General features: G+C 33.2%; 72 protein-coding genes and 7 pseudogenes. 32 read left to right on the top strand and 47 right to left on the bottom strand.

Annotation, left to right across the window (positions count from 1 at the left end; genetic code table 11):
- Positions 1 to 428 precede the first annotated feature (428 nt).
- From ADIWIN_RS16715 to ADIWIN_RS16660, 12 genes and pseudogenes are all read right to left on the bottom strand, one after another.
- Positions 429 to 635, bottom strand: coding sequence for a DUF6095 family protein (locus ADIWIN_RS16715; protein ID WP_020896046.1), 207 nt, complete (start codon positions 633 to 635; stop codon positions 429 to 431).
- Positions 619 to 1,434, bottom strand: coding sequence for an N-acetylmuramic acid 6-phosphate etherase (gene murQ, locus ADIWIN_RS16710; protein WP_020896045.1), 816 nt, complete (start codon positions 1,432 to 1,434; stop codon positions 619 to 621). Before murQ ends, ADIWIN_RS16715 begins: the two co-directional genes overlap by 17 nt.
- A gap of 202 nt (positions 1,435 to 1,636) precedes the next feature.
- The gene (locus ADIWIN_RS16705) at positions 1,637 to 2,452 is read right to left on the bottom strand and encodes a DUF4249 family protein (RefSeq protein WP_040757644.1); all 816 of its coding nucleotides are present in this window, start codon (positions 2,450 to 2,452) and stop codon (positions 1,637 to 1,639) included.
- Between the two features lie 3 nt (positions 2,453 to 2,455).
- Positions 2,456 to 4,792, bottom strand: coding sequence for a TonB-dependent receptor (locus ADIWIN_RS16700; RefSeq protein WP_020896043.1), 2,337 nt, complete (start codon positions 4,790 to 4,792; stop codon positions 2,456 to 2,458).
- Positions 4,793 to 4,976: 184 nt separating this feature from the next.
- Positions 4,977 to 7,199 carry an NADP-dependent isocitrate dehydrogenase gene (locus tag ADIWIN_RS16695; protein WP_020896042.1) on the bottom strand — a complete coding sequence of 741 codons (2,223 nt, stop codon included), beginning with the start codon at positions 7,197 to 7,199 and terminating at the stop codon, positions 4,977 to 4,979.
- A gap of 145 nt (positions 7,200 to 7,344) precedes the next feature.
- Positions 7,345 to 7,920, bottom strand: a complete 576-nt coding sequence (locus ADIWIN_RS16690; RefSeq protein ID WP_020896041.1) for a pentapeptide repeat-containing protein — start codon at positions 7,918 to 7,920, stop codon at positions 7,345 to 7,347.
- 796 nt (positions 7,921 to 8,716) lie between these two features.
- The gene (gene rplS / locus ADIWIN_RS16685; protein WP_020896040.1) at positions 8,717 to 9,067 is read right to left on the bottom strand and encodes a 50S ribosomal protein L19; all 351 of its coding nucleotides are present in this window, start codon (positions 9,065 to 9,067) and stop codon (positions 8,717 to 8,719) included.
- Between the two features lie 187 nt (positions 9,068 to 9,254).
- Complete coding sequence (locus tag ADIWIN_RS20415) at positions 9,255 to 9,560, bottom strand: hypothetical protein (protein WP_020896039.1); 306 nt, start codon at positions 9,558 to 9,560, stop codon at positions 9,255 to 9,257.
- Positions 9,561 to 9,572: 12 nt separating this feature from the next.
- Positions 9,573 to 10,250 (bottom strand): tRNA (guanosine(37)-N1)-methyltransferase TrmD, encoded by a 678-nt coding sequence (gene trmD, locus ADIWIN_RS16675; RefSeq protein ID WP_020896038.1) that lies wholly within the window; start codon positions 10,248 to 10,250, stop codon positions 9,573 to 9,575.
- Between the two features lie 235 nt (positions 10,251 to 10,485).
- A complete protein-coding gene (locus tag ADIWIN_RS16670) occupies positions 10,486 to 11,094 on the bottom strand; it encodes a hypothetical protein (RefSeq protein ID WP_020896037.1) in 609 nt (202 codons plus the stop codon).
- Between the two features lie 268 nt (positions 11,095 to 11,362).
- Positions 11,363 to 12,812, bottom strand: a pseudogene (locus tag ADIWIN_RS16665) (glyceraldehyde-3-phosphate dehydrogenase).
- 138 nt (positions 12,813 to 12,950) lie between these two features.
- Positions 12,951 to 14,363: a trypsin-like peptidase domain-containing protein gene (locus ADIWIN_RS16660; RefSeq protein ID WP_020896034.1), complete on the bottom strand. Its 1,413-nt coding sequence runs from the start codon at positions 14,361 to 14,363 to the stop codon at positions 12,951 to 12,953.
- Positions 14,364 to 14,534: 171 nt separating this feature from the next.
- On the opposite strand from ADIWIN_RS16660, the gene dapF reads away from it, so the two are divergent.
- The 5 genes from dapF to ADIWIN_RS16635 all read left to right on the top strand — a co-directional run bounded on the left by dapF (position 14,535) and on the right by ADIWIN_RS16635 (position 18,562).
- Positions 14,535 to 15,314, top strand: coding sequence for a diaminopimelate epimerase (dapF, locus tag ADIWIN_RS16655; RefSeq protein ID WP_040757642.1), 780 nt, complete (start codon positions 14,535 to 14,537; stop codon positions 15,312 to 15,314).
- Positions 15,308 to 15,832: a GNAT family N-acetyltransferase gene (locus ADIWIN_RS16650; protein ID WP_020896032.1), complete on the top strand. Its 525-nt coding sequence runs from the start codon at positions 15,308 to 15,310 to the stop codon at positions 15,830 to 15,832. The genes dapF and ADIWIN_RS16650 overlap by 7 nt, the downstream gene beginning before the upstream one ends.
- Before the next feature lie 2 nt (positions 15,833 to 15,834).
- Positions 15,835 to 16,878 (top strand): endolytic transglycosylase MltG, encoded by a 1,044-nt coding sequence (gene mltG / locus ADIWIN_RS16645; RefSeq protein ID WP_020896031.1) that lies wholly within the window; start codon positions 15,835 to 15,837, stop codon positions 16,876 to 16,878.
- A gap of 3 nt (positions 16,879 to 16,881) precedes the next feature.
- Entirely contained in the window at positions 16,882 to 17,787 is a 906-nt protein-coding gene (locus ADIWIN_RS16640) for a DUF2279 domain-containing protein (protein ID WP_020896030.1), read from the top strand.
- Between the two features lie 118 nt (positions 17,788 to 17,905).
- Positions 17,906 to 18,562 (top strand): hypothetical protein, encoded by a 657-nt coding sequence (locus ADIWIN_RS16635; protein ID WP_020896029.1) that lies wholly within the window; start codon positions 17,906 to 17,908, stop codon positions 18,560 to 18,562.
- Positions 18,563 to 18,568: 6 nt separating this feature from the next.
- Here ADIWIN_RS16635 and ADIWIN_RS16630 read toward each other — a convergent pair whose 3' ends face one another.
- The 4 genes from ADIWIN_RS16630 to dnaA all read right to left on the bottom strand — a co-directional run bounded on the left by ADIWIN_RS16630 (position 18,569) and on the right by dnaA (position 22,668).
- Positions 18,569 to 19,285: an SAM-dependent methyltransferase gene (locus ADIWIN_RS16630; RefSeq protein WP_020896028.1), complete on the bottom strand. Its 717-nt coding sequence runs from the start codon at positions 19,283 to 19,285 to the stop codon at positions 18,569 to 18,571.
- Positions 19,285 to 20,706 (bottom strand): PQQ-dependent sugar dehydrogenase, encoded by a 1,422-nt coding sequence (locus ADIWIN_RS16625; protein WP_020896027.1) that lies wholly within the window; start codon positions 20,704 to 20,706, stop codon positions 19,285 to 19,287. The genes ADIWIN_RS16630 and ADIWIN_RS16625 overlap by 1 nt, the downstream gene beginning before the upstream one ends.
- Positions 20,707 to 20,772: 66 nt before the next feature.
- Positions 20,773 to 21,228: a low molecular weight protein-tyrosine-phosphatase gene (locus ADIWIN_RS16620; protein WP_040757641.1), complete on the bottom strand. Its 456-nt coding sequence runs from the start codon at positions 21,226 to 21,228 to the stop codon at positions 20,773 to 20,775.
- A 12-nt stretch (positions 21,229 to 21,240) separates the two neighbouring features.
- Positions 21,241 to 22,668 carry a chromosomal replication initiator protein DnaA gene (gene dnaA, locus ADIWIN_RS16615; protein ID WP_020896025.1) on the bottom strand — a complete coding sequence of 476 codons (1,428 nt, stop codon included), beginning with the start codon at positions 22,666 to 22,668 and terminating at the stop codon, positions 21,241 to 21,243.
- Between the two features lie 196 nt (positions 22,669 to 22,864).
- Here dnaA and ADIWIN_RS16610 point away from each other — a divergent pair, with 196 nt between their 5' ends.
- Entirely contained in the window at positions 22,865 to 23,272 is a 408-nt protein-coding gene (locus ADIWIN_RS16610; protein ID WP_020896024.1) for an acyl-CoA thioesterase, read from the top strand.
- Here ADIWIN_RS16610 and ADIWIN_RS16605 read toward each other — a convergent pair.
- Genes ADIWIN_RS16605 through ADIWIN_RS16585 form a run of 5 tightly spaced genes read right to left on the bottom strand, consistent with a single transcriptional unit; the run spans position 23,267 to position 26,862 of the window.
- Positions 23,267 to 23,872, bottom strand: coding sequence for an IMPACT family protein (locus ADIWIN_RS16605; protein ID WP_020896023.1), 606 nt, complete (start codon positions 23,870 to 23,872; stop codon positions 23,267 to 23,269). The two genes, ADIWIN_RS16610 and ADIWIN_RS16605, sit on opposite strands and share 6 nt — an antisense overlap.
- A complete protein-coding gene (locus tag ADIWIN_RS16600) occupies positions 23,872 to 24,723 on the bottom strand; it encodes a DMT family transporter (RefSeq protein ID WP_020896022.1) in 852 nt (283 codons plus the stop codon). Before ADIWIN_RS16600 ends, ADIWIN_RS16605 begins: the two co-directional genes overlap by 1 nt.
- Positions 24,720 to 25,337 carry an HAD family hydrolase gene (locus ADIWIN_RS16595; RefSeq protein WP_020896021.1) on the bottom strand — a complete coding sequence of 206 codons (618 nt, stop codon included), beginning with the start codon at positions 25,335 to 25,337 and terminating at the stop codon, positions 24,720 to 24,722. Before ADIWIN_RS16595 ends, ADIWIN_RS16600 begins: the two co-directional genes overlap by 4 nt.
- On the bottom strand, positions 25,324 to 26,421 hold the full coding sequence (ribD, locus tag ADIWIN_RS16590) for a bifunctional diaminohydroxyphosphoribosylaminopyrimidine deaminase/5-amino-6-(5-phosphoribosylamino)uracil reductase RibD (RefSeq protein ID WP_040757640.1): 1,098 nt from the start codon (positions 26,419 to 26,421) through the stop codon (positions 25,324 to 25,326). Before ribD ends, ADIWIN_RS16595 begins: the two co-directional genes overlap by 14 nt.
- Complete coding sequence (locus ADIWIN_RS16585) at positions 26,422 to 26,862, bottom strand: hypothetical protein (protein ID WP_235047139.1); 441 nt, start codon at positions 26,860 to 26,862, stop codon at positions 26,422 to 26,424. It lies immediately after the preceding gene.
- A 67-nt stretch (positions 26,863 to 26,929) separates the two neighbouring features.
- Here ADIWIN_RS16585 and ADIWIN_RS16580 point away from each other — a divergent pair, with 67 nt between their 5' ends.
- The 4 genes from ADIWIN_RS16580 (at position 26,930) to ADIWIN_RS16565 (ending at position 31,218) form a co-directional block, all read left to right on the top strand.
- Entirely contained in the window at positions 26,930 to 27,421 is a 492-nt protein-coding gene (locus ADIWIN_RS16580; protein ID WP_040757649.1) for a GNAT family N-acetyltransferase, read from the top strand.
- A gap of 1 nt (position 27,422) precedes the next feature.
- Positions 27,423 to 28,325, top strand: a complete 903-nt coding sequence (prmC, locus tag ADIWIN_RS16575) for a peptide chain release factor N(5)-glutamine methyltransferase (protein ID WP_020896017.1) — start codon at positions 27,423 to 27,425, stop codon at positions 28,323 to 28,325.
- Between the two features lie 59 nt (positions 28,326 to 28,384).
- On the top strand, positions 28,385 to 30,379 hold the full coding sequence (ligA, locus tag ADIWIN_RS16570; protein ID WP_020896016.1) for an NAD-dependent DNA ligase LigA: 1,995 nt from the start codon (positions 28,385 to 28,387) through the stop codon (positions 30,377 to 30,379).
- 101 nt (positions 30,380 to 30,480) lie between these two features.
- Positions 30,481 to 31,218 carry a hypothetical protein gene (locus ADIWIN_RS16565; protein WP_020896015.1) on the top strand — a complete coding sequence of 246 codons (738 nt, stop codon included), beginning with the start codon at positions 30,481 to 30,483 and terminating at the stop codon, positions 31,216 to 31,218.
- A 75-nt stretch (positions 31,219 to 31,293) separates the two neighbouring features.
- Here the strand turns inward: ADIWIN_RS16565 and ADIWIN_RS16560 are convergent, their stop codons facing one another.
- A complete protein-coding gene (locus ADIWIN_RS16560) occupies positions 31,294 to 32,208 on the bottom strand; it encodes a bifunctional metallophosphatase/5'-nucleotidase (protein ID WP_020896014.1) in 915 nt (304 codons plus the stop codon).
- 3 nt (positions 32,209 to 32,211) lie between these two features.
- Positions 32,212 to 32,937, bottom strand: coding sequence for a 5'-nucleotidase C-terminal domain-containing protein (locus tag ADIWIN_RS16555; RefSeq protein ID WP_020896013.1), 726 nt, complete (start codon positions 32,935 to 32,937; stop codon positions 32,212 to 32,214).
- 104 nt (positions 32,938 to 33,041) lie between these two features.
- On the opposite strand from ADIWIN_RS16555, the gene ADIWIN_RS16550 reads away from it, so the two are divergent.
- From ADIWIN_RS16550 to ADIWIN_RS16475, 17 genes and pseudogenes are all read left to right on the top strand, one after another.
- On the top strand, positions 33,042 to 33,560 hold the full coding sequence (locus ADIWIN_RS16550; protein WP_020896012.1) for a DUF6913 domain-containing protein: 519 nt from the start codon (positions 33,042 to 33,044) through the stop codon (positions 33,558 to 33,560).
- Positions 33,560 to 34,444: a 4-hydroxy-tetrahydrodipicolinate synthase gene (dapA, locus tag ADIWIN_RS16545; protein WP_020896011.1), complete on the top strand. Its 885-nt coding sequence runs from the start codon at positions 33,560 to 33,562 to the stop codon at positions 34,442 to 34,444. The genes ADIWIN_RS16550 and dapA overlap by 1 nt, the downstream gene beginning before the upstream one ends.
- Positions 34,445 to 34,618: 174 nt before the next feature.
- Entirely contained in the window at positions 34,619 to 35,419 is an 801-nt protein-coding gene (locus ADIWIN_RS16540) for an outer membrane protein assembly factor BamD (RefSeq protein ID WP_020896010.1), read from the top strand.
- Between the two features lie 11 nt (positions 35,420 to 35,430).
- Positions 35,431 to 35,757 (top strand): DNA-directed RNA polymerase subunit omega, encoded by a 327-nt coding sequence (locus tag ADIWIN_RS16535; protein ID WP_020896009.1) that lies wholly within the window; start codon positions 35,431 to 35,433, stop codon positions 35,755 to 35,757.
- Between the two features lie 14 nt (positions 35,758 to 35,771).
- Positions 35,772 to 36,982, top strand: a pseudogene (gene coaBC, locus ADIWIN_RS16530) (bifunctional phosphopantothenoylcysteine decarboxylase/phosphopantothenate--cysteine ligase CoaBC).
- Between the two features lie 24 nt (positions 36,983 to 37,006).
- Positions 37,007 to 37,861, top strand: a complete 855-nt coding sequence (porD, locus tag ADIWIN_RS16525; RefSeq protein WP_051155489.1) for a type IX secretion system protein PorD — start codon at positions 37,007 to 37,009, stop codon at positions 37,859 to 37,861.
- A 135-nt stretch (positions 37,862 to 37,996) separates the two neighbouring features.
- A complete protein-coding gene (recN, locus tag ADIWIN_RS16520) occupies positions 37,997 to 39,649 on the top strand; it encodes a DNA repair protein RecN (protein WP_020896005.1) in 1,653 nt (550 codons plus the stop codon).
- A 13-nt stretch (positions 39,650 to 39,662) separates the two neighbouring features.
- Complete coding sequence (locus ADIWIN_RS16515; protein ID WP_152487284.1) at positions 39,663 to 39,914, top strand: hypothetical protein; 252 nt, start codon at positions 39,663 to 39,665, stop codon at positions 39,912 to 39,914.
- A gap of 79 nt (positions 39,915 to 39,993) precedes the next feature.
- A complete protein-coding gene (locus ADIWIN_RS16510) occupies positions 39,994 to 40,812 on the top strand; it encodes an enoyl-ACP reductase FabI (protein WP_020896003.1) in 819 nt (272 codons plus the stop codon).
- Positions 40,813 to 41,046: 234 nt separating this feature from the next.
- Positions 41,047 to 42,447, top strand: a complete 1,401-nt coding sequence (locus tag ADIWIN_RS16505) for a T9SS type A sorting domain-containing protein (RefSeq protein WP_020896002.1) — start codon at positions 41,047 to 41,049, stop codon at positions 42,445 to 42,447.
- Between the two features lie 266 nt (positions 42,448 to 42,713).
- Positions 42,714 to 45,377 (top strand): T9SS type A sorting domain-containing protein, encoded by a 2,664-nt coding sequence (locus tag ADIWIN_RS16500; protein ID WP_040757638.1) that lies wholly within the window; start codon positions 42,714 to 42,716, stop codon positions 45,375 to 45,377.
- A gap of 160 nt (positions 45,378 to 45,537) precedes the next feature.
- Complete coding sequence (locus tag ADIWIN_RS16495) at positions 45,538 to 46,542, top strand: glycosyltransferase family 2 protein (RefSeq protein ID WP_020896000.1); 1,005 nt, start codon at positions 45,538 to 45,540, stop codon at positions 46,540 to 46,542.
- Between the two features lie 3 nt (positions 46,543 to 46,545).
- A complete protein-coding gene (locus ADIWIN_RS16490; RefSeq protein ID WP_020895999.1) occupies positions 46,546 to 47,508 on the top strand; it encodes a YbbR-like domain-containing protein in 963 nt (320 codons plus the stop codon).
- 2 nt (positions 47,509 to 47,510) lie between these two features.
- A complete protein-coding gene (coaE, locus tag ADIWIN_RS16485; protein ID WP_020895998.1) occupies positions 47,511 to 48,098 on the top strand; it encodes a dephospho-CoA kinase in 588 nt (195 codons plus the stop codon).
- A 72-nt stretch (positions 48,099 to 48,170) separates the two neighbouring features.
- Positions 48,171 to 49,151, top strand: coding sequence for a sensor histidine kinase family protein (locus ADIWIN_RS21990; RefSeq protein WP_020895997.1), 981 nt, complete (start codon positions 48,171 to 48,173; stop codon positions 49,149 to 49,151).
- 35 nt (positions 49,152 to 49,186) lie between these two features.
- Positions 49,187 to 49,738 (top strand): sensor histidine kinase, encoded by a 552-nt coding sequence (locus ADIWIN_RS21985; RefSeq protein ID WP_316929660.1) that lies wholly within the window; start codon positions 49,187 to 49,189, stop codon positions 49,736 to 49,738.
- Between the two features lie 9 nt (positions 49,739 to 49,747).
- The gene (locus ADIWIN_RS16475) at positions 49,748 to 50,455 is read left to right on the top strand and encodes a response regulator transcription factor (protein ID WP_020895995.1); all 708 of its coding nucleotides are present in this window, start codon (positions 49,748 to 49,750) and stop codon (positions 50,453 to 50,455) included.
- A gap of 67 nt (positions 50,456 to 50,522) precedes the next feature.
- Here ADIWIN_RS16475 and miaA read toward each other — a convergent pair.
- The 9 genes and pseudogenes from miaA to ADIWIN_RS16430 all read right to left on the bottom strand — a co-directional run bounded on the left by miaA (position 50,523) and on the right by ADIWIN_RS16430 (position 60,253).
- Positions 50,523 to 51,439 (bottom strand): annotated as a pseudogene (gene miaA, locus ADIWIN_RS16470) (tRNA (adenosine(37)-N6)-dimethylallyltransferase MiaA).
- A gap of 15 nt (positions 51,440 to 51,454) precedes the next feature.
- Complete coding sequence (locus ADIWIN_RS16465) at positions 51,455 to 52,351, bottom strand: ion transporter (RefSeq protein ID WP_020895993.1); 897 nt, start codon at positions 52,349 to 52,351, stop codon at positions 51,455 to 51,457.
- 24 nt (positions 52,352 to 52,375) lie between these two features.
- On the bottom strand, positions 52,376 to 54,250 hold the full coding sequence (locus tag ADIWIN_RS16460) for a DUF3858 domain-containing protein (protein WP_020895992.1): 1,875 nt from the start codon (positions 54,248 to 54,250) through the stop codon (positions 52,376 to 52,378).
- 76 nt (positions 54,251 to 54,326) lie between these two features.
- Positions 54,327 to 55,690 (bottom strand): annotated as a pseudogene (locus ADIWIN_RS16455) (exonuclease domain-containing protein).
- A gap of 80 nt (positions 55,691 to 55,770) precedes the next feature.
- Positions 55,771 to 56,430, bottom strand: a complete 660-nt coding sequence (locus ADIWIN_RS16450; protein WP_020895990.1) for a YggS family pyridoxal phosphate-dependent enzyme — start codon at positions 56,428 to 56,430, stop codon at positions 55,771 to 55,773.
- Positions 56,431 to 56,486: 56 nt separating this feature from the next.
- Positions 56,487 to 57,725 carry a DUF1015 domain-containing protein gene (locus ADIWIN_RS16445; RefSeq protein ID WP_020895989.1) on the bottom strand — a complete coding sequence of 413 codons (1,239 nt, stop codon included), beginning with the start codon at positions 57,723 to 57,725 and terminating at the stop codon, positions 56,487 to 56,489.
- 76 nt (positions 57,726 to 57,801) lie between these two features.
- A complete protein-coding gene (locus tag ADIWIN_RS16440) occupies positions 57,802 to 58,173 on the bottom strand; it encodes a four helix bundle protein (RefSeq protein ID WP_020895988.1) in 372 nt (123 codons plus the stop codon).
- A gap of 74 nt (positions 58,174 to 58,247) precedes the next feature.
- Positions 58,248 to 59,138, bottom strand: a complete 891-nt coding sequence (locus ADIWIN_RS16435; protein ID WP_040757646.1) for a 3-hydroxyacyl-CoA dehydrogenase family protein — start codon at positions 59,136 to 59,138, stop codon at positions 58,248 to 58,250.
- Between the two features lie 155 nt (positions 59,139 to 59,293).
- Positions 59,294 to 60,253 (bottom strand): Gfo/Idh/MocA family protein, encoded by a 960-nt coding sequence (locus tag ADIWIN_RS16430; RefSeq protein WP_020895986.1) that lies wholly within the window; start codon positions 60,251 to 60,253, stop codon positions 59,294 to 59,296.
- 266 nt (positions 60,254 to 60,519) lie between these two features.
- Between ADIWIN_RS16430 and ADIWIN_RS16425 the strand changes: the two genes are divergently transcribed.
- Positions 60,520 to 61,161: a protein-L-isoaspartate(D-aspartate) O-methyltransferase gene (locus ADIWIN_RS16425; protein ID WP_040757636.1), complete on the top strand. Its 642-nt coding sequence runs from the start codon at positions 60,520 to 60,522 to the stop codon at positions 61,159 to 61,161.
- Between the two features lie 237 nt (positions 61,162 to 61,398).
- On the opposite strand, the gene ADIWIN_RS16420 is transcribed toward ADIWIN_RS16425, so the two are convergent.
- The 7 genes and pseudogenes from ADIWIN_RS16420 to smpB form a co-directional block, all read right to left on the bottom strand.
- On the bottom strand, positions 61,399 to 63,240 hold the full coding sequence (locus ADIWIN_RS16420; RefSeq protein WP_020895984.1) for a Xaa-Pro dipeptidyl-peptidase: 1,842 nt from the start codon (positions 63,238 to 63,240) through the stop codon (positions 61,399 to 61,401).
- 202 nt (positions 63,241 to 63,442) lie between these two features.
- Positions 63,443 to 64,455, bottom strand: a pseudogene (locus tag ADIWIN_RS16415) (TQO small subunit DoxD).
- Between the two features lie 73 nt (positions 64,456 to 64,528).
- Entirely contained in the window at positions 64,529 to 64,912 is a 384-nt protein-coding gene (locus ADIWIN_RS16410; RefSeq protein WP_152487283.1) for a hypothetical protein, read from the bottom strand.
- Positions 64,913 to 65,016: 104 nt separating this feature from the next.
- Complete coding sequence (locus ADIWIN_RS16405) at positions 65,017 to 65,544, bottom strand: hypothetical protein (RefSeq protein WP_020895980.1); 528 nt, start codon at positions 65,542 to 65,544, stop codon at positions 65,017 to 65,019.
- A 9-nt stretch (positions 65,545 to 65,553) separates the two neighbouring features.
- Positions 65,554 to 68,019 (bottom strand): DUF5686 and carboxypeptidase regulatory-like domain-containing protein, encoded by a 2,466-nt coding sequence (locus ADIWIN_RS16400; RefSeq protein ID WP_020895979.1) that lies wholly within the window; start codon positions 68,017 to 68,019, stop codon positions 65,554 to 65,556.
- Positions 68,020 to 68,262: 243 nt separating this feature from the next.
- Positions 68,263 to 69,099, bottom strand: a complete 837-nt coding sequence (locus ADIWIN_RS16395; RefSeq protein WP_020895978.1) for an SH3 domain-containing protein — start codon at positions 69,097 to 69,099, stop codon at positions 68,263 to 68,265.
- Between the two features lie 12 nt (positions 69,100 to 69,111).
- Positions 69,112 to 69,570 carry an SsrA-binding protein SmpB gene (gene smpB, locus ADIWIN_RS16390; RefSeq protein WP_040757634.1) on the bottom strand — a complete coding sequence of 153 codons (459 nt, stop codon included), beginning with the start codon at positions 69,568 to 69,570 and terminating at the stop codon, positions 69,112 to 69,114.
- A 138-nt stretch (positions 69,571 to 69,708) separates the two neighbouring features.
- On the opposite strand from smpB, the gene ADIWIN_RS16385 reads away from it, so the two are divergent.
- Positions 69,709 to 70,494, top strand: a complete 786-nt coding sequence (locus ADIWIN_RS16385; protein WP_020895976.1) for a DUF6503 family protein — start codon at positions 69,709 to 69,711, stop codon at positions 70,492 to 70,494.
- On the opposite strand, the gene ADIWIN_RS16380 is transcribed toward ADIWIN_RS16385, so the two are convergent.
- The 4 genes from ADIWIN_RS16380 to clpB form a co-directional block, all read right to left on the bottom strand.
- Positions 70,480 to 70,992, bottom strand: a complete 513-nt coding sequence (locus tag ADIWIN_RS16380; protein WP_020895975.1) for a SixA phosphatase family protein — start codon at positions 70,990 to 70,992, stop codon at positions 70,480 to 70,482. The genes ADIWIN_RS16385 and ADIWIN_RS16380 overlap by 15 nt on opposite strands.
- An 80-nt stretch (positions 70,993 to 71,072) precedes the next feature.
- A complete protein-coding gene (gene deoD, locus ADIWIN_RS16375) occupies positions 71,073 to 71,771 on the bottom strand; it encodes a purine-nucleoside phosphorylase (RefSeq protein WP_020895974.1) in 699 nt (232 codons plus the stop codon).
- 27 nt (positions 71,772 to 71,798) lie between these two features.
- Positions 71,799 to 72,461 carry a deoxyribose-phosphate aldolase gene (gene deoC / locus ADIWIN_RS16370; RefSeq protein WP_020895973.1) on the bottom strand — a complete coding sequence of 221 codons (663 nt, stop codon included), beginning with the start codon at positions 72,459 to 72,461 and terminating at the stop codon, positions 71,799 to 71,801.
- 382 nt (positions 72,462 to 72,843) lie between these two features.
- A complete protein-coding gene (gene clpB, locus ADIWIN_RS16365; RefSeq protein ID WP_020895972.1) occupies positions 72,844 to 75,450 on the bottom strand; it encodes an ATP-dependent chaperone ClpB in 2,607 nt (868 codons plus the stop codon).
- Between the two features lie 555 nt (positions 75,451 to 76,005).
- Between clpB and ytxJ the strand changes: the two are divergent.
- Positions 76,006 to 76,393 (top strand): annotated as a pseudogene (gene ytxJ / locus ADIWIN_RS16360) (bacillithiol system redox-active protein YtxJ).
- Between the two features lie 191 nt (positions 76,394 to 76,584).
- On the opposite strand, the gene ADIWIN_RS16355 reads toward ytxJ, so the two are convergent.
- The 3 genes from ADIWIN_RS16355 to ADIWIN_RS16345 all read right to left on the bottom strand — a co-directional run bounded on the left by ADIWIN_RS16355 (position 76,585) and on the right by ADIWIN_RS16345 (position 87,657).
- Entirely contained in the window at positions 76,585 to 83,538 is a 6,954-nt protein-coding gene (locus ADIWIN_RS16355) for a DUF8693 domain-containing protein (RefSeq protein ID WP_020895970.1), read from the bottom strand.
- Positions 83,526 to 85,727 carry a beta strand repeat-containing protein gene (locus ADIWIN_RS16350; protein ID WP_040757633.1) on the bottom strand — a complete coding sequence of 734 codons (2,202 nt, stop codon included), beginning with the start codon at positions 85,725 to 85,727 and terminating at the stop codon, positions 83,526 to 83,528. Before ADIWIN_RS16350 ends, ADIWIN_RS16355 begins: the two co-directional genes overlap by 13 nt.
- 745 nt (positions 85,728 to 86,472) lie before the next feature.
- On the bottom strand, positions 86,473 to 87,657 hold the full coding sequence (locus ADIWIN_RS16345; protein WP_020895968.1) for a hypothetical protein: 1,185 nt from the start codon (positions 87,655 to 87,657) through the stop codon (positions 86,473 to 86,475).
- A 225-nt stretch (positions 87,658 to 87,882) separates the two neighbouring features.
- On the opposite strand from ADIWIN_RS16345, the gene ADIWIN_RS16340 reads away from it, so the two are divergent.
- Positions 87,883 to 89,568 carry an RluA family pseudouridine synthase gene (locus ADIWIN_RS16340; protein ID WP_020895967.1) on the top strand — a complete coding sequence of 562 codons (1,686 nt, stop codon included), beginning with the start codon at positions 87,883 to 87,885 and terminating at the stop codon, positions 89,566 to 89,568.
- Between the two features lie 85 nt (positions 89,569 to 89,653).
- Here ADIWIN_RS16340 and fahA read toward each other — a convergent pair whose 3' ends face one another.
- Positions 89,654 to 90,946 (bottom strand): fumarylacetoacetase, encoded by a 1,293-nt coding sequence (fahA, locus tag ADIWIN_RS16335; protein ID WP_020895966.1) that lies wholly within the window; start codon positions 90,944 to 90,946, stop codon positions 89,654 to 89,656.
- Between the two features lie 110 nt (positions 90,947 to 91,056).
- On the opposite strand from fahA, the pseudogene glyA reads away from it, so the two are divergent.
- A pseudogene (glyA, locus tag ADIWIN_RS16330) lies at positions 91,057 to 92,327 on the top strand (serine hydroxymethyltransferase).
- Positions 92,328 to 92,471 lie beyond the last annotated feature (144 nt).

Raw genomic sequence — 92,471 nt, 5'->3', positions numbered from 1 at the left:
ATGTTTAATATATTTGGGGAATTGAATTTGTGAAGCTGAGTATGTAAAGAAAACTAATGCTTAACACTTGAGTATAGTGATTTTGTAAAATGCTTTTAAAGTATGAGATTAGAATAACTTATACATATTAATATATAAATTGAGTTTAGAGAGTTCGGTTTACTATATAATAGATTATACTTCTTAGGAAACTTTATAATTGTGTTTTGGAAATTAGATAATGACTGTAGCAGGTATTAATTTTAATTATTGAATTCAAAAGCTATAAATAGATAAAGATGCTGAGCTTTTTCTTGAAGTTCTTGATGAAAAGCTTTTGCTCTTAAGTAGAATGTAGATTCTTCTTAATTATAATAAAAGACAGTATTTTAAATTTTTGAATACTTACTTTTTCTTTTTAAATATGCTATCCAAAATAGTATTAATTCCTAAAAACAAAAAAGAATAGCACCAATACACAGTATAAAGGCTATAATAAGAAGCGGTATATAAAGTGGCTTTTCACTATTGTCTAATGCTAAATGTAATAATGTTGGACCAGCAAACATTAGACCTAAACAAATTCCTAATCGTTTTAATCCTTTAGCTAATATGTCTCTGTCTGTTCTATTGTCTTCTCTATTGTCTTCGTCCATGAGTAATGCTATCTCTTACGTTTTTATATTTGCTTAATAAAATAGATGCTTCTGATTCTGAAATATTTAGTTCAGTCATGATCATATTTACAGCTCTATTGACTAATTTTTCATTACTGAGCTGCATATCTACCATTTTATTTCCTTTTACTTTACCTAGCTGAATCATTACTGTAGTAGTAATCATATTAAGAACTAGTTTTTGAGCAGTACCAGCTTTCATTCTAGAACTTCCTGTTAGGAATTCAGGTCCTACAATAACTTCAATAGGAAACTGAGCTGTTAAAGACAACGGACTGTTATGATTACAAGTAATACAGCCTGTAATGATATTTTTAGAATTACATTTTTCTAAAGCACTAATAACATAAGGTGTTGTGCCTGAAGCAGCAATACCTATAACGATATCTTGTTCTGTAATTTGGTAGGCTTCTAAGTCTTTCCAACCTTGTGTGGTAGAATCTTCAGCATTTTCTACTGCTTTTCTGATCGCATTATCACCACCAGCTATGATACCAATAACAAGATCATGTGAAACACCGAAAGTAGGTGGACATTCGGAGGCATCAAGAATACCTAGTCTTCCACTTGTACCTGCACCCATATAAAAAAGTCGTCCTCCTGTATTCAATTTATTAACCACTTGTGAAATAAGGGCTTCTATTTGGGGTAAAGCTTTCTTTACAGCTAAAGGAACACTTTGGTCTTCTTTATTTATAGAATTTATAATCTTTTTAACAGACATGTTTTCGAGATTATTATAGTTAGAGTCTTGCTCTGTTGTTTTTATAAAAGTCATGCCTTAAAGGTAAGAAATAAATTTGGCGGATAGGTTGCATTAGCGGTAGTAACGGCATCCTTTTTACAAAATTCTACAAATGGTAACTATGGAATAGGATGCTATTAATTTTTAATCAATGCTAATTGAAACTTATAGGTCCGTAAAAAGATATAGTGGATGACGCGACCCACCATAAGTGGGTAATGCCCAAAATAATAGGTTACTCAACAGTGTAAATAAGTTCATCTACTTCTGATAATCTAAAATAACCAAAAGGAAAGTTATCTGGGTTTGTTGTATTAATACAATTCCCTCTTATAGTTGCGGGCTGAGTTTCGAAAGGCCCACCGCCAGAATCACCTCCTTGTTGGAGAAGTATAAACATAAAATCATAAAATTGACTGGAAACTCCATAATTTCTGATTGTAACGATATCTCCTGGTTCTAAATCTTCTTCGGTATAGAAGCCGAATATTTCGTTACCATCAGTAAATGTATCGTCATAGACGGCTAGCGTTGGCACTACAGGAATATCACTAATGAATTCGAAGAAATAGTAATTATTAATTCCTAAAGGATCATTATAGTAAGCTTTTAGTTCTATGTCCTCGCCAGAAAAACCACCTTCATTATTTTGTTCAACATAATCAATAGGTACAACAGATGTTAACGTTTCCGTAGCTGTATAAATTTCGTCTTCGTAATTAATTACCAATGTATAAACTTCATCTATAACAGGAATAAAACTGTTGTTGTTATAAATTCCGGTATTATTTTCTTCTATAAAATTGAAAATATTACCAGAAGTATCTGAAATTTGAATTAAAGCTCCATTAGCAGGAGGAATAATTTCATCGAAAAAAGGAGCAGACAAGGATAGTTTTATGCTTTGTTCGTTTGCTGCTGTATTTTTGAAATAATTTATGGACGCTTCAATTACTAATTTTGGTTCTGCCGTGTTTAAATCAACATCGATAACATCTTCACAATTGGTGAAAAGTGTTAACAAGAGACCTATATAAATTAATCTTTTCATGATTTAAAATTTAAAATTATAAGAGAATGATGGTACGATACCAAAAATAGCTAAACGTGTAGCTTCGTTGACACCTGTGTTTCTGTTTTCGCTAAATGAGATGCTAGCAGCATTTTTTCGATTATAGACATTGTATATTCCGAATACCCATTCACCTTTAAAATTTTTGGTGCTTTCTGGATTTGGGTTATAATTTACAGCTAAATCTAGACGATGATAGGATGGTAGCCTGCTTGAGTTTCGAGCTTCATAATTAGGAATAGTGATATCATTGTATTGATATTGTCCGTTTGGATAGGTTGTTGGCTGCCCTGTTTGAAAAATAAGATTAGAACTAAAGGACCATTTCTGGCTTAACTCATAACTTCCCGTAAGTGAAATATCGTGGGTTTTATCATATGGTGTGTTGTACCATTGGCCGTTATTAATTCCGGTTTCGATAGCGGTTCTTCCTGGTGTTCTTTGTTCTGATTTTGAAAGTGTATATGCTAACCAACCTGTAAATTTTCCTTCATTTTTTTTGAAAAGAACCTCTAAACCATAAGCTCTTCCTTCTCCATTAAGGATGACTTGTTCTATAGCGTTGTTGGCAATTAAATCTGCACCATCTACATAATCAATTCGATTTTGAATGGTTTTATAAAAACTTTCAACTTCTAAAGAATAGGCATTATTATTAAATGACTTAAAATAACCAATAGCCATTTGATCTAATAATTGTGGTTTGATGTATTTTCCACTTGGTGTCCAAACATCTAAAGGTGTCGGTGAACTTGTATTAGACAATAAATGTAAATATTGACTCATACGATTATAGCTCGCCTTTACAGATGAATTATCATTTAATTGATAAGCTATTGCTAATCGAGGTTCAAGATTTGCAAAAGATTGTATGACATCACTTTTACTAAACGTATCTGTTCCTATAGGATTCGCTTTCTCATAAATACCAAGTGCTGGATTGAAGTTTAGAGGACTATTATTTTCATATATATTTAGTTCATCTTGGCCTAATCTGTGAAACATACTTAAACGCGCTCCATAACTCACCGAAAATTTATCGCTTAGTTTATGTTCAGCGTCAATATAAATGGCATTTTCAAAGGCATATTTATCAATAAGTTTAAATGGATTAATACCAGACTCATCATCTATAGGTTTAATATCTCCTGGATTAAATTTATAATACATACTATTTAAACCATATTCTAGCTTAAAATTGTTACTTATATAATGTTTAAAATCGTATTTAAGGTTGAAGTTTCGTATGCCCGAAACCCAATCAAAACCAACAAAGCCTATCTGTAGTCCATAATAATAGTCTGAATAAATAAGAGATAAATTAGAAAATATCTTATCGGAATAAAGATGGTTCCATCTGAAATTTAAAACAGAGTTTCCAAATGAATTTTCGAAGTTGTCAGAAAATTTAAAAACATCACGGCCAAAATAACCTGATAAGTAAACATTGTTATTATCATTAATGTTGTAGCTTAACTTGGCATTTAAATCATAGAAATAAGCTACATTATCTAAATCAAAAAGCGGTAAGAAAAGATGGGCATAACTGCTGCGACCTCCAATTAAAAAGGATCCTTTGTCTTTTTTTATAGGACCTTCAGCTAATAAGCGACTTGAAATTAGTCCGATGCCTCCATTCATATGAAAAGATTTACGGTTCCCTTCTTTTTGATAAATATCTAAAACAGAAGACACGCGACCACCATATTTAGCAGGGATCCCTCCTTTATAAAGTTTTATATCTTTAATAGCATCAGGATTAAAAACAGAAAAGAAACCAAAAAGGTGAGATGAATTAAAAATGGTTGCTTCATCTAAAAGGATAAGGTTTTGATCTGCTGCACCACCTCTAACATTAAAACCAGAAGAGCCTTCACCAGCATTGGTAACTCCAGGTAAAAGTGTTATTGATTTTATAACATCAACTTCGCCTAGTACAACAGGCATATTCTTTATCGTTTTTATAGATAAAGAATTCACACTCATCTGTGGGTTTTTTATGTTTAATTTTTCAACGTCTTCAGTAACTATAACTTCATCTAAGCTTTCTGCTGTTTCATCAAGTTTATAGTTTTTCGTAAGGTTGCTGTTAAGTACTAAGGTTTCGGAAATGGTTTTAAAACCTAAATAACTTATTTGTACAGCGTAAGTTCCTGCGGGTAATGTAATAGAGTAGAAGCCATACTCGTTAGTAACAGTTCCGGTTTGTTGCTCAGGAATAATAATGTTCACTCCGATAAGCGTTTCATTACTTTGGTTATCTGCTACTGTTCCACTTAGGGTGAAGTTTTCTTGAGCTTGAAGTACTAGAGGACACAATAAAAAAGAAAAAGTATTCTTTTGAGAGTCAATATCATAGGTTCTGAGTGATGTGGTTTGATTGACGGTGTATTAATTCTTTACGAAGGCGACACCTATTTGTTTTACAATACTAAAAATAATTTAAAAGAATAAAAAAGCTTCCCGAAGGAAGCTTTTTTAACATAACATTATATACTGCTAGTTACGAATTTATGATTGAATTTAATATCGCACTTGGACGCATTGCATTCGAAATTAATTCTTCATTAGGAAGGTAATAACCGTCAATATTTACAGATTCTCCTTGGCAATCAATTAACTCTTTTACAATAGCTTCTTCATTTGACGATAATGCATTAAATATTGTATTAAATTCCGCCTTCAAATCAGCATCTTTAGATTGGTTTGCGATAGCTTCTGCCCAATATAAAGCCAAATAGAAATGACTTCCTCTGTTGTCTAATTCATTGACATTTCTCGAAGGTCCTTTTTTATTTTCTAATAATTTATCTGAAGCATCATCTAACGTTTCTCCTAAAATTCTAGCTTTTTCATTAGCGTTAACAACAGCAAAATGCTCTAAAGAAACGGCTAATGCTAAAAATTCACCTAAAGAATCCCAACGTAAATGGTCTTCTGCAAGAAATTGTTGAACGTGCTTAGGTGCAGATCCACCAGCTCCAGTTTCAAACAAACCACCACCATTCATTAAAGGAACAATAGATAACATTTTGGCACTTGTACCAACTTCTAAAATTGGAAATAAATCAGTTAAATAATCTCTAAGTACATTTCCTGTTACAGAAATGGTATCTTTTCCTTCTTTTAGACGTTTTAATGTGAAGTTAGTTGCATCAACTAGCGAAAGAATTCTGATATCTAAACCTTCAGTATCATGATCTTTAAGATAAGTATTTACCTTTTTTATTAATTCTGCATCATGTGCTCTTTTCTTATCTAACCAAAATACAGTAGGTGTTTCTGAAGCTCTTGCTCTAGTTACGGCAAGTTTTACCCAGTCTTGAATAGGTGCATCCTTAGCTTGGCACATTCTCCAAATATCACCAGCTTCAACTTTATGAGTTAATAATACTTTACCATTAGCATCGATAACTTCAACTTTTCCTTTTGAAGCTATTTCAAAAGTTTTATCGTGAGATCCGTATTCTTCAGCTTTTTGAGCCATAAGTCCTACGTTAGGAACTGTTCCCATTGTTGTAGGATCAAAAGCACCATTCTTTTTACAGAAATCAATAGTTGCGCTGTATACACCAGCATAACTACTATCTGGAATTACGGCTTTTGTATCTTGTAGTTTTCCTTCTGCATTCCACATCTGACCAGATGTTCTAATCATTGCGGGCATAGATGCATCAACAATAACATCACTAGGCACATGAAGATTTGTAATTCCTCTTTCAGAATTCACCATTGCAACATCTGCTCCATGCGTTAATTCATAACGAATATCTGCTCTAATTGCATCACGCTTTTCTTCTGGAAGTTCGCTTAATTTTTCTAATAAATTACCAAATCCATTATTGACATCAACACCAATTTTATCGAATGTTTTTCCATGCTTATCAAATAAATCTTTAAAGAAGATACGGACGGCATGACCAAAAATAATAGGGTCAGAAACCTTCATCATTGTCGCTTTCATATGCAATGAAAACAATACACTTTTATCTAAAGCATCTTCTACTTGTTCTTCCAAGAACTCAAGTAAAGCTTTTTTGCTCATTATTGTAGCATCGATAATTTCTCCTTGTAATAAAGCTAAATCACTTTTTAAGTTTGTTTTATTACCTTTTGCATCGGTATGTACAATGTTTATAGAAGTAGCTTCATCTAAAGTTACAGATTTCTCATTATGAGCAAAATCTCCTTTAGACATGGTTGAAACATGTGTTTTAGAATTAGGTGACCAAGCTCCCATACTGTGAGGGTTTTTCTTAGCGTAATTCTTAACGGCTTTAGGTGCGCGTCTATCTGAATTCCCTTCTCTTAAAACCGGGTTAACAGCACTACCTTTAATTTTATCGTAACGTAACTTAATTTCCTTTTCTGCATCATCCTTCGCTTCCTCAGGGTAACTCGGAATCTTAAATCCTTTAGCTTGTAATTCTTCAATCGCAGCAATAAGTTGTGGCACTGAAGCACTGATATTTGGTAATTTTATAATATTAGCTTCTGGTTTTTTTACTAATTCACCTAATTCTGCTAAAGCATCGGATACTTTTTGATCATCTGATAAAAAGTCTGGAAATGCAGCTAAAATTCTAGCGGCTAATGATATGTCTTTTGTCTCTATAACAATACCTGAAGACTTCGTAAATGCTTCAACAATCGGTAAAAATGAACGCGTTGCTAAAGCTGGTGCTTCATCCGTTTTTGTATAAACAATCTTTGCTGTTTTTGTCATATGTCTTGTAAATAAAATGAATAATATTTTGCTCGAAATTGAGCTGTGCGAATATACGAAAACGTTTGATTTTTATCGGTATAAGATTAATACTAAAGAGCGTCAAATTTTAAGAAATTGATAAATAAACACTTAAATTGTTTATTTAATCTTTTATCTTAATATTAAAGCTCTCTAATAAACCTGAAATGTTTTCTTTTGAAAAAGAAGCGTGTTTAATTTGATTTAAATTAGGGTTAATATTGAAATTATATCCTGAAATAAAGTCAGAATGTTCAATGTTAGTTCTGTCAAAGATAGATTGATGTAAATCACAATCGTTAAAGGCAACATGTTTTGCTTCAGTTTCAGTGAAATCAACTTGATGCATTATGCAATTTGTAAATGTTGTGTGATTTATTTTTAATTGATAAAAACTACTTAAATTTAGTGTACAGTTTATGAACTTGAAAGACAGTAAAAAAGTATTGCAATTTTGAAATAAAACTCCTAGTATTTTACAGTCTTTAAACGTGACATTGTCAAGTGTGGTATGCGCTACATTGGCATTACTAAAATTGCAATCTATAAAATCACATTCAGAAAAGATAATATTAGAAAGGTCTGAATTTTCAAAATTACAATTGGTAAATGTACAGTCTGTATACTCCGCTTTAGGTAGTGAGTTTGTAATGTAATCTTGCGTTTTATATTGTTGCTCTTCTATTAATGGTAGATTCATTTTACAAGAATACGAAAGAATTTAGTGTTGAGAAATAGAATTTTTACGAATTACATTAAATGGCGATAGAATCATTTTTACAAGTTAATGCCTACAGTTATAGGAATATTTATATTATAAAGAGCTAATTATAATATAAAACAAAAAGCCATATCACTACAGTAAAACTGCTCTGACATGGCTTTCATGAAAACGGTACTAACGTGGCCTATTTAGCTTCCACTAACTCAGCTGTATGACAAATGTCAACATCTTTTTCGGTTCAAGTGTTTCCGTTTCAAATCGAAACAGTTCATATCTTTCAAAATTTATTGACCTGATATTACTTTGTTTCTTAGGTTGTTTTTCTTGATGTTTTTCCTATAATCTTCAAATTAATGAATGTTAGGCCTAAAACATTGCTCATCCTTTTCGTGTTCACTTTCGATTCCACTACTTCTTCAGAGCTTTTCACTTTACAAACTTAACCTACAACATGGTGTGTTAGATTAATAAAGCTTCATGATCGTTTTACAAGCACTTGTGCTAACACAAGTTGCAAAGCAACCTCAAAAAACTACCTCAATACATAAAGAACTAATCTCTAGTAACAATTTAACATTAATTTGAAATATAATTCAAAACCAAACAATGTTTGTTATTAATTGTTTTACTAAATTAAACAAAAAATTCGAATTTCTATGTTTTTTAACATTTTAGATGTCAACAGTTTATGAACTTAGGTTATCAACAAATGTTAATAACCAAAAAAGCCTTCTTTATCAGAAGGCTTTTTATAGTAATATATAAGTTGGAATTATCTTCTAACTTCTTTGATTCTTGCTTTCTTACCAGTAAGACCTCTAAAGTAGAAAATTCTAGCTCTACGTACTTTACCACGCTTGTTAACTTCTACTTTTTGTAAAGCAGGTAAGTTAACTGGGAAGATACGCTCTACACCAATTGTTCCTGACATTTTACGGATAGTAAACGTTTCAGAAGATCCACTTCCTTTACGTTGTAATACGACACCTCTAAAAAACTGGGTACGTACTTTTTCACCTTCTCTAATTTCGTAATATACTGTGATCGTATCACCAGCACCAAATTTTGGAAAGTCTTTACGGACTACAAATTCGTCTTGTACAAATTTTACTAAAGAACTCATTTTATTTTATTTATAATAGTTGATTCAAAGCAACATTCACGATTCTCGCCAGAGGTTGGTCTAAATTGGTTTGCAAAAGTAGTACTTTTTTGTGTATTAACAATACTTTGACCGCGAAATTTTATTACGTTAATTTCTAGGTCTTGAATTTTACTTTAAACGTATTGAATTTTTAAGGTTTAGATTTTTAAAACTCTGTTAATGCTAATATTATCAGTCCTATAGCGAATAATGAATACGATAAATTTTGAACTATTAATGAAAAGCCTTGAACCATTAATATGGTGTCTATACTTGCGCTACCAGTGAAAGCAGTAAGCAATAAACTTCCTATATATGTTATGAAAACCAAAATATTGCCAATTAAAATTAGCCATGTTGCTAGAGTTTTCTTCTTTATAAAGAGAATAATTGCTGCAATTAATAGAATAAGAGTTGATAAACTATTAATAATTTGGCCTACTGTAAAAAGAATTTCTGTGGAATTATTCATAAAAGAACAGGTTTAATCTTCAAGTAAATCTGGTCGTCTTTCGTTAGTTCTCTTATAAGCTTGTTCTTCTCTCCATTTTTCAATTTTACCAAAGTTTCCACTGAATAATACTTCAGGAACTTTCATGCCGTCGTATTCTCTTGGCTTGGTATAGATTGGAGGTGCTAATAAGTTATCTTGAAAAGAATCCGTTAGGGCAGAGGTTTCATTTCCTAAGACACCAGGAATTAATCGAATTACAGCATCGCATAATACAGCAGCTCCTAATTCTCCACCAGATAAAACGTAATCTCCAATAGATATTTCGCGTGTAATAAACCTATCACGAACGCGCTGATCGACTCCTTTATAATGACCACATAAAATAATGATGTTCTCTTTTAAGGATGTTTGATTCGCAATGCTTTGATTAAGCTGCTCTCCATCAGGAGTCATATAAATAATTTCGTCGTAATTACGTTCTTGTTGTAATTTCGAAATACACTTATCGATAGGTGCTATAGACATCACCATTCCTGCGCCACCACCAAACTGTGTGTCGTCTACAGATTTATAGCCACCCGTTGCATAATCTCTTAAATTATGAAAATGGACCTCTACTAAACCAGCTTCAATTGCTCGTTTTAAAATAGAAGCTTCAAATGGACTTTTTAAAAGTTCGGGTAATACTGTTATAATATCTATACGCATATTTTCAATCTATAAGTTTGCAAAGATATGTTTAATTGATGTATTTTTTGGATAGTCTTTTGTAGATGTTTCTACGTCTTGTTTATATCGTTTGTACCAATGTGTTTGCGATTTAAAAAAGGGCTTAAACCAAATCGTAAAAAAATCCGGAATTAAAATTACGGATTTTTATAGTATTAAAACGTATGTTTTTTCTAAGTGTTTTTTGCAATATTTTAATTACAAATAAGGTAGTTTAAGACTTCTGTTTATTTAATTCGTCTTGTAACTGACGTCTTACTTTTTGCTCGCGTTCTAAAGCATTACGCCTGTGTTCCTCAAATTCTGACTCTACTTCTTCTAATTTGTGTTTTGCTTCGCGAGTTGCAGAATTGCTGCCTTTAAATTTATAAATAAAGAATAATAAAAAAGCTAAAAGGCCGCCGATAATACCCCACATTAAAACTTTGTAACTTGCTTTATTGGTTTGGATACCAAATAATGAGATGTTATCTTTTTCATTATTCGTAGCATTCAAGGTTGATTCTGTATTGGATAGATTACTTTTTAAGCTTTCTATTTCACCAACTTGCTTATCAACAATCGCTTGTGTGTCTACTAAATCTTTATGCACTGCTTTAAGAGAATCAAGCGTATGCGCTTTTAGCGCATAAAGCCATGTTTTCTTAACGGTTTTGTAATCTTGCCAACTATTAGAGCGTCTAATTACAAATTCAAATTGATTATCAATTGTACCACTATTAAGAGATAATTTCTCGTCGTCGTCGTTATCGGTTTGTGCGATAGTTGTTTGAAAACTAAATGCAACTAAAAGAATTACAGTAACTTTTGTTAAGAATTTCATCTTAGAGGTAATTTTGGTTGTGTTAGATTAATTGGTTGCCAAGATAATAATTTTATGAGGATATCATAAACAAATTATCAAACAAATAGCCTTTCAATAGTGAAAGGCATTTAATATACGGTAGAAATTATAGTTTAGATGTTGAATACTATAGTCTATCCTTAGTTTTATTCCTGTTGCATTATTAATTCACTATAAATCATAACGCTAATAATCAAAAAAATCTTGCCAAAGACAAGATTTTCATTTTTCCCTTTTTCAGAACGATCTAATAATAAGCATAGCGTCTTACCTTAGAAATATATTTTGCGAGTCTAATAACCTGTTGGCTATATCCATATTCATTATCGTACCATATATATAGTATCGCATTTTTTTCCATCTTTTCTAACAATGGTTGCTTTACTATCATAAATAGCAGGTGCAGAGCTACCGATAATATCACTCGAGACTAATTCGTCACTCATTTCATATTTAATTTGTTCTACCAAATCTCCTTCGAGCGCATATTTTTTCATAATAGTATTTATGCTTTCTACAGACGTCTCATTTTCTAATTCTAAATTAAGAATAGCTAAAGAGCCGTTAGGAACAGGTACTCTAATGGCATTAGATGTCAGCTTACCATCTAAAGCAGGTATGGCTTTGCTAACCGCTTGGCCAGCTCCGGTTTCTGTAATTACCATATTTAATCCGGCTGCACGACCACGTCTGTATTTACTATGAAAATTATCGACTAAATTCTGATCGTTTGTATAGGCGTGTATAGTTTCTAAATGTCCTGTTTTAATCCCGAAAGAATCTTCTATAGCTTTTAGAACAGGTGTAATGGCATTGGTTGTACAAGAAGCTGCTGAGACTATTTTAACTTTATCTGGGTTGTACTCTGTATGATTAACTCCATGTACAATATTAGGAATACCTTTTCCTGGTGCAGTAAGTATAACTTTATCGACACCTTTTGATTCTAAGTGTCTGCTTAAGGCGGCTTTGTCTCTAAATGCTCCAGTATTGTCAATAACTAATGCGTTATTAATTCCGTATGCAGTATAATCAATATCTTCTGGTGCATTCGCAGAAATAACTTTTACGGTTGTCCCATTAATTATTAAAGCAGAGTTTTTAAGATCTATATTTACCATACCTGAAAAATCACCATGTACAGAATCATTTCTCAACAATGAAGCACGTTTTTCTAAAACGGTTTCGGTAATGTCTCCTCGTGTAACAATAGCTCTTAATCTTAGTTGTGTACCTTTTCCTGTTCGTGTCATTAATTCACGCGCTACCAAACGGCCAATTCTACCAAATCCATATAGAACCACATCCTTTGGCTCTATACCTTTATTGTCTTTAGCATTGCCTAATTTAGAAGCAACAAAAGCAGTGGCATTGCCATATTTTTGATCTTCTAAATGGAATTCATAAGTTAATTTCCCAATGTCTAGTTTGGCTGGAGGTAAGTTTAATGTACTAATAGCTTGCGCAATTTCAACAGAATCGAAAATAGAAATAGGTTTCTGAACAAATTCTCCAGCATACTCATGCAGGTTTAGAATTTCGCTCACATTTCTGTCTATTAATTGGTTTCTGAATAATACCAATTCAATAGATTTATCGTACCATAAGTCACTGATAATTTTAATAAATTCTACAGTTGCTCTGCGACGATCTGCTTGAAACGCTAACTCTTTTTCGTAAGTGTCGTTAAATCCCATGTTTTCTTGGTTTAAGTGATTTAGATTTTGCGCAAAAGTAATATATTTCAAACGTTTTCGTAACACCTTTTGTCGAAAATAAAAACCCTTCAAAGAAATAGACTTTGAAGGGTAATTTAAGGACTAAATTTAAGTTTTTTACCTAAAATGATAAACCATTTTTTCACCTTCCTTATTGATAACCTCAATTTGAAGTGGTTCATTAACAGCACGTATTTTTATGGCATCTTGAGCATCATCTATAGAATATAATTTCTTACCGTTAATTTTAGTAATAATGCTACCTTCTTCAACTCCGTTTTTATTCCAAGATGATTTATAATTTTCATCTAGTTTATTAATTTTTACTCCATATTCCGTTTTGTTACGCTTTAATTCCTTTTCTGAAGCATTTTTTATAAGACCAATTGTTGGCAATGTATAGATTGCTGGTTTTAATAAGGTCACAGGAAGTGTTGCTTCATCACCATCTCTAAGTAAGGTAACATTAACGACATCATCCGGACTCTTTGTTTTTAAATACCCTGTTAAATCTGAGAATTTATTTATTTCTACATTATCTATTTTTTTTATAATGTCGCCAGATTGAATACCTGCTTTTTCTGCACCTGTATCTTCCTGTACTTCACTAACGTAAAATCCTTCTGTTGAATTTACTCCTAATTCTTTAGCAGCCCTACTATTTAAAGCCCCACCTGTAACACCAAGAATACCATTTTGAACATTACCATATTCCATTATATCATTCACGATTTTACGAGCAATATTACTAGGCACAGCAAAAGAGTATCCTATATAAGAACCCGTTTGCGATGAAATAGCAGTATTTATACCTATTAGGTCTCCATTAGTGTTAACCAAAGCACCACCTGAATTACCGGGATTTACGGCAGCATCCGTTTGTATAAACGATTGCATATTCTGACCAGATAAATCTCTAGATTTTGCACTAATAATACCAGCTGTAACCGTAGAGTTAAGATTAAATGGATTACCAACGGCTAAAACCCACTCTCCAATTTTTGCATTATCAGAATCACCAAATGCCATAAATGGTAAATCTTCATTTGCTTCAATTTTTAGTAAGGCAATATCTGTAGTTTCATCTGTACCAATCAATTCTGCCATGTACGATTTGTTGTTATTTAAAGTAATGCTGATTTCGTTTGCATTTTTAATAACATGGTTATTGGTAACAATATAACCTGTGGGAGAAATAATGACGCCACTACCAGTACCAATTTGGGCACGTTGAGAACTACGACCATAAAAATAATCGCGCATATTTGTTGGTGCATTTACAATTGCCGTGTTTTTTACATGCACAACAGAGTGTATAGACTTATCAGCGGCTTCAACAAAATTAGGAGCTAATGTAGTCGTATTGTTTAGGGTATTAACGGTATTACTTGCAGGAACAAACATGGGGAATTCAGACGACTGTTCAACAGCTACAGATTGTGTTTCATTCTCAACAAAAAGTTTGTAACCACCCAAAGTCAATAGACCACCTAATGCAGAAACAAACACCAATGTTATTATCTTCTTCATAATTTTCAGATTTAAGTTTAACTATTTAATTAGTATTTTATGTTTAACTAACGATTAAAATTAGAAATTTATTGATTTCGTTTTTGATTTTAACGACTATTTAACGTCAAATTTAACGCCCTCTTAACACCACAGAATACAGTCTAATATTCTTATATTTGTGGCTTATTAATAACTATGACATTTTATAAATATCAAGGAACAGGTAACGATTTTGTAATTGTAGATAATCGTTTACAGTTTATAGACAAAAAGGATACCAAACGTATTGCAACCATATGCGACCGACGTTTTGGCATAGGATCTGATGGTTTTATACTGTTAGAAAATGATGAAAAGGTAGATTTTAAAATGGTCTATTACAATGCAGACGGAAACGAAAGCACGATGTGTGGTAATGGTGGACGTTGTATTGTGGCTTTTGCAAAATTTTTAAATATCATTAAAAACGAAACTGAATTTGTAGCTATTGATGGGCTTCATAAAGCTAAAATTGAAGACGGTTTGGTGCACCTTCAAATGCAAGATGTTTCTGAAATTGAATCTTTTGATGATCATATATTTTTAGATACAGGTTCGCCGCATCATGTTGAACTTGTTTCAGAATTGAAGAATTTTGAAGTTAAATCGAATGGAGAAAGAATCAGAAATGGTGCACCTTATAATGAAGCTGGATCTAATGTGAATTTTGTAGAACAATTATCTATAGAAAATTTTGCCGTAAGAACTTACGAACGTGGAGTAGAGGATGAAACCTTATCTTGTGGTACAGGTGTCACCGCAGTTGCATTAGCCATGCATAAAATAGGAAAAACAAAGGCTGATAAAATTAGTTTGCAAACACAAGGCGGTCTGTTGAATGTGACGTTTAATTTTAATGAAAACGGTTACGATAATATTTGGTTGATAGGATCGGCTGAACAGGTTTTTAAAGGTGAAATTGAATGGTAAACCTAAAAGGAGAACATATTTATTTAAGAGCTTTAGAGCCTGAAGATTTAGACTTTGTTTACCGTATTGAAAATGATACAACGCTTTGGGAGTTAAGTGATACACAAACACCTTATTCAAGATTTTTAATAAAACAATATCTTGAAAATGCACAGCAAGACATTTTTGAAGCTAAACAATTGCGATTAGCTATTTGCGATACTAGTGACAACACTATTGGTTTAATTGATGTGTTTGAATTTGACGTTAAAAATAAACGTGCAGGTATCGGCATCCTTATTCAAGATGAAGAAAATAGAAATCGAGGCTATGGCAAAGAAGCACTAGAATTATTAGTAAATTATTGCTTTCAAACGCTGCATTTGCATCAGGTTTATGCTAACATTTCCGAAAGCAATTCTGCAAGTTTAAAGTTGTTTAAAAATAATGGCTTTGGAATAATAGGATTAAAAAAAGATTGGAGTTTCGATGGTGAAAAGTACACCAATGAATATATTTTACAACGAATTAACGCTTAACTATGTATATTAAAAAAATTCTTTGGGCAGTTGCTCTCATTGGCTTGGTCATCTTTGGTGTAATTGCTTACTACATTTATGGGACAATGTTTTCACCTAACACCAATTTCGAAAATGAAACAGCCTATATTTATGTTCCAACTAATGCAAATTACTCAGAAGTAAGATCACAATTAGAACCACTTTTAAAAGATATTGGTGCGTTTGATGCTTTAGCAAAACAGAAAAAGTACGTCACCAATATTAAAGCAGGTCGATTTGCTATTTCTAAAGGCATGAATAATAATGATATTATTAATTCTATCCGAAGTAAAAATCTACCAGTCAAAATAGCATTTAACAATCAACATAGTATAAAAGATTTAGCAGGAAGAATCAGTATGCAGATTGAAGCTGATAGTTTAACCTTAGAAAAGGTAATGATGGATGAGTCATTTCTATCTGATAACGGATTTTCAAAAGCAACAGCATTAGGTATGTATTTGCCAAATAGCTATGAGTTTTTCTGGAATACTTCTGCTGAAACATTTAGAGATAGAATGTTAGTAGAATACAATCGTTTTTGGACAGACGCCAGAAAAGCGAAAGCTAAAAAATTGAATTTAACTCCAAATGAAGTTATTACATTAGCATCTATTGTGCATGAAGAATCTAAACAAGCAGACGAGCAACCAAGAGTAGCTGGTGTGTATTTAAATAGATTACGAATTGGGATGCCATTACAAGCTGATCCTACGTTAAAGTTTGCAGCTTACCAGTTGCCTCAATATCAAAACATGATTATTAGACGTGTATTAAACATTCATAAGGAAATTAATTCACCATATAATACGTATCAAAACTCAGGTTTACCTCCAGGACTTATTGCAATGCCAGATTTATCTGCAATAAAAGCCGTTTTAAATCCTGAAACGCATAGTTACCTTTATTTTGCAGCAGATGCTAAACGCTTAGGCTATCATAAGTTTGCTAAAACATTAGGACAACATAATAACAATGCCAGAGAATATCATAGGTATTTATCGTCTCAAGGGATTAATAAATAAGGTTTGAATCACGCTTTTGTCTATATTATAATTTTCTTTTTGGCAAGTGCTTCGCTTTTTTCACAATCTAAACTCAATCAATTTTTAAAGCCTAGCGATACATTAAATACATCGCGCAGAAATACTGTTGTAATTTCCGAAGCTGCATTAGCGACAACAACATTAATTGGTTTAAATCAATTATGGTATGCAGATTATTCACGTTCAAATTTTAAAACCTTGAATGATAGTGGAGAGTGGCTACAGATGGATAAATTAGGACATGCGTTTTCATCTTATCAATTAGGAAGGCTAGGGGCTAACACACTAAATTGGGCTGGAGTTAGTAAAAAAGACCAATTACTTTATGGTTCTACATTAGGTTTGGGATTTCTAACAGCAGTAGAAGTTATGGACGGGTTTTCTGAAGAATGGGGATTTTCTTGGTCAGATATGGCGGCAAACGCAGCGGGAACAGGATTACATGTGGGACAAGAACTACTTTGGGAAGAGCAACGTATAGTCTTGAAGTATTCGTTTCATAGAACTCAATTCGCTAAGCAACGTCCAAATAAATTAGGTAGTGGATTGGCGGAAGAGTTTTTAAAAGACTATAATGGACAAACGTATTGGTTAAGCGCCAATATTAATTCATTTCTAAAAACTGAAACCATACCAAATTGGTTAAATGTCGCTTTTGGTTATGGAGCCGATGGTATGTTAACAGGTGAAGCATCTGATCTTTTATTTTTAAACCAAAATAGACAACGTCAATATTACTTAAGTTTAGATGTTGATTTAACCCGAATTAAAACAAATTCTCACTTCCTAAAAGCACTATTTGACGTTTTTAACGTTATTAAGCTGCCTTTTCCTGCAGTAGAATTAAACAGCAGTGGTCGGATAAAATGGCACCCTGTCTACTTTTAAGTTAATTTTTTAACACTTAATCGGTTGATTTTCAGTAATTGAAAATATGTTGTATATTTGCACGCGAATTTTGTATGATAGTTTTTTGAAACTATTTTACTGTAAAAATTTAACTGTTATGATTAAAAATAGCGTTAAGAGTATAGTAATACCATTTTCAATTTGTGTACTTATGGCATTAGCCTTGTACCCAAATGCATCTCTTAATCCTGATATGTATTCTACAGAAGGATTAATACTAGATTATAACATTTCTGAAGAAGTGGCTATGGTCACTGAAGACCATAATGTAAAGTACAATTTGTTTACTCCACATTTAGGTAAATCTTTTGAAGGATTTAAAGAAGCCTTAGCTTTTAAAGAATCTAGAGGTGATTATTTTACGGTAAATACTTTGGGGTATTTAGGAAAATATCAATTTGGTGCAGAAACATTAAAAGTTATTGGTATTTACAACCCTAATCAGTTCTTATATAATCCAGAATTACAAGAAAAAGCATTCATAGCAAATGCAGAACGTAATAAATGGGTGCTTAGAAAAGACATTAAGCGTTTTGAGGGCAAACAAATTGCAGGTATAAAAGTTACCGAATCTGGTATTTTAGCAGCTGCTCACTTAGCAGGTCCTGGAAGTGTAAAAAAGTTTTTACGTAGTTATGGAGTTAATAACCTTTCTGATGCTTATGGGTCTTCTGTAAGATATTATATGAAAAAGTTTTCTGGTTATGATACGTCTATGATTACTCCAGATAAGAAAGCAAGAGTAACACTCTAATTTCAATTAATCTTTCTGAATAATAAATATAGCAGGCCTCTTATGGAGGTCTTCTTTATTGTGTTTCCAGTCGTTGGCAGTTTTTGTTTTTATAAACTCGGTAGGCAAAGTTAAATCGCATGCGACGCAGACTCGTGTATTTGGATGTAGTGTGCTCGTTAAGTCTTCAAGCATTTTCATGTTTCTATAAGGAGTTTCAATAAAAATTTGAGATTGGTTATGTTCAGAAGATAAGCGCTCTAAAGTCTTTAGTTTTGCCTTTCGTTCACTTTTGTCAATAGGTAAATAGCCATTAAAAGTAAAACTCTGACCATTCATGCCAGAACCCATTAAAGCTAATAGAATAGAAGAAGGGCCAACAAGTGGTACAACTTTTATATCCATTTGATGGGCTAAACCTACAATATCAGCACCAGGATCTGCAATTGCCGGGCAACCAGCTTCAGAAAGTAATCCGATTGACACTCCTTCTAAGCAAGGGTTTAAATAAGTATTGCGCTCTGCTTCTGTAGTATATTTATTAAGTACTTGAAGCTTTAGTGACGGTTGTGATTTACCGGGTGAAATGCGTTTTATAAAACGACGTGCTGTTTTTTCATTTTCAACAATATAAAAGTCAATATCCTCAACTATTTTTTTAATTGAAATTGGTAAAACCTCAAGAGGTGGGTTGTCGCCTAATCGTGTAGGGATAAGATATAATTTTCCTTTAGTATTGCTCATTAATGTATGACTAGTTTATAGGTGTTTTGTATGTCGTTTTCCGAATTGATTTTTAATATATAAATACCTTCAGACAATTCAGTGGTGTTTATTGTTAAAGTAGTGTTGGTAGTGCTGTTAATCTCCTTTACCTTTTTTCCTTGTATATCATAGATATAGATATCAGTTAAAAGGTCTGTGTTGTGATTTGAACCAAAATTAATATGTAAGGTGTTCTTAGTAGGATTGGGATAAATTGATACTTCAGAAAGTAAATTATCGTTATCGCTTAAAGTAGCGTCTGTAAGTTTATAAATAGTACCACCAGAAAGATCTGAAACATATAGTTCTCCATTCACATCTTCACCAAAAGCTGACCATTGCCCTGAAAATTGTTGAAAAGTTTTAGTCCATAACTCATTAGTCTCATCATAAATTAAATATCCGATTTCCTGACTACAAAGGTCAGCAAAGAAATACCAACCAATAAAATTCGGGTAATTAGTACCTCTGTATCTATAGCCACCAGTAATGGAGCATTTAATTTCACCATCTCCAAAATGGTAATAACCGCTCACAGGAAAAGTATAAGTGCTTTGGTCTATACAACCCGTTGTGTTATAAGTATCATTACCTTCGTAGCATTTCCATCCGTAGTTTAATCCTGTAGAAGCTTCTGCTGGAGAAACGCTATTAATCTCTTCATATTCACTTTGACCTACGTCTGCAATCCATTGATCGCCATTTAAACGATCGAAAGAAAACTTCCATGGATTTCTAAGTCCATAAGCCCAAATTTCGGGTCTAGTATTGGAATCTTCAACAAACGGATTATCAGAAGGAATACCGTAATTTTCTGTTTCTGTAACGGTATCAATATCTAATCGTAATATTTTACCAAGTAAGCTTAATTTATTTTGGGAGCGGTTTTCTGGATCTCCGGAAGAACCACCATCACCAGAAGAGATATAAAGATAACCATCAGATCCAAAAGCTAAATCTCCACCATTGTGGTTAGTGTATGGTTGGTCATAATTAAGTATCGTGAATTCAGAATCTGGGTCTACAGCTTCAGAATTTGTAAAATCTTTTGTGAATCTAGAGATTACAGTGTTTCCAGAATTGTTAATGTAGTTTACAAAAAAATAGCCATTAACAGCATAATCGGGATGAAAAGCCAACCCAAGCAGACCTCTTTCGTTTCCTGTATTAATTACAAGATTATTAATATCTAAAAATGGAGTGCTTTGTAACGTGCCATCGGCATTAATTATTTTTATTTGTCCAGCTTGCTCAACCACGAATAACCTATCATCACCAGCGTGCTTAATGCTTACAGGTTTATTTAAATTAGAAGCAAAAAGTTCTAACGCGAGTTCTTGAGCGTAAGTGTTTGGTATAGTTGTAAGTGCAATAAGAAGAAGTGTTATAGTCGATTTCATAAACAATGAACATTTAAAATACTAATTTACGAAAAAAAGACTTTACTAAAGTTGAAAATGTTTGTGTTATACACCTGGTTTCTTAACTAACAAATCACATGTTTCATTAATTAGGGTGAATACATATTCAAAACCACCTACATCTCCGTAATATGGATCTGGCATGTTTTTATTTTGAATAGAGGAATTAGCTTCAAGAAACAGCGTTACTTTTTCGATATCATCCGTATTTCTAGCTAAGCTAATAATGTCAGTATAGTTTGATTGATCCATTGCATAGATATAATCAAATGCATCAAAATCGGACACTTTAAATTGTCTTGCGCTTTGTGTACTAATATCTAAACCGTTTTGTTGAGCAACAGCAATTGAGCGTCTATCTGGAGCATTACCAATATGATAAGCGGCTGTGCCAGCAGAATCAACATAATAATGATCTTCAGTAAGTTTAGATTGCATGATGCCATGAGCTAATGGTGAACGGCAAATGTTACCTAAGCACACCATTAAGATACGAGTCATAATAAGATGTAATTAAAGGGCTAATTTTTTAGATAAGTCTTCAACGTATTTTCTAAATTGTTTGTCAGTTGATGATAAGTTATCAACCGTTTTACAAGCGTGAAGAACGGTTGCGTGATCACGTTGTCCTATTTGAGAGCCAATACTAGCCAATGATGCTTTTGTGTATTTCTTAGCAAAAAACATGGCTAACTGACGTGCTTGTACAATATGACGTTTACGTGTTTTAGATTGAAGTGTGTTAACATCCATTTGAAAATAATCTGAAACTACTTTCTGAATGTAATCAATAGAAACTTCACGTTTGGTGTTTTTAACAAACTTCTCTACAATATCTTTTGCAAGACTTATGGTAATTTCTTTTTTGTTAAATGATGACTGTGCTATTAATGAAATGATGGCACCTTCGAGCTCTCTAACATTCGTTTTAATATGCTTTGCAACATATTCAATAATGTCTTCGGGCATTTCAACACCGTCTCTGTAAAGTTTGTTCTTTAAAATAGAAACTCTAGTTTCAAAATCTGGAGTTTGTAATTCGGCAGAAAGGCCCCATTTAAAACGCGATAATAAGCGTTGCTCAATATCTTGCATATCTACAGGAGCTTTGTCACTTGTTAAAATAACTTGCTTTCCGTTTTGATGCAAATGGTTAAAAATATGGAAGAATACGTCTTGCGTACCTGTTTTACCAGATAAGAATTGAACGTCATCTATTATAAGCACATCTATAATTTGATAGAAGTGAATAAAATCGTTTCTATTATTCTTTTTTACAGAATCGATATATTGCTGCGTGAATTTTTCAGCAGAGATATATAAAACTGTTTTTTCAGGATATTTATCTTTAATATCAACACCAATAGCATGTGCTAAATGTGTTTTTCCTAAACCAACTCCACCAAAAATTAATAAGGGGTTAAAAGATGTTCCTCCTGGTTTGTTAGCAACTGCAATACCTGCATTTCTTGCTAAACGGTTAGAGTCACCTTCTAAGAAGTTTTCAAAACTATAACTTGGATTAAGTTGTGATTCGATTTTTACATTTCTAATTCCAGGAATTATAAATGGATTCCTAAGCTCAGGACTTTTATTATTAAAAGGCACATCTACATCTTGAGATTTTAATGCCGACCTGTTTGCACTTGGGATTTTTTCTGTAAAAGGTTGTTTGTTGCCATAGGTGTTTTCCATTTTAATAACGTACACCAATTTAGCATCTTCACCTAACTCTTTTGTTAGTGATACCTTTAAGATTTTCACATAATGCTCTTCTAACCACTCATAGAAGAATTTACTGGGAACTTGAATGCTCAATGCATTACCGGAAAGTTTTACAGCATCTATAGGTTCAAACCAAGTTTTATAGGCTTGTGGTTGTATATTATCTTTAATAAAAGCGAGACAATTACTCCATACAGATTGCGCTGTGATCTCCATTCTTTAAGTTAGGTTTTTCGTTGTTAGTTATATTAGCAAAAAAAGAGAATTGGAATTCTCTAGTAGTTTTTCAACAGGGCAAATATGTGAACAAAATTCTTAATAAAAAATCAAATTAGATAGAATATTTAGATTTTTTTCTCATGTTTAAAACAATTTAAAATTACAATATTTTTTCTTAATCAAACATTTATATATGAATTATAATGAAACTATTATTAGAGTACGCTACGGAGAGACTGACCAGATGGGAGTTGTATATCATGGCAATTACGCAGTGTATTTCGAAGTAGGTAGAACCGAGTGGTTGCGCGAGTTTGGGCTTAGTTATAGTGGGATGGAAGCTGATGGAATTATGTTGCCGGTGGTTTCTTTATCTATAAATTACAAAAATTCAGCACGTTATGATGATGTGCTTAAAGTAAAAACAACACTCAAAAAGATGCCTACAGCCTCTATTGAATTTGAGTATGAATTACGAAATGAATCTAACGTTCTGTTAGCCACTGGAAATACAATTTTGGCATTTATCGACGTCAAGCGGAATCGACCTACTAGATGCCCAAAATATCTTTTAGACAAACTGCGAAATTATTCGTTATAATTCTTTGATTTCAACTCCGAAAAATTGATCGAATAAATCAAAAACTTTAGAACTGTGGGTTTTTCTGACAGATATTTCTAGTAAACAATTTAATTCTAGAATTTGATTTGTGATATTAACATCGTTTTCTTTTAAAATTCGCATCACTTTACTCATGTTTTTATATTCAAAACTGAGTTTAAATTTTTTATTGATGGTGCGTTCCACAATTTTTGAAGCTTCTAATGCTAATTGTGCTCCTGTTCTGTAAGCATTTATTAAACCACCAACTCCTAGTTTAACACCTCCATAATACCGTATGACTACAATTAGGATGTTGGTGACTTCAAAAGATTGAATTTGTCCGTATATAGGCATTCCTGCAGAATTGTTAGGTTCTCCATCGTCATTGGCTCGGTATTGAATCGTTTCTGTTCCTATTTGGTAGGCATAACACCAATGTCTGGCAGAATAGTGTTCTTTTTTTAAATGGTCTATGTGTTGTTTTATTTGCTCTTCGTCCGTTACAGGAAAAGCAAATCCATAGAATTTACTATTCTTATCTTTAAATAATTCTCCTTGTGCTGGTTTTGTAATTGTTTTATATAAATCGTCTTCCATTATGCTAAAGTGACTAATAGTATAGAAATTAAGGCTAACATAATTCCTATCCAGTTTTTCTTAGATATTTTTTCTTTAAATAAGACTAATCCTATTAATGTTGAAAGCGCTAAAATCGCAATATGATTAATAGTAAATAAGGTAGAGCTTTCTGTGTTTTCAACACGTAAGGCCATCAGTAAAAAATGAATGGATCCATAGTTTACGATACCTAAAGCGATACCAAAAGGAATACTTATAAACTTGAATCTAACTTTAGATTTGAATAAGCTTCCTAATAAAAGGATGACGCCAATGATTGCTGCCATTGCAAAAATGGTAGCAGAAAATAAAGCTATTTTATCATTTGGTGCAAAATAATTTATTGACGTATCAATAATACCCGAACCTAAAAAGAGGATAACAGGTAAATAGATAGACTGTGTTAATATCGTATTATCTTTTTGTTTTACAGATGTTAAGTAAACCGCAACTAAAGCTAATAGTATACCTATGATTTTTTGAGCACCAACACTTTCTTTAAAAACAATGATTCCAAAAATAACCGGAATTATAACGCTCATTTTGCTAGCAACAGAAGCTACGGAAAGTCCATTTTTCTGTGCTGTTAATGCCATAACGTTAAAAATTGCAATAAACAAAAAACCTAAGCATATAGCCGGAATAAACCAGTTGGTTTTTATGATTTCAGAAGGTTCAATGCTTCCATTATAAAGTAGAAAGCCTAAAAAGCAAGCGGTAAAATAATTAACTACAATACCGTGAAGCGTATTGACTCCGTATTTTTTAAAGAGTTTAAAAACAACAAAAATTGCTGTAGATGCTAATATGCTAATAAGTAAATATATCAAAAGAGCTCTTTGTTTGTTTCAAAAAGAGTGGTTATATCTTCTTTGGTTTCATCTATATTCCATGTATGGAAACCCATCGATTTAGCGGTATCTGTATTAGCTTTGGTATCGTCGATAAACAAACATTCGTTCGCAATGAGATTGTTTTGCTTTAATACAAATTCAAAAATATCTGTATTTGGTTTTCTAAGTTGAATTTCTTGTGATAGGTAGAATTTATCAAAGCAATTTTTAAAATCTTCAAAGAAAGGTACATTGGCTTTTATAAAATCGATATGCATATCATTGGTATTACTCAATAATATGAGTTTATAATCTTTTTGACGTGCTAGATCCTTAATAAAATCTAATCTATGATTCGGAAAATCCTTTAGTATATAGTTCCAAGCGTCGATAAGATTTGTTTCACTAATTTTAGAGAATTTAGTTTTATAAAACTGAATAAATTCTGCAGTTGAAATTTTTCCAACTTCGTATAACTCATTGGTTTCAATTGTATCAGCGTCAAAAATATCTATGTTAAATAGGTTTAAGGCATTTTGCATGGCACCTTGTTTGTCAAGGTTAATGAATACATCACCAAAATCGAAAATGAGCGTTTTAATCTTTTGCATATATTTTTAATAAATCATTTTTAATTTTAGATTCAGAAATAAATTTCCCTTTGAATTCTGGCGCTTTTGTACCGTCCTTAAATTCAACTGTTCCCGTAAAAACTCTAGCCTCATCCCATAACTCTTCATCTATAAAGGTTTGAAGTGTTTTTGCTCCACCTTCAATAATTATTGAATTAATTTGAAATTTAAATAAAGCATCACATATTTGTTTTGCTATTGAAGTTTTCGAATTCCAATCGATTTGGGCATAGGCAGCATTATAACCTCTTTGTAAAGGTCGGGAAATTGCCCAACCTTTTTGATTCTCGTCAACTTTAGGAAATAAATCATTTTCACCATGAAAAATTATATTTTCGGCTTCATCATTAAAAACGGAATAACTTTTATCTAATTTCAAATTCCTGTCCAAAACAACTCTTATGGGATTTTCTCCTGTCCAATCCCTAGTGGTTAGACTCGGGTTATCCTCAATAACGGTATTAGTTCCTACTAAAACAGCTTGCTCTTCTGCTCTCCATTTGTGCACGAGTTGACGTGAATATGTATTTGTAATCCAAACAGGTTTTTTTTCGTCCTTAGCAACAGGCGCAATAAACCCATCGCGAGTTTCAGCCCATTTTAATATAATATAAGGACGTTTTTTATTATAAAAGGTAAAAAAACGTTTATGAAGTGTTTTGCATTCTTTTTCTAAAACACCAACAGTAACTTGGCATCCAGATGCTTTTAACTTGGCAATACCTTTTCCGGCCACTTCAGGATTATCATCAATACAACCAATCACTACATTTGGGATGTTATGCTTTACAATTAAATCGCTACAAGGTGGGGTTTTTCCAAAATGGCTACAGGGTTCTAATGTCACGTAAAGTGTGCTTTTGCGTAATAGAGATTTGTCCTTAACGGCATTAATAGCATTAACTTCTGCATGGTTGCCGCCATAAGCGCTTGTATAACCTTCGCTAATTATGCTGTTATTATACACAATAACAGCACCAACCATAGGGTTTGGCCTTGTAGTGCCCAATCCGTTTTTGGCAATTTGTAAACAGCGTGATATGTAGGTTTCGTGAGTTGTCAATTAGAACTTTATTTTTACATCTTGAATTTCATCAACCGAATATATTGAAGAATAGCCCAGGATTTTATATTTTATTTCACCTTTAATATGCACTTTTAGTTTTTGAAAAAGTAAACTACCTAATAAGCTTCCCAGGTTTTCATCAGTCATTATACTATCGGTTGCTATCTTAACCGTTAGCGGAATTGTAAAATTCTCTCGTTTAGGAACATCAAATTCATCCGAAATTACAGACGCCAATTCCAAATCATTAATATATACTTTAAGATCGTCTGTTTTTAACGTGCCACCAACATCATTTTTATTTAGAAATAAGGCTTCTGTTCTGATGGTTATGTTTTTAGAGTTAGAATCAATAACCTTAAAGTTTTCTAATCTAACAAACTCTGGCTTTTTTGTAAACGAACAGTTAAGAAGTAGTGTAAAAGTTAGGGAAAACATTAAGAGTCTTTTAAACATAAAATTGTTTTTATATGTATTTTTGATTTTGTCTAAAAAAGTTAATTCAGTGCGTAAAGATACTATTGTTATTCGAGAAATTGAAGCCAAGGACAATCCTAAAATTGCTAAAGCAATTCGGGATGTTTTAATCGAAATGGGTGTTCCTAAAGTTGGAACAGCTTATGAAGATGAGGCTTTAGATTGCATGACAGAAACCTACAATGAACCAAAGAAAGCTTATTTTGTTGTAGAACGTGGAGATGATATTATTGGAGGAGCCGGAATTTCGCCTTTAGATAACTATGAAGGCAATGTGTGCGAATTACAAAAAATGTATTTTATGCCAGAGGCCAGAGGTAAAGGATTGGGAAGTGAAATGATGAATACATGTCTCAACTTTGCTAAACAATCTGGTTTTGATTACTGTTATTTAGAAACTTTGCCATATATGGAAGATGCTCGTAAACTTTACCGAAAAGTAGGTTTTAAAAGTTTGGAGAAGCCAATGGGAAATACGGGGCATTATTCATGTACCGTTTGGATGCTTAAAAATTTGTAATATGCTTTTAAAAGACCTTCAGAATATATTTCATATAGAATTAGATGCTATTTATGGTAAACATGAAGTAGATAGTTTTTTCTATTTGTGTATAGAGCATTATTTGAGTGTGCTAAGAATTCAGTTGACATTAGAGCCAGAACTCACCATCACAAAATCTGAAACAGATACGTTTTTTAAAACATTAGAAGATTTAAAACAACAAAAACCTATTCAATATATATTAGGTGACACAGAGTTTTTCGGATTGCCATTTAAGGTCAATGAAAATGTGTTGATTCCTAGACCAGAAACTGAAGAGTTAGTTGATTTGATAATTCGTTCGGTCTCTTCGAGTACAGTCGAGAAGTCTCTGAAAATCCTTGATATTGGCACAGGTTCTGGCAGTATAGCAATTTCGCTAGCTAATAAGATAAGAAACGCTAAAGTTTATGCTTTAGATGTAAGTAAAGAAGCGCTAAAAGTCGCAAAGGAAAATGCTGAAATCAATAACGTTGAAATCAAGTTTACTGAAGCAAGTATTTTAGATGAATTTAATTGGGATTTGTTTTTTAATGATTTGGAGTTTGATATCATTGTATCTAATCCACCATATGTAAGAGAATTAGAAAAACAAGAAATACAACCTAACGTTTTAGATAACGAACCGCATTTGGCTTTATTTGTAGATGATAATAACCCTTTAATATTTTACAAAGCCATTACTGATTTTGCTGTTAAAAAGTTAAAACCAAACGGTAAATTATATTTTGAAATTAACCAATATCTTGGAGAGGAAACAAAACAGTTATTAGTTGATGCTAATTTTGAAAATGTTGAGTTGCTAAAAGATTTGAATGGGAATGATAGGATGTTGAAGGGAAGAAAGAGCTTTGTCATTCCTGCACAGGCAGTAATCTATTAAAATAAAAATAAGTTTCAACTAAAAAAAAGAATCCTGCCTGTGCAGGAATGACAATTATAATGAACACAAAACAACAAATAGAATCACTCAGAGAAGAATTGCGTCAGCACAATTACAATTACTATATTTTAGATGAAGCGACCATAAGTGATTACGACTTCGATATAAAACTAAAAGAGCTTCAAGCTTTAGAAGAAGCTAATCCGGAGTTTTTCGATGCTAATTCACCAACGCAACGTGTGGGAGGAGAAATTACTAAGAATTTTAAAACTACAGTTCACGATTCTAGAATGTATTCTTTAGATAATTCGTATTCCAAAGAAGATTTGTTGGATTGGGAAACACGTGTTAAAAAAATGGTTGATGGCGAGGTTAGTTATACATGTGAGTTAAAATACGATGGAGCTTCCATTAGCCTTACATACGAAAACGGTAATTTATTAAGAGCAGTTACGCGTGGCGATGGAGTGCAAGGAGACGAAGTAACCGCAAACATAAAAACTATTAACACAGTGCCATTGCAATTAAAAGGCGATTTTCCTGAACGTTTTGATATTAGAGGAGAAATTGTGTTGCCAATAGAAGGGTTCTTAAAAATGAACGAGGAGCGTGTTGCTAATGACGAAGAACCTTATAAAAATCCTAGAAATACGGCTTCAGGAAGTTTGAAATTACAAGACAGTTCTGAGGTTGCCAAACGCCCTTTAGAATGTTTGTTATATAGTATAGTTGGAAACAATCTTAATATTACATCGCAATCTGAAGGTTTAGAAAAAGCCAGAGCTTGGGGTTTTAAAGTGCCACAAGAAGCAAAATTGGTGAACAGCATTGATGATGTTTTAGAATACATTAATTATTGGGATGAAAACAGACATAACTTGCCTTATGAAATTGATGGAGTTGTTGTAAAAGTGAATAATCTCTATCAGCAAGATGAGCTAGGCTTTACAGCAAAAGCACCACGTTGGGCAATGGCTTATAAGTTTAAAGCCGAGCAAGTGTCTACAAGGCTAAACGAAATTACCTATCAAGTAGGTCGTACAGGAGCTATAACACCAGTTGCTAATTTAGAACCTGTGCAATTGGCTGGTACCATAGTAAAACGAGCTTCACTTCATAATGCAGATCAAATTGAAAAATTAGACATTAGAGTAGGAGACGAGGTATTTGTAGAAAAAGGTGGTGAGATTATCCCAAAGATAATTGCTGTGGATTTATCTAAGCGACCATTAGATTCTGTGCCAACACTTTATTTAACGAATTGTCCAGAATGTGAAACTGAACTCGTTAGATTAGAAGGCGAAGCAAAACATTATTGTCCTAATTATACGGCTTGTCCTCCGCAAGTTATTGGTAGAATTCAACATTATATATCTAGAAAAGCAATGGATATAGACGGTTTAGGAGGTGAAACGGTAGCATTGTTAGTTAAGGCAGATTTGATTACTAATTATTCAGATTTGTATGAGTTGACGGTGGAGCAAGTGGTTCCGTTAGAACGTATGGCAACAAAGAGTGCAGAGAACTTGGTAAATGGAATTGAAGCTTCAAAGCAAATTCCGTTTGAGCGCGTACTATTTGCATTAGGAATACGTTATGTAGGAGAAACAGTTGCCAAAAAATTAGCCAAACATTATAAGTCTATTGATGCACTAATGTTTGCTTCAATGTTAGATTTAGTTACGGTTGATGAAATAGGAGAGCGTATTGCACAAAGTGTCGTTGAATTTTTTAGTTCAGAGGATAACAAGCAAATTATTGAACGTTTAAGGTTGTTTGGTGTACAATTAGAAATTTCTGCAGAAAAACTAGCCAACCAAACCGAAAAACTAAAAGGATTATCTATAGTAGTTTCGGGTGTTTTTGAGAGTATCTCAAGAAATGAACTTAAAAAACTGATAGAAGATAATGGTGGAAAAGTGTCTTCATCTATCTCATCTAAAACAAGTTATTTAGTTGCTGGTGATAAAATGGGGCCAAGTAAGCGAGTAAAAGCTGAAAGTCTGAATGTTCCAATACTAACGGAAGAGTCGTTTTTGAATAATCTTAAGTAATTTCCTACAAAAATATCGTTGTTTATTCGATGAAAAGCATAATTTTAACGTTTATATGTAAAAAAAATGTTTATATTTGCTTTGTTAATAAGGGATGATTAATGTTATTAAATAAAATTTTAAAAGTAGTTTTACTGCTCTTAGGTGGTACCTATATTTTACTTCAAGGCTTTGCTTTAGAGGTAGAAGGAGATACTATAGGAGCTATTGCGTTCATATTACTTACAGTGTTATATGTAGGTTGGACCAAAAATAAATCAAAATTATTTTTATTGTTTTTGGTTGTTTTTACTTTAGCGCAAATATTAAGTTTTGTCGGTTGGTATAGACCAGGGCTTAGGAATGGACAAACTGATTATTTATATTATATAGTAAACATACTTAGTATTATTTCTTATGCTTTACTTATTGTTAAAGTGTTTATTCACTTAGATTTAAAAACAGTTTTTTCTCAACTAACAGTTCCCATAATCATACTTGTGATTTTAGATATATTTTGTGTGACATTAATATCAGGCACTACAGAAAATTCATTTAACTTTTATGAGTACACTTTAGAATATGTTTATAACGCTGTTATAATGCTGCTTTTATCAATTGCGCTAATTAATTACATGTATAGAAATAATTATAAGGCAATGCTTTTTTTAATAGGTTCAATCTTTATCATGTTTTCAGAAATTATTCAATTAGCTTATTTTTATATCCTTAAGGATGATAATTTGGGCTATGTTTACTCTTCCTTTTTAGTCATAGCATTTGTCTTTTACTACTTACAGTCACAGCATTTAGTTACGGAACCAACACCTGCATATACAGATGATCTTATTGAAGCCTAAATCTTAAATAAGAAAAGGGTTTAAACTAAATATATTATTTTCGATTTGTGTTTTTAAGTAATACTTAGGCGCTAATTAAACTATAATAGAAGCTCCTTCAGCAGATACTTTTTTACCTGGTTCAAAATAAAAGTCAATTTTACCAAGATATAGACCAAAGCAACCCACTTGGTTTACTAATACGTTTTTACCAATACTGTTGGTTTCTATGGTTGGTTTTGGTAGGAAGGTATGTGTATGTCCTCCAATAATTAAATCGATGTCTTTAGTAGCTCTTGCTAAAGTAATGTCACTTACTTTATCCGGATTATTTTTATATTGATAACCAATATGAGACAAACAAATTACCAAATCACAAGACTGTTCTTCTTTTAAGATGCGAGACATGTCTTGCGCAATCTCAATAGGGTTGTAGTAAACGGTTTCCTTATACATCTCCTTATTTACTAAACCATCTAGTTCGATTCCTAAACCGAATATGCCGATTTTTATACCATCCTTAATGATGATTTTATAAGGCTTAACATGTGTATCCATTACCGTGTTAGAAAAATCGTAATTGGCCGATACAAACTCAAAATCAGCATGTGGAATTTGAGCATAAAGCCCGTCAATACCATTATCAAAATCATGATTACCAATAGTTGCGACATCGTATTTTAGCATGCTCATTAGTTTAAACTCTAGTTCACCACCATAATAATTAAAATAAGGAGTTCCTTGAAAAATATCGCCTGCATCTAACAATAGCGTATTAGGGTTTTCCATTCTAATAGACTCAACTAAAGTCGCACGTCTTGCCACACCACCTTTATTGGCATTTCTTCCATCCTCAGGACCAAAAGGATCAATGTGGCTATGCACATCGTTAGTATGTAGAATAGTGATTTTTTTTGTTCTTGGCGCACTAAAAGATTGTAAACCTAAACCACCAACACCAGCCAAAACTGTTGCAGCTGTAGATTTTTGAATAAATTGTCTTCTCTTCATGGCTTAATCTTTTAATTTTATAAAACGTTGATCTTGTTTAGGGTTTAATGTATCTGTCTTTTTAAAGTTATCAATTAATACATTTCTAATTTTATAATTTAAGACATAGAGACCTTCATTGGTTTGAAAAAAGTCCATACCATCACCACCATTATAGAGGTAATCATTAGTCGCTATATAATATGTTTTATTAACATCTATTGGTTTACCGTTAACAGTAGCCGAACTAACTTCTGAATTTTTATCTAAAGTTAATTGCAGTTGATGCGATACAGGATGTGCGCGTTTGGCCTTAGAAAGATATACCATCATTTCATTAACCTGCTCTCCTTTAAGAGCAACTACAACGACTGAATTTTCAAAAGGCATAATTCCATACGCAGTTCTGGTTGTAACATTTCCTTTAGAAAGGATGGATCGAATACCTCCATGGTTGAGTAGAACAAAATCAATGTTTTTTTTAGATTGTTGCATAAAGACAGGATTACCTTCGCTATATACAGCATCAGCCATTAAATTTCCAATCGCGGTATTAAATTCTCCATCAGATTTCGTATATGTTTCTGGAGCATAAGAAATGATACTATCCATATCTTTATTAACGTGAAGCCTGTAAGGAGTTATAAAGTCTTCTACGGCTTTATCGGAGGATAGGCTATCGTCGATATCGATTCGTTTGCCTTCAATTTTAGAAATATTTGATGATGCACAAGAAAAAATGAGCAACAATAAACAGAGTTTTAGAATATGTTTACTAGTCATTGAATAACTTATAAGAAGTTTATAATAAAATGTAAGTGCTTTTATTAAATTTGCACAAAGGCTAAAGGTAAATGATTTTAAAAGCATTTAAAGAAAAATCTAATCGAAAATATGTCAATAATTTATTGGCAACTCGTCAATCGACTGTTAATAATAACAAAATAAAAACAGTTGCGGTGCTTCTTAATGCGAACGAATTTCATGAATTTGAGGTTTTTAGAGTTTATTTTAAAGAACTGGGTTTAGTCTCACCAAAGCATAAAATTATTGCTTTTACTTTAGACGACAAATTAGAACACAATAAATGGAATGTACATTTTAGTCCAAAAGACTTTGGCTGGAAAGGAAAAATAAAAAATCTCGACTTAGAAGCTTTTATCAACGAGCCTTATGATATGCTTATTTGCTTTTTTAAAAATGAAGTGTTGCAATTAAACCTCATGACGGCAGCGTCTAAAGCGAATTTTAAAGTCGGAATAAGTAAAGAAGACGAACGTTTATATGATTTAATAATAGATGTAGAATTAAGGGATATCAATATTTTTAAGCAAGAGTTAAAAAAATACTTAAATATTTTAAACAAATTATAATGACCAAATTTACAGGAACTGGTGTGGCATTAATCACACCATTTAACGCAGATTTAAGTATCGATTTTGATGCATTAGAGCGTTTAGTAGAGTATAACATTGCCAACGGCACGGATTATTTAGTAATTAGCGGAACCACTGGGGAGAGTGTTACCGTTACTCCAGAAGAAAAAAAGGAGTTAATAGCGTTCATTGCTAAAATTAATAATGGAAGATTACCATTAGTTTTAGGTATAGGTGGTAATAATACTGCAAATGTTATCAATGAAATTAAGTCAACAGATTTTTCTGCTATTGATGGTATTTTATCAGTTTCTCCTTATTACAGTAAACCGACGCAAGAGGGAATTTATCAACATTTTAAAGCCATTTCTGCCGTAACTCCAATACCAATTATTTTATATAACGTACCAGGTAGAACATCGTCAAACATGTCTCCTGAAACAACGTTGAGGTTAGCTAAAGATTGTGATAATATCGTTGCGGTTAAAGAAGCAGGAAATAATGTGCATCAATATTTAGAATTATTAAGAACTAAACCTAACGATTTCTTAGTGTTATCTGGTGATGATGACTTAGCATTAGGTGTCGCTTTAGCTGGTGGCTCTGGTGTTATTTCTGTTATAGGACAAGCATTACCTAAAGAGTTTTCGGAAATGATTCGTTTAGGGATTGCAGGTAAAGCTAAGGAGGCTTATGATATCCATTTTAAGTTAATGCCAATAACCGGACTTATTTTCTCTGAAAACAATCCTTCTGGTATAAAAGCAGTTTTAAGTGCTTTAGAAATTTCAAATTTACATGTGCGTTTGCCACTTGTTGAAGCGACAGATAACTTAAAGGCAAGGATTAAATCAGAGTTAAAAACTCTAGGAAAAAGTTAAACTTAATATAAATAGGTATTTAGGCTAGATACAACGCTTAATTTAGCGGACAATAATTGTTTTTTAAATCCGTTAATAATGCTTACTTTTGCATTCTGTTTAAAATTTAGGGAATTAGCTTGTTATTTAATAGCACATTCTATTTTACAGATGCAAAGCAATTAAAGTGACCAAATGAAAAGAGGACTTTACATACTACTTATCAGTATTCTATTTATTTCTTGTAGTGACTTTCAGAAAACACTAAAATCTGAAGATACTGCTGCGAAATTTGAATTGGCTACAGAACTTTATGACGCTGAAAAGTGGAATAAATCTTATAGATTGTTAGATCAAATACTTCAACAATATAGAGGAAAACCACAGGCCGAAAAATTAACCTTTATGCATGCGATGTGTTCTTATCAATTAGGAACGTATTACGAAGCAAGTTATCACTTTGATAAATTTACAGATATTTATCCTCAAAGTGAAAAAGCAGAACAAGCTTCGTTTTTAGCTGCCAAAGGGTATTATTTTAATTCTCCTGCGTATTCTAAAGAACAGAAGGAAACGGTTGAAGCTATAGAAAAATTACAAATTTTCATTAATGAGTATCCTAATTCACAATATTTAGCTGACGCTAATGAATTAGTTAAAGAGCTAGATTTTAAACTAGAGAAAAAAGCTTTCGAAATTGCAAAGCAATACAATATAATTAGAGAATACAAGGCTTCAATTAAATCGTTTAATAACTTTTTACTTGAGTTTCCTGGTGCTTCTTTAAGAAGTGAAGCTGTTTATTACAGATTTGATTCGGCATATAACTTGGCTATTTTAAGTATTGAATATTTAAAAGAGCAGCGTGTAAAAGAGGCTATAGGTTATTATAAAGTATTACAGAAGTCATATCCAGAATCAGAATATATGGAAGCGGCTACTTTAATGAATGAAGAATTACAAGAACAATTAAATACGTTTACGACTAAAAGTTAAACATTATAACGATGGATTTAAAAAAGACAGATGCACCAGTAAGTACAATTACTTACAACAGAAACGAAATAGATGCTGCAACAGATAATATCTATGAAGCAATTTCTGTAATTTCTAGACGTGCAGAGCAGATTAATACTGACATCAGACGTGAGTTAATAGACAAACTAGAAGAGTTTGCTACATATAATGATAGTCTTGAAGAAATTTTTGAAAACAAAGAACAAATTGAAGTTTCTAAGTTTTACGAAAAATTACCAAAGCCACACGCTTTAGCAGTAAAGGAGTGGTTAGATAATAAGATCTATCACAGAAATACTGAGGATCCTCAACCATAAATCTAAAGCCTTAGATGTCTATTCTAAAGGATAAGAATATTTTATTGGGCATTACTGCTGGTATTGCCGCTTATAAATCTGCCAGTTTAGTCAGATTATTCATTAAAGCAGGCGCTAACGTCAAAGTCGTTATGACGCCTGCTTCTAAAGAGTTTGTAACTCCACTTACGCTTTCTACATTATCAAAAAATCCGGTGTATTCTTCTTTTACAGATGAAGAAGACGATAACCAAATATGGAATAACCACGTCGATTTAGGCCTTTGGGCAGATCTCTTTGTGATTGCTCCTGCTACAGCAAATACGATGGCTAAAATGGCAAATGGTGTTTGTGATAATATCCTTCTAGCAACGTATCTTTCTGCTAAATGTTCAATTTATTTTGCACCTGCAATGGATTTGGATATGTATAAGCACGATTCTACGAAAGCTTCTTTTGAAAAACTAACATCTTACGGAAATAAACTTATTCCTGCCGGAACGGGTGAACTCGCAAGCGGTTTAGTTGGTGAAGGTCGTATGGCAGAACCTGAAGAAATTGTAGCTTATATTGAAAATGATATCTTAGATCAATTACCTTTAAGAGGGAAACGTGTATTAATTACCGCTGGTCCAACTTATGAGGCTATAGATCCTGTACGTTTTATTGGCAATCATTCTAGCGGAAAAATGGGCTTCGAAATAGCAAAGGCTGCCGCTAATTTAGGAGCTGAGGTTGTTCTGGTAACAGGTCCAACACATCAAAAAATCACACATCATCTTGTTACGGTTAAACCTGTAATAACTGCAGAAGACATGTATAATGAGGTGCATAAGCATTTCAATACCTCAGATATTGCTATTCTTTCTGCTGCAGTGGCAGATTATAGGCCAAAGAATGTAGCTGATGAGAAAATAAAAAGAAAGAAACCACGTTTACTATTGAGTTAGAAAAAACTAAAGACATTTTAAAATCCCTTGGTGAGATTAAAAAAGATCAATTTTTAGTTGGTTTTGCATTGGAAACTAATAACGAATTGGAACACGCTAAAGGAAAACTGATATCTAAGAATTTAGATCTTATTGTTTTAAATTCATTACAAGATAAAGGAGCAGGTTTTGGAGTGTCAACAAATAAAGTTACATTTATAACGTCTTCTAACGACATTATTGAAAATGAATTAAAATCAAAAGCAGACGTTGCTCAAGATTTAATGCACCTTATACTAAAACAAACTCATGCGTAACCTATTTTTTTATTTGCTTTTTTAGTGACCTCTGTAACGTTTTCTCAAGAGTTAAACTGCACAGTATCTGTGATAGCGCAGCAAACGGGAGCTGAAAATGACGTTTTATTTAAAACCTTAGGAAACCAACTTACAGAATTTGTAAATAATACCAAATGGACTAAAAAGACTTTTGGTCAACAAGAGCGTATTAATTGCAGTATGGTAATTAACGTCACAGAACAAAGCAATAATTTGTTTTCAGCATCGATTCAGGTATCGTCTTCTAGACCTATTTTTAATTCCACGTACAGTTCTCCTGTTTATAATTATAATGACAGAAATTTTAATTTTGAATATTTAGAATTTCAGAATTTAGTTTTTAATGAGAGTCAGTTTGAGTCTAACTTAATTTCTGTGTTGTCATTTCATGTCTATATGATTTTAGGAATAGACGCAGATACGTTTGAGCTTAATGGAGGTAATGAGTATTTCAGTCAAGCGCAAACTATAGCGAGCTACTCACAACAACTTAATGGTCAGGGTTGGAAATTAGAAGACGGCTTACAGTCGCGTTTTGCTTTAATAGATAATCTAATGTCGCCTTCTTTTAAAAATATGAGATTAGCGATGTATAAATATCATATTGAAGGTTTAGATATTATGAGTGAAGGCGCAAAAGAAGGAAAGTCTCAAATAATTTCTGTTTTAGATGCTTTACAAAAAGTGCATAGAGCAAGACCAAATTCATTCTTAATGCGTGTATTCTTTGATGCTAAAGCAGATGAAATAATGGACATTCTTTCAGGTGGACCAAGTGTTAATATTACAGATGCAATGGATATCTTAAATAGAATTGCTCCAATGCATTCTCAAAAGTGGAGGAATATTAAGTATTAGTCTTTGTTTTACAGACTGTCTTTTAAGTTATTGCATCTAGTCGAAGTGCTTTAATACCTCAAACATATTTCCACTATAATTTCATATTACTTAGCCTTAAAAACTTAATTTTGTAATACCAATAAATTTAAGCGCTTGTTAACATCACTTTACATAAAAAATTACGCACTCATCGATGAGTTAAATGTATCCTTTAATAATGGTTTAACTATTATTACAGGAGAAACAGGTGCAGGTAAGTCTATCTTATTAGGTGGTTTATCCTTAGTTTTAGGGAAACGTGCCGATCTGAGTCAGGTGAAAACTGCAGAAGAAAAATGCATTATAGAAGCTGCCTTTGATATTGCCAATTACGATCTAAAGGCACTATTTAAATCCCTAGATTTAGATTATGACGTGCACACTATTATTAGAAGAGAAATTTTAGCATCTGGAAAGTCTAGAGCATTTATCAATGATACTCCTGTAACTTTAGAGAGTTTAGTTGCGTTAAGTAGTTATTTAATTGATATTCATTCACAACACCAAACACAACAGTTAACACAAGACGATTATCAGTTTAAAGTTATAGATGCCTTAGCGGATAATAAATTGAATTTAGAAGAATTTTCTAAAGGTTTGAGTGTATTCAAAAAACTTCAAAAAGCATTAGCAGTATTAAAACTGTCTAAAGCTGAATTGATAAAAGAGTACGATTATAATCTGTTTTTATCCAATGAATTAAATGAAATTAATTTAGAGAAAATTAATCTCGAAGATTTAGAAAATCAATATGAAGAACTTAACAATGTTGAAATCATTGGTGAGAAGCTAAGTAGTGCTAAAGCCATTTTAGATGCCGAAGGACTAGGCGTAATTGATCAGATTAATTCTGCAAAACAAGAACTATCAAAAATAGCCACTTTTGGTAAACCTTACGAATCTTTAAAGGAACGTATCATTAGTGTAGGGATTGAATTAGATGATGTACTTATTGAAATTGATAATCTTGAAGATAATTTATCTACAGATCCACAAGAATTAGAACGTATTAATAGTAAACTTCAAATTGTAAACAATCTATTTCAAAAGCATTCCGTTTCAGAAATCGAAGACTTAATTACAATCAAAAAAGATTTACAATCTAAAATCGATGACACTGAAAGTTTAGATCAAACGATACTAGATAAAGAACAAGAGATTTTAAAAGCTAACGAAAAATTAAATCAAATTGCTTTAAAGATTTCAAAAAACAGAAAAAAAGTAATTCCAGTTTTTGTATCTAAGTTAGAAGCCATTCTTTCAGATTTAGGAATGCCAAATGCTAAGTTTAAAGTTGAATTAGAGCCAACAGATCAGTTTGTAAAAAACGGAAAGGATAGCTTGCAGTTTTTATTTATGGCAAATAAAGGTTCTAGCTTTAATGAGCTTAAAAAGTCGGCATCTGGTGGGGAGTTATCGCGTATTATGTTAGCTATAAAATCTGTTTTGGCAGAATATATTCAGTTACCATCTATAATGTTTGATGAAATTGATACCGGAGTTTCAGGTGAGATTTCAAATAAAATGGGAGACATTATGAAGCAGATGAGTAGTAGCATGCAAGTGTTTTCTATTACACATTTACCTCAAATTGCGGCGAAAGGCAATTCGCATTTCAAAGTATTTAAAACAGATATTGATGATATTACGCATACGCAACTCAAAAAATTAAACGAAGACGAACGCATAGTTGAAGTCGCACAAATGCTAGGTGGTTTAACAATTACAGATTCTGCCATGGCACATGCGAAACAATTGTTAAACTGATTCAATTGAATAGATGAAACACTATTTTATGATCCTATTGTTTATAGGAAGTTTTGCGTTTATAGGTTGCGCAGATGATGAAGATCCATGCGATGTAAAGCATGTTATTATTAATGGCGAATGTGTTCCAGATTATATTTTTCCAGACAATCAAACCATACAAAATGGATATAAATATTATCATCAAGAATTTGGGGTGATTATATACAAAGACGGAAATTGGGTAGATGAATGGGATCATATTATAGACGACCTAAAAATGTGAACCAATTAATACGTTTAAAGTTTAATTAACTTTGAAATCTTTACAATTCAACAAACTATCAACTAAATATATTGTAAACATGTCATACAACTTACTTAAAGGAAAGAGAGGAATCATATTTGGCGCATTAGACGAAAACTCTATTGCCTGGAAAACAGCAATACGCGTTCATGAAGAAGGAGGAACATTTGTATTAACCAACGCACCAGTTTCCATACGTATGGGACAAATAGATGAATTAGCAGAAAAGACAGGTTCACAAATTGTTCCTGCAGACGCTACTTCAGAAGAGGATTTACAAAACTTGGTAGCACAGTCTATGGAAATTTTAGGTGGTAAAATAGATTTTGTATTACATTCTATCGGTATGTCTATAAATGTAAGAAAAGGAAAACATTATACGGATCAAAACTATGCTTGGACACAAAAAGGAACCGATGTTTCTGCTATGTCTTTTCATAAAGTAATGCAAACACTTTATAAAGCAGATGCCATGAATGAATGGGGAAGTATTGTGGCGTTAAGCTATATGGCAGCGCAACGTGTGTTTCCAGATTATAATGATATGGCAGATAATAAAGCCTATTTAGAAAGTGTGGCGCGTAGTTTTGGCTATTTCTTTGGTAGAGATAAAAAAGTAAGAGTCAACACTATTTCGCAATCACCAACACCAACAACTGCTGGGACAGGTGTTAAAGGATTTGATGGCTTCATTGCATATGCAGAAAAAATGTCACCATTAGGAAACGCAACGGCAATGGATTGTGCCAATTATACAATAACATTATTTAGTGATTTAACCAAACGTGTCACACTTCAAAATCTATATAATGATGGAGGATTTAGTAATATGGGGGTTAGTGATGTGGTTCTAGAAAATTTTGTAGAAAAGCAATAACACGTAATCACTTTACTTTAACTTATCTAAGCTTTTACATTACCTTAATGTAAGAGCTTTTTTTTGCCTTAAATTTAATTTAGGCGTCATATTCTATTGTTTGAAAATACTTACAAGAATAAATCAGTGTTTTTTGTCGTTTATATTTGTGTTTCAACGATTGTGTTGTTAAAGCTAATTATATTCTAAAGATTTAACATATTTTTAGAGAATAACTAACTTAAAATTTATTTTATGAAAAAAATTACATTCTCAATTTTATTTTTTGGACTATCCTTACTAGGATTTTCTCAGATCAGTCAAAATTTCGGTACTACAGGAGTAGATAATGACGCGGTTGTCCTTACAATTAACAGCGCAGATATTACTGTTAATGGTGCTGACCCAATTACAGCTATTTCATTAGCTACATTTACTGTTCACTATAATAGTGCAACAGGTGGTACAACTTATTGTGGGGATTGGTATGATTTTGATTTAGCAGTTATAGGTGGTGCCTCAGACGGAACAACGATTCCTGCTGGATGTGATGCTGACTTTAACGGCTTAGATGTTACGGGTTTTACTACTATAACGCTTACTTCGAATGATCTTGACGGTTATTTTGATGTAATATTTTTTGATATAGATTTATTAGTTAGCTTTGATGCATCTAGTCCACCATCGTGTGATGCTATGTTATCTGCAACTGAAAATGTAACTTTAGAAGGTGACATTTCATGGTCAGAAGCTTCAGGCCTAATTGATGGTTATGATGTAGCTGTAGGAACTGCCTCTGGATTATCAGATGTTTATTCTGAAACATTAGGTAATGTTACTACGACTAATATTGGTGCGTTATTAGAAGGTACTACGTATTATGTAACTATTACACCATTTAACAGTGTAGGGGCATCAATTGATTGTGCAGAACAAACATTTGTCACATTTGTATTTCCTGTCAATGACGACATTGCTGCAGCCATAGCAGTTACTGTAGATGAAGGATTTTGTGATGGTACAAATACTAATGCAAATAATATTCAAGCATCAGGTTCTGCTGAAGCATTTGGATCTTGTTTTCAAGGTACAGAGGCGCTTAGTGATGTTTGGTTTACATTTACCGTTCCTGCAGATGTTGCAACTGTAGATGTTTCTACTGATTTTACAGGCGGAACTTTATTAGATACTGAATTGGCAGTTTATTCTGGTACCCCTGGCAGTTTAGTAGAAATTGGTTGTAGTCAAGATGATGGTGCTACTATTTTATCTAATGGATTTGCTTACAATTCATTAATTACGGATTTAGCAGTGATTGTTGGAGAGACGTATTATGTACAAGTTGAGGGTTATACTACGCAAACGGGATCGTTTTGTTTAGATATTTCTACAAACCAAGTCTTAAATACAATAAATTACGAAAGTGAATCTGCATTCACATACTATCCAAACCCAGTTAAAAACACATTATCATTAAATGCTCAAAATACAATAGAGCAGGTTGCTATGTATAATATGTTAGGTCAAGAAGTATTAAGAACTAATCCTAATGCTGTTGATAGTGATTTAGATATGTCTAACTTGGCAACAGGTGCTTACTTTGTTAAAGTAACTATAGCTAACGTTACAGAAACAATTAGAGTGATTAAGCAATAAGCATTAAACACTTTATTAAATACAGGAAGCCGCTAATTTTAGCGGTTTCCTTTTGTTTTAAACTTTATTAAATCTCTAAGTTATGCCGTATTTATAGCGTTGAAAATAAAGAATAAATAAATTCAAATGTTAAACGTTTAAATTTACATAGATGTTTTAGTGCTAAAACGGGTTTTTTTGCGTTTAAACGATTTGAAGGTTAAACCTCAGATTTATATGAATAATTAACATATTTTTAAAGAATTACTAACTAAAATATATTTTATATGAAGAAAATTACATTAATTATGGCGATTTTGTTTACATCGCTTTCTTTTTCTCAAGTTACCATAGGTACAGGTAACGACGGTGGGACTTTTGAATCACCTCCAGTAACAGCTTATTATGGTTATTCTTATGGTCAATCTATTTATTTGGCTTCGGAAATAAATTCTACGGGTGATATCACATCGATGGATTTTCAGCTTATAACAGGAGCCGATATGTCATCTGCAGATGAAATGGTAGATGTTTGGATTGGACATACTACTAAATCCTCATTCGAGTCTACAACTGATTGGGTAGATGTTTCAACTTTAACACAAGTATTAACTAACGGAACCGTTACAATAGCAGCAGATGTTTTAACAGTTACATTTAGTACTCCGTTTACCTATAATGGAACAGATAATCTAATTATTGCTTTTGATGCAAATGAAGCAGATTATGGAGGTGGATCTGATCGTGTTTCTGCAACAGATGGTCCTACAGCTAATTTGTCATTAGTTTATAGAACAGATACTCCTGCAAATAATCCAGACCCATTAGCTCCACCAACAGGAGTTAGATTTCAGTCTAGAGGTAATGTTACTTTTAATGGAATAAGTGCGTTATGTGCACCAGCAGCAGCTACTGCTTCAATAGTTGAAGATTGTGATAACGCTCAATTCTCAATATTAGTAGATGTAACTGATTTAGGAGACTCTACCAATCTTGAAATCACTAACGATGCAGGCGTTGCTTCAACAACAGTTACAGCAACAGGTGAAGTTACTGTAGGGCCTTTCCCTATTGGAACACCTGTAGTGTTAACGCTTGAAAATGAAAATGAAGATACTTGCGATGTTGTGCTAGACTCAGTTTTAGATTTTTGTCCAACTGCAGCTACGACATTAGATTATTACAACTTACAATGGCCTGCTGCATTAACATTTGCTGAAAATGAAGCGGCTGACCAATTGGTTTTTGCACAAGTATACGAAGCTGGTTTAACTGACACTACTACGGGTGCAGCAGCAGGTATTGAGGCGTGGATTGGTTACAGTGATACAGATACAGATCCATCTGGTACAGGTTGGACTTGGGAAATTGCACCATTTTTCTCTGAAGAGGCTGGAAATAACAACGATCAATTTGCTGTAGCTATGCAAGATCTTGGGTTAACCGAGGGAACTTATTATTATGCTAGTCGTTTTACTTTAAACGCAGGTCCTTATATGTATGGAGGTTTTGAAGGAGCATGGGATGCAACAACTAATCCATCGGGTGTGTTAACGGTTACAGCACGTTTAGCAGTTCCTGGTGACGATTGTGCAAACCCAATTGTTATAAACACTTTGCCATATAACACTACAGACGATACTGTTAATTATACTAATTTTTTCGGGAATGGTGATAGTGTTTGTAATGCTAATTATTTAAGTGGAAATGACGTTGTTTATACATATACACCAAGCGCAGATGCTAATATTAATTTAGATTTAACAGAATTAACAGCTACGTGGTCTGCTATTCATTTATTAGATGGATGTCCTACGGATGAAGCAACGGCTTGTGTAGGTTTTGCAGGTTCTAGTGGTAGTGCTGATAGAGGTATTGAAGGTGTAGATGTTGTTGGAGGAACTAAATATTATATTGTGATTTCTACATTCGCAACACCAAATTCTGTGGGTTACACTTTAGATATTACAGAAAACACTTGTGCCAATGCAACGGCTACATATACTGTAGTTAGTGATTGTGGTACTAGTGGTGGATTTAATATCGAAGTAGATATTACAGATATGGGAACAGCTACTGCTGTTACTGTAACTGACGACCAAGGGAATGATGCTCAAGCAGCAACAGAGGCGACAATTTTAACATTTGGTCCATATACAAATGCTACAGATGTAGTGATTACAATTGCAGATGATAATGATGCAACGTGTGAGCAATCAAGTGAAGCATTAACACAACTAGCATGCCCTCCTGTAAATGACGATATTGCTACTGCAATAGCAATTACAGTTGATGAAGGGTATTGCGATGGCACAAATACTAATGCAACTAATTTGTCTGCAACTGATTCAGGAGAGACAGTAGGAGATTGTTTTGAAGATGCAACAGCAAATAATGATGTTTGGTTTACTTTTACAGTTCCTGCAGGTGTTGCTAGCGTTGATGTTTCTACAGACTTTGCAGGTGGTACTTTACTAGATTCTGAATTAGCTGTTTATTCAGGTATGCCAGGTAGTTTAGTGCAAATGGATTGTAGTCAAGATGAAGGAGTTACAATTTTATCAAATGGATCTTCTTGGAATTCTCTAATTACAGATTTAGCAGTAACAGTTGGTGAAACGTATTATGTACAAGTAGATGGTTATAGTGATACTAGACAAGGTTCATTTTGTTTAGATATCTCTACTAACCAAGTATTAAGTACTATTAATTACGAAAGCGAAGCTGCTTTCACATACTATCCAAACCCAGTTAAAAATACATTAACCTTAAATGCTCAAAATACAATAGAGCAGGTGGCAATGTATAATATGCTAGGTCAAGAAGTATTAAGAGTAACACCTAATGCTGTTGATAGTGATTTAGATATGTCTAACTTGCAAACAGGTACTTACTTTGTTAAAGTAACTATAGCAAATGTGACTGAAACTATACGAGTGATTAAGCAATAAGCTTATTAACTTTATAATTCTTAAAAAGCCGCTAATTTTAGCGGCTTTTTTTTGCTCTAAAATCAATAAAAGGCAGTTGGGTTCATTTCTAAATTTTGAATTTATTTTAAGCTATCGTAACTGTTAAAAATTGTGTTTGGTTTAATTACCTTTGTGACTTATGAAGGCCATTGATTTTTCATTTATTATTCCTGTTTATAACAGACCCAACGAAATTAAAGAACTGCTAGAAAGTTTTTTAAATTTTGAAGGTCAGCATACCTATGAAATAGTAATCGTAGAAGATGGCTCAACCGAAACATCAGAACCTGTTGTAGAGTTGTTTAATCATCAGCTCGATATTTCTTATTATTTTAAGGAGAATTCAGGGCCAGGAGATTCTAGGAATTATGGTATGGAGATGGCTAAAGGAAATTATTTTATCATTTTAGATTCAGATGTACTGTTACCTTCAAATTATTTAATAGAAGTGAAAACGTTTTTAGAGACCTCATATTATGAATGTTTTGGTGGTCCGGATGCTGCTCATAGTTCGTTTTCTAATCTTCAAAAAGCTATAAATTTTGCCATGACGTCTTTTATTACCACAGGAGGTATAAGAGGAGGGAAGCAAAATGTAGAAGACTTTCAACCGCGAAGTTTTAATATGGGTTTGTCTAAAAAGGCTTTTTTGGCTTCAGGTGGATTTGGTAAAATTCATCCTGGCGAAGATCCCGATTTATCCTTACGATTACGTAAATTAGGTTTTAAAACCACTCTGATTCAAAATGCATTAGTTTATCACAAACGACGTATTTCTTGGTCTAAGTTTTACAAGCAAGTTCATAAATTTGGTATGGTAAGACCTATTCTTAATCAATGGCATCCAAATTCTAAAAGTATAGTCTATTGGTTTCCCACACTGTTTAGTTTAGGTTTTATAGTTTCAATTGTAATGGCGATTTTTCAAATGCATCTTCTGTTGTATTTTTATGAATTATATTTTGCTACAGCTTTTATATTGGCTTTAACGTCAAATAGAAGTATAAGTATTGCTTTTCAAGCGTTGTTAGCTATAATTATTCAGTTTTTTGGATATGGCCTCGGTTTTTTGAAATCGACATTTAATTTGGTTATATTAAAAAAGAAACCTGAAGACTCATTCCCACAACTATTTTTTAAATAATAAATGAAAACGAAGAAGAACTTAAACATACTAGACCATTTAAAAAAGAAGAACTTTAAGCGGTTTACTTTATTTTTCGTGGTGGCCTTCGTGTTTCTTATTTTTTCAAAATTGTCTAATGACTACAAACAAACCATAAAATTAAAAGTTAATTTGGTTAATGTTGATGACGAGATACTCTTAAAAAATGATTCTACGAACTATATTCAAGCTTATGTAGAATCAAAAGGATTTTCATTAATGCCCTTTATGTTTAATAACTCTAAAGAATTAGAAGTAGATGCAAAAAATGAGGTGACTTTAAAATCTCAAAATTTTGTATTCGATGTATTAAAGCATAAATATCTTATAGAGAGTCAATTGGGTAGTGCTTACGAGGTTATTTCGATAATGCCAGATACACTATTAATTGCCTACTCAAAAAGAGCTTCAAAGACAGTTCCTATAAGATTTAAGAAAGCTATTAATTACGCTGTAGGCTATGATTTAAAAGGGGAATTTAGTTTTAATATAGATAGTGTAAAAGTAGTAGGCTCATTAGAAGAGGTGGACAAAATCGATTCTGTAACTACAGAAGCTTTGGTGCTAAATGAGATAAAGAGTGATATTAAACATATTGTGAGGTTAGATATTTCCGAGTATGATCATATTGATGTATTTCCAAAAACACTAGAGGTAACAGGTAATGTTACGCGTTTTACTGAAGGCATAATAGAAGTGCCTATTGTAATAACGAATCAGCCAGAAAATATTACAATTAATTACTTTCCTAAAGCTGTTACACTTTCGTATTATGTAGATTTAGAAAATTATGATGTCGTAAAAGCTTTAGACTTTAAAGTTGAATGTAATTATGCCGAATTAGAAGAAAATCAAACTTTTCTAATACCAAAAGTGGTTAAGAAACCCAATTTTATAAAACATGTTAATATAAAACAAAAACAAATAGATTTTATTGAACTCTAATTATGATAGTAGGATTAACAGGCGGAATTGGCAGTGGTAAATCCACTATTTTAGAATATTTTAAATCATTCGGGATTCCTGTGTACATTGCTGATGACGAAGCAAAAAAGCTGATGAACCGCTCAAAAGTCATTAAGCGAAAGTTAATAAGCTTATTTGGGGAAAAGGCTTACGTTGATGACATCTTGAATAGACCGTATTTAGCTTCAAAAATATTTAATGATAAGACGTTGCTTTCTAAAATGAATGCTATTGTGCATCCTAAAGTAGCATCGCATTTTAAACGCTGGCTTAATAGCCAAGATTCAGAATACGTTATAAAGGAAGTCGCCATTATTTTCGAAAACAATCTACAAGACCAATACGATTATATTATAACGGTTGTTGCAGATGAAGATCTACGAATGCAACGCGTTATGAAACGTGATAATGTATCACAGGAAAAAGTTAAGGCTATTATGAAAAATCAATGGTCTGATGCAGATAAAATAGAAAAATCTGACTTTGTTATTGTTAATGATGATCTTCAAAAAGCGAAGAAGCAAGTGCGAGATATTCATAATATGCTACTTAAAATATTAAAACACTAATTATTTACTTTCATTTGTTAACGTTAGGTTAAACCTAATTTATACTAAATGTTAAAATGTTAAATTTGACTGATGAGCAAAAAGCTATTTGTGTTATTGATAGTTTTAATGAGTTTATCTCTCATTGGGATTATTTTTGTACAATCATTTTTTATAAATAACAGTATAATAAATGAAGACAAAAACTTTACGTTTAGCGTAAAGCGTTCACTAAGTTACGTTTCTAAAGCAATTGAGGAATATGAATTTAGAAATTATTTCGATAAAATAGGACCGTATCTAAATAAAGAGAATAAGATGGATTCTTCCATCATTAAACAATTGTTAATTGCGGAAGATGATGATATTAATGATAAAACCATTGTACATCGCAATACTGTTTTAGAAGAACGTTTTAAGGTGCCTTCATTATTTAATGAGATTGATGCGGATAGTTTTAGTATCAGTAAGTTATATAGTGAGCGTATTACAGAGACTTATAATATTACAACTATTGATGGCGTAAGGAGAATAGACCCAGAAACTAGAATAAGAGAATATTCTTCTTTAAATGCTTTTGATAAACAGTTTTATGAAGATTCTTTTAAAGATTTATTAAAAGACAAATTGGTTTATAACCGTGTTACAGCAAAACAGGTTGAAACTTTTTTAAGACGTGAATTAGAAGACGAAGGTGTAAGTTTAGATTTTGAATTTGCCATTTATGACAATGATTTAGCAACAAAAGTGCAGTCTCAAAATTTTGAAATGTCACCAGACGCTCATGGAGTTAAGATATTTTTAGATAATAATAATGAAAGTAGTTATAATCTTTGGATTGATTTTCCTGAAAGAAAGAAGTATTTAATATCATCAATATTTTGGATGATTATACTTTCAATAATATTTACAGGTGTTATAATTATTGCTTATACTAGTGCTATTTATCAATTAATAAGACAACGTCAAATATCACAGATTAAGACGGATTTTATTAATAATATGACGCATGAGTTTAAAACACCAATTGCCACAATTAATTTGGCTTTAGACTCAATAAAAACCCTAAAATAATCAATGACCAAGAAAAGGTGTTGCGATATTTAGGAATGATAAAAGAAGAGAATAAGCGTATGCATGCCCAAGTAGAAAATGTGTTGCGTATTTCTAAGTTAGATAAGAATGAGCTAAATATAAGCAAGGAACGTCTAGATTTACACGAGCTAGTAGAAGATGCCATTACGCACGTAGAATTAATAGTTGAAGATAGAAAAGGTTATGTAAAAACACATTTAAAAGCTGAACAGACATCTGTTTTGGCAAACGATACGCATTTTACAAATGTTATTGTTAATGTATTAGACAATGCTATTAAATACTCGGATGATGCACCAAAAATAGATGTATATACAGAAAATGTAGGTAACAATATCATTGTAAAAATAGCAGACCAAGGTAACGGAATGTCTAAAGCCGTTGCAAAACGTGTTTTTGAGAAGTTTTATAGAGAACATACAGGAAATGTGCACAATGTAAAAGGACACGGCTTAGGTTTGGCATATGTTAAGAAAATAGTAGAAGACCATCAAGGTCATATATCAGTAGAAAGTGAAAAAGGAAAAGGCAGCACTTTTATAATAAAGATGCCGTTAATATCATAAAAACGAATTATGGAAGAGCAAAACAAAAAAATTCTTTTGGTAGAAGACGATCCCAATTTTGGAACTGTTTTAAAAGATTATTTAATGATGAACGATTACGACGTAGTACATGCTAAAAACGGCATGGAAGGTTTTGAAAAGTTCAAGAAGGACGATTATGATCTTTGTATTTTAGACGTTATGATGCCTTATAAAGATGGTTTTACATTAGCCAAAGAAATTAGAGAAAAAAATGAAGATGTGCCTATCGTATTCTTAACGGCTAAAGCCATGAAAGAAGATGTACTAAAAGGTTATAAAGTAGGAGCAGATGATTATCTTAATAAACCTTTTGATAGTGAGGTTTTATTAATGAAGATTAAAGCGATAATGCAACGTAAAGCAAAAGATACTGTTGCAGATAGTAAACAATTTGAATTTAAGATTGGTCGTTTTGATTTAAACTCTAAACTACGTTTCCTTAAGTTTGATGGAGGTGAACCTTCTAAATTATCTCCAAAAGAAAATGAATTGTTACGCTTATTAGCATTACACGAAAATGATTTAATGCCGAGAGAATTAGCATTAACAAAAATTTGGAGAGATGATAATTACTTTACATCTAGAAGTATGGATGTGTATATTGCTAAATTACGTAAATACTTAAAACCAGATCCAAATGTTGAGATTTTAAACATTCATGGTGAAGGCTTCAGATTAGTTATTAATAACAAATAAGCCTTTACTTTATATATAAAGAATCCAGTTCATTGAGCTGGATTTTTTGTTTCTATACGGCCGTGTATTACTTAATTTGAGTGTCTATATGGTTTAGGATGGCTTCAATGTTAGTCTCATAATCGAACCAAGTAATTGCGTCGTCTTTTCTAAACCAAGTAAGTTGTCTTTTTGCAAAGCGTCTTGTGTTTTTTTAATTTCAGAAATAGCAAACTCTAAAGTAGATTCACCTTCAAAATAAGCAAACAACTCTTTGTACCCAACCGTGTTTAATGCATTAAGATCTTTATACGGCAAAAGTGATTTAGCTTCTTCTAGTAGGCCGTTAGCGATCATTATATCTACACGTTGATTAATTCTATCGTAAATCATAGAGCGATCTGCACTTAAGCCAATACTAATGGTTTTAAATTCTCTATTCTTTTCTGAATTAGTAAGAAAAGAAGAATACGGTTTAGCTGTACCAATACAAATTTCTAAGGCTCTAATAACGCGTTGAGGATTATCTATGGCAATTGTATTGTAAGCTTCTAAATCTAAGGTCTTAAGCTGTTCTTGCAATGGAATTAAGCCGCTATTTTCTAGTTGAAGGTTAAGATTTTCTCTAATATTGGCATCCACTTCTGGAAAATAATCTAAACCTTTGGTTACAGCTTTTACATATAATCCAGAGCCACCAACCATAACTACAATAGGATGTTTTTGATGTAAATCGTTGATTTTAGAAATCGCTTCCCGTTCAAAATCACCAACACTAAAATACTCTTTAATTGATTTATGTTGAATAAAGTGATGTGGAGCGGCACTTAATTCTTCTTTGGAAGGCACCGCAGTTCCTATAGCCATTTCTTTAAAGAATTGACGAGAATCTGCCGATATAATTTCAGAATTAAAATGTTGAGCCAGTTTTATACTTAACGCCGTTTTACCAATAGCAGTCGGGCCAACAATGGCAATTACAAAGTTTTGGGGTGTTTTAGACATTATAATATCTACAAATTAATGGTGAAGTGGGTGTCCGCAATTATAACAAAAATCTGCATTATCTCTATGGTTTGAAACGTTGCAATAATCACAGTGTTGCGAGTTAAGATGAACTTTTATATTATCATTATCCAATTTCACTGCTTCATTTTTATTTTGCTCTAAGGCTTCATTTTCTTTGTCTGCTTTTTGGTTAGTTCTAACGTATTCGGCAGAGACAATTCCGGTAGGTACAGCGATAATACCGTAACCTAATATCATGATAAACGTTGTGATGAGTTGGCCTAGTGCGGTTTGTGGTGCGATATCACCGAAACCAACAGTGGTAAGGGTAACCACACACCAATACACACTTTTAGGAATATTATCAAAACCGTTAGCCTCTCCTTCAACTAAATACATAATGGTACCAAAAATTACAGAAGAAATCATGACAGCAAATAAAAATACCATAATTTTTACACGACTTGCAACAATGGAATCTTTGAGTTGGTTTGAGGCGCCTAAGTATCTCGCTAATTTTAAAATTCTGAAAACTCTAAGTAATCGTAAGGCTCTTAGTGTTACTAGAGCTTGAGATCCTACAAAGAAGAATGATAAATACATTGGTATAGTCGATAAAAAATCGATGATACCGAATGGACTAAAGATGTATTTAAGTGGTTTTTTTACAGAAACAATCCTTAAAATATATTCAATAGAAAATAATATGGTTACAATCCACTCTCCGATATACAGGAGTCTATGGTATTCTCTGTCGATACTTACCACACTCTCTAACATTACTAAAACGATACTGAGTATTATAAATACTAACAATAAAATATCAAAAAGCTTCCCAGAAGGAGTATCCGCTTCATAGATAACTTCGTGAAGTATCGATTTCCAAGTATGTTTCTTATTCGATTCCATATTCTAAATGTACGAAAAGTTAAATTATTGTTTTTCTAAAATAATAACAGTGTTGTTTTGAAGTTCGACAACTTTATCCATAAACGACTTTAAATACGGATAATATTCAGCCGGATAAATTGGCAGGCTAAATGTAACTTTAAAATAAAGTATAAGCTCATTATTTTGTAGCTCTGCATTAAATATAAGATTACCAGAGTGATTTGGTAATGCATAATTAACAGTCTTTGGAATTTCGAGAACTTTTAAATTTTCATTAAGATTTATTTTCATACTATAGTTATAAACGTCTTTATAACCAAAATCGATAGGGTAGGTTCTTTCCTGAAGTTGAAAGGGGTTTTTTTCAAAAAATTTAATGATAAACGGATTCAAATATATTTTATTACCAATAAATTCGGGTTCAAGAACAATATCCATGCTCTCATTAAAATTTGATTCAGACGTATTGAAATTGATAACTTCTAGATTATCAATAGTTATGTCTGTGTGATTATTTATTTTTTTATCTAAATAAGTAATTGGATTCTCGTCATATCGTTGTTTAGGATTGTGAGAATGGTAACCTCTAAATGTACTTTGAATATTACCAATTAATTGTTCATCTTCTAAAGAAGAGAGCGCAACACGATGTATTCGCATAGAAAAATCTTTAACGGTAATGTTTTCCCAATAACTACCATTCTCAAAATCCATTAGTCGTCCATATTGGTTTAAAGCTCTAAATGGTAGTTCTCCATAGGCTAGGTAAGGGTCTGTGGCATCTAAAAAATAAATTTCATCATCTATTATAGCTTTGACTATTACATAGTTAAAGTCCGTCAGTACAGGATATACTTTCGTAGCTAAACCATTTCCTCTAGTGGACATTAAAACAGGAAAGACCTTAATATCTTCACTAGACAAGAGGTTCTCTAATAATAGATTTATTTCGAATGCGCTACCTACTTTTTCTTTAGTCAGTGTTTTTACAGAAACATCATGGCGGTCAAATTTTCCATTCCATTTATAGTTATTAATAACATGCTTGTAAATCGATTTTGCTTTTGTAAGGTTATCGGAAATGGAAGAAATAGAATCGGGTAAAACACCTTTTACGAGACTCCTTTTGCTGATTTGTCCTCCGAAATCGGAATCAATTTTTAACTCTTTATCAACGTCTTTCCATGTTTTAGACATTTCATCAATTTTACCATCAAAGGTCCTAAAAACACTCATTTCATATTCTACTCTAGAAATATAATTTAGAGCAGTGGTTGTATAATCTTCAGGTTTATAAGCAGGAATATTTTTCATAATGAATTTAGAAATAGTACAATCTGCGCTTGCTCCATATCCAAGTACTAAACAATTTCTTTTTATACTCAAATCATGTGTGTCTAAGGGGATGTTACCCACAAGTTTTTTATGGTATTCATAATTAGCAGGAATACTTGTGTTGTATTCACTGTATAAAACAGGATCGTTACCTTGAAAAAACCATGGTTGATATTTAGTTGTAAATCGAGATTGTGTTTCGTAGCTTACGGTTATTACACTTCCTACTTTTACATTAGGCAAAACAAATTTAACTAATGTATAATTTTCGTTTTCCTCTTCAAAAATGGCTGTTTTTGTTAAATGTGTTTTTACGATTTTACCATTTTCTAAGTTATAGGTTGTGCCTTTTATATTTTTAATTTTTTCTTTAGAAGATTTTCCTTTGTAAAGTTGAACCTCAAATTGGCCTCTATCAATACCTTCTGTTCTTAAAATCTTAATCTTTTGTTCGGTTTGAAATCTTAACCAAAAGCTTTCTTCATCTATAAAACTATTTCCGTAATCATATATAACCAAGGCATTTGCTGTAGAGTCTTTAGAATAAGAGTTGAGTTCTAAATCACTTTTAGTAACGGTCATAGCCACATTATAATCTTGGGAAAAACCTAAAAAGTAATTAATAGTGCTACAATTGTAAATCTATAAATCATATATTTCAATTTAAATCAATAATTTTGAGTCTTTTGTTTCGCCTCATATAACTTTGAATAATATGCTGCGTATCTCTATTGTTTTCCATTGGAGTAATAAGAGATGCTAAGATAGCTCTATTGTTAATTTGATGGTTTAAGTCAAAAAATCCCATCCCTTTAAAAATTCCATTCTCAATTAAAAACACACTTTTTTCTTCAATACTCCGACCTTTATCAATGATAAGCATGTCTTTATTTGCGTAACTAAATTTCTCTATAAGTGTATCTACGCGTTCATTATAGTATTCTATAGGCTCTTCATTAATGCAAGCTCCAAGACATTCTTTTACTTCATATTTAAAACAGCTTGTTTTTGTGTCATATAAATCAGTGAGTTTTTGACACAAATTAAAATCTTCTGCGGCTTTAAACATAAAATGTTTCGCACTAGCTCTATTGCTAAATGTTGTAATAGGATTGTCTTCTCTATTGGATTTATCGATAAAAAGGTTGACATAACCATTCTTGTCGGTAGAACTATATAAGGCGTGTGTAAAAACAGTTCGTCGTAAGGCTCTATTAAAAATAGGTTTGTTTGCCTTTATTTCGGCACTTTCTTTTAATAATGCCGCTAATTCACTTCCTGTTTTTTCATAAGTTACAGTACTAACTAATTTTTGAATTTTTTTAGACTTAGAATTTGTTCCTGTAAAATGCTGTATAATGCGTTTTCTAATGTTATTGCTCTTACCAATGTAAATGATTTCACCGTTTGCATTGTGAATGTAGTACACACCCGTATCCGAAGGTAGTTCTTCTATAATATCCTTAAGATTGGTAGCGATGTTAGATTTCTTTTCAATCTTAATAGCATCCTTTACAATGACCTTATCTAGGTCTTTGTTCAGTAACATCTTAAATAACTTTACAGTAGCCATAGCATCACCATTAGCTCTATGTCTATCGCTCATTGGGATTCCTAAAGCACGCGTTAGTTTACCTAAGCTATATGATGCCATATCTGGTATGAGCTGCTGAGAAAGTTCCACAGTACAAAGTGTTTTCTTTTAAATGGAAAGCCTAAACGTTTAAATTCAGTTTTAAGGATTCTATAATCAAATGATGAGTTATGGGCGACTAGGATGCAATCTTCCGTAATCTCAACAATGCGTTTTGCAACCTCATAAAATTTAGGTGCATTTTTAAGCATGTTAGAATTAATGCCTGTAAGATTAACTACAAAAGGTTGAATTTCTCGTTCTGGGTTAACTAATGAAATGAATTGATCTGTTACTTTATGGCCATCAAATTGGTAGATTGCAATTTCTGTAATGCCTTCTTCATTGAACTTTCCACCAGTGGTTTCTATGTCTAGTATTGCGTAAATGTTGTATCGTTTTTAATGTTTAGTTCTTGCCTGAAAACCGATGTTTTAATCTCTCGGGAGCTGATGCGGCTGAGAACTAATTAATTATAGTTTCTTGTTCCAAAGATACTACTTCCAACGCGAACCATAGTACTTCCGCAGTCAATTGCTAGTTGGTAATCTCCACTCATTCCCGTGCTTACTGTTTTGAGTTTCGGATTTATAGCTTTAAGTTCTGTGAATGTGTGTTTTAGGGATTTAAATTCGTTTTCAACTTGTGCCATATTATCTGTAAATGTGGCCATTCCCATAACACCAACAACTTTAATATTCTTTAATTCAGAAAATTCATCGGATTGTAAAAGGGTAGAAGCATCAGAAGCGGACATACCAAATTTACTGTCTTCTTCTGCTATTTTAATCTGAAGTAAACAGTCTATAATTCTATCGTATTTTTTGGCTTGCTTATTAATTTCATTTAATAATTTAAAGCTTTCGACTCCATGAATTAAACTCACAAATTCAGCCATATATTTTACCTTATTTCGCTGAACATGACCTATCATGTGCCATTCAATATCTTTTGGCATTTGTTCATGCTTTTCAGCCATCTCTTGGATTTTGTTTTCTCCAAAAATGCGTTGTCCAACGTTGTAAGTTTCCATTAAATCGGACACAGGTTTCGTTTTTGAAACGGCAACAAGTGTAACGTGTGCTGGTAAGGTTGATTTTATGTTATTTAGATTGTCTTTAATACTCATTTTTAACGTTTGTTGTTTAATTGTTCTTATTCAATAAAGAACAATTAAGCGTGATTTTAATATTCATAAATAGTGATTCCACTTCTCAACTTCGGCAGAATATAAGTGCTTTTTGGAGGCATTGTTAAGCCTTCATCTGCAATCTCTTTCATTTGTTGCACATTAGAAGGACACATCCCAAAGCCAACGACATATTCTCCACTATCTACACTACTTTTAATGGTAATCATTTCATGTTGGCCGTTAACATACGAAATTCTATTATCATGTCGTAAATCATTAATTCCTAAAATAGATTGAAGGATCGTTTTATACAGTAATTGCGCATCTAATTGATCTAATGCGGTATTAAATTCATAAGCTGTTTTTCTTAAATAAAGCGAATAAAATTCACCATCCAAATACATGCTAAAATGATGTGGTTTTGATGGTTTATAAGGTATTATTCCTCTATTTTCAATACGATAGGAAGCATCTAGTTGTATTAAAAATTCTTTTTTAGTTAAACCGTTTAAATCTTTTATCAATCTATTGAATTCGTGAATCACTAAATCGGATTCCGAAATTAAATACGACATAAAAAAGTTATAAGACTCACTGCCATTATGATTAGGATTCTTTGCTTTTTCATCTTTGTATAATAGGTAAGATGAAGCCGATCTATGATGACCATCAGCAATATAAATTGTTTTCATTTTTTTAAATTCACTTTGAATCGTCGCGATAGTCTTTTCATTATCAATTTTCCACAAGTAATGGGTGTCTCTATACGTCATGGTAAATTCAAACTCGGCATGTTTTTTTTGAGTTTCCTTTATAATATCCGCAATTATAGCATTGTCAGGATAGGTTAATAAAACAGGCTCAGCATTAAAGCCAACAGTTTGTAAATAGCTTTTAAAAGTTTCTTCGCGTTTGGCAATAGTGTCTTCATGCTTTTTTATGATGTCGTTTTCATAATCTTCTGCGCTTGTAGCAGCGATAATTCCACTAAATTCTTGACCATGTCGGTTCACAATTTTATAAACGTAAAAAGAAGGTGTGCTATCTTGAATAAAAATACCATCCTCTTTAAATTCTAAATACCTGTTTTTAACGAGTCTGTAACGTTCTTCTCCTGTAACTTCTTGATCGTATTTATATCCAGGATTAACAATATGAAGAAAACTAAACGGATTATATGCCATTCGAGATTCGCGTTCATCAATCGTATAACTTTGATAAGGACGTGCAGCAACAAGTCCGACAATTGCTCTTGTAGGTCTTACGGCTTTGAATGGGATTATTTTTGGCATTTTTTTTAGTGAAAAGTGAAAAGTGAAAAGTGTTGAGTAAAAAGTTAAAGTCCTTTTTAGGTAATTTCACTTTAAATTAAGATTCGCTTGAACCGAATTTTTTAGGATTTAATATCATATAGTTTAAAAGATTAGCTACGTCTTGTGATTCTTTTAGTAAGTTGTTATAGGTCTCATTTGAAATATAATCACAAGCTAAAGCAAATTCTAGCCAAGTTTGTGTTTCCCCATTTTCAGCATCACAATCTGTAAGCTTACTTATAAAGTGTTTCGGATAGCGTCGTTTTCGATAGGCTTCAGATAAATTAGCGCAAACACTTCGAGAAGATCTTCTAATTTGATCAGTAAGTGAATACGTTTCTTCTCTAGGAAATTTCTTAGAAAGATGAAATATGTCCATTGCTAATTTAAAACCTTTTTTGTAAGCTATTAAGTCTTGTACTTTCATTAATTACTGTATTAATTGAGTAATCTTACTTCACACTTCACACTTCACACTTCACACTTCAGGCTTTACACTTTCTATTTCAAAAATTGCGATGCGATTTTTTCCGCCTTCCGACTTTCAGTATAGTCATAAAAGCCCTCACCTGATTTGGCGCCTAATTTCCCTGCCATAACCATGTTTACTAATAATGGACATGGAGCATATTTAGGATTTTTAAAACCATCATACATTACGTTCAAAATAGATAAACATACATCTAAACCAATAAAATCCGCTAATTGCAATGGACCCATTGGATGTGCCATACCTAACTTCATAACGGTATCGATTTCTTCAACACCAGCAACTCCGTTGTAAAGGGTTTCAATAGATTCGTTAATCATTGGCATTAAAATACGGTTGGCCACAAAACCAGGATAATCATTAACCTCAGTTGGTACTTTACCTAAGGTTTTAGATAAGTCCATAATCGTAGTCGTTACGTCATCGCTCGTACTATAACCTCTAATGATTTCTACCAATTTCATAATTGGCACAGGATTCATAAAGTGCATGCCTATAACTTTCTCTGGTCGAGATGTGACAGCTGCAATTTGAGTTATAGAAATTGAAGAGGTATTCGTAGCTAAAATGGTGTTTTCACTACAAACAGCATCAAGTTGTTTAAAGATTTTTAATTTTAAATCGATGTTTTCTGTGGCTGCTTCAACAACCAAATCAACATTTTTAACACCATCTTCTGTACTCGTAAATGTGGTAATATTTCCTAAAGTTTCTGCTTTATCAGCCTCGCTAATTTTTTCTTTAGCGACCATTCTGTCTAAATTTCTGGCAATGGTATCCATACCTCGTTTTAGAGACGCTTCACTAAGATCTATAAGTTGAACTTTAAATCCGGATTGTGCAAAAGTATGAGCAATACCATTTCCCATAGTACCTGCACCTATTACTGCTATGTTTTTCATTTCTGATGTATTTGTCATTGCGAGACTTTTTTCAAGTCGTGGCAATCTATTTGATTAATAATTTAATATTGAATTTGAATTTCAATTAAAAAAGTTGATCATATTCAGTCCTCAGTCCTCAGTCCTCAGTCCTTAGTCGTTATGACGTTTCGTTTTTAAAACTGATTAATAATCATGTTTGCTACGCGCAAGGCTTCAGTACCGTCGTGCAAAGTAACAATTGGCTTTGTATTGTTATTAATGGCATCTGCAAACGCTTCTAATTCGTCTAAAATAGCATTGTTGTTTGCTATTTCTGGATTGTCGAAATAGATTTGCTTTTTAATACCTTCCGCATTCTGAAGAATCATATCAAAATCACCAGGGTTTTCTGGAGCATCTTTCATTTTAACCACTTCACATTTCTTTTCTAAAAAATCTACAGAGATGTAAGCATCTTTTTGAAAGAAACGTGTTTTTCGCATATTTTTTAATGAAATACGACTTGCTGTTAAATTAGCGACACAGCCATTTTTGAATTCGATACGTGCATTAGCAATATCTGGTGTTTCACTAACAACCGAAACTCCACTTGCCGAAATATGCTTAACCGGAGATTGCACTACAGAAAGAATAATATCAATATCATGAATCATTAAATCTAAAACCACTGGCACATCTGTACCACGAGGATTAAACTCAGCAAGTCTATGACATTCTATAAACATCGGATTCTTAATCTGATCTTTAACGCCAATAAAAGCAGGATTAAAACGCTCTACATGTCCAACTTGACCTTTAACGCCGTGTTCTGCAACTAGAGTTCTAATCGTTTCAGCCTCTTCAACCGTATTGGTAATCGGTTTTTCTATAAAAATATGTTTTCCTTTTTTGATGGCTAGTTTAGCACAATCATAATGGGAAAGGGTAGGAGTTACAATATCAACGACATCAACGGCTTCTATTAAATCATCAATAGAATCGAAGTATCGATAACCAAATTCCTCTACAACACGTTTAGCGTTTTCAGGATCAGCATCATAGAAACCAATAAGGTCGTATTTATTGGATTGGTTGAGTAATCTCAAATGAATTTTACCAAGGTGACCAGCACCAAGCACACCAGCTTTGAGCATATTTTTTATGTTTTTAACAAAAATAGTGGATTTGTATTAGAAAATTCGCAAAGAAAGTCTAAAAGTTCGTTGTAAGAATTGTCAGCATTATAATTGATTCTAGCCATAGGATACATCGCACTTAAAAATCTTTAAAAAACTAGTATTCGTAAAGCCTTAATTTTGAAGATAAGTAACGAATTTGGATTAAGTTTTTGTGGATTTGAACTTTAAGAGGTTGGAATTTGCTTTTCTTTGAAGTATTTTAGCGTAAACTAAACTACGCTTTGAAAGATACATTCAAGCATCAAGGGATGCGCCAAAAACTTGTTGAAACACTTATAAATAAAGATATTAAAGATAAAGATGTCTTAAAAGCGATTGGTAAAATTCCGAGGCATTTGTTTATGGATTCTGGTTTTATTGATCATGCGTATCAAGATAAAGCGTTTCCTATTGCTGCAGACCAAACGATTTCTCAACCTTATACTGTAGCTTTTCAATCTGAATTATTACAAATTGAACCAGGACATAAAGTATTGGAAATTGGGACCGGAAGTGGTTATCAAACAGCGGTACTTTTAGAACTTGGAGCTAGAGTTTATAGTATTGAACGTCAACAAGAACTCTTTAAAAAGACGTCTAAATTTTTACCTAAATTAGGTTACAGAGCCAAAAGTCTCATTTTTGGCGATGGTTATAAGGGCATGCCTGTTGAAGCTCCTTTTCAAAGCATTATTGTAACAGCTGGTGCTCCTTATGTTCCTAATCCACTTCTTAGTCAATTAGCTATTGGAGGACGACTTGTTATTCCTGTGGGAGATGATGTGCAAGTGATGACCTTATTCATCAGAAAAGGCCCTAAGGATTTTGAAAAACACGAGTTTGGCGATTTTAGATTTGTCCCAATGTTAGAGGATAAGAATTAGTTTTTTATTTTAAGAGCAAAGAGCAAAGAGCAAAGAGCAAAGAGCAAAGAGCAAAGAGCAAAGAGCAAAGAGCAAAGAGCAAAGAGCAAAGAGCAAAGAGCAAAGAGCAAAGAGCAAAGAGTCTAGACTTTATAGAGTCATAATTTTATTTACTGAACTATTTCTTTGCAGATTTCAATAGTGAAAACCTAATTAAATAGATAAATTATAAACCTAGAAACTCTAAATATAAGGTTACTAATTAGTCGCGTTCTTAAAAGACTCTAAGCCTCCTACAATAGGCAATGTTAATGATGTTTTGTCTAATTTAATAGTCAACTCAGTTCCTGCTTTGGGATGTAACGTAAATTCTTTGTCGCTCGAAAATATCATAAAACCAATTTGTTGTCCTGCTTTAATGATTTGATCATCTGGTTGTAAATCAAAATTTACGGTATAAAATTGTCCAGGTTTTAAATCTTCTTCTTTTGTTAAGGATTTGTGATTTTTAGGATCTGCCCAACCTCTTGTAATTAAATTGTCCGTAATCTTGATGTCTTTTCCTTCTTCCCAAGGCAATGACACTAACCAAACCGAAAGATTTACAGCAGGTTGATTACTAGATAACGTAATACTCACTTTGGCTAAACCGGAAATATGAAGACCTTCTTTTAAAACGGGTGTGACATATAATAGTCTGTTTATTGAAAAAGCTTCTTTTGCAAGTTCACTGCCAGAAATTGTAACATCATCAGTTAAAGATTCAAATCCAATAGTACCAGGATTATGTGTTAAATTTCCAGGTAATACTCCAACTACTTTTAAATTTAAAGTTACAGGTGAAGCTTCAGGATTTGGATAATCTTTATATGCCGTAGGCATTTGCGGATCATCATTTTCTCTTACGATATAAGATTTGTTTTCCTCCTTTTCAACACCATTATCAATTCCATGAAGGTATTTTGTAAACCAACGGTTCATCATCGCCGTTGGTGGTGGTCCACCATGTCCGTTTTGGTGATAGTAAATCTGAGTGGGTAAGCCTTTTTCTTTTGCAGCTTTATAGATGCGGTAACTATGCTCTGGCATTACATTCCAATCGTTAAAACCATGAGACATAAGTAACGCAGCTTTCATGTTATCCATTTGATTAAGGTAATCTCTTCCTTCCCAAAATTCGTTATAATCGCCAGTTTCTCTATCCATACCGTTTTTCATTTCGGTATCTCTAATGGTTTTATTATTATATGGTCGATTTTCTTCTTTGCCACTATGCACAAAATCATAAAGGACATCAATATCTTCTCCCAAATATCCTCCAGGTGAGCGTACTAAGCCATTAGAGCGGTAATAATGATAATACGACGTGTTTGGCGCAATAGGAATAATAGCTTCTAAGCCTTCAACACCAGTTGTTGCCGCAGCTAAAGGTAAAGTGCCATTATATGACGTTCCAGTCATTCCTACTTTTCCTGTGGACCAATAGGCTTCTACTTCTTCGGTTCCTTCACGTTCGGTGTAGCCTTTTGCTCTGCCACATAACCAATCGATTACTGCTTTTGGAGCTAAAGATTCATTTTGCCCACCAATAGTTGGTGCTCCATCTGATAAACCAGTTCCAGGTGAAGAAGAATGGACGACTATATAGCCTCTTGGAACCCATTTTCTTAAGTGAGAATTAGAGATGATTGGTCGTTGCCCTCTGCGTGTGACTTCGGGATGAACGCGTTCTTTTGCCGATTCACCTAATTCGATATTAACATCCCACATAACTCCAGGTAAATCAGCAGCAACTCCCGCAAAATAAGGACTTGTAACATAGATTATTGGTAGTTTTAGATTTTCGGTTTCTGTTTGTTTCGGACGTGTAACTGCAACATGCATGCGGTCTGGTTGCCCATCTCCATCTGTGTCAAATTCTGTTTCCACCCATAAATCGTGGCGAATCCATTGGTCTGAATCACTAAAAGCTTCAACAATTTGAGCTTCTCCATCTTTAAAAACAGGTGTTGCTTTTTCTGTGGTGGTTTGCGCACAACTCAAAATTGAAAATGCCAATGCGAAAGCAAATAGTGTGTTTGATTTTAGTGAAAATACCATGTGAGAATATAATTTTATAAGCGTTTTGATAAAAGTAAGAAGTATAAATTAAACTTTTAATGCTTATTAGGAATAGTTTGATGTTTTCAATGGGAATATCTTTTACGTTCTTAAATTTGGAATAAGGTATCCTAAATAGAAAAACAAACTCCAAATAGATATAGCAAAGACGCTACAATTTTTGGAGTTTGTTTTTTTAATCCTATTTGTTTATTTGATGCTCCCAACTTGCACCACTAATATCTGTCATTTTTAAAGTGTACGTTCCACTTGGTAACTTCAGAATATCGGAAGAATTGAATTTCATTTTGGCTTTGGCGCCCAACGGAGCGATTAAGCTATGTTTACCAGGTTTTACTTTTGCGATATAATAATTTTCAATAGCATGTTCTGGTAGTTTAGCCAATTGATCTTGAGTATAATTCATGACCACATTGTTTTGGGCATCTTTAAGTTCTATGCCAATAATCCAAGCACCATAAACATCAACACCTTCAACTCTAAAAACATCAAAAGAGAGACCGTTTTCATTCAATTTGCCTTCTGTAATTTCAAGTTTAGGTTTTACAGATTTGTTGTGTAAGGTTCCCCAAAGTCCACCATGAAATACTTGATTGGTATATAAGGTTAACCCAAAAATGAAGAATGAACCCACAATAACAACCTTAGCAAAAATGCTGTCTTTAATAGGAATTAATCCCGAGCCTAACCATGCAAACCATTTCTTTTTGTAAAAGCTACATTTCTATTCATTAAATAATTATCCAATGAAACACGACCACTTCCTGTTAAAAACAAAAGGAAACCCGTTGCAATACCAAGGACTCCAATTTGCCATTCGTCTAAGCACGTGGTTCCTATCCATCCGGAACCTAATAGAATGCCCATTGCCAAACCAAACACACCGATACTCATAAGTCTAGTGAATAATCCGAAAATAATGAATAAACCTACAATACCTTCAATAATGGTAAAAGCGACCATATTGTAATATAATATATCAGGGTTTTCTACTAAATATTGAATAATAGGTTTTATGCCTAAGGCGTTTGGCAGAAAGTGGTTAAACTTTTCACCGATATAACCAGGTAATTCTGGATCTAATTTGTTTGCTAATAGTGTTCTTCTAAAAAATGCAGAAAAATAAGTCCAACCAATGACCATTCTGACTGCAAGGGCTAAGAAACCCGAATCGTTTTTAATATGTAAATTCATGTTGTATATCTATAATGTAAATAATAATTTTCTGCTAGCAGAGGTTGCTAGACTTCAGTTTGAAGAAAATTAATTATAGATACGCTTTATTGTTTTTGAAGAGAATATAGTAAGGAGCTAAAGGCGGAATATCGGCTCTAGCGTTGTAATATTGAGTTACGGGTCTATCAGAAAGTGAAGCAGTATTACCATTGAATTGCGGAAGTTTTACCAATACTGCTTGCGATAGTTGAAGGCTATGATTAGACTTTGAAATGCCCAATTCCGCATCTGTAGAAATATCACAAACACTACTTTTTAAGGAGGATATACTTTTGTTTGAAACTTCCGTTTTGGGAGTTTCAACAATATCTTGAATAGAATTTCGGACTTTACAAGGTGAAAACACCAATAACACAGCCAAACCTATGATGGACAGGATAGACGTCAATTGTTTTATGTGGTTTGGGATTTTCACTGGGTAAATATGAGGTTTAGAAAATTAAAACTTTAAAAGATTTGTTAATTATTGTTCTTACAAGAGTTTACTGAGCACTTTTCTCTAAACTAAAACGGAAGCGATTAGTTTGAACTTTTTGGTAAATGGTCTTCTGGAATCGGAATTTCCTTAGATTCTTGATTCCAATATAGGTTAACAATCCACCATCGTTTTCCATCGTTAAATAACTGTATACTGTTAATGCCTCGCATTAAAGGCGTGTCGTCGTTTTTACTATTAAAAGCTTCATAGGTACTAAACACATGTGCAATATTTCCGAAGGTTTGGGTTTCTCTTTTTATTTCTAACTCATGAAAACCATTATCCATTAACCATTTTTCAGAGAACTTAATGTAATCTTCAGACGACATATAGCGCAAGGTGGTTTGCTTTTTTTCATTCTTACCGGTTGCAATCAGTTTTGCATCTTTATAAAATAGGTGTTTAAATAAATCCCAATTCCGAGCTTCTCCTTTATCTCCGGAAATTACAGCGTATAAAGTAGCGACTGTACTATCTATAGAAGCGACATTTTTTGAATAATCTTTTTTTTCTTGGGCTGAGATACCAGTAAAAATTAAAAATGCGATGAGTAAAAGAATGTTTTTCATATGATAAAGTTAAAAGAATTTTAAACCAAAAACAATAGCGTCGCTTTGAAATCCGCTTTGGTACGAACGAAGATAATCAACACGTAATAATCTCCATTTTCCCCAGCCAATATTATCTAAACCAACGGAATATTCTTGGTAAGGTTTAAAGTCTGGGGTAGCTAGTAAATGTGCTCCTACAACTAAATTAAAATTCAACTTGTTTAATAATGGCATTTTTCCTAATAAAAATCCGTTGAAATCGTGTTCTACATGGCCTTCAAAATAAGCGTCATTTGTACTGGCAGAATAATAGTCTAAGTTGTTAAAGACATTAGTGTAATTGCCATCAAAGCTAGTATGGGTTTGGTTACCATTAAAATGTTGGTAGTCCATAAAAGCAATATCATCGGCATTAAAAAAGGTGCCGGCTTTTAGGTTATACTTCAATCGGCCTTTGTCCTTAATGTTAAACGACTGTCTTAAACTTGCTTTAATTTGGTCAAAATTATAATCGCTATTTGTGGCACCAAAGCCTTTTTCATAGCCTAAATATAAGGTTGGATAATCGTCGTTACCTACATTATATTTAGCATCAGGATAACTTAAATATTCTTGTCCGAAATTAATACGTGCATCAATATTCCCTTTTATAATATGGTGTGTTTCAAAAGGAGCAATTCCAAAGGCTGTTTCATTTAAAGGATTATTGCTAGTATAAACATCATTTTCTTCATTAAAAAAGGTTTGATTGGTAGTGTTGAAAAGGGCTTTTCGTCTTTCAAAACTCAAACCAGCATACAATCTGAAGCCGTTAAAAAGCTCTTCTGAATAGTTTAAAGCGGCATAACTTTTATCATATAATTTGATGTAATTATCTTCAAAAAACAACGTACTTACAGAATTGATTAATGGAGAAATAGGATTAGAAGGATTAAACTGTTCCGCAGAAACACCACCAGATAAACTTAAGAATGAATTACTAATGCTATTAAATTTATAGGTTAATGAACCTGTGGCACGTAAGCGTTCATCAGAAAAGCCATATTGAATATCTCCACTTGCTCTAAAGAAGCGGTTGAAATCGTCATAATTCTTAGTGTAAAATACATTTGCTTTTGCGGTATAGCCCTGAACGGTGTTGAATTGCACTCCTAAAATCGGAATGCTATAACCTAAACGATAATCCTTATGAGAATTTTGATAGGTGTAACCTAAGACCTTACTTAGTTTAAATTTGTTGTTAACACCATCAATAGAATCTAAGTACGGCTTAGACTCTCGTAAAACTTGAATACTATCTTTTCTTAGGTAATCTGTACGTTCTTCTGATGTTAGAGGCACAGGTCTTATAGCATTCCAAAATATAGAATCTTTTTTATTGGCTTCTTTTTCGTAGGCCACAATTTCTCGACTGAAATCTTTTCGGGTTAATCCTGTATTGAATTCGTAATTGCTGTAAACAGCAGTAAAACGCCCTTCACCTTTAATTCCGAATAAAGCATATTTAAAATCGATACTTTGTGAAATTTGAGCCCAAATATCATCAGATTCGGAATACGAATAACTCTGTTGTAGAGAGATCACATCAACCATTGGAATACGCGCTTGAACACCTGTAACATCTAATTCTATAGCGAATATATCCCATTGGTCTTCTACTATATAAATGACCCCAGAGAACACAGGATCGTTTTCACGTTTTGGCGTGACTTTTACTTTATTAATAAGATTTCCTCTGTCGTCGTAAAAAACACCTTCAAGCTTATAACGATAATAACCAAAAGCATTATTAGCGATTGGCGAAATAATTTCGTTACCAAAACTAATGGTATTATTATAGAAATTAAAATCAACATCTAAAGCACTATTAAAACTAAAACCATTGCTATCTCCACTGATTTTGGATGCTGTAATTTTTTCTTTAAGCTTATCAGGATTTAGAAACTGAATTTTAGAAATCGTTTCAGATAAATAGATGATTCCACTTCGTGTAGAATCTAAGCCACCGCCTAAATCACCAACTTCTTGACCCATTATTTTTTCAGGAGCATCCTTAATTTTAATTAAGCCTCTAGAGTAGAAATCGGCTTTAAATGAATTTATTTTTTCGAGATTGGCTTGTCGTTGGGCAATGGCTTGGCGCATTATGGCATTTGCAGGATCGTTTTCAGAATCGATAACAACTTCATTAAGCGATACAGATTCTTCTGCTAAAGTGATATCTAATTCAAATGGAAATTTTTCTATCGTAATGGTCTTTTTTACCGTTTTATAGCCGAGATAACTGTAAACAATAGTGTAGGTTTTTGGTGTTGAAATATTAAGCTCATAATAACCATCATCATTACTCGTGGTACCTTTATAAGTGTTCTCTATTAAAATGTTTACAAAAGGAAGTACTTCATTGTTATTGTCTGTAATATTACCGGTGATTTGTGCGGACACTAATGTACTTATACAAATTAAGAAGGCGCTGAGTAGTTTTTTAGTCATAGGGAGTGATTGATGAAAATAAAGTTTATTTCGAATTTTTACTTCTATTCACAAATTTTGTGCCTAAAGTTGAAAAATTCTTGTGGTACATATTTATAACAGACGCAAATAAATTGCAAAAGGTTGCACCAAACTTAGACTAAAAATAGAATGGTAAAAGTTATAGGAATCTTAAAATTATCGTTTTGACTAAATAAAATTACAAAAAACCTATATTATATAGACTCAAAGTGTCGTTGAGGACTATTCTTTGTTGAGATTTTTGGTAATGGTTTTTGGATTGGGTTGAAGCGCGTTGTTAACCCATTTTAAATTCACTTTAGTAGTGCTTGTCTTCTCCCAAGTAGGTTCATTTTCGAGATCATCCATTTCTGAATATTGTCCATGTTCCTGAAAATAAATTATTTTGTCTTTTTCTCCTTTGGAATCATTAGGAAAAATTAAATTCTCTGATTCCCAAAAACCAATATCTGCACTAGAAAAAACGTCAATGACTTTGTATAGGTTGTTACTGTCTAGAAAGAGGTAGTATCCGCCAGAATTTGCTCCACAAGATTCTGGGAGGTAATTAATAAATAGAATATTATCAATGCTTTTAACGCCTCGATTATTATAGAGGTTTATCTTAAAACCGTAATTGCTTCCAAGAAATTCTGATTTATTTTCAAAATATTCAGTCTTAGAGTTAATAAGTACCCTTGTAATAATATACAAGTTCTCTTCAACCATTTCTGTAGCAAATAGAAATCTAACATTATTAGCTTTCTTTTCTACTATTGAAATTAGACCACCTACAACATAACCTTGTTGGTTATTGTGTTCTACTTTATACCATGGAGAGTTTATACCGTTATATACAAAAGATTCGGAACTCTTTTCTATAATTCTTAGAGGTTCTCCTATGGTTAATAATTTAACAACATCAGAGTCAACAGAAGGAGAGTTTCTTAATTTTACATTATCGCCAAATAAATATACAATCTGGTCTATTTTAAACTCTTGATTAATTTCTAAGTGGTTGCTGTCTTGAGCGAAGCTGAAGTTTAATGTTAAAACAAATAAAATTATAAACTTGTTCATTTCTAATAAGTACTATCGGAAATCTTTTTTGATGCGATCTAAGTTTCGCTTGTTGTCACGATCTTTAATGGTCTCGCGTTTGTCGTAGAGTTTTTTACCTTTTCCTAATCCAATGATAAGCTTAGCTAAACCTCTGTCGTTAAGAAACAATTTTAAAGGAATAATAGCATTACCTTTTACATCCATTTCTTTCTTAAGTTTTTTAAGCTCTTTTTTATTGAGTAAAAGTTTACGTTCGGCTTTTGGTCTGTGGTTGTAATACGTGCCGTATTTATATTCTTCAACCGTCATATTAATAACAAACAATTCGCCTCTGTCATTAAATTCACAAAAACTTTCAGCAATAGATGCTTTACTAGATCTTATGGATTTAATCTCAGTTCCGGTAAGTACAATTCCAGCCGTATATTTATCTGATATCTCGTACTGAAATTTTGCTTTCTTATTTAATATGTTGATCTTTTTTTGCATGGGTGTCAAAGATAGTTTTTAAAGTGATAAGTTAAAAAGTTTTGAAGTAACAAAGTTTCTAATATTACGTTAATGCGTTGTTTTAATTGTAATCTTATCTCTAGTTTTGCGACATTAATAGTTATAAAAGAATTCTTAATGAAAAAATATATTGTTGTCTTACTTGTCGTTTTATTATCGAGCTGTAAAAATGAAAATTCAAACTCCATTAAAACAGATAATGAATCTAATCAAAAAACACTAACAGCAGAGGATATAATTACCAAATCTATTGCAGTTTCTGGTGGTGAACGTTTTAAGCAATCGAGTTTAAAGTTTGAATTTAGAGACACCTATTACCAAGCGCTACGTAAGAATCATGAGTTTCTTTTAGTGCGTGTTCTAGTAAAAGATAACGATTCTACTTTTGATATGTTGAGCAACGTAGGATTTGAACGCTATCATAACGACGCTTTTGTAAAACTTGAAGATTCCATTGCTAATGTATATTCTGCATCGGTAAATTCTGTGCACTATTTTTCTGTATTGCCTTATGGTTTAAATGATACCGCTGTTAATAAATCACTTTTAGAAAGTGAGCAAATTAAAGGCAAGGATTACCATAAAATAAAAGTAACTTTTAATGAAGACGGTGGTGGTGAAGACTATGAAGATGTTTTTGTGTATTGGGTTAATAAAGAAACTTTTAAAGTTGATTACTTAGCGTATTCCTATGCTGAAGTTAGTGGTATTGGTATGCGATTTAGAGAAGCTTATAATGAACGTTATGTCACTGGATTGCGATTTGTGGATTACAATAATTATAAACCAGAAAACACTACAATTCCAATAGGAAATCTAGCAAAAGCTTTTGAAGCGAATGAGCTAACATTACTATCTAAAATAGAACTCGAAAATATAAAAGTTGATTTAGTTAACAACTGATATTTCAGAGGTTTTTCCACTTTTTGATATGGTAACTATATAAAGATTGGCATTATTGTCGTCTGCTATATCTTCATATTTTTCACTACCTAACAAAGCATTTACAAACTTTGGAGTCGTATTACTGTGACCAACAACTAATACGGTTTGTCCTTTCGTTTTTTCTATGAATTCTTCGATTTTCATATCAGAAGGATTATAGAATTGAATGTCTAAGTTATTTGCTTTTGCAGTAGGTAAAGCAGTTTGTTTGGTTCTGTTGTAATCTGTGGAATAGATCGCATCAAATTCTATAGCTTTAAAATGAACTTCCCAATTCTCGGCACGTTCCAAACCTACTTCATTAAGATTGGGATTTTTGTTTGATTTATCCGTGCGATCTTTTTCAGCATGTCTAATTAAGTAATAAGTAGATACGTCTTCTTTTTTTTCTGGTTGCTCTGCACAAGATGAGAATACAAATAGTGAGATAAGTGCAATTAGAATTAATTTATGCATAATGATATAGATTAGTTAATTAAGGCTAATTTACTACTTCTATAATAAACAGGTAGATTGAGAGAAACAATAAGATAACCTTAGGCCAATTCTAAAGCAATTTCTATCATACTTTTAAAAGTTGTTTCCCGCTCTTTACTTGTAGTATGTTCTCCTGTTACTAATGAATCTGAAATGGTTAAAATAGCTAAGGCATTCACATTATGTTTTGCAGCAACGGTGTATAATCCAGCGGCTTCCATTTCTACGCACAATACTCCAAATTTAGACCATTTCTTATAAGCTTCTTTATCATCTTCATAAAAGATATCTGACGATAAAACGTTACCTGCTTTAATAGGAATGTTTTTAGCACGAGCCGCTTCAGTAGCTTTTATAAATAAGTTGAAACTTGCCGTTGGTGCAAAGTTAGCTCCGCCAAAACGAAGTTCATTAACACCAGAATTAGATGAGGCAGCCATAGCCAACACAACATCTCTTATTTCTACATCTTTTTGATAAGAACCAGCGCTACCAACTCTAATTAGGTTTTTAACACCATATTCTGTTATAAGTTCGTTGGCATAGATTGATATACTTGGTACTCCCATGCCTGTTCCCATTGTAGAAACACGCTTGCCTTGGTAGGTGCCTGTATAACCCAACATACCTCTAACTTCATTAAAGCATTTAGGATCGTCGAAAAATGTTTCAGCGATCCATTTAGCTCTTAATGGGTCTCCTGGTAATAATATAGTTTCTGCAATTTCGCCTTTTTTGGCTCCGATATGTACACTCATGTAACAAAGTTAAGCAAAGTGTTTTAATTAATATGCTGCGTTTGACATTAGATTATTCATCATAGCAACTCCAGATGAAGCTCCAATTCTGTCGACTCCAATATCTACATATTTTTGAGCCGTTTCTGCATCTCTAATACCTCCAGAAGCTTTTATCTTAACTTTATCTCGTACGGTTTTACGCATGATTTTGACAGCTGTAAGGGTCGCTCCGCTTTTTGAAAAACCAGTAGACGTTTTTATAAAATCGGCCTTAGCATCTATACAGATCTCACAAGCTTTTACGATTTCATTTTTTGAAAGTTCACTAATTTCGAGAATTACCTTAAGCGTTGTATTGCCAATGGCAGTTTTAATTTTGCTGATATCTTTGAGAACAGCAAGATAATTCTTGCTTTTAAGACGGCCAATATTTATGACCATATCAATTTCTGTTGCACCTTGTTCAATAGCCGTTTTGGCTTCAAAAATTTTGGCTTCTGTAGACATCGCTCCTAAAGGAAAACCAACGACGGTACAGATTTTAACTTCAGATTGGCCTAAAGCTTGTTTTGCGATTGGGACATAACAGCTGTTGATACAAACTGAGTAAAAATTATATTTTAAAGCTTCTTCGCAAAGTTTCAAAATGTCTGCTTCTGTGGCAGCGGCACTTAATAAAGTGTGGTCTATGTATCTATTCAATTTCATCGTATTATAAGTAGGGTTATAACATAAATTAGCTATAGTAATTATCTACAACGTAGAGGGATTACTAGTTATTAATTAAAAAATTTTAAGTAGTGTTGGAATTAAATAGCTCGACAAAACTAATCATTTATCCGTTAAAAGGCGGGTTAAAAAAATAATTTATCATGTCATTCGTCGAAAAATTGTTGATAACTCTTAAACTATTTAATTTTTAGGACGATAGAAACTTAATTAAGTAGGATTTTTTTTACTTAACTATTTTTTAAATTAAAAAAGTTTAAAAAGAAAGAGCAACACTCCTTTCAAAATGCTTGAAACTTGTGTTGCTCTTAACCAACCAACCATTATAAAGACTATCTAAAACCTATAATGTTACACGGTTTTAAATAGTCTCTTCAATTAAATCAACTTGATTTCTAAATACAAGTTGACCATCAAATTCATCGAGTAGAATAATACTATCAGTGGTTACTTTTCCAGATAATATTTCTTTACTTAATTCATTTAAAACATCTTTTTGAATCACACGTTTTACAGGTCTTGCTCCATATTCTGGGTTATAACCTTTATCAGCTAAATAGTTTACTGCTTCTGGTGTCGCATCAAACGTAATGCCTTGTTTTGCGATCATTTTAGTAATACCTTTTAGTTGTAAACCTACAATTGCTAAAATGTTTTCTTTAGATAAAGGTGTAAACATTATAATATCATCAATTCGATTTAAAAACTCAGGTCTTACACTTTGTTTTAATAATCCTAAAACATCAACTTTTGCAGCTTCAATTGCTGAAGGAATATCCTTAGTGGCTTCAAAACGCTCTTGTATAATCTCACTTCCCATATTAGAGGTCATAATGATTATAGTGTTCTTAAAATCTGCAATTCTACCTTTGTTGTCTGTTAAGCGACCTTCATCTAGTACTTGTAATAAAATATTAAATGTATCAGGATGCGCTTTTTCAATTTCATCTAACAATACTACTGAGTAGGGTTTTCTACGTACAGCCTCAGTTAATTGTCCGCCTTCGTCATAACCAACATATCCTGGAGGCGCACCAACCAATCTACTAACGGCGTGGCGTTCTTGATATTCACTCATATCAATACGTGTCATCGCATTTTCATCGTCAAACAAATATTCAGCTAATGCTTTTGCTAATTCTGTTTTACCAACACCTGTAGTTCCTAAAAACAAGAAGGTTCCTACTGGTTTATGTGGATTTTGAAGTCCTGCTCTAGAACGACGAACAGCATCACTAACCGCTTCAATAGCTTCTTCTTGTCCGACGACACGTTTGTGTAATTCATCTTCAAGTTTTAGTAATTTTTCACGATCACTTTGAAGCATTTTGGTTACCGGAATCCCAGTCCATTTGGCAACAACATCTGCTATATCTTCATAAGTAACTTCCTCCTTTATCAGAGATGTACCTTGCTGTTCTGCTAATTCTTTTTGGAATTTTTCAAGCTGCTCTGTGGCATCTTTGATTTTTCCATATCTAATTTCTGCAACCTTTCCATAATCACCATCACGCTCTGCGCGTTCAGCTTCAAGTTTAAAATTTTCAATCTCTTCTTTTATATTCTGAACGTTATCGACGACTTCTTTTTCAGACATCCATTTTGCATTCAGCTCATTTCGTTCTTCTTTAAGATTTGCCAAATCTGACTTTAAACTTTTTAATTTGGTTTCATCTTTTTCACGTTTTATCGCTTCATGCTCAATTTCTAATTGCATAATTTTACGATCTAAAACATCTAATTCTTCGGGTTTAGAATTGATTTCCATTCGTAATTTAGATGCTGCTTCATCCATTAAGTCAATGGCTTTATCTGGAAGAAAACGATTGGTAATATAACGTTGCGATAATTCTACAGCACCAATAATAGCTTCATCTTTAATTTGAACTTTGTGATGCGCTTCATATTTTTCTTTAATACCTCGAAGAATAGAAATCGCACTTTCGGTATCTGGCTCATCTACTTTCACCATTTGAAAACGACGTTCTAAAGCCTTGTCTTTTTCAAAATATTTTTGATACTCGTCTAAAGTCGTTGCTCCAATAGCTCTCAATTCTCCACGTGCTAAAGCAGGTTTTAAAATGTTAGCTGCATCCATGGCGCCTTGTCCGCCACCCGCACCAACGAGTGTATGAATTTCATCGATAAATAAAACGATGTCTCCATTACTTTCTGTAACTTCTTTAATCACCGCTTTTAGACGCTCTTCAAATTCTCCTTTAAATTTTGCACCAGCAATTAAGGCTCCCATATCCAAAGCGAAAATCTGTTTGTCTTTTAGGTTTTCAGGAATATCCCCATCAATGATTCTGTGCGCTAAACCTTCTGCAATAGCGGTCTTACCTGTTCCTGGTTCACCAACTAAAATTGGATTGTTTTTGGTTCTACGAGATAAAATTTGAAGGATTCTTCTAATTTCTTCATCTCTACCAATCACAGGATCTAGCTTTCCGTCTCGTGCTAATTGATTTAAATTCTTCGCATATTTATTAAGCGAGTTATAAGTTTCTTCTTGACTTTGAGAGGTGACACGATCTCCTTGGCGTAATTCTTCGATAGCAGCATTTAAGCCTTTTTCTGTAACCCCTTGATCTTTTAGGATTTGAGCGATTTTACTTTTAGATTTAAAAATAGCCAAAATGAGATGCTCAATAGAAACGTAGTCGTCATTCATCTTTTTAGCAATGATAGCCGCTTCGTTTAACGTTTTACTGGCTTCTCTCGATAGCATAATATCGCCTCCTGAGACTTTAGGGAAACTTTCGAGTTCTTTATCTAATATTTGTTGAAGCATTGCAATATTAACATTCAACTTTTTAAGTAAGAATGGCAATACATTTTCATCAACATTAAAGAGCGCCTTAAAAATATGCTCATTTTCTATTTGTTGATGACCAAAACCTTGAGCGAGCTGCTGCGCTTGCTGAATGGCCTCTTGCGATTTAATGGTATAGTTATTAAAATTCATCTTATTATGTTTTTATATAAGTTGGGTGAAGACGATTGAATCATTTCCTACTTCCAAACCCAAACTAAAATTATATAATTAAGTGTTGTGTTCATATATACTTTGGCAATTATCTTACCAATCTAAATTTGTAAGAATAAAATGACAAAATGACTGATTTACTGCTTTTTGAAGTGACGTTTTGACTGTTTGCAAGCTATTCTATTTTAGAATCTCTTATAAAGAAGAAGTTCAATTAAGTTTAACTTTAAACGAAAAATGCTGTGGTATAGGAAAAAATGTTGTTTAAAGCTGTTTTGTCTGCTATTTTTCAACTTAAACTATAAATGACTATTTTGAAAATGAAAATGTAATACTAAACTAGTCGATATAAATAGTCGTATGATATCAGAAGATTAGATTCAGTTTTTAAAATGTAAAGTCAGTTATGATATATAGGATTAGGAATAGAAGGTTGCTTTATGAATTTGACTTGGAAAGTTGCGGAATAGATACTTTTAAATTTATAAAGCAATAAGACTTGTAAGTTTCTAAGTTATACACGACATTTATAATATGGGAATTTTTAATAAACTATTTAGCGGTTCGTCCGAACCAAAAGAAGAGAAGGTGTTACCTTGGTTACCTTTAAATACGATTGATCAATTAGATACTATTCTAGATAAATCTAAAACCAAAACGCAATTAATTTTTAAACACTCTACACGTTGTGGAATTAGTAGAATGGTTATGAGTCAATTTGTTTCTGAATATGATTTAGAAATGGATGTAGATTTATACTATTTAGATTTGTTGAGTTTTTAGAGATGTTTCAAACGAAGTTGGTTATAAGTTTCAAGTGATGCATCAATCACCTCAGTTTATAGTCATAAAGAATGGAGTAGTGGTGTCTCATGCGTCTCATGGTGCTATTAATGATATGGATTTAGCTAAGTTAGTATAACGATTTTGTTTATTTTGAAATAAAAAACGTCAACATCTGAAAAATCTGTTTTTTAGTTATTTGTCATGTTACTCACAGTAGAAATGCTTCAAAAATAAAAGGTGTGAGTTTTTTGATTACGCCTAATTTAAAAAGAGGCTATCTTTTAGATAGCCTCTTTTTGTTTTTTTAATTTTTTTAATCTCTAATAATTAGTATTTAATTATAATCTTCTTATTAAATGTACTTGTTTTTGTTTCTGCTTTAATGATATAAGTACCTTCAGAAATATGTTTTACAGGAATTTTAATTTCGTCTGACATTGGTAAATTGGTGGTATTCCAAGATGCTATTGTTTGACCAGCGACATTAATTAAGTATAACTGTTTAACGGCAACAGAAGGAGGTGTCTTCACATAAATTTCGTCAGTATCATGTAGGTATCTCACCATAATATCTTTAAACTCTTCCTTAATAGTAGATAGTGTCACATCTTCTTGGAATACTAAGAAGAATCGATCACTATAGGTGCCGGCTTCTAAATTCATTTGGAAGTTTACGTCATTAAATCGAGTATAGGTGCCTTCAGCAGCATCGAAAATATAGACATCAATAGCGTCGTCAAAGTTCTCTAGTTCTGTAAGTCCTATTTCAATATTACCTTGTTCTCCAAGAACCATTTCTAAAGGATATACTTTGGTCTCTTCGAATTCACCAACACCTTGGATGACATAGTTTTGTCCTTCTATTAAGAATGATAAATCACTTGGAAAATCGTCTGCGTTTAGTGCATCATAACCGTAATCGATACCATCTGTCGCAACATTATCTGTTGTGAATCCTAAAAGTAAATGTCTCACGGCACCTTCAGGAGTAGTAAAGTTAAAACGTAAACGTCTTATTACACTTTCTTCATCATTAGGAATGTTAACATAATCTTCGTTACCATTGCTAGACCTTAAGAATATAGATTGCGAGCCTTCTTTCTTAAAGATACGCTGCGCATTATTAAAAACTAATGTACCTCCATCACCATCAGCTTCAACAAAGAAACCTTGTCCTACCGGTATATAACGACCAGGTATCTTAGAAGCAGTTCCACCGCCATCTCCACCTATTTCTACGGGTGTAGTTGCTGGTACACCTCCCGTTTTGGTTAAGTAAGAGTATCTGCCGAGGTATTCTGATAAAATATGACTAGGATTGTTTGGGGCTTGTTCCCAGAAAATTAATGCAGATCCATCAAGTAGCGCTGTTTCATTGTCATCAATAAAAGTATGAGCATCTATTGCAGATGGATAAGGATTACCTAAAAGCGTTTCATTATCTGCACTAATGGCGTGTGTAATAATACCATTATTTGGCTGACCACTAAAGGTGTAATTTTGCTCTGAAGTTCCAACTCCACTACCTTTCATAGTGTATCCTAATCCAACACTAATACCAGTATTTTCATTAATACGGTTCCAATCGGCATAAGCACCTGTTAAGTTAGCGTAAGTATATAGCCAACGGCTACTTATAGTTGCAGGATTTGTGCCAGGAGCATCATTGTTTGTAGTCCATGATACAGGGGTTATACCATCATATAAAATCGATGCTAAAGCATAAGTTCTATTTATTGCACTACCCGCGTTACTCACAGGGCTTCCCCAATAGTTATAGTTGAATTTATTACCAGTTCCTTGTTGGTCACGTTCTAGTTTACCTGTTCCACTAAAATCAACTATACTTCCAGTAGGTTGTAAGAGTTGTGATTCATCTTCTAAGTCTAAAGTACCATCTATTTTTAGGTATTTACTTACGGTTATAGGGTTACCATCGGCAATGGTTAATGTATTATTATCTACCAAAAGTCCTAAGACTTGTGTTGGTCTGTTAGATGTTACATTATGTTGCGTGCTTACAATATTCCAAGTCACACTATTCGTATTAGGAATCATTAGGTCTGATCCATTTTGCCATGTACTAGCAGTATCCCAATCGGTTGTTGATCCAGAACTTAGATAAGGTAATGGTGCCGATTCGATTTGATGTGCTGTCATGTTTCTAAGTTTACCGTCAATACCCCCTACATTTGCGATAAGGTGTCCTCCCGTAATATCAGAATTAATTTGATTCATTTGGTAGTATGCTGATAAGTCATTCCACGATAACCCTGAAACATCTATAGGCACTATAGAACCACGAACCGAGCCACTGTGATTTTCAATTTCTTGATTCATCATATCGCGAATTTGTTCTTCTGTTAAGGCAGTATCCCAAATTCGTAATTCATCTAACCAACCATTAAAATAATTGGTTGGTGTATCGCCTGGACGATACATGGCACCAAGGAACATATTATAGGCATTTGGTGCAGGACCAGAAGCGTCCATATAAGTTTTAAAATCTCCATCGATATATAATGTATATCGAGTACCATTATATGTAACAGCAACATGGTGCCATTTTCCATCCATTACATTGTTGGCTGTAAGTCCACCAGCATTAGCTCTGAATGTAATATGATTATACTGAAGACGTAAATCATAGCCAGTTGCAAAATTACCTGCATCTCGTTTCGATAAAATTGTTTGAATGTTACTACTATTAATAACATTTGGCTTAATCCAAACTTCAATACTAAAGTTTCCAGTTAAGTTATAGTTGTTAGAAAAATTAACACTATCATCAGATCCATCAAAAGTCATATAGGTATCACAATCAGGTAAGCTTACCGTAAGTGACGCTGTATCGTCTACGCAAGGAGCTGCATTATTATAAGTCCAAGTAATGGTGTAATCAGAGCCACTTTCTCCTGAGAATTGAGCATTTGGATTGCTGACATCAGAGAATGAATAAGGGCGTCCTGAAGGCACGGATACTGCGGACCAAGTTCCATCGCCATAGCTACCATAACCATATAATTGAAGGGTTGTATCACTACAATCATTTATCGTGGTTAAATTAGCAACATCAGCATTAACAAAAGGTTCCACATTGATAACTACGGTATCAGAAGCTATATTGCAAGGACCTGATGCATCTGGATCTTGGGTCGTAAATGTAAGTGTTACTGTTCCTGAGGTTTCACCTGCGCCTAAAGTATATTCTGCGTTTGTTAAGCTTGGGGTGTTAAAGGTACCTGAACCACCAGACCATGTGCCTAGTGTATTTGACGTGGCATTTAAACTGACAACAGGATTACTAGAGCAGGTTGTGATATCGACACCTGCATCAACAGTAGCAGCTTCATTTATAGTCACAACAACAGTATCTACACCAGGGTTGCAAACACCTGCTGGGTTATTTGATGTTAAGGTCAATGCTACACTTCCATTAGAAATATCAGTTGCATTTGGGGTATACGTTGTGTTTAATGCCGAAGCATTTCCAAACGTACCGCCAGTACTTGTAGACCATGTTCCACTTGTTGCGCTTCCACTTAAAGCACCATTAAGGACAATACTATCTGAGCTACAAACGGTGAAGTCTGTACCAGCTTCTGCAATAGCAGCTGGGTTTACTGTGATTAGAACCGTATCAGTTGTTGCTCCACAAGGTCCTGAAGGATTATTTGTAGTTAACGTTAAAGTAACAGTTCCACTAGTAATACTTGGTGTATATGTCGCGTTTAAATCTGATGTGCTAGAGAAACTACCACTCGGAGCACTCCATGTTGCTGAACTTGCACTACCACCAATTACACCACTAAGGGTAACAGAACCATCTGCACATATCGTTTGATTAATACCAGCATATACAGATGGTGATTTATTTATAGTAATGGTCATAGAATCACTTACAGTATCACAAATTCCATCACTAGGAGTGTTGTTGTAGGTTAGCGTTACTGTACCATTAAGAATATCTAAAGCTCCTGGTGTATATAGTGGACCACTAAATGTACCATTTCCAGAAGTGCTCCAAGTCGCCACAGCATTGGTTCCACTAAAATTACTGGAAGAAAGGTTAACATTTTCACCTTCACAAATTGTTACGTCAGTAGGAACAATAACTGTTGGAGGCTTGTTAATGTTTATGGTGACACTTTCATTTAAACTTGTACCACAGTTATTGTTGCCTGGATAAGTACTCGATTGATACCTTACTCTATTTAAAGTGTAAGTAGTTGTAGTCGTTGGGTTAACTGAAACGGTTGTAAAACCACTATTATCAAGCGTTACCCAAGGTTGATTGCCAGAACCGTCATTATATCTAATTTGAGCATTTGGAGTACCTGAAAAAGTTATATTTGTAGAGTCTCCTTCGCAAAGCGTAACCTCTGAAGAAGTTATTTCTGCTTCTGGTTCTTCTAAAATATGAATTTGCATCGTACTTTCAATTGGATCACACCATGGTGGAAAACTAAAGGTTGACTCTAAACTAATTGTTATAATATCTCCTGGTTGAGCTGAAGCAGGAATTGTATAAGTACTCGTTTCTGAATAATCATAAACATCAGTACATGTTGGAGTACACCAGGAACACCACCATGGTCTTGTACAAACTTCTCCAACATATCCAGTCGAAAATGAACCTCCAGCTCCGTTGTCACTCCAAGTCCATTCGTTGTAATTTAATCCTCCAGCATCACCATCCATAACTACCGATGTTGTTCCAGCACAAACATAAATATCAACACCAGCATCAATATTAGTTACGTTGAAATTTAGAGATACATTTTGAGTGTCTACACTTGAAGATCCACATGCATTAGTTGCTATAACAGATATAGTTTCATTTTGGTTAAATCCAGGATTGAACTCAATGACAATTTCATTAGTAGATTGTCCAGAAACTATAGAAAGTCCAGTTGAAACAGTCCAATTATAAGTGTCAACATTAGGGTCAGGAGTAACAGTATACGTAGCTTGTTGTACGACACAAAGAAAAGCAGTATTACCACTTATATTTGGTTGATTAGGGATACCGTCATTTACTGTTATTAAACCATTTATAGATTCTCCTGGACCACAACCTGTTGTTGTTAAAGTGTAATTGTAATAGCCAGGTTGGTTACTTGTACCACTAATAGTATATATGCCAGTTCCTGCATTATATGAACCACTGATTCCAGCAGGTAAACTAGGTGAACTAGTTAAAGTTGCTCCAGTTGCACCAGAATTTAATTGAAATTGCAAATTTAAATTATCTGAATTGTTGTTACAGATACTTTCATTTTCTGAAGGAGAAATTAAATTAATTGTAGCATCTAGGCCAACGGAAATAGTACCTGTTGCTGTAGTACTACCACAACCGGTAGGTGTAATAGTATAATTAAATACGCCGATTTGTGTTGGTGTACCACTAATAGTAAATGTCCCTCCTGTATAACTTCCACTAAGCCCTGTCGGAATACCTGTAACAGATGCATTTGTAGCATTATTAATTATGTAAGTAATATCTGTCAATGAAGTGCTATTACACACGGTTTGAATGTTGTTTCCAGTTATTAAATTGAAAGTAACATCTGAGTTTATTGTTATAGTAACACTCTCTGTTGCAGGAATAGGATCAGCACAAGTAAGGTCTGAAATTACTTCTACTGAAATTATATCTCCATCAAGAAGTGAACTTGTAGTGTAAATTGCGTTAGTTGCCCCAGGAATAAGACCTATACGACTGTTGTACCATTGGTATGTTGGTGTTATCCCTCCGTTGGTTAAATCAGTAATAAAAAAGTCAACATCTTCTCCCGAACAAGCTGGATTTGCTGAAGTGTTTAAGGTAAATTCTACAGGTCGTATTGGATTTACTGTCATTATAATCGTATTACTAGTGGCTAATGTATCACAAGGTCCAGACGTAATCTCTACATAGACATCGTCTCCATTGGCTAAAGTCGTAGTCGTGTACGTAGCACTATCTGTACCTACCGGAGTTCCTGCTACATACCATTGATAACTAGGTGATGCACCTAAATTAGTACCAGTAGCCGTAAATGTTACAGATTCCCCTAAACAAGTTGGTGAAACAGGATTCGAAGTGATAGAAGCTGTTGCTCCTTGTACTTGGTCTAAAACAGTTACGGTTGTTGTACATGTATCGGTATTACCACTAGCATCTGTTACGGTAAAAACTACCGTATTAACTCCAATGTTAGAACAATCAAAATCTGTAATATCAGTATCAAAAGTTAAGCCACCACAAGCATCGGTTGATATATTATTAACTGCATCTTCAGCAATGCTAGCATTACCCGATGCATCTAAAGTTACGTTAATTGGCTTACAATGTGTCATTGGCGCTTCGTTATCTTCAACAACAACGTTAAAATTACATGTTGAGGTTAAAGTTCCGTCGTCTGCAATGGCAACAATATTGGTTGTTCCTACAGGAAACGTATAAGGAAATGTGATAGGAGTTCCATCAATTTCGTAGCTTATAATCGGTGATGCGTTACAAGCATCTGTGGCAGTTGCAGTAAATGACAAGGTAGCATCACATTGATCAGGATCTGTATTGTAAAATGGATCTACTGAAGGACAGCTGATTACAGGTGATGTTACGTCTACAACTGTAATCAGTTGATCACAAGTTGTAGTGAGTCCTGCACTATCGGTCGCAGTCCAGGTTATAAAGTGGTTTCCAATAGGTAAAGGATACAGTGATGACAAATTATTAATGATGTTGTAAGTATTTCCACAATTATCATCCATTGTAGGTTGTATTAAACCAGGAATTGAAGAGACCTCACAATAAATATCTGCATCTACAATTATAGAAGCAGGGCATATAATTGTAGGAGGTTCACTATCTATAACAGTAACTGTAAAAGTACATACGGAGCTGTTTCCGTTCTGATCTGTTGCTGTAAATTCTAGAGTTGTTACTCCAACCGGAAAATCATCACCAGAAGTTAAACCAGTGCTATCTGTTTGTACCACTGTTACTATACTACAATTGTCAGTTGCTGTTGGAATCGTAAAATTAGCTACAGCAGAACAAAGTGTAGGGTCATTATCTAAAGTCAAGTTTACAGGACATGACGTAAATGTAGGCGGGGTTGCGTCGATTATAGTAATGATTTGTGTTCTAGTTACTGCATTATTACCACAAGCATCAGCTATATTCCAAGTTCTTGTAATTGTTCCGTTATGTGTACTTCCGGATAGCGCCGAATCTGTACCAGCTATATTTCCACCAGTATCGCAATTGTCTGTCCAAGCTAGGTTGGCCATAGCGGGAATGTCAGAAAACAATTTACGGTAACATCAGCAGGAGCAACAGCTAGTGAAGGAGCAACGTTGTCATTAATAGTAATGATTTGCGTTCTTGTAATCGCAGCATTACCACTTGAATCGGTAATATTCCAAGTCCTGGTAATAGTTCCTCCACATGTACCACCAACTGAAATAGAGTCTACACCAGTTATGTTACCGCCAGCATCACAATTATCTGTCCAAGCTAAGCTTATCATCGCAGGTGCGTTAGTAACACATACTACAGTGATATCTGAAGGTGCAGCTGTAAGTATTGGTGCTGTATTATCTGTAATAATTACATTTTGAGTTTGAGTTGATGTATTTCCGTTACCATCATCATATGTCCAAGTTACTATAGTTGTGCCTTGAGTGGTAATCGGAAGCGTAGCATCATGAGTTGTCGTTACGGTTCCACCACAGTTATCAGTCGCTGTTGGAGCAGTTAAAGAAGTGACTTCACATTGATGCGTAACGTCAGTTAAGGTTGCAGCATCAGGAATAGGAGCAGTAGTATCTGTAATAACCACATTTTGAGTTTGCGTAGAAGTATTACTATTCACATTAGTATAAGTCCAAGTCACAACAGTTGTACCTTGAGCCGAAATAGGAAGCGTAGCATCATTTGTTACAGTAACTGTTCCACCACAATTATCAGTAGCCGTTGGTGCGGTTAACGACGTGACTACACATTGATCCGTAACGTCAGTTAAGGTTGCAGCATCAGGAACAGGAGCAGTCGTATCTGTAATAAACACATTTTGAGTTTGCGTAGACGTATTACTATTCACATCAGTATAAGTCCAAGTCACAACAGTTGTGCCTTGAGCAGTAATAGGAAGCGTAGCATCATTTGTTACAGTAACTGTTCCACCACAATTATCCGTAGCGGTTGGAGCAGTCAATGAATTGACTTCACATTGGTCAGTCACATCAGCTAAGATTGCAAGGTCAGTAACAGGCGCAGTATTATCATCAATAATAACATTTTGTGTTTGCGTAGAAGTGTTTCCGATAACATCCGTATATGTCCAAGTCACAACAGTTGTACCTTGAGCAGTAATAGGAAGGGTAGCATCATTTGTTACAGTTACTAGTCCACTACAATTATCCGTAGCGGTTGGAGCAGTTAAAGAACTCACTTCACATTCTGAGGTGATGTCAGCTAAAGTAGTAGCATCAGGATCCGGAGCCGTGATATTATTAATAACGATATTTTGAATTTGAGTAGATATATTTCCGTCACCATCATCGTATGTCCATGTGACTACAGTTGTGCCTTGAGCAGTAATCGGAAGCGTGGCATCATTAGTTACAGTTACTGTTCCACCACAATTATCAGTAGCCGTTGGAGTAGTCAATGAAGTGACTATACATTCTGAGGTGATGTCAGCTAAAGCAGCAGCATCGGGAGCTGGAGCCGTGATATCATTAATAACAACATTCTGTGTTTGCGTAGACGTATTTCCGTTACCATCATCGTATGTCCATGTGACTACAGTTGTACCTTGAGAAGTTATCGGAAGCGTAGCATCATTAGTTACAGTTACTGTTCCACCACAATTATCAGTAGCCGTTGGTGAGGCTAAAGAAATGACTTCACATTCTGCAGTTACATCAGTAAGCGCAGCAGCATCAGGAACAGGTTGAATATTGTCCTCGACTATAACAGTAGCTGTACAAGTATCTGTTTGACCAAGTGAATCTGTCGCAGATAAAGTTACCGTTACTGGTGTTCCTATATTAGAACAATTAAAAGTTGCTATATCAATTATAATATCAGTACCTATTGCAAGAGTGTCTAAATCATCTGATGAGCCATTATCAATATCCGCTGCAGTTATAATAGCATTACCAGTTGGATCTAATTGGACTGTTAAGGTAGTAACACATTCTGCCATTGGTGGGTCATCTACTTTAGAAGTAGCTGTAAAGTTTGTACCAATATTACTATTATGTATTGTGAAATCGGAAATATTATTCGCATTATGATCTACTTCGGCTCTAGTATTTGTGCCTATGGTATAATCCCTAGAAGCTAATCGATAAAGCAAATCTATATTTGCTTCTGATGAGTCGTCAATACTTGATTCATTTTTAGCATAAAAACTCGAATAAAAAATTAATGAGAAAACAAGAGTTAAAACCTTTAAGTAATGATTTTTCATAACAGCAATATTTAGTGTTTAAAAAACAAAACATTATTAGGGGGTAATGTTTAGCGCGTTTATTTTATAGCGCGAACTATTAGTTATTAGCGTAGTAGGAATGAGCAAATATATATTTTAAATTGAAATTCACAAACAAAATCATCGATAAAACGCGTTTAAATGCGACAAAGTGTTTTTTTTTGTAGTTAAAAGTAAGTAAACGAGTTGGAGCTATACACCAAAATTCATTAGATTTTACAAGTGATTTTATTATTTTAAACCTGTTTCCTCTACCCGAAGAATACCAAAATTGTGCGTATAGAAAATAGATGCTTTTTTTGTTATTTAGTTTTAAGAAGACTTAATTTTTGTTGTGATTAAGTTGTTATCTCTTTTAAAAACATCAAAAATGAAGCATTTTGGTTATCATTCTTTATAGCACTGATTGTTCTTCGTTTACTACAATATAAATTTTGTAAAAGTTTAATTATTAAACTTTTAATCTACAATTGCCATTAACAAAATAGGGATAAACAAATATAAATTTAAAATTGTTTCAGCTTATATAAAATCGTCAATGCGCAATAATCATCTTTAAACGAAGACGTTGTAATTAAGTAGGTTATGTTGTTTTTGATGATTAAAATGGCAACTTAGAGGCCTTAACTTTTATAGAATCTTGAAAAATAAAGCATAAAAAAACTCTCATACTAGAGCATTTATATGCTTGTATGAGAGTTTTACTTTGAAATAGAAACAAAAATTAACTTCCTCTAACACTATAAGAACTAATGATGTCCTTTAGTTTTAATTTAAGATCTTCACCGGTATCATATACCATCTGTTCATCACTTGGAAATAGAATTTGTCTTTGTCTTATGAGGTTTCTGTCATTTTTATTTAAAGCGCGTTCATCTCCTTTATAAGTTCCAAATATATTTTCGAAAATATAGCCACTATCTATTGTAAATGTGTCAATAGTTTGGTTTTGTTTTAAATCTGTATAAACCACATCAGCAATGACTTGAGCTGATTTAGTCTGTACAACTTCAAGTAGGCGTGCTTTTACATTTATGATTTTATCAATCTTAATATCGTTACCAAGACTATCTTTTTTTACATTTCCTGCTCTATCTAATTGATATTCCCATCCGTCTACAATATTCTGTTCTCTTAATACTTGACGCTCATTAATACGTTCTGGCGATACATTTATTTGCTTTAATTGTAATTGCATCGCAAAATCATAGTTTATAGCTTTGTCTGTATTAGTATGGTATGTCGTCCAGAATTGATTTAAGCCATAGGTATTAAAATCTAATAATTCAGCTTCTAATTGTTGCGGAATAATTTGTTGCGTGTGGTTTTGTATAGAAACATATATATAATCCATTCCTTTTTGATGCGCTTCTGTAATTAAGCTTCTGTTTTCTTCAAAATTTGGATTTATACGTTCTATATAACTAAATATATCATGCGCTTCTCTTGCATTATACTTATCATTAGAATCTAAAAGTGTGATACCTTGATTAATTAAATAATCAGAAGTTTTATACCTGTAATCAACAAGTTCATTACTATAATCTTTAAATTTAAAATTTATAGTTTTTCCATTGACTTGTAAAGGCATTACACGCTTTATAGCAGTTTGCCGCGCTTCTAAATCCGAATAGATATTATAAATGGTTTTATATTGCTCAGGGTTACCATCTTTTTTTAGATGTTTAATAGTTTGTAAATCTTGCTCTAAAACTTTATTATAAGCATCCTCTAGCATCACAATGTAATCTTGCTTTCGGTTTTTATCTTTATTGTTTTCTAATTTTTCTAAAGCTTCAGAAATAGCGTGGTCATAATTTCCCTGGCTAATGGCGCTTTCAATTTGTTTTTTGGCACTACAAGATACGAGTACCGTAACAAGGACTGATAAGAGTAAAAATTTTTTCATAATCTTGTGTTTTTTGTGGTTATAAATCTGTAATTTCAATTATGATGCCAAAGTAAAAAAACTTTTGAGACTTAGAATGATTTTTATCTCGAAAGCTTTTAAGGTAAATTAATGAGTCGAAAGGCTTTGCAGTACAACTGCGTCTCTATACAAATCCAAAAAAAATTAGAATCTTTCTGATTGACATTAAAGATTTTTGTTTCTTTACAAATCAATAAAAGACCCATGTTTCATAAAGAAAACGGATGTTTTCACGCTATAGAATCTTATTTTTCGGAAGCACTTCCTAAACAATTCACCTTTCCGTTTTATTACACTCCACATTCACTTTGTATTGCTGCTGCAGATGAGGTTAAAGCGTATTTAAATTTTCAAACAGATTTTGAACACAATTTTGGACTAGACGACAGCAAGAAAGGTTCAAAAATCGGAAAGATGTTTGGGGTTATGATTGTTAAAACTACAGAAGGGCAACTTGGTTTCATCACTGCATTTTCAGGGAAATTAGCAGAAAGTAATCATATTGAAGGATTTGTACCACCAGTTTATGATACATTACATAAAGATGGTTTTTACAAGAAAAATGAAACACATGTAAATAGTTTGACAGCTGAAATTGAAAGTTTAGAGCAAAATCTGGAATTAGAAAAAGCCCAATTAGATTTAGAAAAGACAAAACTTGAAACCACCCAAAAGCTTGAAGACTTTAAAAAGAGAGCAAAAGCTGAAAAGCAATTAAGAAAACAGCGTAGGGTAGAAGCAGAGGGTAAACTTTCTGATTTAGAAAAGAAAGTATTTTTTGAAAACTTGAAGCAAGAAAGCATTCAAAATAATATTGATTTAAAATACTTAAAGTTAAGCATAGAAGCAGACGTAATTAAGGCAGAGGAACATTTAGCCGAGTTAATTCAGCCAATTGAAAATTTAAAACTAGAACGAAAAACACTATCAGCAAGTTTACAAAAGCAAATTCACGAGCAATATAAATTCTTAAATGCTAAGGGTGAAACGAAAGATTTAATTACCATTTTTGATGCTACAGATCTAGGTAAAGCACCTGTTGCAGCTGGAGAATGTGCTGCGCCTAAATTGTTTCAGTATGCCTACGAACATTACTTGAAGCCTATTGCTATGGCAGAATTTTATTGGGGAATTTCACCAACAGCAGAAGTTAGAAAACATGGACAATTTTATCCTTCTTGTCGTAGTCGATGCGAACCTATCTTAGGCCACATGATGCAAGGTTTAGATGTTGAACCCAACCCTATAGAATCTGCAGGCAAGTTTGATGGTGAACTAGAGATTATCTACGAAGATGATTTTCTGCTAGTTCTTAATAAACCACATGAGTTTTTATCAGTACCAGGAAAAACGATTAAAGATTCCGTTTTAACACGAATGCAAGCGTACTTACCAAATGCAACAGGCCCTTTATTACTGCATCGTTTAGACATGTCTACGTCAGGCTTATTATTGGTAGCAAAAAATGAACGAACGCACAAAAAACTTCAAAAACAATTTATTAATCGCACCGTAAAAAAACGTTACGTTGCGGTGTTAGATGGCACTTTAGAAACAACAAAAGGAACTATCAATTTACCGCTTAGAGTAGATTTAAATAACAGACCAAGGCAATTAGTTTGTTACGAACACGGTAAAAAAGCCACCACGACTTATGAGATTGTTGAGGTTACTGATAATAAAACCAGAATTCATTTTTATCCGATTTCAGGTAGAACACATCAATTACGTGTGCATGCAGCGTATTATAAAGGTTTAAATAGACCTATTGTTGGAGATGATCTGTATGGAACGGTTTCAAATCGTTTACATCTTCATGCAGAAACTTTAAGTTTTGAGCATCCTGTGAAACGCGAGTGGGTAAGTTTTAGTTGTGAAGCTCCTTTTTAGAATCAGTTTAAAGTGTTCAATTTAAAGCAAAAAAAGACTAAAGTAATTTAACTTTAGTCTTCTTTCAATATAAATAAGTTTATAATTATTTCTTTTTCTTCGGGTTGAAAACAGGTAACAACTGTGTTTTTACAGAGCCAAAACCTATGCGTGTACCATCATTCTCACAGTAACCTCTCATAATTACAGTATCGTAATCATTAATAAATTTACGTTCTGTGCCATCTTTCATTTTTAATGGTTTGCTACCTTTCCATGACAATTCTAACATAGAACCATAAGAATCTGGTGTTGGACCAGAAATGGTTCCACTTCCCATAACATCACCTGAATTTATAGGACAACCATTAACTGTATGATGTGCTAATTGCTGAGCCATATTCCAATACATATACTTGAAATTCGATTTACTAACCACGGCTTCTTTAGCACCTTTTGGCTGAATACCAACTTCTAAATTAATATCAAAACTCTTTTTCCCTTTAGTTTGTAAATAATCTAAAGGTTTAGGATTTTGCTTAGGACTTTCTGTTCTAAAAGGTTCTAAAGCATCTAAAGTCACAATCCATGGAGACATTGATGACGCGAAACTTTTTCCTAAAAATGGTCCTAATGGTACGTATTCCCATTTCTGAATATCTCTTGCAGACCAGTCATTAAATAAAACCAATCCAAAGATGTATTCTTCAGTTTCTTCAATAGGAATAGGTTCTCCTAAATCATTAGCATCAGTTGTGATAAAAGCCATTTCTAATTCGAAATCCACTAATTTTGAAGGACCAAAAATAGGTTTATCAGCCCCTTCTGGTAATGTTTGTCCTTGTGGACGATGAATAGGAATTCCTGAAGGAATTATAGAAGAACTACGTCCATGATACCCAACTGGCATATGCACCCAATTTGGCATTAATGCATTTTCAGGATCTCTAAACATGGTACCAACATTTGTAGCGTGCTCCTTACTAGCGTAGAAATCTGTATAGTCACCAACATGTATTGGTAATTGCATTTCAATTTCATCTAAACGAAACAATATAGTTTCTTTATGTGGATTATTATTTTTTAAGGTCTCATTTTCAGCCTCAAAAATCTCAGCGATTCTGTTTCTAACTAAACGCCAAGTTTTTCTACCATCTGCTATAAAATCGTTTAAAGTATCTTGAAGAAAGATATCATCCGTTAACGGAATCCCTTCAAAATAACCCAATTGGTGTAAAGCACCAAGATCAATTGCAGTATCGCCAATACGCGTTCCGATCGTTATAATATCATCTCTAGTTAAGAAGACACCAAAAGGAATATTCTGAATTGGAAAATCTGAATTTTTACCGACATGTAACCATGAGGTACGATCTGGATTGTTAGCGGATAATGGCATAGAGTTATTGTTGATTAATTGTTCATTAAATTCATTCAAACCTACATAATTTTTGATATTTAAACTAATGTATTCACTATTTTTGCAATGATTTAACAAACACTTTATTTATGCAACGCGACGAACAAATATTTGAACTTATTAAAGCCGAAAGAGAACGCCAGATTGATGGCATAGAATTAATAGCATCAGAAAATTTTGTTAGCGACCAAGTTATGGAAGCTGCAGGTTCTGTATTGACTAATAAATATGCCGAAGGTTATCCTGGTAAACGCTACTATGGTGGTTGTGAGGTTGTTGATGAGGTAGAACAGATTGCTATCGATCGTGCTAAAACCTTATTTGGTGCTGCTTATGCTAATGTACAACCACATTCTGGAAGTCAGGCAAACACAGCTGTATATCACGCGTGTTTAAGTCCTGGTGATACTATTTTAGGATTTGATTTGTCTCATGGTGGACATTTAACTCATGGATCTCCTGTTAATTTTTCGGGTAAATTATACCGTCCTACATTTTATGGTGTAAAGAAAGATACAGGTCTTATTGATTACGATATGTTAGCTGACCAAGCTCAAAAAGAAAACCAAAATTAATTATTGCTGGTGCTTCTGCCTATTCTCGTGATATGGATTTTGCGAAGTTTAGAGAGGTAGCGGATAGTGTTGGAGCTGTTTTATTAGCCGATATTTCACATCCTGCAGGATTAATCGCAAAAGGAATTTTAAATGATCCAATGCCGCATTGCCATGTTGTGACTACAACAACACATAAAACTTTAAGAGGACCAAGAGGTGGTATGATTATGATGGGTGAAAATATTGATAACCCATTCGGTATTACTTTAAAGAACGGTAAACTCCGTAAAATGTCTGGCTTATTAGACTCTGCAGTTTTCCCAGGAAACCAAGGTGGACCATTAGAACATATTATCGCTGCTAAAGCTATTGCTTTTGGTGAAGCATTAACGGATGATTTTATGCATTATATGTTACAAGTAAAACATAATGCAGCTGCTATGGCTAAAGCATTTGTTGCAAAAGATTATAACTTAATTTCTGGTGGAACTGATAACCACATGATGTTAATTGACCTAAGAAACAAGAATATTACAGGTAAAGATGCTGAAAACGCTTTAGTAAAAGCTGATATTACCGTGAACAAAAATATGGTGCCATTTGATACTGAATCTCCTTTTGTAACCTCTGGAATTAGAATTGGAACTGCCGCAGTAACCACGAGAGGTTTAAAAGAAAGCGATATGCCATACATTGTAGATTTAGTGGATGAAGCTCTTAAAAATCATGACAATGAAACGGTATTAGCAGGTATTGCAGAAAAAGTAAATGCACTAATGGGTGGACGCTCATTATTTAACTAATATAGTATTAACCTAACAGATGTTGATGACTGAGCGCAGTCGAAGTCAAAACCTGTTAAATCTTAATAAAAAAAGNNTATATATATTATTATTATTATTATATATATATATATATATATATATATATATATATATATATATATA

Source organism: Winogradskyella psychrotolerans RS-3 (assembly GCF_000427335.1).
Lineage (GTDB): Bacteria > Bacteroidota > Bacteroidia > Flavobacteriales > Flavobacteriaceae > Winogradskyella > Winogradskyella psychrotolerans.
This window is presented reverse-complemented; position numbering and strand designations above follow the sequence as displayed.

What these genes read in the sequence shown, in the direction of transcription:
- ADIWIN_RS16715 (WP_020896046.1), bottom strand. Translation starts at nt 635, where the DNA reads ATGGACGAAGACAATAGAGAAGACAATAGAACAGACAGAGACATATTA.
- murQ (WP_020896045.1), bottom strand. Translation starts at nt 1,434, where the DNA reads ATGACTTTTATAAAAACAACAGAGCAAGACTCTAACTATAATAATCTC.
- ADIWIN_RS16705 (WP_040757644.1), bottom strand. Translation starts at nt 2,452, where the DNA reads ATGAAAAGATTAATTTATATAGGTCTCTTGTTAACACTTTTCACCAAT.
- ADIWIN_RS16695 (WP_020896042.1), bottom strand. Translation starts at nt 7,199, where the DNA reads ATGACAAAAACAGCAAAGATTGTTTATACAAAAACGGATGAAGCACCA.
- ADIWIN_RS16690 (WP_020896041.1), bottom strand. Translation starts at nt 7,920, where the DNA reads ATGAATCTACCATTAATAGAAGAGCAACAATATAAAACGCAAGATTAC.
- rplS (WP_020896040.1), bottom strand. Translation starts at nt 9,067, where the DNA reads ATGAGTTCTTTAGTAAAATTTGTACAAGACGAATTTGTAGTCCGTAAA.
- ADIWIN_RS20415 (WP_020896039.1), bottom strand. Translation starts at nt 9,560, where the DNA reads ATGAATAATTCCACAGAAATTCTTTTTACAGTAGGCCAAATTATTAAT.
- trmD (WP_020896038.1), bottom strand. Translation starts at nt 10,250, where the DNA reads ATGCGTATAGATATTATAACAGTATTACCCGAACTTTTAAAAAGTCCA.
- ADIWIN_RS16670 (WP_020896037.1), bottom strand. Translation starts at nt 11,094, where the DNA reads ATGAAATTCTTAACAAAAGTTACTGTAATTCTTTTAGTTGCATTTAGT.
- ADIWIN_RS16660 (WP_020896034.1), bottom strand. Translation starts at nt 14,363, where the DNA reads ATGAAGAAGATAATAACATTGGTGTTTGTTTCTGCATTAGGTGGTCTA.
- ADIWIN_RS16650 (WP_020896032.1), top strand. Translation starts at nt 15,308, where the DNA reads ATGGTAAACCTAAAAGGAGAACATATTTATTTAAGAGCTTTAGAGCCT.
- mltG (WP_020896031.1), top strand. Translation starts at nt 15,835, where the DNA reads ATGTATATTAAAAAAATTCTTTGGGCAGTTGCTCTCATTGGCTTGGTC.
- ADIWIN_RS16635 (WP_020896029.1), top strand. Translation starts at nt 17,906, where the DNA reads ATGATTAAAAATAGCGTTAAGAGTATAGTAATACCATTTTCAATTTGT.
- ADIWIN_RS16630 (WP_020896028.1), bottom strand. Translation starts at nt 19,285, where the DNA reads ATGAGCAATACTAAAGGAAAATTATATCTTATCCCTACACGATTAGGC.
- ADIWIN_RS16625 (WP_020896027.1), bottom strand. Translation starts at nt 20,706, where the DNA reads ATGAAATCGACTATAACACTTCTTCTTATTGCACTTACAACTATACCA.
- ADIWIN_RS16620 (WP_040757641.1), bottom strand. Translation starts at nt 21,228, where the DNA reads ATGACTCGTATCTTAATGGTGTGCTTAGGTAACATTTGCCGTTCACCA.
- dnaA (WP_020896025.1), bottom strand. Translation starts at nt 22,668, where the DNA reads ATGGAGATCACAGCGCAATCTGTATGGAGTAATTGTCTCGCTTTTATT.
- ADIWIN_RS16610 (WP_020896024.1), top strand. Translation starts at nt 22,865, where the DNA reads ATGAATTATAATGAAACTATTATTAGAGTACGCTACGGAGAGACTGAC.
- ADIWIN_RS16605 (WP_020896023.1), bottom strand. Translation starts at nt 23,872, where the DNA reads ATGGAAGACGATTTATATAAAACAATTACAAAACCAGCACAAGGAGAA.
- ADIWIN_RS16595 (WP_020896021.1), bottom strand. Translation starts at nt 25,337, where the DNA reads ATGCAAAAGATTAAAACGCTCATTTTCGATTTTGGTGATGTATTCATT.
- ADIWIN_RS16585 (WP_235047139.1), bottom strand. Translation starts at nt 26,862, where the DNA reads ATGTTTTCCCTAACTTTTACACTACTTCTTAACTGTTCGTTTACAAAA.
- prmC (WP_020896017.1), top strand. Translation starts at nt 27,423, where the DNA reads ATGCTTTTAAAAGACCTTCAGAATATATTTCATATAGAATTAGATGCT.
- ligA (WP_020896016.1), top strand. Translation starts at nt 28,385, where the DNA reads ATGAACACAAAACAACAAATAGAATCACTCAGAGAAGAATTGCGTCAG.
- ADIWIN_RS16565 (WP_020896015.1), top strand. Translation starts at nt 30,481, where the DNA reads ATGTTATTAAATAAAATTTTAAAAGTAGTTTTACTGCTCTTAGGTGGT.
- ADIWIN_RS16560 (WP_020896014.1), bottom strand. Translation starts at nt 32,208, where the DNA reads ATGAAGAGAAGACAATTTATTCAAAAATCTACAGCTGCAACAGTTTTG.
- ADIWIN_RS16550 (WP_020896012.1), top strand. Translation starts at nt 33,042, where the DNA reads ATGATTTTAAAAGCATTTAAAGAAAAATCTAATCGAAAATATGTCAAT.
- dapA (WP_020896011.1), top strand. Translation starts at nt 33,560, where the DNA reads ATGACCAAATTTACAGGAACTGGTGTGGCATTAATCACACCATTTAAC.
- ADIWIN_RS16540 (WP_020896010.1), top strand. Translation starts at nt 34,619, where the DNA reads ATGAAAAGAGGACTTTACATACTACTTATCAGTATTCTATTTATTTCT.
- ADIWIN_RS16535 (WP_020896009.1), top strand. Translation starts at nt 35,431, where the DNA reads ATGGATTTAAAAAAGACAGATGCACCAGTAAGTACAATTACTTACAAC.
- ADIWIN_RS16515 (WP_152487284.1), top strand. Translation starts at nt 39,663, where the DNA reads ATGAAACACTATTTTATGATCCTATTGTTTATAGGAAGTTTTGCGTTT.
- ADIWIN_RS16510 (WP_020896003.1), top strand. Translation starts at nt 39,994, where the DNA reads ATGTCATACAACTTACTTAAAGGAAAGAGAGGAATCATATTTGGCGCA.
- ADIWIN_RS16505 (WP_020896002.1), top strand. Translation starts at nt 41,047, where the DNA reads ATGAAAAAAATTACATTCTCAATTTTATTTTTTGGACTATCCTTACTA.
- ADIWIN_RS16500 (WP_040757638.1), top strand. Translation starts at nt 42,714, where the DNA reads ATGAAGAAAATTACATTAATTATGGCGATTTTGTTTACATCGCTTTCT.
- ADIWIN_RS16495 (WP_020896000.1), top strand. Translation starts at nt 45,538, where the DNA reads ATGAAGGCCATTGATTTTTCATTTATTATTCCTGTTTATAACAGACCC.
- ADIWIN_RS16490 (WP_020895999.1), top strand. Translation starts at nt 46,546, where the DNA reads ATGAAAACGAAGAAGAACTTAAACATACTAGACCATTTAAAAAAGAAG.
- coaE (WP_020895998.1), top strand. Translation starts at nt 47,511, where the DNA reads ATGATAGTAGGATTAACAGGCGGAATTGGCAGTGGTAAATCCACTATT.
- ADIWIN_RS21990 (WP_020895997.1), top strand. Translation starts at nt 48,171, where the DNA reads ATGAGCAAAAAGCTATTTGTGTTATTGATAGTTTTAATGAGTTTATCT.
- ADIWIN_RS21985 (WP_316929660.1), top strand. Translation starts at nt 49,187, where the DNA reads ATGATAAAAGAAGAGAATAAGCGTATGCATGCCCAAGTAGAAAATGTG.
- ADIWIN_RS16475 (WP_020895995.1), top strand. Translation starts at nt 49,748, where the DNA reads ATGGAAGAGCAAAACAAAAAAATTCTTTTGGTAGAAGACGATCCCAAT.
- ADIWIN_RS16465 (WP_020895993.1), bottom strand. Translation starts at nt 52,351, where the DNA reads ATGGAATCGAATAAGAAACATACTTGGAAATCGATACTTCACGAAGTT.
- ADIWIN_RS16460 (WP_020895992.1), bottom strand. Translation starts at nt 54,250, where the DNA reads ATGACCGTTACTAAAAGTGATTTAGAACTCAACTCTTATTCTAAAGAC.
- ADIWIN_RS16450 (WP_020895990.1), bottom strand. Translation starts at nt 56,430, where the DNA reads ATGAGTATTAAAGACAATCTAAATAACATAAAATCAACCTTACCAGCA.
- ADIWIN_RS16445 (WP_020895989.1), bottom strand. Translation starts at nt 57,725, where the DNA reads ATGCCAAAAATAATCCCATTCAAAGCCGTAAGACCTACAAGAGCAATT.
- ADIWIN_RS16440 (WP_020895988.1), bottom strand. Translation starts at nt 58,173, where the DNA reads ATGAAAGTACAAGACTTAATAGCTTACAAAAAAGGTTTTAAATTAGCA.
- ADIWIN_RS16435 (WP_040757646.1), bottom strand. Translation starts at nt 59,138, where the DNA reads ATGAAAAACATAGCAGTAATAGGTGCAGGTACTATGGGAAATGGTATT.
- ADIWIN_RS16430 (WP_020895986.1), bottom strand. Translation starts at nt 60,253, where the DNA reads ATGCTCAAAGCTGGTGTGCTTGGTGCTGGTCACCTTGGTAAAATTCAT.
- ADIWIN_RS16420 (WP_020895984.1), bottom strand. Translation starts at nt 63,240, where the DNA reads ATGGTATTTTCACTAAAATCAAACACACTATTTGCTTTCGCATTGGCA.
- ADIWIN_RS16405 (WP_020895980.1), bottom strand. Translation starts at nt 65,544, where the DNA reads ATGAAAAACATTCTTTTACTCATCGCATTTTTAATTTTTACTGGTATC.
- ADIWIN_RS16400 (WP_020895979.1), bottom strand. Translation starts at nt 68,019, where the DNA reads ATGACTAAAAAACTACTCAGCGCCTTCTTAATTTGTATAAGTACATTA.
- ADIWIN_RS16395 (WP_020895978.1), bottom strand. Translation starts at nt 69,099, where the DNA reads ATGAACAAGTTTATAATTTTATTTGTTTTAACATTAAACTTCAGCTTC.
- smpB (WP_040757634.1), bottom strand. Translation starts at nt 69,570, where the DNA reads ATGCAAAAAAAGATCAACATATTAAATAAGAAAGCAAAATTTCAGTAC.
- ADIWIN_RS16385 (WP_020895976.1), top strand. Translation starts at nt 69,709, where the DNA reads ATGAAAAAATATATTGTTGTCTTACTTGTCGTTTTATTATCGAGCTGT.
- ADIWIN_RS16380 (WP_020895975.1), bottom strand. Translation starts at nt 70,992, where the DNA reads ATGCATAAATTAATTCTAATTGCACTTATCTCACTATTTGTATTCTCA.
- deoD (WP_020895974.1), bottom strand. Translation starts at nt 71,771, where the DNA reads ATGAGTGTACATATCGGAGCCAAAAAAGGCGAAATTGCAGAAACTATA.
- deoC (WP_020895973.1), bottom strand. Translation starts at nt 72,461, where the DNA reads ATGAAATTGAATAGATACATAGACCACACTTTATTAAGTGCCGCTGCC.
- clpB (WP_020895972.1), bottom strand. Translation starts at nt 75,450, where the DNA reads ATGAATTTTAATAACTATACCATTAAATCGCAAGAGGCCATTCAGCAA.
- ADIWIN_RS16355 (WP_020895970.1), bottom strand. Translation starts at nt 83,538, where the DNA reads ATGGCCAACCTAGCTTGGACAGACAATTGCGATACTGGTGGAAATATA.
- ADIWIN_RS16350 (WP_040757633.1), bottom strand. Translation starts at nt 85,727, where the DNA reads ATGAAAAATCATTACTTAAAGGTTTTAACTCTTGTTTTCTCATTAATT.
- ADIWIN_RS16345 (WP_020895968.1), bottom strand. Translation starts at nt 87,657, where the DNA reads ATGAAAAAATTTTTACTCTTATCAGTCCTTGTTACGGTACTCGTATCT.
- ADIWIN_RS16340 (WP_020895967.1), top strand. Translation starts at nt 87,883, where the DNA reads ATGTTTCATAAAGAAAACGGATGTTTTCACGCTATAGAATCTTATTTT.
- fahA (WP_020895966.1), bottom strand. Translation starts at nt 90,946, where the DNA reads ATGCCATTATCCGCTAACAATCCAGATCGTACCTCATGGTTACATGTC.